Genomic DNA, 115,093 nt, shown 5'->3' with positions numbered 1-115,093 from the left:
ACCTTGGTACGTTGCATATCACTGTCTTCAAGCGCATCTAGTAATTCGACTACCGTTTTATCCACCAGCTTCGCAAACCAAGCTAGAGAATTGGCTGCGCTCAACGTAACGCCCATTTGATGCCAGCGATCTGGCAAGGCGTGACAAAAAGCATGCACAGTATTTTGTGGATTGGCTTTATGTGACTCACTGACAGTGAAATACACACCAGAGGTACCAAGAGAAATAAAACCTTGACCGGAATCGGTGACTCCCATTCCGACCGCCCCTGCCGCGTTATCACCAGCACCGGCCACAACAGGTAATCGTGGAAGTCCTAACTCTTGAGCAATCGTGTCAGACAAAGCACCTATAACATCACAGCCTTCGTACACTTTTGGCATATTGTCCTGACTCAAGCCTGTCGCGCCCAATAGAACATCATCCCATTGACGCGTTTGCGGATTTAACCAAAGTGTTCCAGCGGCATCGGAACAATCCGACGACATGACCCCAGTCAATCGATACGCTAAATAATCTTTGGGGAGTAGCACATACGCCAACTTAGCAAATATATCGAGCTTCGTTTTCTTGCACCCAGCGTATTTTAGGTGCAGTAAAGCCCGGCATATAAAGGTTGCCAGAACGTTCAATCAAATCTGGAAATTCCGCCATCAAGGCTTCGCACTGCGCTTGACTCCGGCCATCGTTCCACAAAATACAAGGTCGTAATACATCACCGTCTGCATCAAGCAGCGTAGCACCATGCATTTGCCCAGATAGCCCTATGGCTTTTAATTTGCTTACATCCAAACGCTGTTGCAATCGCTGAATGACATCAATGCAAGCTTGCCACCATGATTCAGGGTCTTGCTCAGACCAGGTTGCATGGGGAGAACTTACGGTGAGCGATACGGACTCCTGCACCAACACATTACCCTTGTCGTCGATAACGACACCCTTTAACCCAGAGGTTCCAAGATCAAGACCTAAATACATTTTGTTACTCTTCTTCATCGAAAGTGGTGTTTTGTTTTTATTCTTGTATGGCATGCTACGCCATTCAATACATACATTTGATACTCGAAAGAATAGGGAAAAGAGTCAATAAAATTATGAAAATTGGCACTTTTAGTACATATAGAGCATAAAAATCGTTAGTTTTTCTTGTACTAAATCTCATCGACATGCAGACATTTACTATAAATAATAGTCCGTTCGTTCGAAACGCCCTAACCATATAAAGCTCATAAAGTGGATGCAATGCCGTTGTTAAATGATTTTTTCATCACTCATACAGATAACACTTACCTAGTGGTAGGCGAATATAATTATCTGCTAGTCATACTTTCTATTTTTCTCGCAACGGTAGCGTCCTTTTTCGCTCTGCATTTTGCGTCCATTGCGCAACATATTGTTATAGAAAAATACAAAAATATCGCGCTTGTCTCTGGTTCTTTCATCATGGCAGGCGGTATTTGGAGTATGCATTTTGTCGGCATGCTGGCATTTAATATGGGACATGGAATCTCTTATGATCCATTGTTAACAGCCTTCTCTCTGTTACCCGCTATTTTAGCGTCTTACTTCACTCTGAAACGGTTAATTAAAAGTGACCTAAGTACTTGGCAACTGCTCGTTAATGGTCTGCTTGTCGGTGGTGGGATTGGCGCAATGCATTATATTGGCATGGCAGCGATGAAAATGGATGTTGAACTAAAATATGATCCAGCGTGGTTCTTAATATCGCTAGTCATTGCTGTTGCTCTCGCTTTTATTGCCTTATCGACTCACTACTATATCAGAAAAGTTTGGGCTAATTTGAGTACTAAATGGGTCAGCTGTATCAGCGCGCTCATTATGGGAGCCGCTATTTCTGGTATGCATTATGCGAGTATGGCAGGAGCGAGGTTCATTTCCCTCGGTGAAACCGGAATGCATCACATACAAGACGATTCTAATGATGAACTTTCGTTCGTTGTGGCAATCATCACTTTATTACTATCAATTCTAGCGGCTAACATCGCTTCGCAATTACGTTATCGCCAACTGTTATTGGAAAAGACAGCAAGTGAAGTTAGATTAAAAACAACCTTAGATACAGCCGTTGACGGCATTATTACTATAGACTGTCACGGCATAATTCGCGAATTCAACAAAGCTGCCTCTGTCATTTTTGGCTGGCAAGAAGAAGAAATTATTAATCAGCATTTTGGCTCTTTATTTCCTCAAAAATACGCTGACGAATTCGATCACTTTCTAGCCACATTTCGCAATACTGGAGAAGTGGCAATAGCGGGAACGGATAGAGAAATTCATGCAGTAAATAGAAATGGACATATTTTCCCTATTAGATTGGGAGTTGGAAGAGTTGATATTCCTAGCGGTGACACATTGTTTGTTGGTTTTATTACTGATATTTCTGCTCGAAAATCACTTGAAGAGTCCATCAAAAAAAGTGAAAAACAATACAGCTCTTTAATCAGGAACATCCACGAGTGCTTCTTTTCGCTGTTTAATGGACGAACACTGGACAACTCTTTTTGTGAGTGAGGCTATTTACGATGTGACTGGATGGGGAACAAGTGAGTTTTATAACAAAGCAGTCTCATTTGCAAAGCTCGTTCATCCTGATGATGTAAAATACGTTTCTTTCACCATAAATGAAGCAACTAAAACGCGTAAAAGTTATAAATTAGAATATCGTTTAAGACACAAAGAGGGCCATTATGTTTGGGTTTTAGAAAACGGTTCAGTCATTCTAGACCAACACGGTAATCCAGAATGGATTGATGGCGTTATTTTGGATATTTCACAACGTGTTAAAATGGAAAATGAGTTGCGTTATGCAAAGGCAAAAGCAGAGGCATCCGCTGAGAGTAAAGCATCATTCTTAGCCAATATGAGTCATGAAATCCGCACCCCAATGAACGCTATTATTGGTTTTTCAGATATTTTATTAGAGGCCGACGTCTCCAATGAAAACAAAAAACATTTGGCAACGATTAACAAATCTGCCCGCTCTTTATTACACCTGTTAAACGACATACTAGACAGTGCAAAGCTTGACAAAAATAAACTCGAGCTGGACATGCAGGTGTTTGTACTTGAAAACATGGTAGATACGGTTATCTCAACCCTATGGTTACAAGCCAAAAGCAAAGGTCTTGAACTCAGTTTTACCGTAGAGCCGCGTGCTGCTTGTGCTTACCTAGGCGCAGAAGATCGCATACGCCAAGTGTTAATGAATATTTTAGGAAACGCCATAAAATTCACCGAAAAAGGCAGTGTGACCTTAACAGTATCTAAACGAGATGAAGAAAACCAAGTACGCTTTTTGGTGAAAGACACAGGCATAGGCATTCCCAAAGAAAGATTAGAAACTATTTTTGAGTACCTTCACACAAGCCGACGCCTCCATGAGCAGGCGCTTTGGTGGAACAGGGCTAGGCACCAGCATTTCCAAACAGCTAGTAACCTTGATGGGTGGTGACATTCATGTCGATAGCGAAGTGGGTGTTGGTAGCTGTTTCTATTTTGATCTACCTCTCACTGAGTCAGAAATTCCTTCTTCGAGAGATGACACAAGCATATTCCCCACCCTTGCTCCTAGAAAAGTACTTCTCGCCGATGATATAGAGCAAAACCTTACGTTGCTTTCCTTACTATTAAAGCGACAAGGCCATACCATTTTTTTAGCAAAAGACGGCATAGAAGCCATTGAGCAATTCAAAAAAATACAACCTGACATTATTTTGATGGACATTCAAATGCCAAATATGGATGGGTTGACTGCTACCGAAGAAATTCGACGCTACGAAGCGGAAAAGCAGCTCAGTCGTACCCCTATTATTGCACTAACTGCCAGTGTACTGGTTGAAGATAGGCTAGAAGCTCGACAAGTCGGAATGGATGGGTTCGCTAACAAACCTATCGACATTAAAGCCCTGATAATTGAAATGGCACACGCACTCGAACCCAGTTTGAAAATAGCTAAACAAGCCAACCTTAACCACCAACAAACTCGCGATGAAAACAAACAAATCCACCTTTATAAAGGTCTCTCACTGTGGGGAGACTTAACAACGTATGCCTCTGAATTATCAACATTTGCCACTCAACATGCGCACTTAACCGATCGATTATCAGCACTTTTGGAAGAGCAAAAGTATAAAGAAATCAATGAATTGGCTCATGCTATAAAAGGCACATCAGGCAACCTTGCGCTCTTGGATATCTCTAACTGGATGATGACAATAGAACGGGCAGCACAAATAGAAAGTCATGACCAGTGCTTGAAAAGCGTGCAGGTATTGGCCTCATTATTGACTCGTTTTTTTGACGAACTCAAACAGTTAACACAAAAGGTCCATGCTAATATTGATAGCCAACACATAGAAATACATTCAGACCTCCCCAACATGCCTCTAAAACCTTTGCTTGATACTTTAATGCTTTCTTCAAATTCAGGAGAAGTAGACGACGAAAACATAGATCTACTCATTCGACATGCGCCACATCACATGAAAAGACAAGCAATTGAAGTTAGCGAGGCAATCGCTAACTTTGATTTTAACTACGCCACGCAGCTTTTAACTGATATAAAAAACTCTCTACCACAAGAGGCTGATCTATGAGAATTGGTCGCAAGCAATCTCCTCGGATACTATTGGTTGACGATGAAGCTCCACAAACTTAAGAGTATTACGCCAAGTGCTGCAAGCAGAGGACTATCGTTTATCTTTTGCTCGATCAGGCACTGACGCCTTAACATTGATTGCCAAGGAATCCGTTGATCTCATCTTGCTTGATGTCATGATGCCAGATATGACAGGCTTAGAGGTTTGCGAACGCCTAAAACAAAATTCAGCCACGGCACATATTCCTGTCATTTTTGTAACTGCATTAAAAGACAGCACTGATGAAGCAAAAGGCTTCGAAATTGGCGCGGTTGATTACATTATTAAACCTATCGTACCCGCGATTGTTTTGGCCCGAGTAAAAACACACTTATCCCTAATCAAAGCTGACGAACTACGTGCGACTCACGTAGATTTAATACAAAGATTAGGAAGAGCCGCCGAATACAAAGACAATGAAACAGGCATGCATGTACAGCGCATGAGCCGCTATGCCAAAATAATTGCGCTCGCGTACGGATTTTGTGAAGAATCCGCAGACGATTTAATGATGGCCGCCCCAATGCACGATATTGGCAAAATAGGCATTCCAGACAATATATTGCTAAAGCCAGGCAAGCTCACTACTGAGGAATACGAAGTAATGAAAGGCCATGCTCAAATAGGTGGTGAGATTCTTTCTAACCCTAGCTCATATCTGATTGAGCTAGCACATTCTGTGGCCATGACACACCATGAGAAATGGGATGGAACAGGTTACCCAAATGGCTTATCTGGCGAAGAAATCCCTATAGAAGGCCGTATCATTGCTTTAGTTGATGTATTTGATGCATTGACCAGCGCACGGCCTTATAAAAAAGCTTGGCCTACTGAAGAGGCCATTAATTACATCACGGAGCAAAGTGGAAAACACTTTGATCCAGACCTAGTACCACTGCTCCAACAAGAGCTACCAAAGTTGCTCGAAATACGAGACCTATTTGCAGAGCGTTAGCGAATGATAAAATCATTATCATTTAGCATTGAAAAGAAAAAAACAATCACTACTCATAGGGTATTCATGCAGAGTAACTGCAACCTATTTGTTATGGAAAAATGTTATGGACTCGCTTTACGAGATAATAGATTCAACACTACAGACTAAAAATATCGTCGCAAAACAACACGACATCGGTGTGTTGCGCGTGAGTGGCATGGACGCCAAAAAACTTCTACAAGGACAAACTACCTGCGATATAACAAAGCTGTCTGCAGAAAATGGATTATACGGTGCGATATGCAGCATCAAAGGACGCATTATCAGCAACTTTTATATCGTTCAGAACAACGACGATGTGCTGATGATAATGGCAAAAGATCTGGTCGAAAAAACCTTGCTACATTTAAAGAAATACGCAGTGTTTTTCAAAACTGAGCTGGTCGATGAGCAGGATAACGTTAAAGTTTACAAAAAGTTAGCTGCAAAAAACTGCGAAGCAGACTCGAATGTGGCATCCAATATTTTCGCAACCACTCATGACAATGAAACGATCACATTGACGATTGGCCATGAGCCATTAGAAGTTCAACTTCTGATCACCTCAGCCAAAACAGACATCGAAGAAAAGCACCAAGACTTATCCGCCTTGGCGATACTTACTGCCCGCCCACTGATTAGCCTTGAGCAGAGCGAAACGATTTTACCTCAGTGGCTTAACATGCAAAGTACAGGAGGCATCAGCTTCACAAAAGGCTGCTACACAGGGCAAGAAATCGTTGCTCGTATGCAATATAAGGGCAAATCGAAGAAGCAGCTCGCATTAGTGACGTGGCACGGAAATCTAGACCAAACACAAGCTATTGTCGATGAGCAAGCCAAGAACATAGGTCAGCTATTCTTTGTCACTCAGATTAAAGACACATATTATGCGCAAATTATTTTGAACATCGATCCAAGCGAAGTAGAGCTTCCTTCTTTTGGATGGCAAAGAATTAACACTATTGCCACTTCCCTACTCACTTGATATCAAAAAATAATCAGGATTGTTGAGCGGTGTTATAGCACGAAACAGGCGTTATAACACGAGCTTAAAAAGGCAAACCAATCTGTATGCTTTCATCAGAACCGAGAGCACTCACTATCGGCTTTAATTCCCAATTGACAGGCTTTTTCCCCAAAGAGGCTAGGTAGTTGTTGGCCTTGGAAAAGTGCTGACAACCTAGAAAACCTCGATAAGCCGACAACGGTGATGGGTGCACACTTTCCAACACGCAATGTATATCACGGTCAATGTGACGACCTTTTTTCTGCGCATAAGCCCCCCACAACATAAAAACGACGCCTTGATGCTCACTGTTGATCAGCTCGATGATTTTATCGGTAAATATTTCCCAACCTTTATTTTGATGAGAACCCGCTTTACTTGCCTCGACGGTCAATACACTATTGAGCAATAAGACACCTTGCTCCGCCCATTGCTGCAAAAAGCCATGTTGCGCGGGTGGAATTCTCAAATCCATCTCAAGCTCTTTATAAATATTGACTAACGAAGGTGGCACTTTAACATTGGGCTTTACTGAAAAAGACAAACCATGAGCTTGACCTTCTCCGTGATAGGGATCTTGGCCAAGAATCACCACGCGAACTTGTTCAAATGGGGTTTTGTTTAATGCTGTAAAACGCTCTATTTCAGCAGGATAGACCACTTTGCCATGCTCTTGCTCGGAAGCAAGAAACTGCTGTAAAGCAAGCATGTAGTCTTTATTAAATTCGTCAGCTAATCGTGCTTGCCAACTTGGAATTAACATCATTTTTTTACTCTTACCCTATAAAAGGTTATTCACTTGCTACGGTTTCCAAAAAAGGATTTAGCGACGGCATGGCTTTGAAATCCACGTAAAACGACCAAGCTTCAGGGTCATCAGGTGTGGTTAAATGCTTTAATAATAACCAGGTCATTTCTCGTAATGAATACGCTAAACTGTACCGAGTGATTTTCTCTAGAGTGGCTTCTTTATCAAGCGAACCATTGTAGCTTTCTATCAAATACACCTGTTGCTCAAAAGTTAAGTTATGGGAACGTGCCACCACAGCCAAATCAAATAAGGGGTCACCCATGCCAGTGTATTCCCAATCTATTAGCCATATAGTATCCTCATCTATTAAAACATTCTTCGGATTAAGGTCATTATGACAAACCACCGGAGTATAACTTGACTCCACGCGAGGTAAGTTCGCAAACACCCCTCGTAAATACAACAGCTCCCCTTGAATGTCAGGACGAATAGGCAAGAAAGATTCGATCGACTGCAGATAATGCGCTATCAGCTCATAAATACAAAAAGGATGATTCACTCTAGGCAGCGCATGCGCTTGCACTAAAGCATTAGCAATTCTCTTGATACTACTATTGGAATGTATAACATCCCAACTTAAGGAAGGTTGAACAACAAACTGGCAAGCAAATGCACCTTGCTCGTCATGCCAAAGAACAGGTGGAGAAATGCCTGCCTGCACTGCGCTCTGCAAAACAATCATTTCATTTTGTCTATTAATATTGAAAGCAAATTCATCTAGTCCTGGAATACGAAGAACCAAACGAGGTATCTGATGCCAATAAATCAAATACACCTTGTTTGAAAAGCCTTCCTCCAATAAAGTGACTTCAACCTCAGTGATGGCAGGTAATATGCCCGCCATTTTTACGAAATACTCAGATAGTACAGTCATTTTTCATCATTTTATTGCCAGAATTGTAAGTGGCTGTCAGAATGAACAACTGAACAATCCGAGTCAATAGACAACTTTGAAGCAGATCAATGAATAAACACGAAGACATTATTCGTAAAATACAAGAAAGACTAAGCACATTAAGCAAATCCGAGCGAAAAGTTGCGGAAGCCATTCTTGCCGACCCCAAAACGACCATCCACTCTAGTATTGCGAAACTTGCCGCCAGAGCCGAAGTCAGTGAACCAACCGTAAACCGTTTTTGTCGTAGCTTAATCGGCAGCGGTTTTCCTGATTTTAAAGTATCACTGGCTCAAAGCCTCGCTACTGGAACGCCCTATGTCAATTTAAACGTAGAGCCTGATGATGCACCCGGTGCCGTCACCGCTAAAATTTTTGAAGCCGCGAAAAACAATCTCACTCGCGCCCAAGAAATTTTACCTGAATCACTGATCAGCCGAGCTGTCGATGTATTGGCTCAAGCTCGGCGTATCGAGTTTTATGGTTTAGGCGCATCAGGGCCGGTTGCGAAAGATGCTCATCATAAATTCTTTCGTTTAAATATGCCTGTTGTCGCGTACACAGACATACTTGTACAGCGGATGGCTGCAGCAGGAGCCCATGCTGGCGATGCGATTGTCATCATTTCTTACACGGGGCGCACTTTGCCATTAATCGAGACCGCACGCGTTGCCAGAGCAACAGGAGCTTCTGTTATTGGCATTACCAATCCAGATTCGCCATTGACTGAGCATTGCTCTATTGTGCTGCCAATTGAAGAAACGGAAGATACGGATATTTATACGCCAATGAGTTCACGTATTGTCTATCTGACCCTAATTGACGCTCTGGCGACAGGTGTTCTATTAAAACGTGGACCAGAATTCAATGCGCACCTTAAAAAACTCAAACAAAGTGTGCAAGACACTCGCCTACCAAAAGTAGAAAAGAAGTAATGCCATAAAAACAGGTGTAAATTGCTCACCTGTTTTTTCTTTGCCTTCCGAATACTCAGCCCTTAAATAAATAAATATTTGAACTAATTGCCCATTTTGGCAGGAGCATCAGATTTTTTTGTAACTTTGTCCGAGAAATTTGAAAGATTATCCTGACACAGCCACTTAGAATCGCTCAAGGTCTTTGAATATGTCATAATGCGATCCATTCTCTTTACGAGAATCTGATTATTCTTACATATTAAATCAATGGCTATCACAGTAACGATTTAACAATTATAACTCTTTCGGGTGTGATCTAGACGACGCTTATTTTAAGCACCATCTTTCAATCAGTCATATTGCTGGCCATCGCAATAGTTGGATAAGATTTATTCATGCTGATTAAATAGCCTTATCTATCCAAGGTTATTTCACCCGTAATAATTTCATTAGGGGACAATAATGATAGAAAGCAGCTATGCTATCAGCTTTACATTCCTAGCCTATCTAGTAGTTATGCTAGGAATTGGGCTGTACGCCTACAAACGCACTTCCAGCTCTGAGGATTACTTTCTTGGCGGACGCTCCTTAGGCCCTTGGCCTACTGCGCTATCAGCGGGTGCATCGGATATGAGTGGTTGGTTACTACTTGGCTTGCCAGGTTACGCCTTTGCCGCCGGTATGGAAGCCGTCTGGATTGCCGGCGGTCTTCTTGCCGGAACATGGTTAAACTGGCTAATCTGTGCAAAACGTCTTCGTACTTACAGTATTCAAACCAGTAATGCGTTAACACTTCCGGATTTCCTCTCAAAACGTTTTAATGATAGATCCAAGCTCATTCAAACCATCTCTGCACTGTTCATCTTGCTATTTTTCTTGTTCTACACAAGTTCTGGCTTGGTAGCTGGCGGAAAACTGTTTGAAACCGTGTTTGGTCTAGATTATACGTACGCAGTGATCATAGGTACGGTTTGCGTCGTCTCTTACACTCTCTTTGGCGGCTTCCTCGCCGTTGCTTGGACGGATTTAGTACAAGGCTTGATGATGAGTGCAGCCTTGGTCATCGTACCTCTTGTCGCACTAGATGGCGGCTGGTCAGATCTTTCTAATACGCTCACGGCAAAAAATCCAGATTTATTAAACATCTGGACGAGTGTAAGCGGTGAACCTTTGAGTGCGATCGCCATTATTTCTCTAGTGGCTTGGGGATTAGGTTACTTCGGTCAACCTCACATCCTAGCTCGCTTTAAAGCGTCTCGCTCTAATAAAGACATTAAAACCGCTCGTCGTATTGCCGTCATTTGGACCTTCCTTTCTATGGTTGGTGCTCTTTTGATTGGTTTAGTCGGCATCACGTTTGTGGATAGCAATTTAGCGGGTAATTTGGCTGACCCTGAGAAAATCTTCATGATTCTCGTCAATGCGGTCTTCCATCCAATCGTTGCAGGTATTCTTCTCGCTGCCATCTTAGCGGCTATCATGAGTACTGCAGACTCACAATTGCTTGTATCCTCTTCTGCTTTAGCAGAGGATTTCTACAAACAACTATTCAATAAAGAAGCGACACAAAAACAAATCGTTAGCGTTGGACGTTTTGCGGTAGTGGCCATTTCTCTTATTGCACTCGTGCTTGCTTTAAACCCAGAAAGCTCCGTACTTAGCCTTGTGTCTTATGCATGGGCTGGATTTGGTGCCGCATTTGGCCCTGCCATTCTGCTAAGCCTTTTCTGGCGTAACATGAACCGCAATGGCGCTCTCGCGGGCATCATTGTAGGTGGCGTGACGGTTGTAATTTGGAAACAGCTAACTGGTGGCATTTTCGATCTGTATGAGATTCTTCCAGGCTTCTTGCTATCCACAATTGCTATTGTTGTTGTGAGCTTAGCAACTGGGGCACCAGAAGAGTCTGTGACAGAGTCTTTTGACGAATATGAGAAAGCACTAGATACGATGAACTAAACAAATAGTCTTCTGAAATAGTGATTAAAAAGGCCCGGATTCGACACACAGAATTCGAGTACTTTTTATTTAAGCAAAAGAGATGTGACTGAGTTTGCGTTAACAAAAGCCAATTTAGGAAGGCTAACTACAGACAATAAAAAGCAAGATAAAAGGGAAAGGACAAATAATAGGCAAAAAAATGGGGCTTGAAACAAGCCCCTAAACACCATTTACTAACAAATGTTAGTAGTCAGAGGAAAGGTTTAATCATTAAACAAGCTGCAAGCACCTTGTTCTGCACCACTTACTAAAATACGTTGCGCGCTAAATAATTCACGTCCCATACCTTGATGAGAGTCGGTTAGGTCTTGTTGAGCCGCTTCGCGTTTGCTTAGCTCTTCTTCTGAGATAAGCACAGATAAAGTCCCTTCGACGGCATCTAAGCGAATCATGTCGCCGTCATGAATCTTGGCAATCAAACCACCGGCAAGCGCTTCTGGCGTTAAATGAATCGCAGCAGGCACTTTACCCGATGCCCCAGACATACGGCCATCCGTTACTAACGCCACTCGATAGCCTTGATCCTGTAAATTACCAAGGTATGGCGTCAACTTGTGCAATTCAGGCATACCCAAGGCTTTAGGGCCTTGGAAACGCACTACAGCCACACAGTCACGCTTCAATTCACCACTCGCAATGGCATCCGCCAAAGCATTTTGACTATGAAACACCGCAGCGGGCGCTTCGATAATTCGATTTTCATCTTTAACAGCCGATACTTTTATCACAGAGCGACCTAGGTTGCCTTTCAACAATGCCAGGCCACCTTCTTTACTAAACGGATTCTCGATAGGTCGCACGACATTCATATCCAAACTTTCATCTGTACCGTCGCGCCACACAAGCTTGTCACCTTCAAGGAAAGGCTCTTTGGTGTAATGTGTTAGTCCCTTACCTACGATGGTATTAACATCTTCATGCAATAGACCACCTTTCAGCAATTGCTTAACGAGAAACGCCATACCGCCAGCGGCATGAAAATGGTTAATATCGGCCTGGCCATTCGGATAAATTTTAGTCAAGGATGGCACAACTTTAGAAAGCGCAGAAAAGTCATCCCACGTAATAATAATGCCAGCAGCGCGAGCATAAGCAACAATATGCATGGTGTGATTAGTTGAACCGCCCGTTGCCAATAAACCAACAATCGAGTTAACAATGCTGCGCTCATCAACGATGTCATATAAAGGACGATAATCTCGACCTAACGCAGTGATTTTTGTAGACAGCTGAGACGCGTATTTCGTTAAAGCACCTCGTAACGGATCATCTGGATTCACAAAGGAAGAACCTGGAAGTTGAAGCCCCATGATTTCGACTAATAGCTGATTCGAGTTAGCCGTACCATAAAAGGTACAAGTACCAGCGCTGTGGTAGGAAGCCGCTTCTGCTTCAAGCAATTCTTCACGAGACGCTTGGCCCTGTGCATAACGCTGACGAACCGCCGCTTTAGCCGCGTTGGTAATACCAGAACGCATTGGACCCGCAGGAATAAATAAGGCAGGCAGATGACCAAAACGTAATGCAGCTATTAAGAGACCAGGTACGATTTTGTCACAAATCCCTAAATAAATAGCAGCATCAAACATATTGTGAGACAGAGCAATCGCCGCACCTTGTGCAATATTGTCACGACTAAAAAGACTCAACTCCATGCCATCTTGGCCTTGAGTGACCCCATCACACATAGCAGGCACGCCGCCAGCGAACTGGGCAACAGAGCCCATCTCCTGAACCGCCGCACGAATTTGGTCAGGGTAGCTTTCATAAGGCTGATGAGCTGATAGCATATCGTTGTAAGAAGAGACAATGCCGATATTCGCCTCTTCCATTAAGGTTAACTTTTGTTTGTCTTGAGGCTGGCATGCAGCGAAGCCATGAGCCAAGTTACCACAAGACAGCTTCCCCCTGTGCGGCCCTTGTTCTTGCGCCTTCTTCATATCTTTAAGGTATTGCTTACGTAGCGTTTTGCTTCGCTCAATAATGTCGTTCGTTACCTTAGCAACAATCGGATTCATGCTTCTCTCCATTTTCATTCTGTTATCCTAGCATCCCGCCCGATGCAAAGATTTTATGTAATATTACTACATTTTAAATTAATTTCACGCTCAAAACCCACTAAAATCAAAAAATAAATGTTTATTTTGTAATTTTTTTACATAACTATTCAACTAGTGACATATTTTCAGCTAAAATACGCTTACGTTTGTAACATAAATCTGTACAATATTTGTCTCCGATCATTATTTGATTAAAAAACAGCCAAAATGAAAGGATTTTGTTACTAATCCTTGATTAAAAAATTACTTATGTAGTATTTTTACGTCAAAGAACAATATTGAACGTGATGTGTTCGAATTCGAAAGCATCACAAATTCCGCACTATTTTTAGAGGTGAGTATGACGATTAAGGTAGCTATTAACGGTTATGGACGCATTGGACGCAACACTCTAAGAGCGCTATACGAATCAGGTAAACGAGATCAAATCCAAATAGTAGCCATTAACGATCTTGGTGATTCAAAAACCAACGCTCATTTGACAAAATACGATACAGTTCATGGCCGCTTTAATGCTGAAGTCACCTTTGATAATGAAGCACTGTACGTTAATAACGACAAAATCCGCACTTTCTCTGAACGCGACCCAGCGAATCTACCATGGGCTGAACTAGATATTGATGTAGTGTTCGAATGCACAGGCTTCTTTACTACAAAAGATAAAGCAAATGCTCACATCAAAGCGGGTGCCAAAAAAGTCATTATCTCTGCTCCAGGCAAAGATGTTGATGCTACTGTTGTTTATGGTGTAAATCAGCATGTCCTTACCTCTGACATGACGGTGATTTCTAACGCGTCTTGTACTACTAACTGCCTAGCGCCAGTTGCTAAGCCTTTAAGCGACAAACTAGGAATCGAAAGTGGCCTAATGACAACCATTCATGCTTACACAAACGATCAGCGTCTTTCTGATGTATACCATGAAGACCTATACCGTGCTCGTGCTGCAGCTCAAAACATGATTCCAAGCAAAACAGGCGCTGCAGCAGCTGTTGGTTTAGTGGTTCCTGAACTTGCTGGTAAGTTTGATGGTATGGCAGTTCGTGTGCCTACTATTAACGTATCCTTGGTTGACTTAACTTTCCTTGCGCCACGCGAAACGACCGTAGACGAAGTAAATAAAATCATTGAAGATGCTGTAAAAGCAGACCCAATTCTTGCACAAGTATTGCATGTCAATTATGAGCCATTGGTTTCTTCAGACTTTAACCACAATGCCTACACATCTAACTTTGATGCGACACAAACGCGAGTACAAGGTAAATTAGTAAAAGTTATGGCTTGGTACGATAACGAATGGGGCTTCTCAAACCGAATGCTCGATAATACTATCGCATTAATGGCTGCAAAATAGTCAAAATACACGAAGGCTGCTGACGCAGCCTTCGTCGTCTCTTATACTTCACTTCACGCTTTCTAATCTTTGGTAAATAAAATGACTCGTAGAACTAAAATTGTTGCCACATTAGGCCCTGCTTCCAGCTCTCCAGAAATGATTGAGAAACTGATTTTGGCTGGTGCCAACGTGTTTCGTTTAAACTTCTCTCATGGTCAGCCTGAAGACCATATCAATCGTGCTGAAGTTGTTCGTGAGATGGCAAGAAAGAATGGTCGTCATGTGGCTATTCTTGGTGACTTACAAGGCCCAAAAATTCGTATCGCTCGCTTTAAGAACACAAAAGTGGAATTGAAAGACGGCGCTACTTTTATCCTAGATGTAGGTTTTGACAAAAATAGCGGCGACGAAACGCGTGTTGGTATTGACTATCCGCAACTGGCAAAAGACTCTCAGCCAGGCAACGTTTTATTACTCGATGACGGACGAGTTGTTCTTGAAGTATTAGACGTAAAGGGACAAGAAGTTATCACTAAAGTCATCGTTGGTGGCGCCTTATCCAATAATAAAGGGATAAACCGCCAAGGTGGTGGACTGTCTGCCGCCGCATTGACCGACAAAGATAAAGAAGACATCAAAACAGCAGCAGCCCTTAAGGCTGATTATCTAGCCGTTTCTTTTCCTCGTTGCGCCGACGATCTGCATGAAGCACGTGCATTAGCAGAAGCAGCAGGTTTAAAAGCTGGCATTGTTTCCAAGGTTGAACGTGCAGAAGCGGTTGCTGATAACGAAACATTAGATGCTATTATTCTCGCATCTGATGCTGTCATGGTTGCTCGTGGCGACTTAGGCGTTGAAATTGGCGATGCTGAATTGATTGGCGTACAAAAACACATGATCAAACGCTGCCGTCAGTTGAACCGCCCTGTTATTACGGCAACACAAATGATGGAAACCATGATCACCAGCGCTATGCCAACCCGAGCGGAAGTATTTGACGTTGCTAACGCTGTGCTTGATGGCACAGATGCCGTTATGCTTTCTGCCGAAACAGCAGCAGGTGCGTACCCAGAAGAAGTCATTAAAACCATGAACCGCGTTTGCTTGGGCGCTGAAAAGCAACCAGCAATCAACCGTTCTAAGCACCGCATTGATGTTACTTTTACAAGTATCGATGAAACCATCGCAATGTCCGCTATGTATGCGGCCAACCATTTGGAAGGCGTTAAAGCCATCATTAGCTTGACGGATTCAGGGACAACACCATTGTTAATGTCACGCATTAGCTCTGGTTTACCAATCTATGCCTTGTCGCCAAACCAAGCAACCCTTAATAAAGTAAACCTTTATCGCGGCGTTACACCTGTAGCCTTCTCTTCACAAGAATTTAATGTAGATACCATTGTGGCTGGCTTGGTTGACCATGTTAAGTCACTTGGTCTAATTAAAGACGGTGATCTTGTGATAGTTACAAAAGGCGATCACTTGGTAAGTTATGGCACTACAAACATGATGAAAGTCGTAAAAGTTGGTGCTGGTGAGGAATAATTCGCAGTGAAAAGCAAAACCTTACAGCAAAAAACCATCACGACACCAGAGCGCAAAAATGTCGCTCTGGTTGCTCATGATAATATGAAGCCAGCACTGATCAAATGGGCTGAAATACACAAAGAAAAGCTGATTAAGCATAATCTCATGGCAACAGGCACGACAGGCAACTTAATGCAAAAGCAATTAAATGTTCCTGTACAGTCTCTAATTAGCGGTCCACTTGGTGGCGACCAACAACTTGGTGGCCTAATTGCGGAAGGCAAAATAGATGTGTTGATCTTTTTCTGGGACCCTTTTGAACCAATGCCTCATGACCCTGATATTAAGGCTCTGCTTCGAGTTGCGGCTGTATGGAATATCCCGATTGCTTGTAGTGTTTCTTCCGCCAATTTTTTGGTAACGTCGCCTTTATTCGAAAACGAATTTGAACGACAAGTTCCGGATTATGAAAAATACCTCCAAGAGCGACTCTAGTCGCTCTTTTTTCTCCTACTGATACTGCTCCCCCAAAGCTCGCGGTTTCCTTCAAAATCGGCTAAAATCCTGTCGTTCATAAATGTGTTAGGCCACATATATACACCACTAATTCATTGCTAAATTCGACGTATCCCCCAGCACCACGTTGAACACACCAGTAGGAGAATAATTTTGCAAGCAGATGTAGCCCTAATAATGGGATCAAAAAGCGATTGGGAAACAATGGCAAATGCCGCAGAAATCATGGACATCCTTGGCGTAAGCTACCATGTAGAAGTTGTTTCCGCTCACCGAACACCAGTCAAACTTGCAGAATTTTCAGAAAGTGCTGCAGAAAAAGGGTTTAAAGTCATTATTGGTGGTGCCGGTGGTGCTGCGCACCTGCCAGGTATGGTTGCTGCACACACTCACTTACCAGTGCTTGGCGTACCGGTACAAAGCAAAGCGTTAAATGGCATGGATAGCCTGCTATCTATTGCACAAATGCCAAAAGGCGTTGCTGTTGGTACCCTAGCCATCGGTAATGCGGGTGCTTTTAACGCCGGTTTACTAGCCTGTCAGATTCTTGCTATTTCTAATCCCGAACTTGCCAAGAAAATAGATGCTTTTAGAAAACACCAGACTGAAAGTGTTTTAGCAAACCCAGACCCAAGAGAGGCTTAAATTATGTCCGTTCTATGGGTATTAGGTGCTGGCCAGTTAGGCGCCATGCTAAAACAAGCCGGAACTCCACTCGGTATTGATGTGCGTCCAGTTGATATAGAGTCAACCGAGACTTTAGCACTAGGTCCAACTGATATTGTGACAGCTGAAAGAGAAGAATGGCCAGAAACCGTAGCCACCAAACAACTTGCGACACATAGCAATTTTGTCAACCTAGCCACCTTTCCACAACTGGCCGATCGTCTAACCCAGAAACAATGGCTAGATCGTCTTGAGCTAGCAACAGCACCATGGTTTTCTGTTGAAGCAGACTCCACAGCCGCAAAAGCCCACGAGACATTAGGTGAACGGGTTCTGATGAAACGTCGCCGAGGTGGTTATGATGGCAGAGGTCAGTATTGGTTAAAACAATCTGAAGGCATTGAGATACCTGAAGATTGGAAAGGCCACGCTATTGCGGAACAAGCCATTAATTTTGATGAAGAAGTATCATTAGTTGGTGTTCGAGGCAAAAATGGTGAAATGCACTTTTACCCTCTAACACTTAATCTTCATATTAACGGCATCCTATACGCGTCTATTTCCCCCTTAGAGCGCTTGAAGCCTTTGCAAAGTAAAGCAGAAGCCATGCTTAGCAAGCTTATGGAGGCTTTAAACTACGTCGGCGTAATGGCGATGGAGTGTTTCCGTGTAGATGATGAACTGCTTATTAACGAGCTTGCCCCAAGGGTCCACAACAGCGGGCATTGGACACAAGCTGGCGCAAGCATATGTCAGTTTGAAAATCATGTGAGAGCTGTCACAGGTCTTCCATTAGCGCCTGCTGAGGTGAAAAATCAAAGCATGATGGTCAACTTAATTGGCGTTGATTTAAACTATGACTGGCTAAATCTTCAAGGTTTAGAGCTTTACTGGTATAAAAAAGAAGTGCGTCCAGGAAGAAAAGTAGGACATCTCAATTTTTGTTCCGGCAATTACTCGGTATTACAAACGGCGTTAACAGGATTAGAACTACCATCACCTTACCCTGATGCACTGACATGGTTAGCCAAAAACCTGCCAAAATAATCACCTCTTTATCCATTTAGATAAAAATATAGAAATGCCGCACATCAACAACGATGTGCGGCATTTTTTATGACGCCACTTCAATTAAGAACGCTAGAAAAGTGCAAGAAAATGTTTAAAATACAGCAAATAAAACGTTTTTTTACTTGTTTACTTTATAAAACCCCTTATTCTAAGCACTAAGGCTTAAACCATTGAGCCTATATAAAAATAACAGTGCATAAGATACTGATAAGGAATCTTGAATGAATCACATTGAATTAGACAGCTATGATTGGCGTTTGCTTAAAGCACTCCAAACAAACGCAAGGCTGACTAACGTCGCATTATCAGAGCAAATCAATCTATCACCCTCTCAATGCTCAAGACGCTTACAGAGACTAGAACAAAGCAATCTTATTGAAGCTTATTTTACTCAACTTAATGCAAGCGAGTTAGGTTATCAAGTGACGGCATTTGTCAGTGTGACGCTTGATAAGGGCAGCAAAAACTCAGATATACAATTCCAGCAGGCGATTATTGATATTCCTAAAATACTTGAATGCTATTCTGTCAGTGGAGAAGCGGACTATTGGTTAAGAGTGATCAGTGAAAACTTACCCTCTCTTTCAACATTTTTAAGTGAATCTCTTGCTAAACTTCCCTGTGTAAGAGACTTAACCTCTACCGTTGTCTTAAACAGAATTAAACATGCTCCATCCATTCCATTACCTAACTAATCGCTCTGGTACACTTAAAAAGCGACGGCTATCCAACAGCACGACAGTCGCTTTTTAGTTAAATTTCAGGCAAACGAATCACTATAAAACAGCCAATCAAAGCAATCATCGAAAAGATTAAAATCAGCCCTTCCAACGAAATCATATAAGTCAGTAAACTGATACCACTCATGACTAATAAAACAATGCCAATGATGGTATTGCTTACAGATACATAACTGGTTCGCTTATTCCCCTCACCTAGATTAACTAAATATGTCTTACGCCCAATTCTCACGCCTTGATGCGCCACACTTAAAATAAAATATAGAACAGCAACAGGCCAGACCACAGAAAATGTTTCTGGTAATAACTTGATGCTTAAAAATAAAGCAATACCTGATAATGATCCTAATAGAGAAGATATCAACATAACTTTTCGACTGGAGTTATCCGAAAAAAACCCCAAAAAGGAGATGAAAATAGAGAAGCTAAGCCACTCACCAGTATAAATATACCCAACACAAACACAGCACTATCGGATTTCTGTTGGGCAATCAACACATAATAAGGAGCACTCAAAGCTGCACATAAAAATAACGAACGAGCAATAACGAATTCGCGAAACACCGAATCAGTTCTTAATAGCCTAAACTCTTTAAATACATCAATAAGATTTGCCCTCTTGTCGCTAACTTCACTTAAAGGCTCTTGAACCAAAGAATAAATCAAAGCGGCAAATAACCAAATCATTGTAGCAGCCACAATCCCCCAAACATAAAAGCTCACATCACCTTGAAGACTATCGAAGAAAAATAACGTACAAACAGCTATGCCTATTGTTATGAGCCTGAAGCGCTAGAAGACCATCCAGTCACCCTTCCACGCTTATTTTTCACCACAGTCTTACCAAGCACATCTTTCGACGCTACAGAATTAAGCCCTCTTGCTACACTAAATACCATCAATGCAACAATAATTATCCAGCCTGCGCTTGCTCCTTCAAGTAACAAAGCAGCACACCCTATCATCATGACACATAGAGATTGAATAAGACTGCCCAACACCCAAACCCACTTTCGTATTTTCACTTTGTAAATGAAATGCGCAATAATTAACTGCGGCAACAAAGAGCCAGATTCACGTATTGGCACCAACCAGCCTAACAGGTACAAAGGAGCCTCCCAAGCTTTGTAACAACCATGGCAAGGTAACTTTTGGATTGATCAAGACATCTCCTAGATTGATTAAAAACTGAGAGACAACTAACTTAAAAATATTCTGTCTATCTACCTTCTTTTGTTCTTCTTTATCTATCATAAAAGTGTTCTATTTATAATTTCACTCACAGCATGTTTGCAAAAACAGCTGAATACTGGATAACAAAAATATCTGACTCTAAACTTTATAAAATCTTTAACAAGGTAAGGCTTACTCATATTCCTGTAAATAACGTAAAGGGTTCGTCACTTAATTAGCTAATGACATAACGGTCAGATAAACTAATCGTGAAATCAAAAAACATTATTCATAAGGTTAGATGACATGGATTTAATTAGAATTTTATTTGCCATTCTTCTGCCACCACTTGGTGTCTTCCTACAAGTGGGTATTGGTGGTGCCTTCTGGTTAAACATATTACTAACCATACTGGGCTATATCCCAGTGCATAGTACATGCTGTTTGGATTATAGCGAGACGTTAAGTAGGTATCCATAACAAGAACTTTCTTATAGTAGCAATTACTCTAACTAATTGGAGTTTATAGCTTTAAACCGCGAGTAATCATGGCCTTCTTAATATAAAAACTCTCACATGCTTGTCACGTAGTGTCGGGCTAAGGCCACGACCTACAAAAATCGAATAACCTGTCGGCCTTTAGGTCGTCAAAAGCGAAGCGAATACCAAGGTGATGGTGATGCACCTCGGCCCCTTTCCTTGAGACGAAAAAAGCCCTGACAGCGTTAGCTATCAGGGCCTTCTTAATATAAAGCTTGACGACGCTTATCCCTCACATGCGTGTCTTTGATAAAGAGCCCCACACGCACGTGGGAAGGGTCATGCTACGTCCCTGAAACGAAAAAACCCCACCCTACTGAGTAGGATGGGGTTTCTCTTAATATAAAGCTTGACGACGACCTACTCTCACATGCGTGTCTTTGATAAAAGTCCCCACACGCACGTGGGAAGGGTCATGCTACGTCCCTGAAACGAAAAAACCCCACCCTACTGAGTAGGATGGGGTTTCTCTTAATATAAAGCTTGACGACGACCTACTCTCACATGCGTGTCTTTGATAAAGAGTCCCACACGCACGTGGCAAGGATCATGCTACGTCCCTGAAACGAAAAAACCCCACCCTACTGAGTAGGATGGGGTTTCTCTTAATATAAAGCTTGACGACGACCTACTCTCACATGCGTGTCTTTGATAAAGAGTCCCACACGCACGTGGGAAGGATCATGCTACGTCCCTGAAACGAAAAAGCCCCACCCTACTGAGTAGGATGGGGTTTCTCTTAATATAAAGCTTGACGACGACCTACTCTCACATGGGATCTCCCACACTACCATCGGCGATGGCGCTTTTCACTTCTGAGTTCGGGATGGGATCAGGTGGTTCAACGCCTCTATGATCGTCAAGCAATTCTGTTGCGTTTTGTTCTGGCTGGGGTTTTGTGGCCTCACCAAAACACGCGAATACGTGCTTGGATCTTTAACAATTCATTTTGAAATAGCGATAACCAAGGTCAAACCAGTTTCTATCGTACTATGTGTCTTTGTCATTTTGATGATCTTGAGCCTTCACTCTTCTCATCCAAAACCACTTTGGTGTTATATGGTCAAGCCTCACGAGCAATTAGTATTGGTTAGCTCAATGCCTCACAGCACTTACACACCCAACCTATCAACGTCCTAGTCTCGAACGGCTCTTTAGGGAACTTATGTTCCAGTGAGATCTTATCTTAAGGGAGGCTTCCCGCTTAGATGCTTTCAGCGGTTATCCCGTCCGAACATAGCTACCCGGCAATGCCACTGGCGTGACAACCGGAACACCAGAGGTTCGTCCACTCCGGTCCTCTCGTACTAGGAGCAGCTCCTCTCAAATCTCAAACGTCCACGGCAGATAGGGACCGAACTGTCTCACGACGTTCTAAACCCAGCTCGCGTACCACTTTAAATGGCGAACAGCCATACCCTTGGGACCGGCTTCAGCCCCAGGATGTGATGAGCCGACATCGAGGTGCCAAACACCGCCGTCGATGTGAACTCTTGGGCGGTATCAGCCTGTTATCCCCGGAGTACCTTTTATCCGTTGAGCGATGGCCCTTCCATACAGAACCACCGGATCACTAAGACCTACTTTCGTACCTGCTCGACGTGTCTGTCTCGCAGTTAAGCGTGCTTTTGCCTTTACACTCTATGCATGATTTCCGACCATGCTGAGCACACCTTCGTGCTCCTCCGTTACTCTTTGGGAGGAGACCGCCCCAGTCAAACTACCCACCACACAGTGTCCTCGATCCGGATTACGGACCTGAGTTAGAACCTCAAACATACCAGGGTGGTATTTCAAGAGTGGCTCCACGGTAACTGGCGTCACCGCTTCAAAGCCTCCCACCTATCCTACACAAGTAGGTTCAAAGTTCACTGTGAAGCTATAGTAAAGGTTCACGGGGTCTTTCCGTCTAGCCGCGGATACACAGCATCTTCACTGCGATTTCAATTTCACTGAGTCTCGGGTGGAGACAGTGTGGCCATCGTTACGCCATTCGTGCAGGTCGGAACTTACCCGACAAGGAATTTCGCTACCTTAGGACCGTTATAGTTACGGCCGCCGTTTACTTGGGCTTCGATCAAGAGCTTCGCTTGCGCTAACCCCATCAATTAACCTTCAAGCACCGGGCAGGCGTCACACCCTATACGTCCACTTTCGTGTTTGCAGAGTGCTGTGTTTTTAATAAACAGTCGCAGCCACCTGGTATCTTCGACCGACTAGTGCTTACGGAGCAAGTCCTTCACACCGGCCGGCGTACCTTCTCCCGAAGTTACGGTACCATTTTGCCTAGTTCCTTCACCCGAGTTCTCTCAAGCGCCTTGGTATTCTCTACCTGACCACCTGTGTCGGTTTGGGGTACGGTTCCTGCATATCTGAAGCTTAGAAGTTTTTCCTGGAAGCATGGCATCAACCACTTCGCCCAAAAGAGGGACTCGTCATCAGTTCTCGGTCTTAAAAGGGCTGGATTTGCCTAAGCCCTAAACCTACCGCCTTAAACACAGACAACCATCGCTGTGCTGGCCTAGCCTTCTCCGTCTCTCCATCGCAATATGCACGAGTACAGGAATATTAACCTGTTTCCCATCGACTACGCATTTCTGCCTCGCCTTAGGGGCCGACTCACCCTGCCCTGATTAACATGGGACAGGAAACCTTGGTCTTCCGGCGGGGAGTTTTTCACTCCCCTTATCGTTACTCATGTCAACATTCGCACTTCTGATACCTCCAGCCTGCCTTACAGCTTGACCTTCAACGGCTTACAGAACGCTCCTCTACCATGCCTAGTAAACTAAGCATCCGTAGCTTCGGTGTACAGTTTTAGCCCCGTTATATCTTCCGCGCAGGCCGACTCGACTAGTGAGCTATTACGCTTTCTTTAAAGGATGGCTGCTTCTAAGCCAACCTCCTAGCTGTCTAAGCCTTCCCACATCGTTTCCCACTTAACTGTAACTTTGGGACCTTAGCTGACGGTCTGGGTTGTTTCCCTTTCCACGACGGACGTTAGCACCCGCCGTGTGTCTCCCGTAATTGCACTCATTGGTATTCGGAGTTTGCATGGGGTTGGTAAGTCGGGATGACCCCCTAGCCCAAACAGTGCTCTACCCCCAATGGTGAGATACGAGGCGCTACCTAAATAGCTTTCGAGGAGAACCAGCTATCTCCGAGCTTGATTAGCCTTTCACTCCTATCCACAAGTCATCCCCAGCCTTTTCAACGGATGTGGGTTCGGTCCTCCAGTTGATGTTACTCAACCTTCAACCTGCTCATGGATAGATCGCCCGGTTTCGGGTCTATTCCCAGCAACTAAACGCCCTATTAAGACTCGGTTTCCCTACGGCTCCACTACATGTTTAACCTTGCTACTGAAAATAAGTCGTTGACCCATTATACAAAAGGTACGCAGTCACGGAACAAGTCCGCTCCCACTGCTTGTACGTACACGGTTTCAGGATCTATTTCACTCCCCTCACAGGGGTTCTTTTCGCCTTTCCCTCACGGTACTGGTTCACTATCGGTCAGTCAGGAGTATTTAGCCTTGGAGGATGGTCCCCCCATATTCAGACAGGATAACACGTGTCCCGTCCTACTCGTTTTCATGATTAAGGTGTTTTCGTATACGGGGCTATCACCCTCTATCGCGGCACTTTCCAGAGCCTTCTACTAACACCAAAACCACTTAAGGGCTAATCCCCTTTCGCTCGCCGCTACTTAGGGAATCTCGGTTGATTTCTTTTCCTAAGGGTACTTAGATGTTTCAGTTCCCCTCGTTCGCCTCCTCACAGCTATGTATTCACTGTGGGATACTCTACAAGTAGAGTGGGTTCCCCCATTCGGACATGTTCGGATCAAAGCCTGTTTATCGACTCCCCGAACCTTTTCGCAGATTACCACGTCCTTCATCGCCTCTGACTGCCAAGGCATCCACCGTGCACGCTTGGTCACTTGACCATATAACCCAAAATAGTTTCGGATCACATACCAAAGGGCTTTTGTACCCCTCTGGATTTACGATTTAGAAAGTCATCTAGGTTAAAGATGCTTTCCACCGGTTTGACGCTTGATTATCGTCTATTTCAAAATTCGAATTGTTAAAGAGCAAGTTTAGTGCAAAGCACTAAGTCAGAGACTAAACCATCACTTGCGTGACGCTTTGTTTAGTGTCTTGCTTAAAGCTTTGTCGCTAAGCTTTCTAAACTAGATACTGTATCTCGCCAATGAATAATCATTAACTCATACCATCAGATAATTTGTGTGAACGCTCACCAGAGGTTTCTATCGTTTAAGGAGGTGATCCAGCCCCGGGTTCCCCTAGGGCTACCTTGTTACGACTTCACCCCAGTCATTGACCACTCCGTGGTAAGCGTCCTCCTTACGGTTAGACTACCTACTTCTGGAGCAATCAACTCCCATGGTGTGACGGGCGGTGTGTACAAGGCCCGGGAACGTATTCACCGTGACATTCTGATTCACGATTACTAGCGATTCCGACTTCATGGAGTCGAGTTGCAGACTCCAATCCGGACTACGACGTACTTTCTGGGATTCGCTTACTCTCGCAAGTTCGCAGCCCTCTGTATACGCCATTGTAGCACGTGTGTAGCCCTACTCGTAAGGGCCATGATGACTTGACGTCGTCCCCACCTTCCTCCGGTTTGTCACCGGCAGTCTCCTTAAAGTTCTCGGCATTACCCGCTAGCAAGTAAGGATAAGGGTTGCGCTCGTTACGGGACTTAACCCAACATTTCACAACACGAGCTGACGACAGCCATGCAGCACCTGTCTCAGAGTTCCCGAAGGCACAAACACATCTCTGCGTTCTTCTCTGGATGTCAAGAGTAGGTAAGGTTCTTCGCGTTGCGTCGAATTAAACCACATGCTCCACCGCTTGTGCGGGCCCCCGTCAATTCATTTGAGTTTTAACCTTGCGGCCGTACTCCCCAGGCGGTCTACTTATTGCGTTAGCTGCGCCACTAAGTCATTACAACCCAACGGCTAGTAGACATCGTTTACGGCGTGGACTACCAGGGTATCTAATCCTGTTTGCTCCCCACGCTTTCGCACCTCAGTGTCAGTATTAGTCCAGGGTGTCGCCTTCGCCACTGATGTTCCTTCCTATATCTACGCATTTCACCGCTACACAGGAAATTCCACACCCCTCTACCATACTCTAGCCTGCCAGTATCGGGTGCCATTCCAAGGTTGAGTACTGGGATTTCACATCCGACTTAACAAACCACCTACGCGCGCTTTACGCCCAGTAATTCCGATTAACGCTTGCACCCTCTGTATTACCGCGGCTGCTGGCACAGAGTTAGCCGGTGCTTCTTCTGGGGCTAACGTCAAGATAATTGGGTATTAACCAATCACCCTTCCTCACCCCTGAAAGTGCTTTACAACCCTAAGGCCTTCTTCACACACGCGGCATGGCTGGATCAGGCTTGCGCCCATTGTCCAATATTCCCCACTGCTGCCTCCCGTAGGAGTCTGGGCCGTGTCTCAGTCCCAGTGTGACTGGTCATCCTCTCAGACCAGTTAGAGATCGTCGCCTTGGTAGGCCTTTACCCTACCAACTAGCTAATCTCACGCAGGCTCATCTAATAGCGGAAGGCTCCGAAAAGTCCCCTCCTTTCCCCCTCAGGGCGTATGCGGTATTAGCATGCGTTTCCACATGTTGTCCCCCTCTACTAGGTAGATTCCTACGCGTTACTCACCCGTCCGCCGCTCGTCACCCAAGAAACAAGTTTCTCCGTGCTACCGCTCGACTTGCATGTGTTAAGCCTGCCGCCAGCGTTCAATCTGAGCCATGATCAAACTCTTCAGTTAAAAAGTTTGCTTACTCAAAATCTATTACACTAACAATAACTTAATCATTTCATCATCCCGAAGAACAACGAAACAACATAAAGCGAATTGACGTGTTAGACGTTTCGCAAGACTTCAATTTTTTTGACCATCTCGAATCAGTTAAAAACCAATCCAGACAATCTTCTGAAGCCTCCAGCGAGCGCCCACACAAATTATCTGATTATCTATTTTAAAGAGCTGGCTGACTTTAATCTCTTACTAGGTTTTCTAGGAAGTTGAACTTGATCTTCGTTGCTCTGAAGCCTTGTCCGTGTCAGCGAGGGCGTATATTAAGGATCTACAGATTTTGTGCAACCTTTTTTTAAGATATTTTGAAAATTTTTAATTAATACTTGATAAAGATGAAGGCGCCTGAGCACTTTCATCTTTATCAGCGGCTAACATACCATCGTTATAGTACGAACAAGTGGTGTTTTTTCTTGCCCAGCTTCACTAGGAAGTATTTTCCAAAGTAACCATTTGCGGCTGTAAAAATATCTGCTGCAGCCATGTTATCGCTTAATCCTTTTGCAACACCATTAACAAAAATAGAGTCACGCTGAAGTGCATCCTTCACTTGCTTCCCATTCGCAGCTAACCCAGCATCCGCCATCAAACTAGTAAGTGGCGTTTCAGACAGATTAATTCCAGCTAACGAGCTACTTGGTAAACCATCAAGCTGAATTTGCTCTAGATCTTTTTCACTTAACTGATCCGCCTCACCACTAAATAAAGCATTAGTAATACGCTCTGCAGCTTGCAATCCGTCTTCACCGTGTACCAGGCGAGTTGCTTCACGAGCTAAAATCAATTGACCTTGTGGTTTCCCTGCACTCTCTTGATCAGATTTTTCGATTGCAGCAATTTCTTCAAGGCTTAAAAATGTGAAAAACTTTAAAAATTTATACACATCAGCATCGGCTGTGTTTAGCCAAAACTGATAAAAAGCATACTGACTGGTTTTGGAGGCATCCAACCAAACCGCTCCAGATTCTGTTTTACCAAACTTTGTTCCGTCAGCTTTTGTTACCAAAGGAACCGTCAAACCAAAAGTTTGTGATTGATTTTGGCGACGAGACAAATCAATACCACCAACAATATTTCCCCACTGATCACTACCGCCAATCTGAAGGGTACAGCCATAAACTCGATTTAGCTCCGCAAAATCCATTCCTTGCAATAAAGCATAGGAAAACTCTGTAAAAGAAATTCCTGCGCCTTCTCTATTTAAACGTTGCTGTACAGACTCTTTATTGATCATGGCATTAACAGAAAAATGTTTTCCTATGTCACGCAAAAAATCCAACACACTCATCTTGCCAGCCCAGTCAAGATTATTCACAACGCGCGCGGGATTTGACACACTGTCAAATTTTATAAACTGGCTAACTTGACCTCGAATTTTTTCGGCCCAGCCAGCTACAACATCAGCCGTATTTAGTTGACGTTCAGCGGCTTTAAAACTGGGATCACCAATGAGACCTGTGGCACCACCAACTAATGCTATAGGGTTATGACCAGCGTCTTGAAAGCGTTTTAATACCAATAAAGGCACAAGATGCCCTAGATGCAGACTGTCTGCCGTTGGATCAAAACCACAATAAAGAGTACGACTTTCACCATCAAGATGTTTTTTTAATTCATCTTCTGCCGTCATTTGGGCAATAAGCCCACGAGCTTGCAAGTCATTTAAGAGGTCTTTACTGCTTACAGTCATTATTTTGATCCATATCCTAGTGAGTTTATCTTAATTTAAGCATTCAATTATAAAAGTAATATTGGTAGGATTATAAGGGCTTATTGAAGATTTTTTGGGTGCACATTTTGACAAAATTATTACCAGCAAAACATTTACTCTCAATCGCTATGGTAAGTGCCTTTCTAGCCGTGGTGTTAGTCGCACTCCCTGATGATGACATTGAAGATAAAAACACCATATCACTTGAAGCAAACTTTGAGGTGATAGATCAGTCACAGCTTATGCTGCAGGATCTACGACAGCTTGCGCCCACATCAAATACTGCGGTGCCAAACACCTTCATCTCTACCAATAATATAAAAACAGATACAACCAATACAAATACGACAACAACGACAACAACGACAACCATACACGACATACCTGCACCAGAAGCATTAGTTCAAAAAAGCGCCCCCCTGTATTTAAAGAACAAACTGTTGAAGTTAAATCCGGCGACTCGCTGTCTAAGCTATTATCAGCTGAAGGTATCTCAGCACAAGATATCCACAAAGTCTCCATGGCTGATACAAAACAAAAAACATTGCTTCAAATGAGACCTGGCCAAACCCTCCAATTTAAAACCAATAACACGTCTGGCGAGCTGTCAAGCTTAACACTCATACTCAACCGCCTAGATAGTGTTACGTTTGACCGAGTCGGCGATGAATTCACCAGGAAGGAAACATCACGCACACCAGAAGTGACCCAAGCATATAAGGAAGCTGAAATAAACGACTCTTTATTTGTTGATGGACTGAAGTCAGGAATCGACCAATCACTCCTTATAGAGCTAGCCAACATATTTGGTTGGGATATCGATTTTGCCTTAGATATACGCAAAGGCGACAGCCTCAGTGTTTTATACGAAGAACAGTTATTAGATGGTGAAAAAATCGGAAATGGCAACATCATTGCCGCTCAATTCATCAATAATGGCCGCACTTATCAAGCTATCCGATACTCAACAGAAAAAGGATCAAGCTATTACTCTCCTGATGGGCTTGCAATGCGAAAAGCTTTCATCCGAACGCCTGTTGACTTTACGAGGATCTCTTCGAAATTTAACCCCAACAGATTACACCCAGTATTCAAAACAACAATGCCTCATAGAGGTGTAGACTATGCTGCAGCCAGTGGCACCCCAGTAAAAGCGGCCGGAGATGGAAAAATATCTTTCGCAGGCAAGCAAAATGGTTATGGTAACGTTGTAATTATTGATCATGGTAGAGGGTACCAAACTCTGTACGCACACTTAAGAGGCTTCGCCAAAGGCACCAAGCGCGGCGCTAGAGTACAGCAAGGAAAAGTTATTGCCTATGTCGGACAAACAGGCTGGGCAACAGGCCCCCATTTGCATTATGAATTTAGAATTAACGGCACTCACAAAAATCCGATCACGGTTAAACTGCCCAATGATGAGCCAATGCCAAAGAACGACCTGAAAAACTATTTGCCTTATGCAAAGAAAGTAGTTGCAACACTCGCAAATTCCCACTCCCCTGAATTCGCACAAAAACTTGCATCACTCAATAAAAATTAAGCAACCGGAATAGTAAAACAAAAAAGCAGCCAAACGGCTGCTTTTTTGTGTTCTTACAAAACAGTACTATTAGATAGCGCCATTAACAAATTCAATCAATTGAGATTTAGAAACAGCACCCACTTTAGTTGCAACCACTTCACCACCTTTAACAACAAGCAACGTAGGGATACCACGTACATTGTATTTAGGTGCAGTTTCTTGGTTTTCATCAACGTTTAGTTTAACCACTTTAACTTTACCAGCATATTCTGCAGCAACATCTTCTAAAACAGGCGCGATCATTTTACAAGGTCCACACCATGGAGTCCCAAAAATCGACAATAACAGGGATATCAGAATTTAGCACTTCTTCTGCAAACTGAGCATCAGTAATTTGGATTGTATTTTCACTCATAATAATTCCTTAAAATTCTATTTTAACCATTGAATACAACTAGTGTATCACTAAATGATAGGGGTAAAAACGAGTTCTCATCAATTATAGCAATAGAAAAATACTATAATAGTGACCGAATAACGGTTGGCAACTCAAGCAGCGAATGTATTTCCGCGTGCGAACGCGCTCCCCACTCATCAGACCAACGCTGCGCACCATGCCGATTGAACCAAACACTTTTCGCACCAGCATTTGATGCCCCAAAAACATCATCTGTTGGATGATCTCCAACATGAATAATCTCAGACAAATCAACCCCAGCTTTCTTAGCCGCAATCTGAAAAACACTGGCGTCAGGCTTTGCAACGCCGACTTCATCAGCCCTCACAGCAAAACTAAAATATTGCCCCAAACCAACGTAAGGATGGAACACATCTGCATTACCATTGGTAATAACAGCCAAATCATAATCTTGCTTCAATGCTTCCAAAACATCGACAACATAGGGATAGAGGTCCACTTTTTGACGCCACTCACAAAAATGCGCCAGCGCTGCACCAGCAACCGACTCAGCTTCCTCTGATGGTAGTCCAAATTGTTTTAACGCAAGCTTATAGACTGCCAATCTTACAGCAGTCAAATTAAAGGCCATCTCAGGTTTTAGAGATAAGACGTTAGTTTTTAACGCTTCTCGCGCAACAACAGAATATTGCTGAGAAAACCCCGGAAAACGCTCTTCAAACCAAGATTCCATGGCATATTCCGCTCGCATTATTACGGGCGAGACGTCCCAAAGAGTATTGTCGAGATCAAAAGTAATCAACACACTCACGGCAACAGCCTTAACAAAATAGCACTCAATAAGTCGGCAACATATTGAAGAAACAAAGCCCCCTTATCTTTATCAAAAGCAGATTTACTTTCTGCTCCCAACACAAGGACACCACATTTTTTTATCGTGCCACTTTCTCGTGATAGCAGAGGCAAGACGGCTACTGAGCGAATTGATGAAGCGCTATCAGAAAAAAGAAAGTTCATCTCGTTATCTGGCAAGGCACCACAGAAACACTCAGTAAAACCGGAAGTGTGAGGCAAAGATGCCTCATTTTCTTCCAATTTATGAGACCGAACCGCATTATCAGGAAATTCACCATACAAAATTAAGGTATGGTGAGACACATCAAAATCTTCTCTCACCATATCATCAATAATGACAACAAGATCATCCAAAGAACTGCATGTCAGTCCAGCTAATACTAAGCGACGACTTTTTTGCATAGTTGACTCGTTTTCACGAGCCACTTCGACTAAACGCTCAAATTGAGCGCGATAATCAGCCGTTGACTTGCGCAGTAAATTGACCTGATATTCTAGTAAAGAAACCACCTTGCCATTAACTGGATGAGGAAGCGTTAGGCTCTCCAACAAATCAGCATTCCGGATAAAGAACTCCGGTGTGTTTGACAGATATTGAATAACCTCTTCTTCGCTCATAACCCCTCTTATAGGTATATTTGACCTTCAAATACTTTTTCAGCAGGACCTGTCATCAGAATAGGTGAACCTTCACCTTGCCATTCAATATGCAAATCCCCACCTCGCAAATGCGCAGTGACTTTAGGTGACAGCCATCCTTGCTTAATACCCGCAACAACCGCTGCACAAGCTCCTGTCCCACAAGCTTGGGTCTCACCGACACCACGCTCATAAACTCGTAACTTGATTTCGTCAGGACTAATAACCTGCATAAAACCCACGTTCACCTTTCTAGGAAAACGCTCATGACACTCAATCAGAGTCTCAACAGTCGCCACTTCATCATCAGTCAACTGGTCGACCTTGATGACAGCATGGGGGTTACCAACAGACACTGGCGTCATAAAATACTCAACGTCTCCAGCCATAATGCTATAAAGCGCATCTGAAGGCTCGGCAGTAAACGGCAAGTCGTTTGGATCAAAACTTGGCTCCCCCATATCGACTGTGACCAAGCCTCCGTCCAAAACACGCAATTGAATCGCGCCACGTTTTGTTTCGACGTTGATAATGCGTTTATTCGTTAGCTCTCTATCCAAAACAAATTTAGCAAAACAGCGAGCACCGTTGCCACAATGCTCAACTTCACTGCCATCCGAATTATAAATGCGGTAACGAAAATCCATATCAGGATTGGTTGGCGGCTCGACGACCAAAAGCTGATCAAAACCAATCCCCCAGTTACGATCACTCAATTTCTCGATTTGCTGTTTATTAAAAAACACCTTACGAGACACTGCATCAACGACCACAAAATCGTTCCCTAGTCCGTGCATTTTAGTAAATTTTAACAACATAACGGACTCCTTAGTCTGGCAAAATTTGCTCACCAGCTAACTGATGTTCAATCGTTTCACGAGCACGAATCAAATAGGTCTTATCACCATCTACCATCACTTCCGCAGCACGATTACGGCTATTGTAGTTTGATGCCATGGTAAAGCCATAAGCCCCAGCTGAACGAACCGCCAAAAGATCACCAGCTTGAATATCAAGTTCACGATCCTTACCCAAAAAATCGCCTGTCTCACAAATAGGGCCAACAAGATCATAATTGCGTTTACCTTCAGGCGTTGGCAACAAAGAAACGGGAACGATATTCATCCAAGCACCGTATAAAGAGGGACGAATCAAATCGTTCATTGCACCATCAATAATGGCAAAGTTCTTGTGCGGCGTGCATTTTAAAAACTCAACTTGCGTTAATAAAACACCCGCATTGGCGGCAATAGAACGGCCAGGTTCAAACGCCAATTCAAAATCTTTACCTTTTACTTTTTCAAGTAGCAGCTTCGCATAATCAGCAGGCTCTGGCGGCACTTCATCACGATAACGAACCCCCAATCCCCCGCCTAGATCGAGATGCTTAATAGTAATACCAGCATCAGCCAATTCATCCACTAAACCAATTAAACGATCAAATGTATCTAGAAAAGGTTTTAACTCTGTCAATTGTGATCCGATATGGCAATCAACACCCATCACATTTAAATTGGGTAATTGATGAGCTATTTTATAGATACGCACCGCGTCTTTAATATCGATACCAAACTTATTTTCTTTCAACCCCGTCGAAATGTAAGGGTGTGTTTTCGCATCCACGTCTGGATTAACGCGTAAAGAGACAGGCGCCACTTTCCCCATTTCACCAGCGACTTGATCCAAACGGTACAGTTCCGCTTCAGACTCGACATTGAAACAATGAATACCGACTTCTAATGCTCGACGCATTTCTACTGCTTGTTTGCCCAAGCCAGAAAACATAATTTTCGAAGGCTCACCGCCCGCTTTTAACACACGCTCAAGTTCACCGATAGAAACAATATCAAAACCAGAGCCTAAACGGGCCAGCACATTTAAAATTGCAATATTTGAGCAGGCTTTTACGGCATAACAAATTAAAGTCGGATGCGATGCAAATGCATCAGCATACGCTTTATAGTGGCGTTCAAAAGTGGCACGAGAATACACATAACAAGGTGTGCCATACTGACTAGCAATATCTGACAACGCAACATTCTCTGCATGCAGAGTCTGATTTGAATAATTAAAAAAATCCAATGGGGAATCCTCAGTTACAAAGACGACTCTTGTTTTGCATCAGTCATGTCGTTCGGCAAATAGAGCGCACCCTTATTTCCACAAGCTGTAAGAAAAACAGCCAAAACACATACTAAAAGCAACTTAAACATCGTCTTATCTCTTCTATTTTCGATTATCACAGTATACCTTGCAGCCAGTTCGTTTCCCAACCCCAGTAAGCCAATTACATGGATATTCTTTTCTCAATATTTTTACAAATGGTAATGACCTTGCGGTTGAATTTGCTATATTTTTAGCACAAGCTACATAGATGTAGACATTCCATGGACTCAATTATCGTCAATCATAGTAAGAAGCACCTTTTAAGAAGTCTAATGAAACAAAAATTTGCGCCATGGGCGGCGGCACTAGTTAGTGCTATCGCAATACATGTACTAGTCATTGAACTATCAGATAGCCAAGATTGGTTCAAAACAACCGCCCAACCATTAACACTAGAGTTACAACTACTACCAACACAAGCGCCTGTCCTTGAGACGCCTTCCGTCACAACACCATCCGACGCAATACGTTCAAACGAACAAGATTTACCTGTGACTGTTGAGCCAAAACCATCAGAAAAAGTATTACAACCAGAAACTACAGCACGGACGGAACCAACAGAAAAAACATCTTCTCCTGCAACCATTGCAACAGAAAAAATAAGCGGAAAAGAGCTAAGCGAAAAGAATCACTCATTTGATCCTAAAGAGATAGACAGCGACATTGATCAAACACAACCTCTTTCAGAAAATACACAACGCAGCAATGATCTAAGTTCTACGCCTCTTGATGCCTCCTCATTAGGAACTGATAGACCAGTGCTTCTTGACTTATCAAATGTGTCTTTACCTTCCAATGTAAAGGACGAAACCTTAACAAAAATCTTTTCTGAAGAGCCTCAGAGACAAAATAGCAGAATCGAAAAAAGCACAGAAAGAGTATCTAAAAGGCCTGACTAAAGAAGTTAACTACCCAATCACAGAGGATGCAGATGGTACGCGTTATGCCAATATAAAAGGCGTATGCTGGCGATTACCAAAAGAAGGTAGCACAGAAGGATGGGCCATTGTTTTTGATGGTTGCGGCATAGATTCAAAATTGTTTCATTTTGAACTTAACATTTCCCCCAAAATACTCACCAACGAATTGCTTGGTCCTGACTCACCCTTCAATATAGATCAACCCATAAAATAAACATGAGCAACCATTTGAAGTTACCCTTACAGGCAAACAAGCCTCTTTTGATAACAAGGTTCTCATCCTAGAAAACAAATCAAAAAAACCTTGGCCTGCTAAACAGTCAATAGCAACCAAGGCTTTTTGATTAAACAACTAACTCAACGCGTTGAAATGATGCTCTAGATGATCATCAATGAAGCTGGCGATAAAAAAGTAGCTATGGTCGTAGCCTGGTTGACGACGTAGCGTGATCGGGTGTCCGGCTTTTTCACAGGCTGTTTCTAGAGCTTCTGGCTTAAGTTGTTCTACCAAGAAGTTATCTGCTTCGCCTTGATCAATAAACAATGGTAATCGTTCACTTGCGTTTTCCACCAGCAAAGTCGCATCCCATTCACTCCAAGTGCTCTTATCCTCGCCCAAGTATCCTGTGAAGGCTTTTTCGCCCCAAGGACATTTGGTTGGGTTGACAATGGGCGCAAAGGCAGAGACAGATTGATACTTACCTGGGTTCTTCAACGCGCAAATCAAGGCGCCATGCCCTCCCATTGAGTGACCAGAGATCGAACGCTTGTCTGTCACAGGGAAGTTGGTTTCTACCAAATGCGGCAGCTCTTGCACCACGTAATCATACATGTGGTAAGTGTTCGAATAAGGTTCCACCGTGGCGTTGATATAAAAGCCCGCACCAGAACCGAAGTCGTAGCTTTCATGTTCATTCGGATAGTCTGTGCCGCGCGGACTGGTGTCTGGACAAACAATCGCTAAACCTAACTCAGCGGCTTTACGAAAAGCCCCCGCTTTTTGGGTAAAGTTTTCGTCGGTACACGTCAGGCCGGATAACCAATACAAAACCGGGACGTTTTGCGTTTCAGCTTGTGGTGGCAGGTAAATAGCAAACGTCATGTCGCCTTTTACAGATAAGCTTTCATGTTTATAGCGCTTTAGCCAACCACCAAAGCTTTTGGTACTGGATAACAATTCCATCGCTGTCTCCTTTGTTATGTTAAAAAAGCCCGCTTAGCGGGCTTATCAAAACGATGTGATCACGGTTATTTATCAAGGGCTTACTTGTCGAAAAGAATGACAGTACGAATACTTTCGCCTTTATGCATCAAATCAAACGCCTCGTTGATACGCTCAAGCGGCATGGTGTGCGTCACGAATGGATCAATTTCGATCTTGCCATTCATGTAGTCTTCTACGTAACCTGGCAATTGACTGCGGCCTTTTACGCCACCAAAAGCAGAACCCTTCCAGACTCGACCGGTAACCAATTGGAATGGACGAGTGGAGATTTCTTGGCCAGCACCGGCCACACCGATGATGATGGATTCGCCCCAACCTTTATGACAGCACTCAAGCGCTTGACGCATCACTTGTACGTTACCAATACATTCGAATGAGTAATCTACGCCGCCGTCGGTCATATCAACGATAACTTGCTGAATGGGCGCATCGAATTTCTTTGGATTGATGCAATCAGTCGCGCCGAACTGTTTCGCCATTTCGAATTTAGATTCATTGATATCAATCGCGATAATGCGAGACGCGCCTGCCATGCGAGCACCTTGGATAACCGACAGACCAATGCCCCCCAAACCAAAGACGGCAACCGTCGCGCCCTCTTCCACTTTCGCCGTATTGAGTACGGCGCCGATACCAGTCGTGATACCACAACCTAGCAAGCAGACTTTTTCTAGTGGCGCGTCAACGTGGATTTTCGCCAAAGAAATTTCAGGAACCACACTGTACTCAGAGAAAGTAGAGGTACCCATATAGTGATAAATTGGCTCACCATTGATGCTGAAACGGCTCGTGCCATCTGGCATTAGGCCTTTCCCTTGAGTCACACGAACAGCTTGGCAAAGGTTAGTCTTACCAGACTTACAGAATTTACACTCGCCACATTCTGCTGTGTAAAGTGGAATAACGTGATCGCCCACTTTAAGCGTGGTAACACCTTCGCCTACGACTTCAACAACACCAGCACCTTCATGACCAAGAATCGCAGGGAAAATGCCTTCTGGATCTTCACCAGACAAGGTGAACGCATCTGTATGACAAACGCCTGTTGCCACCATGCGCACAAGCACTTCACCTTTTTGCGGATCTTGAACGTCCACTTCTTCAATTTTCAGTGGTTGGCACAGAGTACAAGCAACAGCAGCTTTACATTTCATAGCGCACTCCAAAGTGTGTTTAGATTCATTTTCGATACCACCAGTGTAGACGCAAATGATTACAAGGATAATGCTCGATTTGGAAAATGATTCTTGCCATACAGCAACAATCATTTCAAAACAGCCTTTTTGAGTTATAATATAACAAAATAAACAGTTTTTTTCCATCTCAAGGGGCAAATTATGAAAAATTGGGAAGCCATGGAGGCTTTTATTGAAGTGGTTCGGCAAGGCAGCTTTTCCGCCGCGGCGACGAAACTGAGTGTATCGGCGTCACACATCAGTCGCTTGATCACGCAACTTGAAGCGGAGCTAGGCACGACATTACTATTTCGTACCACAAGACGCATCCGTTTAAGCGACGCGGGTGAACTGTATTATCAACACTGTCGAGGTTTACCCGAAGCATTAAGCAGTGCCGAAGAAATGATTTCGACCTTAAATCAAGCCCCCATTGGTGCCTTCAAAATGACCTGCGCCACCACCTTTGGTGAACGCTACATTGCACCTTTGATGAATGATTTTTTATTGCATCACCCAAAGATTGAATTGGACTTTCATCTTACCAATCGCCCGGTGGACTTGATCGAAGAAGGTTATGATCTGGCGATTCGTATGGGCGCCATGAAGGATTCCAGCCATTTATCACGGCGATTATGTGACAGAGAAGAATACCTTTGCGCATCAAGAGAATACATCGATCAACACGGTATGCCACATACATTAGCGGAATTAAACAAACACAGCTGCTTAATTGGCTCCAAAAGTCATTGGCTATTTCAACAAGATGGGCAACGTAAAGAAATGAAGGTCGCCAGCCAATGGCGCAGTAACTCTGGCCCCGCCTTATTAGATGCCGTACGTAAAGGCTTGGGCATTGCGCAACTGCCTGACTATTATGTAGTCGATGATCTTGCCAGCGGCAAGCTCATTCCGCTGCTAACGCAATATCAGTATCCGTACAGTGGTGTTTGGCTTGTTTACCCAAAAGTTCGCCAACCCTCACCGAAATTACAAAGTATTTGTGATTATTTAATTCAACGGTTTAGAGACGATCCGCCATTTGCCAAATAAATACTCTATGGTTAAATACTCCCCACATTCACGAATAAGTAAGCCGCATGTTTTCTCAAGAAGATTTGATACAAGTAGCCCGTCAAACCATGCCCTTTGGCAAATATCAAGGTCGAGTTTTAATCGATCTACCAGAAGCCTATTTACTTTGGTTCGCCCATGAAGGCTGGCCCAATGGCAACCTAGGCCAATGGCTGCAACTGGCATTAGAAATCAAAATCAATGGATTGGAAAAACTAGTCGATCCACTGCGTAAACCAACCGTGAAAAAGCCAAACGAACCGAAAATTCGTATTCGCTTTGACGACTAGTCTGCCCTAAAAGAGGCATTAGGATAAACATAGAACAGCACTCCCTGTTCTTGTTTATCTAAGACAAATCCAGCGCGTTCAGCGACTTTTATCGATGCCATATTACCAACTTTCACTTGCGCCACCAGCGGTTCCTTAAAGTACAGCACCAATTTGGACAGCATGCGGTGAGCAACGCCTTTTCCGCGCGCTTCTGGTGCAACCGTCCAAGACAACTCCCAAACACCAGCCATTCGATCTGCTCGACAAGTGCCCACCGCGACACCATCGACTTCGGCTATCCACAAACGCCTTTTTGACAGGTCACTTAACGAAGACTCAAGCCAAACAAGATGCGACGCAAGCGTCACTTCATCGCTATTATGAGAGGCTTGGCGGGTGTCTGGATCATTACGCCACAGCAACAAAAGATCGGCATCGGCCATCTCAACAGGTCGTAAACTTAATGAATCTGTCATTTCAAACCTTTCGCTCATCTAGTGCCTATTTAAATAAGCAGTATACACTTTTGTTTAACGACTAAAAAAAGCTAATTAAGGTACAAAAATTGCTTTATTTTTGAACTCAAAAACAAAGGATATACACCCAATGGACATCAGAATCGATGACTTATCCGGCCCAGAAGTCAAACAAATACTCACCGAACACCTTAAAGACATGTTCGCCGCATCACCGCCTGAATGCGTTTTTGCATTAGATTTAGACGGATTAAAAAAACCAAACATTACCTTTTGGACGGTTTGGGAAGGTAGCCAATTACTCGGCTGTGGCGCGCTCAAGGTACTGGATGAAACACATGGCGAAATTAAGTCTATGCGCACTACCAGCGCAGCCCGCAACAAAGGCATTGCTTCTAACTTACTACGCCATATTCTCGATGCAGCCAAGCAAAAAGGACTCAATAGAATCAGCCTAGAAACAGGATCACAAAACTTCTTCGCGCCAGCTAGAAAACTTTACGCCAAGCATGACTTTACTGAATGTGGCCCTTTCTCCGATTACAAACTTGATCCTTACAGTGTATTTATGACCAGAAGCCTTTAACGGCGTCATTGCGCCATTACAGTCTGCTTCATTAATTTTCCCATCTGTGCATTACGACTGCTGAATAACAGCGTTAGACTTTATGGATTCAAGATAAAAACTAAAGGACGCAGAATGAAAACCATCGGCATTATTGGGGGAATGAGTTGGGAGTCGTCGGCTCTGTATTACAAAAACATCAACGAGCTGACAAAACAGAAACTTGGTGGCTTGCATTCCGCTAAAATACTGTTATCCAGTGTCGATTTTGCTGAAATTGAACGCTTGCAACATCAAGGTGACTGGTCACAGTTAGGAGCAATTCTCGCCGCTGAGGCCAAACGTTTAGAACAAGCTAAGGCTGATTTCATTCTTATTGCGACTAACACCATGCACAAGGTCGCTGATGTTGTTCAAAGTGCCGTAAAAATTCCTTTGCTGCACATTGCCGATGCAACAGCCAAAGAACTCGTTAGACAAAAGCATCAAAAAGTTGGCTTTATCGGCACCCGCTATTCAATGGAAGAAGCCTTTTATATTAAACGATTAGAAGAACAATTTGGTTTAGAGGTCATCACGCCATCAAAGCAAGACAGAGACGAGATACATAGAATTATTTACGAAGAATTATGCTTGGGGAAAATTCTTCCTGAATCGAGAGAGATCTATATCGACATCGTTAATCGACTCCAAGACGCCGGTGCCGATGCCGTCATCGAAGGCTGTACGGAAATCACCCTATTATTAAAACAAGAACACGTCACCGTGCCTTTATTTGATACTACTTACATTCACGCTAAAACCGCTGTGGATGAAGCGTTAAAGACTCTATTTTGAATAAAATCAGCCAGCGCGGACGCTGGCTGATTTTCCTTATTTGGAAAGGGAAAAACCAAATAAGGAAACCTTTTCATTCAGCCCTAGACTCCTCCATGAGTTAACTTAGCTGGATCAAGTAGAGCCAACAATTCACCTCGATTTAAATCCGTTTCCTCTTCGGCGACATCCACCACTGGGCGACCTTCTTTATAAGCTTTTTTGGCGATTTCAGCGGCTTTGGCATAACCAATGATGGGATTAAGAGCCGTGACTAAAATGGGGTTACGATGCAGCGCTTGATTCAATTTATCTTCATTCACACTGAGCGTAGCAATAGCGTTGTCGGCTAAAAGCTGTCCGCTGTTTGCCAGTAGTTTGATGCTGTTTAGCAGGTTCTTAGCAATCATGGGCAACATGACGTTTAATTCAAAATTCCCCGATTGCCCGCCGATAGTAATCGCCGCGTCGTTACCAATCACTTGTGCGGCTACCATAGCCGTGGCTTCTGGTATCACCGGATTCACCTTGCCCGGCATAATTGACGAACCTGGCTGCAAGGCTTGTAATGTAATTTCACCTAACCCTGCCAATGGCCCAGAGTTCATCCAACGTAGATCATTGGCAATTTTCATATAAGTGACTGCCACAGCCTTTAATTGACCAGACAAAGCCACTGCCGTGTCCTGAGAGCCTATCAGGGCAAAAAGTTTTTCCTGGTACAAACGTCACCTTGGTTAGATCAGACAGCTCTTTAGCAAAAGTAATGGCAAACTCTGGATGAGCATTTATACCAGTACCAACGGCGGTTCCGCCCTGAGCAAGTTGGGTGGTTTTGTTTTCTAAGTAGGTTAAGTTGTCGATGTTGTCTTGCAACTGCGCCGCCCACGCGTGGAAAGTTTGATCCAATCGCACTGGCATCGCATCCATCAAATGAGTGCGTCCCGTTTTTGTGTAGCCAGCAAGCGAATCGCCTTTTTCAAGAATGGCAGTTTTTAAATGTTCCAACGCGGGCAACAAATGCCCCGTCAATTCCAACGTAGCACTCACATGAATCGCACTAGGGATAACGTCGTTGCTACTCTGACCATAGTTCACATGATCATTAGGATTAACAACCGAACCATGGTATGCACTCGCTAATGTAGCAATCACTTCGTTGGCATTCATGTTCGAGCTGGTACCAGATCCCGTTTGAAAAACGTCAACCGGAAAATGCCGCATTAAATTATCGGCATTTAACAACTCATCGCAGGCCTGTTGAATCGCTTTAGACATCTCAGGCGTCAGACATTCAAGAGATTCATTTGCCCTTGCCGCAGCCGCCTTAATTAAGATAAGAGAACGAATAAACGCCTCAGGTAATGGCTCACCGCTGATAGGAAAGTTATTAATCGCTCGCTGTGTTTGAGCGCCATAGAGAGCCTTCTCTGGGACCTCTAATTCCCCCATGCTGTCTTTTTCAATACGCATACTCATTCTTTAATATTGTCCTTGTTGTTCAAAAGAAGAAAGAAAGTAATGGCTCAAAATTCGTAAATTATGTTCCATCTTGAAGTAATTCTTGGCATCTTGATAGGTGACAATTAAATGCTTGAGATGTGATAAGGGCAAATACACCTTATCTAAACAGGTCTGACGCCAATGAGGAGCAAGGCTGGTATCACAAACCGTGTCTAGCAACACATTGAACACTCTTTGATGTAACAAGGTTGCATCGGTAATGTTCAATCGTTCAGCATACTCTTCTGTTAGGTTTAAATAATGATAAAGCACTTCTGGGGAATCTGCACACTGGCCACCCTGAATGGTTTGCTCGAGTACTGAAAATGGCACTAAATAATGACTCATCACTTCGCCCTCTGAAAATGACACAACAAACAATATAAATGATAACTATTATCAATAATGTGCATGAAGACAAGATCTGTCAAGCTGTTGATAACGATTCTTATTAAATTTTACTATTTGTTGCGATTACTTGATTAAAATCAATCATTCTCAGGCCCACCCAAAAAATACAAAAGCGTAAAAAAACAAAAGCCCCTGCTACGTAATGCGTAACAGAGGCTATTCAGCATCATTCAATACTTAGAGTGCGTCACTCTTAGTGGTGATGACCGCCTACACCGTGGGCATGACCATGAGCAATTTCATCATTGGTCGCTTCACGAGAAGCTACGATTTGAATATTAAAAGTCAGGTCTTTGCCAGACAATGGGTGATTCAAATCAACTGTAGCGTGTTTCAATCCAACTTTCACAACCGTCACTTGACGCATGCCTTTATCCGTTTGAACCATAGCAACCATTCCCGCTTTCCAGCGTTTCGCGCCTTGTAAATGTTTGACTGGCACTTGTTGCTGACGATCTTCATGGCGCTCACCATAAGCATCGGCACAAGCAACCGTTACTTCAAATTCATCACCGACCTCTTTGCCTTCCATCGCTTTTTCAAGTCCTGGAATAACATTACCGTGGCCATGTAAATACGCCGCTGGCTCTTTACCCGCAGAGGTTTCGAGCAACTCTTCGCCATGACGCAAAGTATAGTGAAATTGAACGACTTGATTGTCTGCAATTGACATGCTGTTTCCTCATTCTAAAATTCGAGCATTAATTATTGCGGCATTATAAGGGCAACAAGGCAACTTACCTAGACCCTTCACCAGATGGTTATTGACTAAAAAGATAGAAAGCTCTAATGAATCCTCTGTAATAATGATATTTTTAACTAAGGCCGCTGCGGTTTTTTCAGAGGGTGAATGATTTAGCACATACACGGGATGCTGATCGAAATACTCTACAAGGGACTTTTCAAAGTCTGCATGCAAAGACCCCAATGTAGAACGCAACATTTTTTCATTAAAGCTAGATCCCTCAACGTCAATTTGGGTGATTTTTGGTGCCACCAAATACAAACGATCTTCCTCGATACGCACTCCAGATTCAAACGACGGGTTCACTTTTGTGGTAACGGAAAATGTCTGACCAAACGCTTTTAATGTGCCAGTCATGTTACTGGTCATATCCACCAAAACTAAACCACCATCGCGCTCGGTGAAATCAATGTCTGCCCCTGTCACCAGTAAATCTAAATTCAATGTATTGCCATTCAAAAAAAGCGTAATGTGGTTTTCTTGCTGTTCCGCTAACTGTTTTTCCACTTCTTTGTTCATATCGACTTCGCTAATACTAAAACTGTTACAGCCGACTAAAAACAAAGACGTGGAGCACAAAGCAACAATCGCCAATCTACGAATTACTTTCATTCTTCTTTCTCCATGGTCGTCGCATTAACGTGGCGCCTTTCATACCAAAAACTCATAAAATCCTCTGTTACTTTTTGCTCAATCTCCACCGCTTCATCGGTTGGACAAAATAATGAAATGGTAAAAACATTGTAACCTTCTGTGGTTGTCGTGATGCGAACTCTTGGCTCAGGGCCAGATATTTTAATGTCTAAACGTTTCTCAATAAGGCTGTTATAACGAATCGCAACCTCATGAAAATGCTCACTATACTGACGAATTTTATCCAAAATTTGCTCTTTAATCGTAAACAGGTTGACGTCGTCTGAGTGGCGAGAAATGGAAAAGGTATGTGTCACATAACGTCGCATATAGTTCAAATTCTGAACCGTATTCAATAATAAAACGCTATTAGGAACCACGGTCGTACGCCCTGTGTAAGTGTAACTCCCCCTTCAAGTCAACTTCAAACAATGTGGTCGACAACCAGTCACTGTCCGTCACTTCGCCCTCATAGTTTGCAATACGTATCCAGTCTCCAACTTGATACGGTCGAGTACTCGCTCGATAAAACGCGCCTACAATACAGGCAATAAACTCTTTCGTGGCTATCACCAACGCCACCATGAAGGCAGCAATGGAAATGGCAATATTTTGTAACTCAGATGACCAGATAAGCACCAAACCAACCACTAACAGCAGGTTGAATATGTTATCGACCGTATTAATCCGTTGACGTTTCTTATCATGTTCAAGTTTTTGGTGGAGGCGAATTGCACGTTTCGTATAACGTCGAACGATGTAGGACAATAAAATCCAAGTAAACGTCAAAACAAACTCAACGTGATCCATTAAAATGGAGAAGTCTATCTGAGAAAAATCAACGGCCATAAAAGTGTTTCCTTTAGCAAGAACGCAACTTTATCAATCATTGCCTAAATCAACAAACAAAAGCACTAGACAGAGAAACAAATAATACTGTACATTTATACAGTATTATTTTTCATGAGGTGGATCATGCCTGTCATTATCAAATATGTTGTAGAACGCGATGGAATAGAAAAAATGACTTTTACTTCAAGAGCCGAAGCCGATGCCTATGACAAACTGTTGGATACCGCAGAAGCACTGTATGAGGTTTTAGATCAAAGCCAACTAGCCGGAGATCATGATAAGAAAGAAGCCTTATCCATGTATTTAGCCGAGCAAAAAGACCTGCTATTGGATATTTTAGGTAACAAAAAGAAAAGCACAGCGAAACCGAAAAAAACCAACCGCAAAGAAGCTAGCGCTCAACTTGATCTGAAAGAATCGGCACCTAAAAAAACGCTGGAAGATCTGGTCATCGAACCTGACGAAGACGCGCTGTACGAGGAAGAGGACAGTAACGTTGTGTTTGATCACGATGACATCGTCGATTTTACGGAAAGTGATGCCGCGTAATGCGGCATCTTAATGTTTTTAACTAAGGCCTATGGGCCTGTTTCACCAGCCAATCAAAAAAACATTCGCAGCATGATGCAATTGCGCGCCAGACCGTCGTACTAAGTAAAAGGATTCGCTAGCTTCGACCGTTTGTCCAAATGGTGCGACCAATTTACCTTCGCTCAGCATCTCTTGCACCATAGAAGAACGGCCTAAAGCCACACCTTGACCAAGTTCCGCCATGCGCAATGTCGACACTAACGTATCGAACTGCATCCCCATTGACGAGTCAACGTTATCCACGCCCATAATGTTCAGCCAGTAACCCCAACCTTCTTCGTAACCAATCACATGCAGTAGTGAATGATTCACCAAATCCGCGGGTTCTCGCAAAGGTAATCGTGCCATCAGTTCAGGGAACACACCGGTACAAGATTGTCCCAAGTAAGCCGTTGTGAGATCAACCCGGGCCATTCACCATGCCCCCAGCGAATTTCCATATCCTCTTCATCGTCTAAGGCTTGCACCCAAATATTGCTCACATAACGAATGCCATAGTGGGGATAAGCGACACTAAAACTGGCAAGTTTAGGCGCCAACCAGTGAGAGAAGAACGACAAACTGCCACAGACTTTGATGAGCTGCTTATCCTGTTGGGAAAATATTTCGTTCGTGCCAACCGCCAAACGAGAAATCGCGTCTTTTACTACCGGAAAGTAAGAGCGCCCTTCTTCCGTTAAACTCAAGCCACGCGGTAAACGCTTAAATAACGACACCCCCAAATGACTTTCCAGCAAACGAATTTGCTGACTCACTGCACCTTGGGTTAAGCATAGCTCTTCCGCTGCATGAGTGAAATTAAGACATCGCGCCGATACTTCAAAGGTATGTAGCCAATTTAATGGCGGAAGGGATTTCTTATTCATGATGAATACCCAATAAAGGAGAGAATCTTGGCCAATGATGGCGGCCAAGATGTGTCATCAAAACTAAAGAACCTGACCAAGGAAGCGCTGTAAACGCGGATTGTCAGAACTAAAGAAGCGCTCAGGGCTTTCTTCAAACACTAACTCACCTTCTTCCATGAACACTACGCGATCCGCTACTTCACGGGCAAAGCCCATTTCATGAGTGACCACCACCATGGTCATACCATCACGAGCGAGGCTTTTCATCACGTCCAGCACTTCCCCAACCATTTCAGGATCAAGCGCGCTGGTCGGTTCATCAAACAACATAATCTTCGGATGCATAGCCAAGGCTCTCGCTATGGCCACACGCTGTTGCTGACCACCAGACAAATGTGATGGGTAGTTATTCATGCGCTCCGCTAGGCCTACTTTTTTGAGTAGCTCACGGCCTTCTTGCTCCGCGACTGCGCGAGGCTTTTTCTTCACCTTGATGGGCGACAATGCCACGTTACCCAACGCTGTTTTATGTGGAAAAAGATTAAAGGACTGGAACACCATGCCCACTTCTTCGCGCACCTTATTAATGTTGGTTTTTCTGTCTGTCAGGCTCACTTCATCAATATGAATCGTGCCATCAGAAATGGTTTCCAACTGATTCAAAGTACGTAAAAACGTCGACTTACCTGAGCCACTAGGCCCAATAATCACGACCACTTCACCACGATTAATATCGAGAGAAACATTTTTTAAAGCATGACAGCCATTCGGGTAAATCTTTTCAATATTACGAGCTTGAATGATGCTCTTATCGGTCATATTAGTCACTGGCAGATAACCTCTTTTCAAGACGCTGAATGGCCCAAGACAAGGCACCGGTTAGCACTAAATACATCAGCGCCACGGCAAACCACACTTCAAATGGCGCAAACGTGGAACTCACCACTTCGCGACCAGCCTTGGTTAAATCAGTAATAGAAATAACCGATACCAGAGACGAGTCTTTGATCAGGTTAATAAATTGTCCAGCCATCGGCGGTAAAGTTCGTTTGAACGCCTGCGGTAATATCACATTGACCATAGCTTGAACGTAATTCATCCCTAGACTACGCGCCGCTTCCATTTGACCTGGGCTAATAGATTGAATACCAGAACGCACGATTTCGGCAATATAGGCGCCAGTAAATACAGATAAAGCCGCCACACCAGCGGTAAAACGGTCTAAATCCAATACCGTGCCGATAAAAAAATAGAAGATAAAAATCTGCACTAATAATGGCGTACCACGAATCAGTTCAATGTAAGTCACTGCCAAATAACGCAACGCGGGGTTGGACGAAATTCGAGCCAGTCCTGCAAATAGGCCAATCACCACGGCAAACACTAAAGAGACCACAGACAACTGTAATGTCATCACCAGCCCCCACGTGAGCGGGCCAATATTCCAGTTTTCTACTTCGGCAACTGGATCACCTTCAAACACCAAATCGCCATTACTAACCAGTAAGTTATCAAACTTTTTGATCACTAATGGATCATCACCATAATCAGAAGTAACAATCAACTTTCCCTTTTCAATCGTTGCAGAACCATCAAAAGGCGATCGAACCGTTGTCGCTTCGGTATTAATGATGTACTGTGGAATACGCTCCCAGCGCCAAGTGTAATCAATACTTTTGCTGCCAGCATAAATGCCAAAGCCTAATCCTATGATGATTAGAACAAAGACCGCTTTCCACAAAAGCAAATGAGATTGTTTTTCCATCAATGAGAAGTTCCCCGTCGTATTTTTTTAACTCAAAAAAACCTTTTCACAATGTCATGAGTGCAGTAGTGATGAAAGATTGTCTCAAGCAAGAATGCATAAAAAGTGGCGCAATATTGCGCCACTTTTTGTGTGTTTCTCATATTACTGAATAGTGCTCAACCAAGAATCACCTTCAAACCACTTCTGATAAATCTTGTCGTAAGTGCCATCGCCTTTGATCTGAGCAAGGTAATTATTCAAGAAATTCATAAAGTCTGGATCGCCCTTACGAATCGCAAAACCCAACGGTTCAAAAGTAAAGGATTCATCTAAATGCAATACCTTACCTTTACTTTGCGCCGCATAAATTGCGTTGTATGGCAAGTCATACACAAACGCATCGGCATTACCATTCACCACTTCTAAAGCGGCTTCAGATTCCGTTTCAAACAGATTCAACTTAGCTTTGCTCATGTATCTTTTTACGGCATAGTCCGAAGTAGCACCTAATTTTGTGGCAATAGTATATTTTGCGTCGTTAAGATCTCTGTAGCTGTTAACTTTTCCTTGCAACTTAGGACTCAACAAAATCGTTTGACCGACCACTATGTAAGGATCGGTAAAGTTCACTTTCAAGTTACGCTCTGGCGTAATCGTCATACCTGAAATAATGATATCGCACTTTGCCGTTAATAAAGCTGGAATAATGCCATCCCAAGCCGTGTTACGAATGTCAATTTTGACGCCCATAGCCTTTGCCATAGACTTAGCAATGTCCACATCAAAGCCAACAATATTGCCACTTTTATCTCGCATATCAAACGGCATGTAACCCGCTTCAGCACAAACTTGAAGCTCGCCACGGTTTAAAATTTCATTCAGGGTGGATTTTTCCCACAACGCATTATCCGACGCTGATGCCAATGTTGCGCTGCACAAAGCCATGGCAGCGATCACTAATTTTTTCATATTTTATGTCCCCAGTTTATGTAAAAACGAACCCTAAGTTATTTACGTATCTGATCTTAATGCCATTTCATAGCGGCGCATAATACAGGAGTTGCCACTAACAGTCCCTAGTGAAACACTAATGTACTCCCGTGTTTTTTCATTTTGTACAGCATGAAAGCGAGTCAGAGTTTTCAAGAGAAAGCCCCCTAACTCGTTTAAACGCTTGTTGTAGATCCGCGATCAAATCGTCAGTGTCTTCAATCCCCACAGATATCCGCACTAAACCTTCAGAAATGCCCAGCGCCAAACGCTCTTCTAAGGTATTTTCCACATGGCTGGTGGTTCTAGCAGGTCCATAAATGGTTTCGACCGCACCCAAGTTACCAGCGCAATGGGCATACTGTAATTGCGGCAATAAGATTTTCACCGTATCCATACCACCCACTAAAACAAAACTCACCATCGCACCAAAACCTCGCATCTGTTCGCAGGCAATAGCATGATTCACATGGTTTGGTAGTCCTGGGTAATTCACCGCTTCCACCAAGGGTTCCGTCAATAAATATTCCGCAATCGCTTGTGCGCTGTTTTGTTGCTGACGAATCCGCAACGCCAAGGTTTTCATGCCACGAATAATCAAATACGCCGAAAACGGATCGAGTGATGCGCCATTGATTTCTCGATAATGACGAACCTTTGCCATCAAATCCTCAGAGCCACACACCAAACCACCCATGGCATCGGCGTGCCCGCTCAAAAACTTGGTCGCACTGTGAATAACAATATCCACACCCAATGCCAAAGGACTTTGATTCAAGGGCGTCGCAAAAGTGTTATCCGCAATAACCAAGGCACCGACCTTTTTAGCCGCTACCACAAGGCGTTTTACATCGACAATTTTCAAGGTAGGATTGGTTGGGGTTTCTAAATATAAAACATCACAGCCTTTAGCAATTTCATCTTCGATTTGCTCATGACTGTGCGTTTCGCAAAGCGTCACGCTCACCCCCATACGTGGTAAAAACTCTTCAAAGACTTTATTGGTACCGCCATAACTGTCTTTCGTCGACACTACACGGCAGCCATTTGATAAAAAGGTATACAGTACACTGCTGATTGCCGCCATGCCCGTGCTGAATGCAACAGCGGAATCAGCGTTTTCTAAGCCACAAATTTTCGCTTCTAAGATTTCTACGGTAGGATTGCTCATACGGCTATAAATAAAACCAGGGGCCGCACCCAACGCAACATCGTACCATTCATCGATATCTTGGTAGCCATATGCTGCACTGGCGACAATCGGCGTTTGCGTGGCACGGTAAGGATGCTTTACCTGCTCGCCGCTCCATACAGACCGTGTGCCACTTCCCGCTTGATCAAGGGCAGACTTCGCCAATTTATTACTCATTATACATTTCTCACATTCAACGACTGAACAGCCAATAAAAATTCCATTGGCTTCCACTATAGCCAAACGAGATAAACGCGAGAAATCATCTTATCCAGCACTAAGGGTCGATTTTTTTAATGGATAAAACCATTGCATAATGACTTATACTATCTTTTCTTTCGTATCTATTTCCTGACGCCTAGGATCTTTAATGAAACCCGCTGATTCCCCTCAAAATACCGTCGATAAAAACATGCTCGGCGTCTTTCGTTATAGTCGTCGCGCCATCGATTTGGTGTGGAAAACCTCGCCTGCATTAACGATAGGCTTGGCATTGGCGACTCTGATTGCCGGTGTCACTCCGGCGGCCATGGCGTATGTTGGGCAATTGATCGTAGATGCCGTCGTGGCGGCTATGGAAAGCTACAAACAAGATCAAATACTGCATTATCAAACCGCGCTTAACTATGTGTTATTGGAAGGCATGTTGGTATTAGTCATTGCCGCCGCGCAACGCGCTTTAACCGCCCAACAAGCTATTTTGCAAGGTTTATTGGGACAAAAAGTAAACTTACTGATCTTAGAAAAAGCCCAAAGCTTAACCCTGTCCCATTTTGAAGATTCTGAATTTTACGACAAGCTGGTTCGCGCCCGTCGCGAGGCCTCCAGCCGCCCGCTTGCTCTGGTTAATAAAACGTTTGCCCTACTACAAAATGCCATCTCGTTATCCAGCTTTGCCGTCTTGCTATGGCACTTTTCACCGTGGGCATTGGCACTATTGGTCTGTGGCGCCTTGCCTTCTTTTATCGCTGAAGCCAAATTTTCTGGCGATGCCTTTTTGATGTTTCGTTGGCGCTCACCAGAGGTTCGCCAGCAAAACTATTTAGAAACGCTACTGGCGCGAGAAGACAACATTAAAGAAGTTCGTCTGTATCAATTGGGTGACCGCTTTTTACAGCGCTATACAGAAATATTCATCAAGCTATTCAAAGAAAGTAAGCGCCTCATTTTACGCCGTGAAAGTTGGGGCTTCGCCCTTGGCGTGATTAGCACCCTGGTGTTTTATGGGGCTTACGGTTGGATCGTCAGCGATACTATTATCGGTGCGATCACCTTGGGTCAAATGACCATGTATTTGCTGTTATTTAAGCAAGGACAAAGCTCGGTTTCCGCCTCACTTACCGCCATCAGCGGCATGTACGAAGATAACTTATATTTATCCAACCTCTACGAATACCTAGAGCAAGAAACACCACTTGCAACAACAGGGCAAGTAGTTGGACCCATACCAAACGATGGCATTCGTTTTGAAAACGTCTCTTTCCAATACCCAGGTAACGATAAACCGGCCCTTGCCAACATCAACCTCCACATTCGTCCTGGCCATAGCCTCGCGATTGTCGGTGAAAATGGCTCAGGTAAAACCACGCTCATCAAACTGCTGACTCGTCTTTATAACCCAACCCAAGGGCGAATCTTGCTAGACGGCTTGGACTTGCTGGAATGGGAAGAAAGCGCGCTGCTAAAACGTGTTGGCGTGATATTTCAAGACTTTGTGCGTTATCAATTTATTGTGGGTGAAAATATCGGCGCGGGCGATAACGACCGATTTAACGATCAAACCGGTTGGAAAAAGGCCGCTGAGCTTGGCAAGGCCACTGACTTTATTGATGAGCTAGAACAAGGCTACCAAACCCAACTGGGGCGCTGGTTCCGCGGCGGACAAGAATTGTCTGGAGGACAATGGCAAAAAATCGCCTTGGCGCGTGCTTTCATGCGTGAGGACGCCGATATACTAGTATTAGACGAGCCGACGGCGGCCATGGATGCCCAGGCCGAAGCCAATATATTCCAGCACTTTCAAGAACACACCAAGGACAAAATGGCGATTCTGATTTCTCACCGCTTTTCCACGGTACGTCTGGCTCACGAGATCATTGTCATGGAACATGGACAAATCAAAGAGCGCGGCACCCACGAATCACTGCTCGAACAACAAGGCCAATACGCGCATTTATTTACCTTACAAGCGCAAGGTTATAAATAACGCTTAACGCTTTTCTAAACTCATTGTCAGCACACTCAAAATAACAATGGCGCCACCTAGCAGTACCAAAGCAGAAGGCAACTCACCCAACATAAACGCCGCCATCAGCATGGCGGTCGGCGGAATCAAATACAGGACAATAGATACTTTACTGACTTCTGAGTGCGACAACACATAAGCCCAAGCCACATACGCTAAGGCGCTCGGAAAGACACCCAACATCAACACAGCAAAATTCACTTGAATACTCGAAGCCTGCATCGAGGTCAATAACCAGGAGAAAATACCAGCAAAACCGCCGTACCAGTCCACACTGTATAACACACCAAAGTTAAAGTACTGTAACGCTGCGAATGACGTTTTTGCAGAATAAAATACACACTCCAAGAACACGCTGCCACCAGAATCAACAAACCATTAAGACTGATATTACCAATGCCTTTGTCGCCAATCACTACCATCAGCGCGCCTGTCATGCCGCCGAATACACAGCACCAACGCCATGCATTAATCCGTTCCTTTAAAACACAACGCGAAATAATCACGGTAAAAATCGGCGTCGATTGCGCTAACACACTCGCCGCCCCCGCACTCACGCCTCGTTGTCCAAAATTTAACGCAATGTGATGCAAGGCCACGGCAAAAAAACCAAGCACAAAAAGCAAGGGAATATCCTTCACTTTCGGCACTTGCACACCCTGATACATCGCCACTATTCCCATAAAAATCGAGGCGATGATAAAGCGTAATAGCGCCAACTGACCAGGTGAATATGACGCTAGACCGAGATGAATACCAATCGGTGAATACGCCCAACACAGCACCACAAACATCGCCGCAATGGCCACCTTTCCTTTCACTTTTTTCATACATCACCCTATTTTGCGTTCACTCGCCATCAAAGAAGGGGTTAGTATTAAGAGAAAGGCTCGATACAACAATTAACGAATACTGAGATCAGTATTCACTTGGAATGAATGATGGAACTCGCTCAAATCCGAATGTTTAAAACCGTCGCCAATCTTGGCAGCGTGGCACAAGCGTCTGTAGCATTGCACTGTGTTCCCTCTAATGTGACCGCAAGAATTAAAGCACTCGAAACAGAGCTAAAGGTATCGCTGTTTTACCGACAAGGGCGCGGCCTACGCATTACGCCAGCAGGTGAAGTGTTTCTGTCTTATGCGGAAAAGATTTTGGCGCTAACAGAAGAAGCTAAACGAGCCGTTGATCCAACGTCTGAACCCTCTGGCCCACTGCGCATTGGTGCCATTGAGTCCTCGGCAACCAGTCGTTTACCACCGACGCTGACAAAGTTTCACGCGCAATACCCAAACGTTGAGCTGCAATTTAAAACAGGGACTTGGTCACAACTTGTAGACGACATACAGCATCACAGACTAGATGGTGCCATTGTCGCTGTTGATATTGATCGCCCCTTTTTAGACAGCACCACTTTCTTCAATGAAGCGCTAGTGCTCATTTCCTCCGCCTCTGCCGATTCAATCAAGTCCGCGAAGGATATAGAAGGAAAAACCATCTTCATGTGGCCAGAACCTTGTCCATATCGAGCTGCATTGGTAGCGTGGCTAAGCCAAAACAAGGTAAAAGCGCCCATCACCAGTATCGCCAGCTACGGCACCATTATTGGCTGTGTTAGCGCTGGAAGCGGCATATCACTGGTTCCAAAAGGCATCTACGAGCAATATCAATCGGGCATGGGATTAGTCGGATATGAGTTTGCAGAATTAGAAGCTATTGAAAATCGCTTTATTTGGCGCAATGATGGTGGCCATTTTCCCGCTTTAGACGCTTTCACCCAGATGATTAAACAAAACAATCATTGCGAATAATCATCAAAAACCATAGGAAAGACCGTTTTGAACAGACGTAATTTTATAAAATCCAGCCTTTTAGTCGCTATGACAAGTACACTACCTAGAGTCCTTCTTGCTGCTACACCGTCTGCGGGTTTCGACTATGAATTAATCGTTGCGCCAGCCGATGTGGACATTGTATCTGGCGGCAGCACGCCTGCACTTTGCTTTAATGGCGGTTATCCTGCGCCAGTGATTCGCGCTAAGCAACATCAGCCCGTTCGTATTCGGGTGATCAACAAGTTAAACGAACCCACCACGATTCATTGGCATGGTATGAGAATCCCGATTGCCATGGATGGTGTGCCGTTTTTAAGCCAACCACCAATTATGCCGGCGAAACCTTCGACTATGAGTTCACACCGCCCGACGCGGGTTCTTTCTGGTATCACCCGCACATGAACAGTGTCGAACAGCTTGGTAAAGGCTTGGTTGGCGCACTAATTGTTGATGAAGCGGAGAAGCCAGACTTTGATGAAGATCTGGTGCTTTGCATGAAAAACTGGCACATCAAAGACGATGGTTCATTTACCGCATTAACGACGCCACAAAATGCCTTTCGTATGGGCACACCTGGTCGAGTGATGACGATCAACGGTGAGATACACCCAACCTATAACGTGCCTGCTGGCGGAGCGATTCGAGTACGTTTCTTAAACGTCGATAACACCGTAATGTATCAAATAAACTCAACCGATCCTGCAGCACAAATCATTGCCATTGACGGTAATCCAATTGCTCAGCCAATTGCCTTAACTGAGCACTCAATAGGGCCAGGAATGCGCCTTGATCTTGGTGTAATCGCGCCTAACAAGGTCGGAGAAATGGTCACCTTTAAGCACAAGGGTAAACCCATGGTAACCATCAAAACCGTGGCGAGCCAGCTTAAAGACCGTAGCTTACCTAAGCTGCCACTCAACCCCATTCCTGCTCCAGATTTAGATAACGCGGAAACCATTAAATTTGCTTTCGAATGGAACGCAAACATAACGCCGATTGAGAAAGATGGCGAAGTCAGCTACAACTTTTGGACAATGAATCGTCGTTCGTGGGAAGGCATGTCAAAAGGCCACATTCCTGACCCTCTTGCCACACTAGAACGCGGGAAAACATATATTTTTGAGCTGTCTAATTTAACCCAGTATCATCATCCGATTCACATACATGGCCATACTTTCACAGTTTTAAAATCGAATAAAAAAGACATCACGCCGTTCCATACAGATACGGTTTTACTGGATCAAAACGAAACAGTGCTTGCTGCATTAGTGGCCGATAACCCAGGACGCTGGATGTATCACTGCCACATCATCGAGCACCTAAAAACAGGCTTTATGAGCTTTGTTGAAGTGACTTAAAGCGACAACATCTTCCTAAAACGCCAAAAAAAGACAATAAAAAACCTGATCAATTATAAACAAAAGTTAATCAGGTTTTTTGTTAGCTAGCACTCATGACTAAATAAAGTCATCACTACCAAAATCATCAAAACCACCCATGTCGTCAAATCCGCCTTGATCAAAAACACCAGAGTCAATGTCACTCTGATCCATATTAGCTTGATCAAAACCCGCCTGACCAAAACCACCTTGATCTGACTCTGTCGCTGCCCCAAGGTCAGGGCTAGCTGACGTTTCATTAATAACATTGGCCATGTCTGCTTCAGAATGATGGCTAAACATATTCATCAACATATTCCCCACCACCATGCCACCAGCCACACCAGCGGCGGTTTGCAACGCGCCACCTAAAAAGCGACTGCCACGACCACTACTTTGTGGCTGGTTATACGCTTGATTATTAGGCTGCTGGTTAGTCGTTCGCTGAAAGCCGTTACCGCTTCCCCAACCAGAACGAGATTGCGATTGCACCGAGCTTTGATAAGCCGATTGTTGAGTATTGCTTTGTGATGTTTTTTGATCTCCACCAAACAACCCGGATAAAAAGCCGCCAGAACTCGGCTTGGCAGAAGCATTGCGTTCTAACTCTTCTACCCGAGCATTTAGCTGCTTTAACGCGGCTTCTTGCATAATGATGGTTTGCGCCATGTAATACGGTGCGGCAGGATTTGCCACTAGGTGTTTATTAATCTGTGCTTCTGCTTCTTTGTCTCGCTCTCCGGTGTTTTTTTCTGCCGTCTCAATACGCTCAAACAAACTATCAATTAAACCACTTGCATCGTTATTCATGCCCTTGCCTCCACTACACAATAGTCAGCAGACATCTTAAAAAGTCAGCCTGCGATCCTCCAATAATAAGGTCACACAGTACGCGAACAAGTGATTAAAGAGTCAGGAAAAAGGAAACAAGATCTTGAAATGAGTTAAGATTTTTACTTAGTTGCGTTCAATAAACAATGCACTAGGCTGAAAACAAAAACGCCAGATCAAGATATGATCTGGCGTTTAATGTTTATGATCTAGTCGCAATGCTTATCGATCTTCGTCATGCTCTTTGTTTTCTAGGTCTTCATCTTCTTGCTCATTAGCATGATCACGTTTTGTACGTTGTGCTGGTACCGCTAGAATTTCAAGGTAAAACTCAGTCCACTCTTGGCTTTCAGCCAAGCTGATTTTTTCATTGATTTGCGCGACATGAATCTCTTCAGCCAAGGCTTCGGTTTGACCAAAGCGACAATCAAATCCCCAAAAGTCAGCGTATTCTGGCAATGTTTTATTGCGCTCTCTTTTTAGATATTTTTTGACTTCGTTTTTCGTTGCTTCAACTAAACGTGGGTACTTGATGGTGGGATGAGATAACTTAAAGGTCTTTTTCATTAGGATCCTAAAGGATTAAAGGTCAGGAGATGAGGCCATCATGCTCCCATTGCCGAGCATGATAGCGGATCCCGCACTTTGCAGCCATTAATAAGTCGTTAAAATGTCCAGACAACCATTTACTCCGCTACATAAGATCTCAACAAACGATGAATAAATGCCAACTTCTCACGCACCGCGGGCACCAACACAAAAGGATACAAATCCGGTTGCCCCATGCCACGATTAAGATTATTCACCGCAAAGGTTAACGGCACATATTGCGCTAAAATATCATCGAAGTTGTCATGTCGAAAAGGATCAATATTGACCATCACGGCAAGCGTTTGTCGATTCGAAGCAACGGGTTGCAGACTCAAACCAAGATCACTGGCCATTTCTAGGGTATCAACAATATGCAGGTAATGCGCCCAAGTTTCGGCCCAATCTTCCCAAGCATGTGAAGACGCATACACACTCACAAAAGATTGCTGCCAATCTGGATTTGGCGCATTGTAATGCGCCTCTAATGCATCGGCGTAACTTTCTCGATCATCACCAAAAAGCACCCTAAAATCGGCCAAACACTGTTCATCTTCTGCAATTAGCTGATCCCAATAATAATGCCCAATTTCATGACGAAAATGGCCAATAACGGTTCGATAGGATTCATTCATGTCTTCGCGCATTTGTTCACGATCAACTGAATTTCCCTCGGCCGCATTAATCGTGACTTGTCCAGAAGCATGCCCTGTCATCGCACTGGCATCTTCTGGGACTTGATTATTTTCGGAAATAAAATCAAATGACAGACCGTCTTCCGGCTCTGCTTTCTTGCTGATTAATGGCAAACCAAGACGCAATATAGAATACACCAACCGGTGCTTAGCAAATTCTAACTGCTGCCACGCCTGACGCTCTTCTATTTTACTTAAATTGGGAATATGGCGATTCAATTCACACGCAACACAAAACGTACTGCCGCCTTCTTCCACCATCCAATTACACACTTGATGTTGATGGTTTTCACAGTAGTACCAACGCTTTGCAGGAATGGATTTATCCGCCATCGCATACCAAGCATTATCAACTGTCTTTAACGCGCTAATCACCAATTGATCTGGCAAAAAACCTAATGATGACGAACATTGCTCGCAATGAGTGTTCTCAAATAACACCGTCTGTCCACATTGCTGGCAGCTGAAAATTTTCATAGTGCTCCTGCTATTAAAAGACTGTCTATAATTGCGCCCCGCTAGGATCATAGTTTACAGTACGGAAAAACGCCTACCTCTTTATTTGCGCGTATGGATGTTCTTTCCGTTAATCTAGCCATTGAGACAACACATTGCTGAAGAAAAATAACAAAAGCTTCACCACCATTTCAGATGTGGCAAAATACGCCAAAGTGGGTAAGACCAGTGTTTCACGTTACCTTAACGGGGAACAAGACAAATTATCAGAAGAGTTGCGAGAAAAAATCGCGCAAGCCATTGCTCATCTTGATTTTCGTCCTAACCATTCGGCTCGCATGCTCAGAGCTGGACACTCAAAACTCATCGGATTATTACTGGCGGATGTGACCAACCCTTATTCTATCGATGTGTTACAAGGAATAGAGCACGTTTGTCGCCGTGAAGGCTACATGCTGATGGTCTGCAATACAGATAACAAAAAAGACTTACAAGACAGTTATTTATCCTTGCTCGAAGCACACAGAGTCGATGGCATCATCGTCAACACGGCTGGCATGGCACAAAAACAAGTCAGCAACTTAAAGCGCATCTCTTGCCCTTTGGTGTTAGTCGATAGAATCAATACTTCTCTCGGCTTCGATACGGTCGGACTCGACAACGAAGCCGCCGCAAAAGAGGCTTGCGAGCACCTACAAGCCCAAGCTTATGACTCTATTTTAGTGGTTACCGAATCCATCGCCATTGATCCTCGCCAAGCAAGGGTCGACGCCATTCAAGCTTTCACCAAAGAAAACGACAACATAACCTGCGATGTCATTGAAATCGAAAAGATGAGCGTCAGCTTATTAGTCAAGGTCATTACAAACTTTATCGCCGCTCATCCAAATCGCAAAAAAGCCATCTTCACCACCAACGGTGTTGCCATGATGAGCACAGCGAAAGCCTTGAAACAGCTAGACATTCGCATCGGCACGCAAATTGGTTTAATCAGCATAGACGACCCAGAATGGGCACAACTATTCGAAGGCGGCATCACCGTCATGCGTCAACCCACACAACTCATAGGCCAAACCGCTTGCGAGCGATTGCTTGCTAGAGTTCAAGGCAACAACGAAGCCCCGCAGCACATAAAGCTCAAAGCCGAACTCGTTATTCGTCATTCCACCTAGTGCCTTTACAAAAAAACATTTAAATAAAAATTATATGATTAAAAAACAACCATATAATTTTTTAAAAGCGATTCACAAACTCTATTCATGGAATCGATTCCATGATATTTTCATCGAAGACTTATTTGACCTCCATAAACACAAACTCTTCAGGGGCAATCTAAATGCAACTCAATCAAACACCCTCTTTTGTCACGCTTGGCGAAGCCATGGCCATGTTTGTGGCGAAAACACCGGGACAACTTGCCGACATCGAAGAGTTTCATCGCTCTTTAGCTGGGGCGGAAGTCAATGTCGCTATTGGTATGGCACGTTTAGGTTTTGAAGCCAGCTACATTAGCAAGGTAGGCAAAGACAGTTTTGGTCAATTTATTCGCCAAGCGATCAGCAAAGAAAACATTCGTACGGATTGGATTTCTGAAAGTACCAGTCACCCTACTGGTTTTATGCTGAAATCCAATGTCACCGATGGCAGCGATCCTAAGGTCGAGTACTTCCGCAAAAATTCGGCTGCTTCCACGTTAAGCACGACAGACATTGACGAAAATTTATTCAAAACGGATACCCATTTGCATCTAACGGGCATCTCGATAGCAGTATCTAGCACAATGCGTGAAGCAACAAAGCACGCCTTAAACCTAGCCAAAGAACAAGGTTGTAGCGTGTCTTTTGATACCAATTTGCGCCCTACTTTGTGGCCAGATCAAGCGACCATGGTGGCAACCATTAATGAGTTTGCCTTTGCCAGTGACATCGTTCTACCAGGTATAGAAGAAGGCAAAATCCTCGCGGGTAGTGACCAACCTGAAGTGATTGCAGACTTTTATCTCCAGCATGGCGTCAAAACCGTTATCGTCAAGCTTGGTAGCAAAGGCGCATACTTTAAAACCAGTAAGGGAGAATCTGGCACCGTCGCTGGCTTTCCTGTAACAAAAGTGGTCGATACGGTGGGGGCTGGTGATAGCTTTGCCGTTGGCGTGATATCGGCGTTGCTTGAAGGGAAAACAATGGAGCAATCTGCTCGTCGCGGCAATCTGCTAGGCTCTTTAACGGTGCAAGTGCGTGGCGACAGCGAAGGCTTGCCAACTAGAGCCATACTTAACCAGTTAGAAAAGGAGTCATAAAATGAAGAAAAAAGTCATTTTATACCGAGACATTCCAGTAGAAGAGCGCCATCGACTCGAGGAACAATTTGATGTCACCTTCTTCAATGGCATCAATGAAGACAACAAAGAGGCCTTTAAAGCGGCCCTTGCCGACGCAGAAGGCTTAATAGGCACAAGCACGAAGATGAGTGCAGAACTATTGAACCTTGCTCCTAAGCTTAAAGCCGCATCAACGATTTCCGTTGGTACAGATCTATACGACTTGAATTACCTCACCGAGCGTGGCATTCCATTAATGCACACACCAGGGGTATTAGATGAAACCACAGCCGACACCATGTTCACACTTATCATGTGTGCAGCTCGCCGTGCTGTTGAGCTATCTAACATGGTACGTGAAGGTCGCTGGACCAGCAACATAGGTGAAGCCTTGTATGGCACAGACGTACACGGTAAAACCCTTGGCATTATTGGTATGGGTCGTATTGGATATGCCATCGCCAAACGAGGGTATTTTGGTTTTGATATGAAGATTCAATACAGCAACCGGAGTCGCAAACTGGACGCCGAACAAGACTTAAATGCTGCCTATATGGAGATGGAAGAACTGCTGAAAACATCCGACTTCGTCTGTGTGATGACGCCATTAACCGCCGAAACGGAACGATTAATCGGCGCAAAAGAATTTGCTATGATGAAGCCAAATTCCATTTTTATTAATGGCTCTCGCGGAAAAGTGATCGACGAAGCGGCTCTTATCAACGCCTTAAGCAATGGCACTATTCGCGCGGCGGGTTTAGACGTCTTTGAAGTCGAACCTTTATCTGGCGATTCACCGCTTTGTAAACTCGACAACGCAGTCTTATTCCCACATATCGGCTCAGCAACGGCAGAAACCCGTCTTGCTATGATTACTTGCGCGGTGAACAACCTGATCAATGCGCTTAATGGCGATATCTCGCAGAACTGCGCCAATCAGCATTTGTTGAACAGATAGCCTATTGGCTATCTGTCTAAATCTATTTCTAGGCGCTTACCCATGCCAATCACAGGCTCTACGCCATAACCTAAAGATTGATAAAACCGAATCACCGCTTCGTTAGAAGAACGAACTTGTAAATTGATTTTTGGGCAGCCCTTGGCTTTTATCAGAGCCTCCACAGCCTGCATTATCGCTTGACCAAAGTCCTTTCTTTGGTGCGACGGTTTTACCGCTAAATAATTAATCCAACCACGATGGCCTTCATAACCGCCCATCACAGTAGCAATGATTTCATCTCCTACATGACCCACCAAAAATAAATCAGGATCGACGTTAAGCTTCCTGTCGATGTCTTTGATCGGATCATTTTGCGGAACCACAAGGCCACAAGCATGCCACAAAGCAACCACTTGCTCCCTGTCATTATTATCGAACATTCGAATCTTCACGCTACATCTCGCCTACTTTGTAATGGGACTACGCCAATGTACTTCTAAATTTCACCATAAAAACGTTTTTTAGACTAAAAGGACGATTTCGCCTAAAAATTAAGTTTCCATTTCATCTCATTTGAACAGCAATAGTTTGATCCAAATCAGCACTATAAAAATACCTAATGCTATTCTCTTGCTTATCAAAACCACCTATGGAAACGACCAACGTCGAGAGGGAAAACATGTCCAATCTACCTGTCTTTAAGAACGAAAAAAACCACCTATACCTACCATTTATGAGCAATTTCTACAATGTGTTTGCTCAACCATTTGGCTGGGCATTGTTCCGTATTATTATTGGCGGCATGCTTGTTATTGAAGGCTGGCCAAAAATAGTCGCTCCCTTTGCTCAAGTCGGTTTTGTAGAAAACCTAGGCTTTTATCCTGGCTGGCTTTGGTCTCCCATGCTAGCTGGCATGCAGTTTTTTGGTGGTATGTTTATTGCGGCAGGTTTGCTAACGCGCCCCATCGCACTAGCCAATGCCGTCATGTTAGCCATCACCTTATGGTTCCATTTCGCTCATCCTTATGGTGATGCATTATTAACTCAAGCAGGCATAGAGGCACTGAACGCTGGCAGTGAATTTTTTACTGCTAATGGCGTCAAACGTTTAGCTGATGGCGGCGGTGCTTTTCTGACTTCGGTACAATTAAAAGCCGAACTGGCGTCTATTTTTTGGTCTGCTGGCGCGTTATTAATCGCCGCATTTGGTGGCGGTTATTTCTCGCTAGATCGCCTACTTAAAAAGCAATTCTAAAGCGGTACGAAAAAGTATAAAAAAGGAGCCTATTTCAACTTGGCTCCTTTTATGCTCAAACGATTTTTTCCCGCCACGAAATCAACATCATAAAACCGAACGAATTCGAGAAAAACGCGCAGCGTCAATGATAGACCACAGATGAAAAACCGCTCCGACCAGCCACATGAAAAACAGGATAACGGTCGCGCCCAAGGCATAATTCGCAGCGGTTGTTACAAAAAAGAACAACGCCATAAAGATTCGTCCTTGGACTAATTGACCTAATCCAGGAATAAAAACGCTACATAACGCAGCCAGTACATTGCCACCAGAACCTTGACCAGACATAAATGTTCCCATCGAAATGAAATAAAAGGGTTAAAAAGTTAAGAATAAGGACAAAACAGCGAAATGGAAAGCCTCTTCACTTAGGTGATTGGCTAAAAGTATTCTTTCTTATCCTGATACGCCTGTTTGATATGCTCAATCAATAAGCGAAGCTTTTCCGGCAGGTATTTGGTAAAGGGGTAAATGGCATAAACACCCAGTCGGCGTGGTTGATAATCCGTCAAGATAGCAACCAGCTTACCTTGCTGCAAATCTTCATACACACTGCAGCGCGGCACATACACAATTCCAAAACCTGCCAAGGCGGCCTTGCGTAATGCTTGGGCATTATTCGTGGCAAAGCTACCGCTAATTCGCACACTCTCTTCGATACCGTTTCGAGTAAAGCGCCAATCGAACGAGCCTTGGGCTTGGTAGGTATAAGCTAGACAGTTATGGTCTTTCAAAGCCTCTAAATCTCTGACTTCGCCATGACGCTCCACGTAACTGGGCGAGCAACAGACAATCCAGTTGGATTGGATTAACGGCTTGGCGATCAAACTAGAGTCTTCCAACTTGCCTGTACGAATCGCCAGATCCAATCCTTCGCCTACCAAATCCACAAAGTCATTTTCTAGGCGCATATCCACGCTGATATTGGGATATTTCTGACAAAACTCGGCAATGGCTTCGGCCAGTAATAACTCCCCCGAAATCGTCGGTACAGACATCTTTATGGTGCCTGTTAAACCTTGGCTAAACGCCGACACAGAGGCAATCGCATCGTTTACTTGGCCTTCTATATTCTTGGCGTGAACGTATAAACTCTCACCCGCTTCGGTCAGACTGAGTCGTCTTGTGGTGCGATGAATCAACTGCGCACCGAGATCTTGTTCCAGCTTACTAATGCGTTTGCTCAGCGCTGGCGTTGACAAGCCTGCTTGCTCTGCAGCTTTATTAAACGAACCCGCATCGGCGACATTCACAAAAAGCGTTAAGTCTGCAGCGTTCACAATCGTTTATCCCTTTTTCATTAAGATGTTTTAAGAAACAGTTTATTAGTTTATGTCGTATTTATCACAAATAAAACTAGGACTATAGTTAAGGAATAAAAGAAAAGGAGCAAAATCCATGCGTCTCAAAGATTGCCACAATTTCCAAGACTTTCGCACCCTAGCCAAAAAACGCCTACCAAGCCCCATTTTTAATTACATTGATGGCGGCGCAGACGATGAAACCACCTACCGCCGCAACACCGCCGCCTTTGAAAGCTGTGACCTAGTGCCAAGCGTACTCACTGGCGTAAAAGACGTGGATCTGTCCGTCACCGTCATGGGGCAAAAACTCGCACTGCCCATCTATTGTTCGCCCACCGCCTTACAACGCTTATTCCATCATGATGGTGAAAGAGCCGTCGCCAATGCCGCCGAAAAATACGGCACCATGTTTGGCGTATCGTCCCTTGGCACAGTGAGCATGGAAGAAATCGCCAAGCAAACCACCACCCCTCAGGTCTACCAGTTTTACTTTCATAAAGACCGCGAACTGAACCGTGCCATGATGCAACGCGCCAAAGATTCAGGCATACAAGTAATGATGCTCACCGTTGACTCCATTACTGGCGGCAACCGCGAACGCGACCTTCGCACAGGCTTCGCCATTCCTTTTAAATTAAATCTAAAAGGCATGCTGCAATTTATTCTGAAACCTATGTGGGGCATTAACTACGTGACTCACGAGAAATTTCGCTTACCGCAACTGGAAGAACACGTCGACATGGGACTCTGGTGCCACCTCAATTGGCGACTACTTTACCAACATGCTCGATCCATCAATGAACTGGGACGACGTGGCAGAGATGGTGAAATTCTGGGACGGACAGTTCTGCTTGAAAGGCATTATGAGTCGAGAAGACGCTCGTAAAGCAGTGGAAATTGGCTGCACGGGTATCATCATTTCCAACCACGGCGGTCGTCAGCTTGATGGTTCCCGCAGCTCCTTCGATCAGCTCGCAGAAATCGTCGATGAAGTGGGCGATGAAATCGACGTCATCTTCGACAGTGGCATACAGCGCGGCACCCACGTACTCAAAGCCCTATCCCTCGGCGCCAAAGCCGTCGGCATTGGCCGCATGTACTTATACCCACTTGCCGCCGCAGGACAACCTGGCGTCGAACGCGCCCTAGGCTTAATGAAAGCCGAACTCGAACGCGACATGAAACTCATGGGCAAAACCTCGATTGATCAACTAACGAGAGATAACTTACGGTTTCGGTCTTAGTCTTCGACTGTATTAGACTGCTAAATAAAAAGAGGGAAGAAATAGAGTCCCTCTTTTTACTGATTGTGTCGCCCCCTAGAAAAGATGTTCTTTTCCCTCTTGTGGTGTGGCGTATATAGTACTTCCAGCCGTAATAGAGAACTCCCCATCCGCACGGGCCACCAGCATTCCCAATGACTCAACGTGAATATGGACAATAGCATCAGCCCCTAGCTGCTCAATGTGTTTAACAACGCCTTTCCATTTCCCTTCTTTCGGCGATAGGGTCAAATGCTCAGGACGTATTCCGTAAAGATCAGCGTTATGTTCCTTGGCAATAGCCCCTTCAAACAAGTTCATTTTTGGACTACCAATGAAACCGGCTACAAAAGGCGTCTGGGGATGATGATATAGCTCCATAGGCGTGCCAACCTGCTCAATATGACCTGCATTGAGTACCACAATCTTGTCAGCCATTGTCATGGCTTCAATTTGATCGTGGGTAACATAGATCATGGTGGCATTCAAAGTGGCATGCAGCTCCGTCAATTCGATGCGCATTTTAGAACGTAACGCCGCATCCAGATTAGAAAGCGGTTCATCAAACAAAAACACTTCTGGCTCTCGTACGATGGCCCGACCAATCGCCACACGCTGACGCTGTCCACCAGACAGATCTTTGGGTTTGCGATCCAGAAGAGATTCAAGCTGCAACATTTTCGCAGCAGCATCCACTCTTTCTCTAATCTCGTTTTTAGGACGCTTAGCTAAACTCAGACCAAAGCCAATATTGTCTCTGACAGTCAAGTGCGGATACAGAGCATAACTTTGAAATACCATAGCAATGCCACGATCAATTGGATCGGACTTAGTAACATCTTTTCCCCCGATCTCAATTGTACCGCTGGTTGCGTCTTCCAAACCTGAGATAATACGTAACAAGGTGGATTTTCCGCAGCCGGAAGGTCCGACAAACACACAAAACTCGCCATCATTCACGTCTAAATCAATGCCTTTCAGAATTTTAACGCCATTAAATTCTTTGTGTATATTTTTTAATCTTACGGTAGCCATCGTTTTATCCTTTTACTGCGCCTGCGGTCATACCTTTTACAATTTGCTTATTAAAGAAAATAAACATAATAAGAGGCGGTATGGTGACGAGAAGAATGTTCATAAAAAGCAAATTCATCTGGGAAGAAAACTGACTTTGAAAGTTATACAGAGTCAATTGTACGGTCACGTTATCTTTGCCCGGCAAGTAATACAGTGGGTTGGTAAAGTCATTAAATATGGTCACAGATTGAACCAAGATAACCGTTACCGTTACTGGCTTTAACAGGGGCAATATAACTTTAAAAAACACCTGCCAAGGTTTAGCACCGTCAATGATGGCGGCTTCATCAAGATCTCTTGGAATACTGGCAATAAAAGAGCGAAACAGCAGTACCGAGAAAGAAAGACCGTAGGCCACCTGTATCAAAATCATACCGTGTAAGGTTTTAAATAAATGCAGTTCTTTAATCAGCCAAATCGTTGGTACAACGGCAGGCGGAATCATCAATCCGGCCAGTATCAAAGCGTAAATAAAACCATTCCATTTAGATGGTCTTCTTTGTATAACATAACCAATCATAGCCGCAGAAATAACTAACAATGAAATAGCACCAACGGTAATCACGGTTGAATTAAAATAGGCAAGCAGCAACATATAGTTTCTGGCTTGAATTACTGCCACTAAGTTATCCCAAAATAACCATTCAGAAGGCCATGATAGCCCTAGTTGAGAAGCCTCTGCCGCCGATTTTACCGCCGTGAGGCCAATAAAAATAAAAGGCGTAACAAAGATTAAAACGCCAATAACCAGAGCTATAACACCATTGATAATTTGCTGACGTTTCATAAGTCCACCTCTCTACGGTTGAACCAATACGTTAGAGGAATCACAATAAAAGCCACCAGCGCAAACAAAATAATGTTACCCGCTGTCGAAAGCCCATAGAAACCAGCCTGATACTGTTTATAGATAACCGATGCTAATACATCAGAAGAAAATCCAGGGCCGCCTTTTGTCATCGCCCAAATGATATCGAATGAACGTAAGCCACCAATCAAAGAAAGCGTTACCACTGTCACTGTAGCCGGACGAACCAGGGGAACCGTTATGCGGAAAAACATTTGCAACTTAGTAGCACCGTCAATGCGTGCAGCTTCATAATAATCAGAACTTATGGTCGCAAGACCTGCAATATAAATCAGTGTGGCCAGCCCAACCCCTTTCCAAATATCCACTAAGGCAACAGAGAAAAGCGCCAAATTAGGATCAATCAGCCAAGCAGGACCTTGAATACCAAAATAACTTAGCCCTATGTTTAACATCCCTCTTGCTGGGTGCATGATTTCCGCGAAGGCAATGCCGACACCTATGGTAGAGACCAAAACAGGGAAGAAAATCAAGGTTCTTAGAAAGCTTTGTCCCAGTAAGCCTGATGTCAATAAAACAGCCAGTAACAATCCCAAAACAGACTTGGCTATAGATGTAAGCACACCAAAAATCACCGTATTCACAACCCCAGTGATTAGAAAAGGCTCCCTCAAAAACTGATAATAATTTTCCAAACCAATAAAACGGGTTTCAAATAAATCCCAATGGGTCAAACTAAACCAAAAAGCGGCAACCGTTGGCACTAGAAATAGCACCAGATACACCAGCCCTCCCGGTAAAATAAACCAATATGGGTAAGATCGACTACTTTTCATAAATCCTCCAATCACCTCCTTATTAGTCGCCTTTTTACAGCGCTAACAAGGAGATAAAGCCCTTACCAATTTGGTAGATTCAGCTGTCTGGCCTGCTTCGCAACATCTTGGTCATAAAGCTCAGCCGCTGATTGTGCATTTCTAATACCCGATCCCACCTCAACGGTAAGTTGTTCAAGCATTGGACCTTTTATTGGCGAAAGGAACTCTAAAGCGGGAGCTGTGCGGCCTTCTTCTTGAAAATAAGGCAACATGTCTTTCACCGCAGGGTAAACATTATCCGGTAGAGTACAGCCTTTTATTAGATAAGGGCCATTGGCACCAATGGCTTTAGTAATGGCATCACAAGCGTCGACTGTTGCGATGTAGTTTAGGAAAGCTTTAGCCTCTTCTTTTTGATCACTTTCTTTTGGAATGTAATAACCGGCCGGCATCCAAACCGTTAAGCCATTTTTATCCGCGTCATCTCCAGGTTGAGCGAAGAACCCAACATCCTCAATATAATCTGGCGTATTCAGCTTAATAGAGGGAATAGCAAACGTCAGCATAGGGTAGTGAGCCGCTTTACCAGTGGCAACCATGTTTAAGCCATCGTTATAAGTCGCTGCCCCATAATAATCATTAAAATAGCCAGCCTCAGACACCTGCTGAAGCTTTTCAAAGCCTCTCAATGCCGCAGGCGTAGTAGCAAAATTAGCCTTGTTATTCGTATAGTCTGTCGCAAAATTTGGTTTTTCTGCTTGCACATTAAAAAAATCAGAAAGGACAAGTAATTGTGAGGTCCATGTATCTCTATAGGTTTGCGCAATGGGCGCAGATTTTGATTTTTCGGCGATAATCGCGCAGTTTTCCATAAACTCTTGCCACGTTTTTGGCACCTTAAGTCCTAACTCTTCATAAACACGCTTGTTATAAAATATACCTCCTCCCATCGCAGTTTGTATCGGCACAGCATAAACATTTCCCTTGTCGTCACTCACCGTACTGGTGAAACTCGACAAAATATTGGAGAAATTAGCCAGATCATTAATAGGCTCAAGTGTTCTTGAGGGCCGCAAAGCTTGCAATAACGACCCTGAGTTATAGAGAAAAACATCCGCCATTTCACCTGTTGCAAGGCGCGTTTTGACAATATTATCCCCTTCACCTCCTCCAGGTCTTAACTCGATCTCAAACGTTATATCAGGGTTAAGTTTGCTGTAAGCAGATGTCAGGGCTTGCGTTAAAGCCACAGTATCTGGGCTGTTATCGACAAGTATGCTTAACTCAGTCGCATTTGATACGGACGCACCCAATACAACGAAAGTTGAGATAATCAGTTTGTTCGCTCTGTTTTTCATATTACACCCCTTTTTTAAATTTATTGTTGGGTAAAAAATACTATTATGGACCAAAGGTTAAAGACTAAAGACAAGCTCATTCTTCCCAGTCAAACGCATTCTGTTACTGGATAAATTACCGACCGATTGACCATTTACTTGCGCCACTTTTTTATGTTCATCAAGAAGCAAAATCCCCGTGCAGCCATCCGGTAAAGACAGTGCATAACTGGCTTTATTTCCCTCCAATTTCCACCTAACCTCTATCCGACCTAAACGGCAATCATGCCACATAGACACCTGGCCTAAGGCGGGTAAAAAAGTGGGATCGATCGATACTTCTTGATAACCTGGCGCATGTGCAACAGGACTTACGCCTGCAACGGACTCGAACAACCACTGACAAACCGCACCATATGCATAATGGTTATAGCTGTTCATATCTGGATCATAAATAGTGCCGTCTTCGCCAATCGCATCCCAGCGCTCCCAAATGGTCGTTGCGCCACGCTCAACTTGATATAACCATCCAGGCACCTTGTTGTTTAAAAACACCTTTTCAGCCAAATCCGTCATACCAAGCTTGCTTAACGCTGGTAACAAGGCAGGCGTACCAATGAAGCCTGTACCTATAAGATAATCAGCGTCTACGATCACATCGTGAAAATATTGTTTGGCTGACCGGTAATATTGTTCTGGTACCAGATCGTACAAAAATGCCAGTGCGTAGGAAGTTTGATCATTGTGTGCAAGACGACCTGTGTTGCTAAAATATTCCTCAACGAAAGCTGTTTTTATTTGTGCAGCACGTTGTTCTAGTGCAGTAGAAGCATCCGTCTGAGCAAGAAGGTTCGCCACTTTTGCCGCTATATCTGTGGAGATATAGTGATAAAGAGTCGCCGCACAATCATCCGCAATAGTGGGTCGAGGTTTACGATTATCGCCAACAGGCTGTAACCAATCACCAAAGGTAAAGCCATGAGCGCCCCATTTTAAGTTCGGCTTTATGATCGGGCCGTCAGAAATAGACCAAAGGTAATCCACCCAACGTTGCATGGCAGGAAAACATTCTTTAAGCACATCCACGTTGCCATAATGCAAATACATCTGCCAAGGCATGACCGTAATCACATCCCCCCAGCCTGTAGACCCCGCCCAATCACCGAAAAACTTATCAGGATAGAGTCGAGTCGGATCGGGAGAGAAATGCGAGATGGCACCATTAGGACGTTGGTCGTGTATCACATCACGTAAATACTTAATAAAAAAGGACTCACAGTCGGCCAACCAACAAGCAGTCCCTGCGAACACTTGCGCATCCCCCGTCCAACCTAAACGCTCATCGCGTTGCGGACAATCGGTTGGTATTTCAATAAAGTTGGAACGTTGTGACCACAGTGTGTTTTGCACAAGTCGATTAACAGCGGGGACATCACACTCAAATCCAGCCATGACTTGCGGAACCGAGGTTAAAGGAATCTGTTGAATGGCATGCAATTTAGCATCGCCTGTTATTTTCACTCTTGCATAGCGAAATCCCATAAATGTAAAACGAGGTTCATACGATTCAATGCCATTTCCACTTAATGTATATTGATTTGCCACACGCGCTGCACGGTAATTTCGACGATCAAAACGTCCCTCAGCGTCTAATACTTCCGCAAAATCAATATACAGATTTGCTCCCTTTTCCCCTTCTACCTTCAAGCGGATAACCCCACTACAATTCTGCCCAAAATCTACAATCAGATTATCGTTTTCTTGCCAGGTTTTCAGGGGGTTTACCGCAGATAATGCTTTCACCCCATTGGTTTCATGCTTAACCAACAAAGCTTTATCAAACTCGATTTCTTTCACGCCATGAGACGCTACAAGCGTATCTTCACGAGCATCATAGTCTTCGCCAAAGTAGATACCAGATTGCAAAACTGGGGTAACACCGGAACGCCAACTTTTATCGGTCTTACACACTATGTCATCGTCTGCTTCAAGCTGTGTAATTACGCCAAGCGTGTCACCCCAGCAATTTAAGATTTTGCAGTCTTCCCACATTATCTGTGATCGATACCAGCCATCCGCGAGCCAGATTTCGATTTTATTAATACCAGGTTGTAGGTATTCCTTTACTTCATAGGTTTGAAAAGAAAGACGGTCGTCATAACACGTCAGGCCTGGCGTGAGATAATCATCTCCCACTTTACGACCATTCAAGAATACTTGGTACAGCCCTAGCGCTGAGATACTTAACTGCACAGCGCTTTTGATTGTAGGCAATACAAACTCGGAACAAACAAAACTCGAACGAGAACCAACACCGCCATCACACAATGGCGAAATCATATCGGCTTCCCAAGTGACCGCTAAACTATGGGATAAAACTTTATTACGCATATTAAGTAGTCCTTTCTGCTTATTTTTATAATGACTTGTAAAAGTGTAGAACGTTATACAAATAATAAGTAGAAACAAAACTTCATTTCAAGTACTTTCTATAAAATTTTAAAAAAATAGTATTTCCCTAAGTAAATGGCCTTACATGCAAATTGAAAAAACAATGAAAAAAGTCACCATTAAGGATGTAGCTAAAGACGCTGAGGTATCTGTAGCTGCCGTCTCAAAGGTAATCCGAAGTGCCTATGGCGTTAGCCCATCACTAAAAGAAAAAGTAGAACAATCAATTAAAAAGCTAGGTTATAGACCAAACACCTCAGCAAGGGGGATGCGAGGCAGAACCTTTACGGTAGGCGTGCTGATTGTCAATTTGGGCAATGCTTATTTGCCAAAGCTACTAGAAAAAATAAACGCAACCCTTTCAATATCAGGTTATAAAATGCTGATTGGCTTAGGGCAAAGCGAGCTGTCTATTGAGTCTTCACTCATAGAATCCATGATGGACAGCAATGTAGACGGCTTGATTTTAATTGCCCCTCGTCTTTCAGATTCCGCATTAGAAAAATACGCAAAACAAATACCTATGGCAGTGGTTGGCCATATTGAAAACACAGCAACAAGCTTTGACACCATCAATGGCGATGATTTCTTAGGAGCAGAATTAGCCACTCAAGCCCTCGTCGAGACGGGCATAAAAAACATAAAAATGATCAGTCAACCGCTAAGAGAGTTTAATAAAGTCGATTTGAACCAAGAACGTGAGCGTGGTTTTTTACATACCCTGACGAAAGCAAACCATAACGATGTAGCCGAAGACCGTATTTTCCGAGTCTCCAACAACGAAGACGAGCTGAAAAAAGAACTCGCTCTTTTTTTAGATGAGCAAACACTGCCATGTGCTATTTTTTGCTGGAGTGACATTCATGCCATTCCGCTACTAGATGAATGTATAAAACGTCAACTCACACCGCAAAAAGACGTGTTTATTATTGGTTACGATAATACGCCATTAGCATCCTATGCCATGGTCAACCTTTCCAGTATCGATCAACAAGCAGAACAACAAGGCGAACTGGCCGCTAATGCACTATTAGAACGCATAAAAGGCCGAAATACGGCCAAGCACCTTCTGGTTGAACCATCATTAATATCCCGAAAATCGCATTAGGACTCATGAAAGCCGAACTCGAATGGGATAAGAAACTCATTAGAAAAATATCAATACACCAACAGACAAGAGATAGCTTTCGATTTCGGTCTTAGTCTTCGAATATATTGATTAATAGATTTGCTCTGCGACTACTACCGTGGAGCTAATCTTGGATCGATAGAGAACGCGACTCGTTGAGCAATGGCTACAAATTCTCGGCATCGAGGGTGTTTAGGATTTAGTAACGCACAAAAGTCACCTGATATAACGCTGGGCACTAATAAAACAAGACTTTCAGTATTCTCAAGCCATTCCGCCCCCATGTCAGCTAACTCTTGCGGTGCGGGATAATCTCTCCAATTTTCAGGGAGATCACGCTCTTGAACCACCATAATCAGCTCTTCTGGAATATCGATGGATAACATCGCGTACTGATCTAAGGCTTTTGCATCAGTCAAATGTGCAATCGTTTCAAGTAGACAAACAGACTTTGATTCACCTAAATAAACACAATCCACACCTTTTGGATTCCAGCGACCACCATACGTTCTTGCACCATAACCATCAAACGCAGTATCAGCAAACTCCATTTTGCACAAACGATAGAGCATCATTAGATGACAACCCCATACTTAATTCGACCTATAAGATCTATCACTGCTTCTTGTCCTAGAGGATATTTGGCGTAATCAGCGGGGCTTATGCCACCGAGGGCAATTGCTGGCGTATTTAACCAGTTTTCAGCCTTTTGTTTATCTTGATCAAACAAATTTAGTGCGGCATCAATGATTCGAGCGGCGTTATACACTTTTATCGCCGAAGCACCCGTCCATTTTGTACGTGCTCTTGTGTGACGGCTTAACGTCCCTCTGTCAATTCCTGCCATTTTAATCACTGTGGCTTGCTTAATCTGAGCTTGTTTAACAATGCGTCCAATAACAGCAAAGTCAAACCCTTCTGCTAATTGACTTGACGCACTCACCGGATCATTAGATAACGCCAATGCAGATAAAAGCCCTACTTTTTCTTTCTTGCTGGGTTTAAAAGCTCGAATTACCATACCTCCTCCAAATTCTGATGCGACTGCAACATTTATTGTAGCACTCGCCTCAAAATGCGCAAAACTATACTTTCCTCTGATTATCCAATCTGATCAAATTACCATTTTCCGCTCTGGGTAAAAAACTCAAAATTTGTTTGGTGTAACCATTTCATCTAAAAAGCAATAGAAAACCATGAACAACGCCTCATGAAGTGTTCGCGCCAATGTCGAAATAAGGCATTGTTCGTGGTTTTTGTCACACAGCTAAAGCTACAATTCCCCCACCAAGTCACGCCATTGCTGACGATAAAGATTCAGCAGTGGTTTTATCTGTGCGTCGCACATGGCGAGGCTGAGACGGCCTTTTAGCTTTAAGCTTTTGTTAGACAGCAAGGCCGCGCCGCCGGAGGTACCGGTGACATCGCGAGAAGCGTAGATTTCGTTTTGGCTGCGCATACAAGCCAATAAGGTGAGGAAGTTAATATTATTGCTGAATGCGCCTTCGACGATTACGGTGTCGCTGGTGTCCATCAGATCCAAACAATAATCTGTCATCAAGGCCACATACACATCCGCCAAAGCTGACTGCTGAGCGGGCGTTAATTCCAAACCACGGTTAATAATACGCCCTTCGCAATGGGCAAATGGCCCGCCGCCTTTGGCAAAGGCAGGCATCGCTAAAATGCCGTGTTCGAGGATGAAGCTCACGTCACTCAAGCTGGCTTTGCTGTCGCTGCGCAGTTGCTCCCATTCACGTCCGCCCATAAAGCGAATTGTCGGTGTGGCACGGCCAAGGGCGTCCACATTGGCGAGCATGTCTTTGTCTTCTTGCAATGAGTCCAGTTTACCATTGATGGTAGCAATGACAGTCCAAGTGCCGCTAGACACCACAGTGAGTTTTTCCATCGGCTGCCCGATATAAGGTACCAGCGAAGCGTTGGAATCGTGTATGCCATTGAAAATAACGCAACTTGCTGGCAAACCAAGTTCATTCGCTAATTCGGGCAAGATGGTACCCAGCTTCGCGCCAGTTTCCATCACCTCAGGAAATAATTCCGACCATTTTTGCTGTTCACACAAAGACGAAAATTGGCAGTTAGTCGGGTTCCAAAGATCGGTATGGCAACCTAACGAGGTCACTTCGGTGGCTTTGTTACCACTCAGTTTATAGCCCCAATATTGCGGATACAAAAGTAACGAGTCGACTCCTGAAAACTCACCTGAAAAGTATTTTTGCTGCCAGAACAATTGCGCACCCAAGTTCAAGCCTTGCGGCAATCGTGGACTAAAAGACTCACTAAAATCTGGTCGTACTGCATCGTATTCGTCTTTAAACTCAGACACACCATCGTATTCGTAATCCAAAATAGGCAAGGCAAGTTGACCGCCCTTCATGCAGGCAATGGTTGCACCATGAGTGGTAATCGCAATGCTGGAAATAAAATAGCGCTGGGCTAAATCGGCCAGAGTGTCTTTAATCCAGTGCCAAATAGAGTCCACATCCACATGAGGATATGGCGGCGCATCGATCACACCATTAACACGTTTGGCGATATGCAATAAGGCGCCTGTTTGCCCGTCCATCAGGCAAATTTTAATGTTGGTTTTACCAATGTCTAACACCGCCACAACGCGTGTTTTATCAGGTTGCAACACATTAAAGCGAAACACCTCTTCCAAAGCATCGGCGACAGGTTCAAACGATGGCGTTTTGGTTGCCATGATGTCCGCCATGTATTCCCACCAACGCTGCATGACAGGATGATCCGCTAAGGCTTTCGCATCCAGATCGTCTGCATCAAAGGTGGCGTAAAGTCGGCTCTCGTTTCGATCAAGATGAATATAATAGTTACGAATACCATGCTGCTTTAAATGTTCGGCAAGCTCTGGCCAGAGTTCATCATGACGCTTTTTGTATTCGTCTTCACGACCTTTATATAGGTACATGACTGAGGCGTATCTCATAGCGTTTTTGCCTTTTTGCTTTTATTTTTATAGAAAGTGATCAGCACTGGTACACTCACGACCGTGATTAACATCACACCAACGATAATCGTCATAACGATGCCAGGAATATTCAGTAAGCCCATACCAAAGGTCACCAAGCCCATTAGAATCACCGCCAACACCACACCACCAATGGTGCCGCTGCCACCAAGAATACTCACGCCACCTAACACCACCATGGTGATGATGCTTAGCTCCCAACCCGTAGCAATACTTGGACGAGTGCTGCCCAAACGTGACGTAAGCAACACTGAGGCAATACCAGACATCACGCCAACTAGGGTAAACAAAATCAAACGATGTTTGTTAACTTTAATACCTGAATAATAAGACGCTGTGGGGTTATTGCCTATCGCGTAGGTATAACGACCAAATTTAGTGCGATGCAATAGCCAATAAAACACCAAGGCAAAAAAGACAAACAACACCAACTCAAACGAAAACACCCAATAAACGTAGCCCTGACCGAAAAACTCAAAACCAGCGGGATAGTCACGCACCACCTGATCGCCCAATAAGACATAGCTGATACCGCGAAATAAACTCATGGTACCGATTGTCACCACAATAGAGGGAATTTTAAACCCTGTTACCAAAGCACCATTAAACAAACCACAGCCTGCACCAACCAAAACACCAACGCACGCCACCACATACACGGGTGCGCCCATTTGCGCCACTAGTCCCATTAGCGTACTGGAAAGCGAAATGATCGCCGCCACAGAAATATCAATTTCTTTGGCGATAATCAGCATCGCCATCGGCAAAGCAATAAGAGCCTTTTCGGTAAAGTTAAAAGTCGCATCCGATAAATTCCAAGGGTCTAAAAAATAAGGTGATAAATAGGAATTCATTACACACACTAAAACAATGATCAATATTAGTAAGCTTTCCCACCGGAAAAACACTTGTAGTTTACTGGTTGACAACGCATCTGGTGTGGCTGATTTTTTTATTATTGTGTCCATAAAAAGCCTCTTTCTCTTAATGTGATTGCGACGGAGCGGAGCCAACAGACGCCTCTGGCTTGCGAAGAATAATGCGTGCTTTGTCTTTGTCAGACGAGGCGTTCGCCACCACAGCGATAATAATCACCAGTCCAGAAATAGCCATCTGCCAAAAAGGCGATACACCTATAATGGGCAAAGCGTTATTCACCACGCCAATAAACAAGGCGCCAATCACACAACCCACCACGGTTCCCAAACCACCAACGATACTAACACCGCCAATCACACACGCCGCGATCACTTGCAGCTCAAAGCCATTGGCGACATCCACGTAAGCCACAGCAAAACGCGACACCCACAAATAACCGCACAACCCTGCCAATGTGCCTGATACCAAAAAAGCATAAAACTGTACCTTGCCAACATTCACACCAGAATAAAAAGCCGCCATCGGATTGCCGCCTGCGGAATAAAAATTGCGCCCCCATACACTGAATTTCATCGTCCAAAAGGCCAAAAGAATGGTGATAATCGCCATCCAAGCTAATACCGGAATAGACAGAATTTCATATCGCGGCAAGCCAATGAAGGCCTCACTCATTTGGTGAGAATTCACCCATGCGCCGTCTGACAATAAAAAGGTCGCACCGCGATAAATACTCATAGTGCCTAGGGTAATCACAATAGAAGGCACTTTTAATAACCAAACAAACAAGCCATTAATCGCCCCTAAAAACGCCCCCACCCCCAACGCAAGTAACATCAAAACAAACATATTCAAGGTCGGAAAATATTGATTCACCATGGCAACGACCATGCCGGTAAAAGCCACATTGGCCGCCACAGACAAATCAATACAACGGGTTAAAATCACCAGCATTTGGCCTAACGCCAACATGATCAAAATCGACGTATCATTAAAAATACTGATGCTGTTAGACACACTAATGAAGTCCGGACTGATCGTGCCCACTGCCAAAAACATCGCCAGCACAATCATGCTCAAAATGCCTTCGCGAGAATAAATAAAGCGTCTCAACATGTCACATGTCCTCCGGTCGCCAGAGAAACCACTTTTTCAGGTGTCGCATCAGCCCGTGACAACTCACTGACAATCAAGCCTTCGTTCATCACTAAAATCCGATCTGACATACCCATAATTTCCGGCAATTCCGATGACACCATGATGACCGCCAAACCAGAATCCACCAATTCAGACATAAACTCATGTACTGCGGCTTTTGATCCAATATCAATCCCCTTTGTTGGCTCGTCCAAGATAATGACTTTGGGATTAGTCGCGAGCCATTTAGCAATCACCACTTTTTGCTGGTTACCACCGGATAGATTCATTACTTTCTCTTCCCAGCAAGAGGCTTTCACCTGCAAGCGCTCACAATACTGGCGCGCTAGGGACATCTCACTTTTTTGATCCAAATTACCGTGTTTCGCTAAACGGTCCATTTGCGGCAAACTGATGTTTTGATAAATGGGCAACTCCAACACAATCCCTTGCTTCTGACGTTCCTCTGGTACATAGACAATGCCGTTCTCTATCGCGTCTTTTGGTGAGTGAATGATCACCTCTTTGCCATTCATTTTTACCGTGCCAGTCACATGGTCCGTGGTGCCAAACAAAGCCTGCATCACCTCCGTTCTGCCTGAACCCACCAGCCCATAAACACCAAGGATCTCGCCTTTTTTCAAACTAAAACTGATATTAGCGAACTCCGTTGTGTGACATAGGTTACAGACTTCTAATAATGTCTCACCAATTTCTACGTCTTTTTTGGGATACGTGGCGGCTATGCTTCGCGCCACCATCATTTCCACCAGCTGACCTTCATTGGTGTCTTTGATAAAGCCTTCCCCCACATAACAACCATCACGAAACACGGTGTAACGATCTGCCAAGGCAAAAATTTCATCGAACTTATGGGTAATAAAGAGAATCGCTTTGCCTTGTTGCTTGAGTGTATTAACGAGTTCGTAGAGTTCATGAATTTCATGGTGAGACAGAGCGGCTGTAGGCTCGTCTAAAATCACCACCTTGGCGTCAACAGACAAGGCACGCGCAATGCCAACCATATGTTTTTGACCGATACTTAATTCACGTAAAATTTGATTAGGGTCCATGTGGGCATTAATGGACGACAAAATGTCTTGTGAGCGCGACACCATAGCCGACCAATCAATAGAAAAATGCTTGGTCATCAGGCCCTTTTTCATCGGGTAATTGCCCAAAAAGATATTTTCCGCCACCGTCAGATCATCAAATAACACGGTTTCCTGATGAATCGCAGTGATACCTAAGGCATGGGAATCATGAGGCGAATGAAACTGCACAGGTTTGCCGTTAAAAATAATGTCTCCACCATCCGGTTGATAAATGCCAGTCATGGTTTTAACTAGAGTAGATTTGCCTGCGCCATTTTCACCAATTAACGCCGTCACTTGGCCCGGATATAGATGCAAATCGACACCGTCCAGCGCTTTGACACCGGGAAATACCTTGCTTACCTTTTTTAAACTGAAAATTGCCTTGTTCATAACGGCTGCTCTTATTGTTATTGATTCATTATGAAATTATTGAACGAGCAAAACCCCACCCTAGCCCTCCCCTTCAAAAGACACAAGGGGAGGGAACATAAGCTCTTAACTCCTCCCCCAGCGAAGGGGGAGGTTGGGAGAGGGTTAATAGCAACTAAAAAATGGAAGAGAATTCGTCGACGTTGGACTCATCATAAACAAACGGCTTCGCCATGGCGCCGTCACCATTTTCATCCAATGTCAGTGTCCCCATGCGGCCCATTGGGACTTCAGTTTTTGTACCTTTGCCTTTAACAAGGTTGTAAGCCAACATAGTTGCTGAGTAACCAAGGTCTATTGGGTTCCAGATAGCAAAACTATGAATCGCACCGCTATGCACATGTCCTGCTAATTCAGAAGGAAGACCCAAACCGGTCACATAAACTTTGCCCGTTAAGCCCAAATCACTTACGGCTTGTGCAGCCGCCAAAATACCAACCGTGGTAGGTGCCACGATGACATCTAGATCGGGATGATTTTTGATCAAAGCGGTCGCTTCGCGGAAGCTCTTATCCGCAAGGTCATCACCATAGACAGTATCGACAAGTGTTAGATTAGGGAATTGGCTAAGGGAGTTTTTCATCTCACCAATCCAAATATTTTGGTTGGTTGAGGTTGGTGTTGCGCTCAGGATGGCAAACGTACCGGAGGTTTTGCCTTTGGCTTTAATCGCATCCGCAGCAAGCTGGACGTTCATTTCGCCAATCAGGCTGTTACTAGAAGGGTTTAAGTGGATTTGGCGGCCTTCTTTGCCAACACCAGAGTCCCAAGAAATCACTTTAATGCCACGCTGTTGTGCTTTTTTCAAAGCAGGGACCAAGGCATCCGCATCATTGGCAGACACAGCGATGGCATCAACACGCTGTGCGATCAGTGAATTGATGATCTCAATCTGGCCTTCTGCTGTGGTTGATGTAGGGCCTGTGTAAATAATCTCTACGTCACCGAGGCTCTTTTTTGGCTTCTTCTGCACCACGATACGCCGCTTCAAAAAAACCAATGCCCAAAGCCTTCACCAACAACGCGACGCGAACCTGCTCCGCGGCATAGGCACCAGAAGCAAACAAAGTGGCAGACGCCAACACACAAGCTGTGATGAGTTTATTTTTCATAATTATCTCCAAGAGCGCGCTCATCATCACACAACGAGATGTTGTCTTATCCGAGACGCGGTTTATTGTTTTTGTTTTTCCACTATGATCAAACGACACCCTGCCGACTTAATCACTTCTTTACTCTTGTTATCTATTCCATCGTCCGTAATGACGATGTCTATCTGCGACAAAGGACAAATGATCATACTTGATCGGTTTTGAAACTTTGTACTATCAACCAAAAGCACCCGCTGATCGGCTCGATTTATCAGTTTCATTACCGCTTGTACGATCTGAGGATCTGTCTCCATCACACCGTGAGAATTTACCCCGTATGCACCAATAAAAAGAATGTCAGCGTAAGTGTGATTAGCAATATCATTCGGGAACGGACTCAATATAATGTTCTGCTCCCGATGAATTTTGCCGCTCGGCACGGTCACACTGCACTTGCTCTTTTTGATCAGTTGATCAGCAATAGAGAAGGAATTAGTCAGCACCTGCAGCTTTAAGCCACGCATGTACTCAGACATAGCCGATGTGGTTGTGCCACCGCTGATCATGATAGACATATTGTCTGACAATAAATCCACTGCGGCTTTGGCTATACCCCGCTTTACATCCGTATTAATCGTCTGATTGACGGAGTAAGGTCGCCCCAACAAACTGGCATCAGACGGTGGATTGATGGCTTCCGCCCCACCCCGTACACGACGCAGTTTTCCCTCTTTATCCAAAAAGCCGATGTCTCTTCGTATTGTGGCTTCAGACGCCCCTAGTACATCCACTAGATGCGCCACCGTCACAATAGGTCGAGTCTCGACTTCTGATAGGATCACTCTGTGCCTTTCAATTTCGTGCATCGATCATCCTCGATAGTTAATATAATTAATTTTCAATCATTATCAAGCACTATTGATCAAAATTTATCAAATAAGATAAAAAATGCTTGAAAATGATTATTTTTGTTTTAGTATGAAAGTTATCGATCATTCTAACCCGCTGGTTGTGCATAACAAAAATAAATTTAAGCCTTTATTAAATAGTCATAAAACAAAGTTTTACGCTATTAAATAGGCAATACTTGAGGTTAAACGATGTCTACTAACTTACTCCCTAATCTTTGGAACGATGCAGAAGCATCCCTTCTAAGCGACCCAGAATTATTGCAATATCGATCAAACCTGCTTGGTTCTGACATGCGCGTAACCAATTACGGTGGCGGCAATACCTCAGCAAAACTGCAAATGAAGGATCCTCTCACGGGTGAAAAAACCACTGTGCTATGGGTAAAAGGTTCTGGTGGTGATATTGGCTCGATGGGACTGGATGGCTTTTCCACTCTTTATATGGATAAATTGAATCAACTTTTATCACTGTATCGCGGACTTGAGTTTGAAGATGAGATGGTCGCTTACCTTCCGCATTGTACTTACAACCTAAACGCCCGCGCCGCCAGCATTGATACGCCACTTCATGCTTATTTACCTTATCTTCACGTCGATCATCTTCACCCTGACGCCGTGATTGCGATCGCAGCAAGCAAAAACAGCAAGCAACTTACAGAAGACATTTTTAACGGTGACATTGGCTGGCTTCCATGGCGTCGACCAGGTTTTCAGTTAGGCATGGATTTGCATAAAATCGCCACCGAAAATCCGCATTTAAAAGGCGTCGTACTGGAAAGCCATGGTCTTTTTACCTGGGCTAATGACAACAAAGACTGCTACCTCAACTCACTGAATATTATTAACAAAGCACAAACTTGGCTAGAAGAACAAAGTGCTGGCAAAGCCGCCTTTGGTGGTGAGCGATTTAACACATTACCAGACGACAAACGCCAACAAGTGGTTTCAAGCTTAATGCCACTGATTCGTGGTAAAACCAGCGAGAAACAACGTCAAATTGGTCACTTCAATGCGTCCGACGAAGTATTGCAGTTCGTTAACTCTAAAGATCTAGATCGTCTTGCAAAGCTGGGGACCTCCTGCCCTGACCATTTCTTGCGCACTAAGATTCGTCCTTTTGTGGTCAATTACAATCCAGAAACTGACAACCTTGATGAAGTAATCGAATCATTGGACCAAAGCCTTGCAGAATACCGTGAAGATTACGCCGGTTACTACAACCGCTGCAAACGCGATAACAGCCCAGCCATGCGCGATCCAAATCCCGTCATTTACTTGATCCCAGGGGTGGGTATGCTGTCTTTTGCCAAAGACAAAGCCACCGCTCGTATTGCAGGGGAATTCTACGTAAACGCCATCAATGTCATGCGCGGTGCAGACAGCGTCAGCGAATACGTCGGCCTACCAGAACAAGAAGCCTTCGACATTGAATATTGGCTATTAGAAGAAGCCAAGCTGCAACGTATGCCAAAACCCAAATCCTTAGCGGGTCATATCGCCTTGGTAACAGGCGCGGCTGGCGGCATCGGTCTTGCTACCGCCAAACGTCTCGCTAAAGAAGGCGCCAACATCGTATTGATGGACATAGACGAAGACGCTCTGCAAACCGCCCAGGCGAATATGAACAGCGAGTTTGGCAAAGATTGCGCCTCTAGCATCAAGATGGATGTGACCAATGAAGACGATGTCATCCGAGCGGTGAAGCATTGCGCAGTAGCCTTTGGCGGTTTGGATATTGTTGTTTCCAACGCTGGCATAGCCTCTTCCGCGCCATTAGAAGAAACCTCTCTTGCTCTATGGAATAAAAACCAAAGTATCTTATCGACAGGTTATTTCCTGGTTGCTCGTGAAGCCTTTAGTCTGCTAAAACAACAGAACATGGGTGGCAACATGGTGTTTATCGCTAGTAAAAACGGTTTGGTTGCCAGTGCCAACGCCAGCGCCTATTGCGTCGCAAAAGCCGCTGAAATCCAGCTTGCTCGCTGCGTTGCTCTCGAAGGCGCACCGCTGGGCATTCGCGCCAATGTGGTTAACCCAGATGCGGTTTTGCGTGGTTCAAAAATCTGGACTGGAAAATGGAAAGAAGAAAGAGCCAGTGCTTACAAACTCTCAACCGATGATTTGGAAGAACATTATCGCCAACGCAGTATGCTTAAGCTGAATGTATTCCCTGAGGACATTGCCGAAGCCATTTACTTCTTTGCGTCGGAGGCGTCCTCTAAATCGACAGGGAATATTCTGAATGTCGATGCCGGTCACGCACCGTCGTTCACTCGTTAACGACGGTAAATATGTATTCAAAGACCTTTGCACGATCTATCGGCGTCGCGCAAAGGTCTCGATTAAAAGAACAATAAAAAGGAATCACCATGAAACAATTAATTGATCAAAACTGGCTGCAAGAACACAACGCAAAGCAAAAAGCCGCGGTTATCAGCGATTACAATGCGCTAGCAGAGAAACTGGATCGTTCAGGTATTAAAATCGATACTATTTTGCAACAAGCTAAGCAGTTTACCGTCGCCGTTCCCTCTTGGGGTGTTGGCACAGGTGGCACCCGTTTCGCCCGTTTTCCAGGCAAAGGCGAACCTCGCAATATTTTTGAAAAGCTGGATGACTGTTCAGTTATTCAATTGTTATCACAAGCTACACCGGCGGTGTCTCTACATATCCCTTGGGATCGTCCAAAAGATCCAAATGAACTTCGCCAGTACGCTGAGCAATATGGTTTGCATTTTGACGCGATGAACTCCAACACCTTTCAAGATCAAATTGGTCAGGAAGAGTCGTACAAATTCGGTAGTTTAACGCACACGAATAAAGCCGTGCGCGAGCAAGCTATTGCTCACAACATCGACGTAGTAGAATTAGGTCAAAAGCTCGGATCAAAAGCCCTCACTGTTTGGGTAGGCGATGGCTCTAACTTCCCCAGCCAACAACACTTTAAAAACAGCTTCAGCAATTATTTAGACAGCATCAAAGCCGTTTACAACAGCCTGCCAGACGATTGGAACATGCTGCTGGAACACAAAATCTTTGAGCCTGCTTTCTACTCAACTGTGATTCAAGACTGGGGTAGCAGCTACCTTGCCGCAAAAGAAACCGGCGAGCGCTGTTTGTCTCTAGTGGATTTGGGCCATCACGCGCCCAACGTCAACATCGAAATGATCGTCAGCCGTCTTGCGCAATTCGGCAAGCTGGGTGGCTTCCATTTCAACGACAGTAAATACGGCGACGATGATTTGGACAGCGGCTCTATCAACCCTTACCAACTGTTTTTGATCTTCAACGAATTGACCGACATTCGTGCGCAGGATCCGTCTTACCGCCCATTCTACATGTTGGATCAATCACACAACGTCACCGACCCAGTGGAAAGCTTGATGTACAGCGCTGCGGAAGTGCAACGTGCCTTCGTAAAAAGCTTACTAGTCGATCGCAACGCCTTAACACAATACCAAGAAGCAAACGACGCCATGATGGCACAGGCCAGCTTAAAACAAGCTTATAACCTAGATGTTGAGCTCCATATTGCAAATGGCACGCCTCCAGGCCGGAGGCGCCATCGACCCAGTAAGCTGTTACCGTGCTAGCGGCTATCGCGCTGCCGTCGCCAAGGCTCGTCCTGCAGATCCGAATAAAACTGGCTCAGGGATTGTGTAAAAACAATAAACAAGACTCTGATCGCCCCCAAAATATAGCGCTCAAATGAGGCTATATTTTTTTGGCAAAATTAATTTTAGAAACAATGTTTTAATAAAAATATAATTTTATAAATAAAAAATAAAATCATAGTTTTAAACGAAATTATTATGACCTATATTTAACCAAGACAAGAAAATCCAGAATAATAAAAGGATTGAAAATGCATACATTATTAAGTCAACCAACCTATGTCATGCCAAAGGCACGTACCATAGAACTGATCGAGCGACTCACCGACAATCTTATCAACATTGAAGATACTACTGGCGATTTTTTGCTGCGCCTTGAAGATGGTCGTGTCATCGATACCAAAGGCTGGGCTGGCTGGGAGTGGACTCATGGAATAGGTTTATATGGCTTGTTCAAATACTGGCAAACCACCAATGATCCCAAAACATTAAACATCATTCACGACTGGTTCGAACAACGTCTTAACGAAGGCACACCAACCAAAAACATCAATACTGTCGCCCCCTTTTTAACGTTAGCGTGTTTGCATGAACGGACACCAAAAGAATCTTGGATTCCGTATCTAGAGGAATGGGCTGAATGGGTATTGTACGACATGCCACGCGTACAAGAAGGCGGTTTGCAGCACATCGTTTACAACAGCGTGAACCACAATCAAATGTGGGATGACACCTTAATGATGAGTGTTTTACCTCTCGCTAAAATCGGTACATTGCTTAATAAGCCCGAGTATGTCGAAGAAGCGAAATACCAGTTTTTAACCCATATTCAATACCTAATGGACACGAAAAGCGGCCTTTGGTTTCACGGCTGGACGTTTGAAGGCAACCACAACTTTGCCAAGGCCCTATGGGCATCGTGGTAATAGCTGGATCACCATCGTCATTCCAGAATTCATCGAATTATTAAATTTGGCCGAAAGTGACCCAATTCGTCGCTTCTTGCTATCGACGCTGGAACGACAAGTGAAAGCCCTGAGCGAGCTGCAACACAGCGACGGTCTTTGGCACACCTTGTTAGACGATAACAGCACTTACCTAGAAGCTTCCGCATCGGCTGGATTTGCGTATGGCATCTTAAAAGCGATACGTAAACGCTACCTATCTAAGGATTATTTGCCTATGGCTGAAAAAGCCATCAAAGCCGTTTGTAGCAACATAAACGAGCAAGGCGAACTGCAAAATACCTCGTTTGGTACCGCCATGGGGAACGATCTAGAGTATTACAAAAACATCAAAATCACCGCCATGCCTTATGGGCAAGCCATGGCGATTTTGTGTCTTAGCGAATATTTACGTCGCTATATCTAGCAATCCGCTAGGGAAAAAACGAACCCTCTATTTCTTAAAACGACAATAAAGATAAAAAGGATAAGAAAATGAAACTTAAACGACTTAGTACCGCATTAACCCTTATTGGCTTGGGAATAACGTCTGCATCAGCCTACGCGGAAAATTTGCGCTTCGGTTATGCCAGCAACGCCACTCCAACCGTTGAAGCAATGAAAAAATTTGCTGAATTGGTCGATCAAAAAACCCAAGGCGATGTCACCGTCACCTTTTTCCCTGACAGCCAACTGGGTGGCGAGCGGGAAATGGTCGAACTACTACAAGCAGGCTTATTGGATATGACCAAAGTCAGTGGTGGCCTCATGGAAAGTTTTGCCCCAGTTTATGGCGTTTTCTCTATGCCTTATCTGTTTGACAGCCAAGCGCATTTTTACAAAGTCATGGACAATCCAGACATCACTACACCAATTTATGAGTCTTCAAAAGACCAAGGCATTTTAGGGCTAACCTACTACGACAGCGGCGCACGCAGCTTTTATACGTCCGAAAAAATCATCCGCAGCGTGGACGACCTTAAGGGTCTAAAAATACGCGTCATGCAAAGTCCAACCTCTATTAAAATGGTCAAAATGCTCGGCGGATCGCCTATCGCTATGGGGCAAGCTGACGTCTATTCGTCTATTCAACAGGGCGTATTAGATGGCGCAGAAAACAACGAGTTTGCCTTGACCATTGCTCGCCACGCCGAGGTCGCTAAACATTTTTCCTATGACCTGCACTCAAGGGTACCAGATGTACTATTGATATCTAACGCGACCATGCAGCGTTTGAATCCAGACCAACAAACGGCGGTGAGAGAAGCCGCAAAAGAATCCACAGAATTCCATAAGCAAGTATGGGCGCAAGCGGTCAATGACGCCAAAGAGACCAGTGAAAAGCAATTTGGTGTGACCTTTTATTACCCAGATATCAGCGAATTCCAAGCCGCCGTACAGCCTATGTACGACGAGCCTCAAATCTGAGCCTGAAAAATATAAGGTCTACGAAGCAATTCGCCAGCAAGCGGAGCCAAAGTAATGCCAACCATAAGACGTTTCCTAGATATATTTTTGGGGACAAGTTGCTCACTCTTACTGCTCAGCATGGTCGGTGTACTATGCTGGCAAGTGATCAGTCGCTACGTATTTAACGATCCTTCAACCTATACCGAAGAATTGTTGCGACTGGGATTGGTCTGGTTGTCTCTGTTAGGAGCCGCTTATTCTGCTGGCCGTGGTTCCCACATGGCCATTGACCTACTGCGCGATATTGCGCGTGGTAGGTTTCGCAAATTTCTTAAGCTGTTGGCTCCAATCAGTTTTATTATTTTCAGCGTCTATGTGCTGATCATGGGTGGCTTACATAGTATGCAGATCTCGTCCAAACAGCTCACAGCGGTATTACAACTGCCAATGTCGAGTTTTTATGCCGCGCTGCCCGTGTGCGGTGTGTTGTTGATTTTGTACGCCATTTTAAATTTGATTGATGTCATCAAAACACCTGCCGATGAAGCACCTGTAGACGACATCAAAAAATCACTCAGTATGGGAGAATAGACATGGCAGGTGAAGCAAGCTTAGTGCTGATTATTACCTTTTCGATCCTGTCTCTTTTAGGATTGCCTTTAGCGATTGCACTGGTGGCATCGTCTTTAGCCGCTGTTACCATGATGGTACCCGTCGATATGGCGCTCTTCACATCAGCGCAAAAAATGGTCGCCAGCTTGGACAGTTTTTCATTATTAGCCGTACCATTTTTTATTCTCTCTGGAGTGATTATGAACTCCGGTGGTATCGCTATTCGTTTGGTGAATTTCGCTAAGCTACTGGCAGGACGCATTCCTGGTTCCTTAGCGCAAACCAACATCGCCGGTAATGTATTGTTTGGTTGTATTTCGGGTTCTGCGATTGCCGCATCGACTTCCATTGGTAGTGTGATGGTGCCGATTCAAGCCAAAGAAGGTTACGACCGAGCTTTTGCTGCAGCGGTTAATATTGCCTCTGCACCAACGGGCATGTTGGTGCCACCGACGACGGCCTTTATCATTTACTCCTTGGTGTCTGGTGGTACATCAGTAGCGGCTTTGTTTTTAGGGGGTGCCGTCGCAGGTATTATTTGGGCATTAGGCTTGGTACTGGTCACCGTTATTATTGCCAAAAAACGCAAATATCCTTTGTCTGATCGAGTACCTTTTAAAGAAGCGGTTAAAATCACGCTGGATGCTATTCCTAGCTTGTTCTTAATTGTCTTTATTATTGGTGGGATTGTTATGGGCGTGGTAACACCGGTGGAAGCCTCTGGCATTGCGGTCATTTATACCATGATTTTGGCATTTTTCATCCACAAGACCACACCACTTAAAGCACTTCCTAAGTTTCTAATCGAGACGTCTCACATTACTGGCACCATCATGTTGCTGTTGGCAGCGTCAGCTACCTTGTCTTTCGCCATGGCGTTTACTGGCATTCCAACCGCGATATCCGCTTTGATTCTAGGAATTTCTAACGACCCCATCATGGTTATGCTGATCATCAATATTTTATTGTTGGTTGTTGGCTGCTTTATGGACATTGGGCCGGCGATTCTAATTTTCACGCCGATCTTGCTACCGATTGCCATGAAAGTTGGCTACGACCCTGTGCACTTTGGCGTCGTTATGATCTTCAACCTCGCCATCGGCACTATTACACCACCTGTCGGGACCGGCTTATTCGTCGGGGCTACCGTTGCCAAGGTGAAAGTGGAAAAAGTCATCGTCGCCCTCGCACCCTTTTACTTAGTGCTTTTCAGCTTGCTTGCTGTTATCTCCTACGTACCGATCATCACCTTGTACTTGCCATCATTATTTGGGCTTTGAATGGATAGTTTTGAATGAATAACTTTGGGGTTTAAAACAATTCATTGATTTAAAATCCGTATGAGAGCTGAATGGCTCCCATGCGGTTTTTTAATCATAGCAAATCAGCTCAACCGGTTTACTAAAGCAGCAATGTCTTGCTTTGCTTTTTTGACCGACGAAGCATGACGGTCATCTGCAAACTCTTGGTATTCCGAACCAATTTCGTAAAATGTATCAACGCCCAAGTACTTGGCCAATTCTTTGATGTGCGGACCAAGATGATTCATCTGTTCGCGTACACCACCAACACCAAATCCAAACTCACCGGATGACGTCAGTAATACTAAGGTCTTTCCGGACAAGATAGGTTCAATCGGAAAATCCCCTCGAGCCAAATCAAAGGTAAAGGTTTTATTTACCCTCAACATTTGATCAAACCATGCTTTCAATACCGCTGGCATTCCGTAGTTATACATGGGGGCGGTAATCACAATGACATCGGCCTTAGCCATTTCATCAAAATAAGTATCTGATTCAACCAAGGCGAATTGCTGTGATTCACTTCTTTTCTGCTCTGGGGTAAATGCTGCGGCAATCCAATCTTGACTGATAAAAGTTGGAGGATTAAGACCAAGATCGCGATAAACCACCTTGTCCTGATGATTTTTACTCAGCCATGCATCTATAAAACAACGCCCAAATGACTTCGAGATCGAATTATAGCTTGCCGTCGAATTATCAGTACGACGCACACTGGAATCGATATGTAAGATGTTTTTCATGTTTAATGCCTCTCTCATTGATAGTTAGTAGGCATAGTGTGTTCGGCAATCGTTTTAGTGACAAATGGTCTTATTTTTCCTATAAAGTAGTTATTCTCACCCATAGAGTGCCTTTATGTTTCAGCAACTCCCCTCGTTAAATGCTATTAAAGCCTTTGAATCCGCTGCTCGATTAAACAGCTTTAAAGACGCCGCCAATGAACTAAATGTGACACCTACGGCGATTTCTCATCAAATAAGAGCACTTGAAGACAGCTTAACAGTAAGGCTGTTTGAACGAAAAACACGAGCGGTGACGTTAACAATAGAAGGCGAATTATTGGCTGAATCAGCCAATCAATCCCTGCAAAATTTACTATCAACAGTAAATCAATTAAAAGGCTCTCCTCGCACATTAACCATCAGCACAACCAGCTCGTTTGCAGCTATGTGGTTAGTCCCCAATCTTGCCGACTTTCAGCAGCAACACCCAGACATAGATATTCAAATAAGAGCAGAAGAAGCGCTCATAGATATAGAACATGATAGACGTGTAGACATGGCAATTCGCTACGGAGAACCGCCTAAACAACCTGAAACTAAGACACTTATTTATCAACCTTTAATTCAAGAATCAATTGGCTTCTTTGCGACACCAGACTATTGGAAAAAATACAGTGAAAATCCGTCTGAAGTTGTACTCTTCTGCACTCAATGGAAGAATCCAAACCTACCTAATTTAGGCATAGAGGAAGCGATAAAAAGTATCGTCGTCGGCTCTCAAACAAATATTCGCTATTTCAACGACGAAAATCTAACCGCTCAGGCGGCACTTTCTGGACAAGGCATTGCCCTCATTAGCCAACTCGCTGCCGCAAACTCAGTGAAAAACACTTGGCTAATCCAAGGGACGGAGGAAATGGCAATCCCCCTCTCAGGATTACATTACTACTTGGTTATACCCAAGCGATTGCAAACTAACCAAGCTGCCATTCGTTTTAAAAAATGGTTGCAATCGAGGTTAGCCAAAAACCAGCCCATGGTTTAGATTCTAATCACTTATCTTTTTATAAAAATATTTACGACAGGTACTTTCATCCATTCGCTTGAGGACAAAGACTAGAATCCCAATCACGGTCACAGCAAAGGCGATCCGTCCCCAGAAAATAGTCATAAAGTCCGCGCCAATTAACAGAATCAGCAGGGTGTCTTCAATCAAGCTATGAAGTAGATTGAGTAGCATCATGGCGACGAAAATATCCCGTGGGGAAATGTGTCCTCGTTTTGCCTCATTAATAAGCAAACCGCCACCAAAAGAAACACCTAGTGTGATGCCAACAATCGTCAAGTTGGTGGCTTCTCGGCTGATACCAAGCACAGACAAAACTGGCTCTAAGCAATATTGCCATCAGCTTTTCGATGCCAAGTAATTTCAGCAAACGTAACAGAGTCATTAACGCAGCGATCACCACAAAAATCATCGCAAGACTTTGAAGTTGGTCAAGCGCCCACGCTATATAGCTAGGATCACTGGTTGGTATATGTTTCCAAACAGTCTGCGCAGTTGTGTTTAATAGATCTCCGCTTTGATAAATGTGGTGAAGTATCCACCCCATTAATAATCCACCACCAAGACGAATCACCAGTGTCGCAACAATCCCAACGCCAGCTTTTTTTGCCACCGCCACTTCTACTGGCAATGAGTGTGCGAGCAGTAATAACGTTCCTAAAATAGAGACTTGAGCGACGGTTAAGTCAGCATCTAAACTCATAAATACCACAAGCCCAGCGTACATATTGGTAACGAGCGTTGTTGCCCAAACCAAGCCCATCTCACTGGGCAAACCAACTAAAGACATAACAGGACTCAACCAGTTACTTAGCAGCTCTATCCCACCAAACTCTTCAATAACCTTGATCACGATAATAATCGGGATCATGATCTTATAAAGCGTCCAGGTGACATCAATAATCTCTTTCCAGAGACCATTCCACAAAAGTCCAACCCAACGGGATATGCGTTTATTCACTTATCTTGCTCCAAACAATTTATAAATGAAGTCTATTGAGATAAGAAGAAATATGTCGATCAATTTAATAATTGATAACGCTAAATATTTCTAATATAAAAGCTATTAAGAAATTTACTTTCGTATAATTATTATTTTGAGAAATTTATGGAGTTAGACAAAATAGACCGAAAGATCCTAGCCATCTTGCAACGAAATAATCGTATCGCAAACGTGGAACTGGCCGAAGAAGTAGGCTTATCACCACCAGCTTGCCATAAAAGAGTAAAACGACTGAGAGATGACAACATCATTGTGGGTGATGTCTCTATTGTAAATCCAGAATTGAGCGGGAATAAGCTGACTTTGCTGGTGTCAGTAGAAATGGAGCGAGACCGAAAAGAGGTGTATGACGCTTTTAAGCGCGTCGTGAGTAAAGCCCCAGAAGTTAGACATTGCTACCAAATAACTGGCAGCTACGATTTTATGATGGTTGTCACTGTGCCGGATATCCAAGCTTATGAAAGCTTTGTCGACCGAGTACTTCACACCGAAGCCAACATCCGAAAATTCCAAACTTCTGTGTCACTTCGAACCGTGAAATCCTCAACTGAAATTCCTTTAAACGGATAATGACAACTTCACTCTATTAGGTTTAATGCTTTATTAAGCGCTTGAGCAAGATACTTCGGTTCAACTGATGTGAGCGTGACAAAATCACATTGTTGAAATTCGCTGAATATTTTGATGGCTTCGACGAAAGCGTTAATGACTTGCTCATCATCAAATGCTTTTTCGCCCAGCTGCGACTCTAAATGCAGAGATTTGATTTCTAAGCGGCGCTCTTTTCGGTGGGCTTTGCAATCCATGCGCCCAATGAATTCACCACGAAACAATAACGGCAGGGAAAAATAGCCATACTGGCGTTTGAGACTCTGGCACATAACATTCAATCTGATAGTCATACTGAAACAGGCTTTTAAGTCGGTCTCTCTGAATGACGCTGTTATCAAAGGGCGAAAGAATCAATAAACGTTTGTTGATACTCGGCAAGCGAGCTTCTAACACACCGGTTTCAATAAAGTATGTCTCGCCATTGTTTAGCATGACTTGCTCTAACAAACCTTGTACCAAGCGCTCATTGACCAAGGCTTTCATAGCATTGCGCAGCTCTGTATTACGCCTTAGATACGTCAGACCTTTCAGAGACACTAAACCATGACAACGCAGCTGTTGGTCAAGCATGTGTGTCACAAACTCGTCCAGACTGGGCATAAGGGTATTCACCTGATTCGGCAAAACCCGCTCGGTTAGATCATAATTTTTCTGAAAGCCGACGCGATCTTTCACCATCAAATCACCTTCCATAAACAACTGTTCGAGTGCTTTTTTCGCAGGTTTCCAATCCCACCAACCAGCACGATTACTGGTTTTGGTTTCGACATCACGTGAGCGCAACGGCCCTTCTGCACGAATACGCGCTAATAATTCAGCCATGAGCTTTCGATCAGGGTGTTTATTCCAATGAGTTTGACCGCTTTTAATCGCATGCTTGTAAGGCAAAGAAAAACGAAAATCATCAATCGGTAGAAACGCCGCCGCGTGGGACCAATATTCAAAAATATCCCCATCCAGCAACATTTGATTGGTCATCGAAGGTTCGAACTTAGGTACTCTAGAATGCAGCACATGATGATGCGCCCGCTCCACGACCGAAATGGTATCGATCTGCACGTAACCTAAATGACTCACGGCTTTCCGTGCACCAGCCAAGCCACTACCAAACAGATTCGTTTGTAACAAGCCTTGGGAAGCCAAAGCCAAACGACGCAAGCGAGAGAGGTCTTTATTAGATTTGAGGCTCAATCATACTGATGTAAAACCTTATTCAATTATTAAATTCGGCAAACGATCTGGCCTGTTATACGCTTTTCCCAATTTTTCAAAGTGACGGAACGATATTTCTGCATGATGTCATCCGCAACGAAGGACGTAATGCCAACATGGTCCAATAAGGCCGTCATGACAGACTCGGCCGCTCGAACCGCACCATCTTCGCACTTTAACGCAATGGCGAGTTTTAGCTCAGGAATCGCAGCAATATAAACACCTTCGGCACCCACTTTAAGGAACACACGTTTTTGCAATATCGTCATCATATCGGTGCAATAACGATCGGTTCCCGCCACCATAAAAGGATGTTTCACCACTGCGTCATATAAGGTTTTACAGGCTTTTTGGCGCGCTTCCGATAAGTTTTCAAGGCAGGCAAACTTGGCAAAAGACAATGCAAGATTAGTCAGCGGCATCGCCCATGTTGGCGCGGAACACCCATCTGGAGACCAAGGCGCTGTGCTGTAATCATACTCACACATCTCAGCCATGGTATCAGCAATCTTCTGTTGTACGGGGTGATCGATGCCTATGTAACCCTGCGATGGCGCGCCGAGCAATTTGGCTAGTCCCAGCATACCTGCATGTTTACCAGAGCAATTATTATGCAATTGATTCGGCTTTTTTCCTTCGCTTGCTAGCGCATAACTTGCCTCAGCGCGGGATGGCCAATGACAGCCACATTCAAAGTCGGCTTCAGACAATGCAAGCTTATCTAACATGCTTTGTACTGTTGCCACATGCTCTGGCTCGCCACTATGAGACGCACAGCAGATAGCAATTTCTTCCCCACTAAAAGCAAAGCGTTCAGCTCCTCCCATCTCAATAAAGGCCAAAACTTGCATGGCTTTTATCGCGCTGCGAGGATAAACCAACGCATCTACATCACCCCAAGATTCAACCACTTCGCCAGTACTTGAAACAATAACCGCCTTAATACTGTGTTCGCTTTCAACAATACCGCCGCGTGTCACTTGCACGGAAAGAGGAGCATGCTGCATCTGATTATTCCTTTATCTAAAAATGGAAGTGACTATCTAAATAGTGACTATTAAATGAATACTCACACCGACTCGGGGTGGCGACGAATGTAGCCTGTCGCCACTCGGCCTTCAATTAGGTCATTAAGCTCAGAGATCGGCAATGGATGACTGAATAAAAACCCCTGATAAAACTGACAACCGATCAACTGCAGCGCCGCTAGCTGCTTTTCGTTTTCAACACCTTCTGCAATCACCATCAAGTTTAAATTTTGGCTAAGATGAAGGATAGTATTAACGATGGACAAACTACGCTTATCAGACAGCAAATCGCTGACAAAGGATTTATCAATTTTGAGTTGATCTAAAGGTAAACGTTTGAGTAAATTTAGCGAAGAAAAACCCGTTCCAAAGTCGTCTAATGACCATGTCACGCCAATGTCTTTCAAGGCATTCATTTTTTTAATCACAACATCCATATCATCAGCCAATGCCGTTTCAGTCAGTTCCAGCTTGAGTTTAGATGGCGTAGCGCCGCTTAATAATAGAATCGTCTTAACCTCTTGAACAAAGTCTGGCTGGCGGAATTGTGTGGCACTAACATTGACCGAGACAGTCAAATGACTTGTTAACTCAGATTGTTCCCATTCCGCTAACTGTGCACAAGCCGTGCGTAAGCCCCATGCTCCCATGGGAATGATAAGTCCTGTTTCTTCGGCAAGCGGAATAAATTCCAACGGAGGAATATTGCCTCGAGTAGGATGATTCCAACGCAGAAGAGCTTCTACACCCAAAATGCGTCCAGCAATGTCAACTTGAGGTTGATAGTGAAAATGGTATTCCCCACGCGCAATAGCCAAACGCATATCACTTTCCAAGGTGCTACGTGCTTTCATATCCGACTGCATCATTACGATAACAATACTAATACCCACTACACCGGTAATATTGTTCATCCAAACGCCAACAGAACGCCCATCAACAGGAGCAACTAGATAGGACCAAGAAAGCGGAACTATATTAAGCTCTAGAGCTAGAAAAAGCAGTAAACCCATGACCGGTAATAGTAAGCGTAGATAGATCCCCTCACGATGAAAAATAAGAAAAGTCGCCGCGCAGACAGGCAATAAATTCATATGAATAGACGGCGGAATATTATCGATAGGCACATCACTGAGGCTTGATAATACAATGGTCAACAAAAGCACATGACTCATAATAATGGCAGCACTGCGCAGATGATTCGCAACGCCGAGCACAACAATCACTATTCCTGTTGTCGCTGAAAGTAGACTAATCAGAGCAAGTAAAAAAGTACCTTCGCTCAAATAATATGCGCCCCAACCTGCACTCAAAAAAACAGTGATAAAACCACCAAACAGGATGAGATTCTTCACTCGCTTATTATGACGGCCGGTAGGTGTCCATTTAGAAGTATCATCCTTCGTAAGACGACAGAATTGACGGCACAGGCTTTTCAACTGAAGATCCTTCTAAATTAAATAAAAATTGAAAACTAACCATTTATAAAACCTCGGATATCAATCCAATGCAACAGAGGTTTGCAGATAATCATCACAGACTTCCAGTTCGTAAACCGTTTTTGATTCAACTAGGCAGTTACGCATTTCATTACGTGCACGCTGGTAGGATTCATCGTTAAGATCGCTAATTTTTTCCCATTGCTCTCGACTTGGCCATTGGGCATAACCTACCAAAATATTGGGCTTATCTGACGTGTGCAGCCTTGAACCAAAACTACCGCAGTGTTTATAAATCGCTTTTGTAACGTCAAGCCATGCGTTACGAAAAGACGCTTCCGTACCTTCTTTGATTTCAAATTCATAAACGGCAATAAACATCCTTTTCTCCTTAGGTTCCTAACATGTCATAGTTTTTATTTAGCCAAGTACAGGTCTAAAAAGACGTGTCTAGCGGTGTAGATACTTTAAACTAGTCTTCGCTTGTAGTAATGGCAGATTACGGTCGTTCCTCCCTCATACTGCCCTACAAGGGATGAAGACCGTCGCAGAAAGCACAACTTATTTCTGTTTACACTGGATGCGCGGGCAGTGTCCAAATCTCGTCGGCGTATTCTTGTATGGTGCGATCCGATGAGAATTTCCCCATGCGAGCAGTGTTTAATACGGCCATGCGAAGTCCAACGAGGTTTATCTTGGTAAGCGTCTGACACCCGTTGTTGACAATCCATGTAGGCGCGATAATCGGCCATAACTTTATAAGGGTCTCCACCTTGAAGTAGGCTGTTTCGAATACTGTCAAAAGCATGAGGGTCGTTTGGCGAAAAATGACCCGAGCAGAGCCAGTCTAATGCCCCTTTTAGTTCTTCATCTTGCTGATAATACTGGTAAGGGTTATAGCCTTTATGATCCAACGCCCGCACTTGGTCGACGTTTAAACCAAATATAAAAATATTGTCGGGGCCGACTTCTTCGAGTATCTCCACATTTGCGCCATCCATGGTCCCTATGGTAATCGCACCATTTAATGCCAACTTCATGTTGCCAGTACCAGATGCTTCTTTACCTGCGGTGGATATTTGCTCAGACAAATCCGCCGCCGGAATAATGTGTGACGCCAACGAAACACGGTAATTAGGCAAAAAGGCGACTTTCAATTTCCCCTTAATACGAGGGTCATTATTAATCACTTTTGCCACACTATTAATGGCGTAAATAATATCTTTTGCCAACGCATAACCCGGTGCTGCTTTTGCGCCAAAAATAAACACTCTTGGCACCGTGTTACTTTCTGGATGATTCAATAAACGATGGTATAAGGTCAAAATATTTAATAGGGTTAGATGCTGGCGCTTGTATTCATGCAAGCGTTTGATCTGCACATCAAACAAGGCAAATGGGTCCACATCGATGTCGCATTCTTTTTTAATGATCTTAGCAAGATGCACTTTATTTTGGTGTTTTACCGCCATGAAATCGTCTAAAAAAGCGTTATCATCCAAGAAGCTTTCTAATGTACGCAAGCGTTCTAAATTCTTCGGCCAATCTCTATCAATCCCATATCGTTCGAAAAGTTGTACCAATCCGGGATTACAACCTAACAACCAACGACGAGGGGTGATGCCATTGGTTTTGTTGGTAAATTTTCCTGGATAAAGCTGATCAAAATGCGGGAAAAGTTCACTCTTCAGCAGTTGAGAATGCAGCGCCGCCACACCATTGACTTTATGACTGGCGATCACCGCCAAATGCGCCATACGGATCATTTTATGCTCGCCTTCTTCAATGATAGACAAGGCACGGCATATATCGTCACGACCCGGCCAGTGCTGAGCCACTTCCCCCATAAAGCGGTGGTTAATTTCATAAATAAGCTGCAAATGTCGCGGTAGCACTTTTTCAAATAGCCCAACGCTCCATTTTTCGAGCGCTTCTGGTAATAAGGTGTGGTTGGTATACGCAAAAGTACGAGTGACAATATCCCACGTGGTGTCCCAACTAAGGTGTTTGTCATCCAACAGTACTCGAGTCAATTCCACTATGGCGATGGCGGGATGCGTATCGTTCAATTGAATCACCGCTTTGTCAGGCAACTTAGTCCAATCCGAGTTCATTTTTTCAAAGCGGCGTAAAATATCGGCCAAAGAACACGCCACAAAAAAGTACTGTTGCACCAAACGCAGCTCTTTACCGTTAGCATTTTGATCGTTGGGATACAAAACCTTAGAAATCGTCTCGCCCATGGCTTTAGAACGAACCGCTTCGACATAATCGCCTTTGTTAAATTCTTCTAAATCAAAATCTTCCGTAGAATGAGAAGACCATAAACGTAAGAAGTTCACGGTTCTTGTATCATAACCGGCGACGGGGATATCAAATGGCACGCCCATCACGCTACGGGTGTCTACCCATACAGGACGACTGTTACCCGCGCTGTCATACACTGTTTCTACACGGCCATAATATTGAATCGTCTGGGAATATTCAGGGCGAATAATGTCCCATGGCGTCCCGTATTTAATCCAAGTATCTGGGTGTTCTACTTGCTTGCCCTGTAAAAATTCTTGTTTGAATAAACCAAATTCGTAATAAATCCCATAACCAATTGCGGGTAAATCGAGGGTCGCTAACGAGTCTAAAAAGCAAGCGGCCAATCGGCCAAGTCCGCCGTTGCCCAAGCCCATGTCCATTTCTTCGTCACAGATCTGTTCCCAGTCTAAACCCAGCTCTTCAATGGCTTGTTTCGCGGCGTCATATACACCGATATTATGGGCGTTATTGATCAACATACGCCCCATCAGATATTCCATCGATAGGTAATAAACACGGCGTACATTATTGCGATTATGAGCGATTTGAGTCGCTGACATGTCATCGGTGATACGATCACGAATCGCTAAGGATAAAGCTAACCACCAATCCCTAGGAGTAGCCTGCTGAGGTAAATGCACCAAGGTATAGCGTAAATGGTGCAAAATACTTTCTTTCATACTTTGACGCGAAGCAACACCATGAAAAGCACCATCGGGGATTAAATCCGTCGTTAAAGACATAGTCTGTCACCTCATATTTACGTTAGACCATCAGTGTAACGCCTGAATTGAGACAATAAATGTTTTCTTTTAAAAAAGCGTCATACGGAAAAGCTAAAATATTTTCATTAATAAAAAAACAATCACCAAAAATAAAAAGAAAGACACGCCTTGCCAGAACATGACTGGGTTACGCTGTATTAAGGGTGGTCGAGTGCGGTCGAGGAAAGTTTGATTTGGATGATGCAAGTCGTAAACAAATTCGGCCACTTCTTCATAGCGTTTTAGCGGGTTGATATGAAGGGCTTTATGCAATGCATCATCAATCCATACAGGCAATTCAGAGTCTTCCGTCATTACACTGCGATAGCGAAGGCGTTGTTGAGCAGCGATGCTTTTTGCTTGAGCTATTTTGGGATGATAAGGAAACTGATTGCCAGATAACATTTGATAAGCAATAACGCCGAGAGCGTAAATATCAGAGCGTTCAGTGCCCCCGTAACCAAGAAAATATTCTGGTGCCGAATAGCGCATGGTGCCTCGTAAGGCGTCTTCATCTTTGGTGTTGCTGACACCAGCAATATGAGTGGAACCAAAATCAATGATTTTCACGGTACCATGTTTGTCGATCATGATGTTGGCAGGACGAATGTCTTGATGAATCATACTCTTACGATGAAACGCCTGCAGTCCATTAGCGATTTGTGAAATGATGTCTCGGGTTTGTTCCAGCGATGGTTTGGGATGATCTCTCATCCATTGAGCCAAAGATTGACCGTCAATGTATTCCATTAGCAAATAGAGAAATTTTCGTTGTCGCGACGATTCTATGGCTTTAACCACATGAGGGTTCTGAACCCGCTTAGCAATCCAGTCTTCTAACATGAAGTTTTCCAAATACGCCGTATCATCACTCAATTCTACCGACGGTGTTTTAATCACCACAAACTCACTACTCTCTATATCGCGGGCTAAAAACACATGACTGCGGCTGCTCACATAAATAGAGCGCACTATTTCGTAGCCATCAAACAACATTCTTTCTCTTAATGGCGGCGGCACAGGTAATTGACTAACGCGCTGTTGCATATCTTCCTGCTGATAACTTGGTACGTCATCCACTCGAACGATCTGAATGCTCAAGTTGTCGTCACTGCCATTTTCCAATGCCTGTGAAATAATTTGCTCTGCAGCTTGATCCAAACTTTCTGTTGCAACAATACAAGTAATGATTTGCTCTGCATCAATAAATTCATACACGCCATCGGTTGCCATCACAAACTTATCACCTTTGTTCACAGGCAAAATTTGATAATCCAAGACAAGAATTGGTTCTATGCCTAAGGCACGTGTCAAATAGCTCTCATTGACGGATACAGTGCGACAATGATCTTGAGTCAGTTGCTCGAGTTTTCCATCGAGTAGGCGATAAACACGACTGTCACCTAAATGAAAAATATGCGCGGCATTGGCACACACCACAATCGCGGCAAACGTACAAACATAACCTTTGTCTTTATCGAATCGGCTTGGACCATTTTGGGTTTGAGAATAGAGAGCGGCATTGATGGATTTGATCACTTTTTCGCCAGACACCTTCACCGACCACGCGTCCAGGGTATGGTAAAAATCCTCTAGAAATCGCGTAATGGCGAACTCACTAGCGGCTTGGCTAACAGGGCTTGAACTGATGCCATCAGCGATGGCAAGCGCCACCCCCCTGCTCGTTAACAGTGGTTCTGTTGGTATTCGACACCCCAGAAAATCTTGATTGATGTCTTTTTTACCCTTATTCGTGGCACGGCCAATACTGATACTCAGTGTTTTCATTAAAATCCCTAAATACAAAAAACTCTGCAAGCATAAATACTTACAGAGTTTTTAAAAAAGCCGTCTTATGCCAATTTACGCGACGCAGACGTTCTCACATGCGTCAGGTAAAGAGGTAACCCCACCAGTAAAAGACCTCCGGCTAAGTTGCCCAACACCGTTGGAATCTCGTTCCAAATCAAATAATCCATAAAAGTAAAATCCCCCCCATGATCATAGAAAATGGGAACAAAAACATATTAACGATGGAGTGTTCAAAGCCCATGTAAAAGAACAACATCACCGGCATCCACATGGCCGCCATTTTGGCACCAGCAGAGGTCGAGATCATGGCACCTACCACACCCATAGACACCATCCAGTTGCACAACATGCCCCTAATAAAAATGGTAAACCAACCGCCCGCACCATGAGACTGATAACCCAAGGTACGCGACTCACCAATGGAGCTTACTTTCGCAGCCAACGCGCCGCCATCCGTGGCATAACCGTAAGTCAAAATAAATGACATAAAAAACGCCGTGGTTAATGCCCCAGCAAAGTTACCAATAAATACTAAGCCCCAATTACGCAGTACTTGTGCGGGTGTCACGCCTGGGCGTTTATCAAACAACGCCAAAGGGACAAGCGTAAACACGCCAGTGAGCAGATCAAACTTCATCAAATACAGCATGATAAAGCCCACAGGAAACAGCACAGCGCCCAACAATGGACTACCCGTTTGTGTGGCTACGGTAATAGCAAACACAGCCGCTAGGCCAAGAATCGCCCCCGCCATAAACGCACGAATGATGGTATCCTTCGTCGACATGTAGACCTTTTGCTCACCTGCGTCGACCATTTTGGTGACAAATTCACTTGGTTCTATGTACGCCATTTTTACGCCCTCTTGTCTTTAGATTGCCGAAAACCAGCAATTCGTCATTCAAAACTCGTTCATTAAAATGTCTTCATTACCATGATTTATAAGGTAAAAATTTCCCATTTAACGTCAAAATAACCCGATCACCCTTGGGGTTTTCTTCTTTGTCGACGGTCATAGAAAAATCAATCGCGCTCATGATGCCGTCACCAAATTTTTCTTGAATCACCTCTTTAAGCGTGGGTCCATAAACGCCCACCACTTCATACAAGCGGTAAATTAAGGGATCTTGCGGAATCACGTGATCCCAAGTTTTGGTTGGGTATTCCATCAGGGCGGATTTAGCTTCTGCTGATAAACCTAAAAAAGCCACCAGCTTATCCGCCACGTCTTCTGAGCAACTGTTCATGCCTAAACAGGCTGAGGTGATCCAAACATCGGTCATGCCAGTGGCTTTCGCGATAGATTCCCAACTCAGATTTTTCTCTTTTTTAATGGCGAAAATGGCTTCTGTGACATCAATTTTTTTCATCTCTTATCCTCAAATAAAGCCCCTAAAAATAGAGCCTCTTCACAACAGAATCATTCAAAATACAGGTCACTTGATGCACCTAAACTCAACAGAGTAAGTAAGACACGCCAATATTGTTCGAATGTTATTTTGCTTACGACAAGGCCTGTCTCGGATAACCGAATGGCTTTTTTAGAAAGAAAAAGAAAAGAGAGAAGAAAGGCACGCACGCCACCCTCATCAGCTATCTCCTTTCTAAAGGAGCCTGACCGAGTGCTACTGAAACAACAGCAGCTGGCGACGATGCCATTAAGCAAACTGATCGACGTTGACCAACTTGTTTACTACATCAACAAAATCGACATAGATACGAATAGAATTTAGCAAGTACAGTGCCAAATAAAAAAAGAGGCCACAAGCACTTGCTTAAAAACGTATAAAACCATTGATTTACTTATCAAAAATATTTTTTATCGATAACGTAAAAAAAACAAACCGCTCTGATTGATACAAAAAAGCACTGCTTAATCAATCAAACTGCACCAAAAAAAGCGCCTTTGTTAAGCAGGGAACAGAATTTGAGCACTTGGTTAAACACGGTATAAATAGCAAACAGAATAAGAGAAATAAAATCAGTCAAAAAAACAATTATCCATTTCATCTATTGCAGTATTTTGATAGTTTTAGAAAGAATCTTTCGCATATTCATTTACTTTAAAAACATTAAGGCAATCTTGATGGATAAAATTGATAAAAAAATTCTACGTTTATTACAACAAGATGGCCGTCTAACCAATGCCGATTTAGCTGAGCAGGTCAACGTCAGTCCGGCAACCTGTCACCGCCGCACCCACCAGTTATTTAAGGACGGTTATATCAACGAAGTACGTGCGATTATTGCTCCAAACAAGGTAGAACGTAGTGCATTAGTTCTGGTCGGTGTGGTATTAGATAGATCAACACAAGAAAGCTTTGCAACTTTCGAGAGCGCCATCGCTAAGCTACCTTTCATTTTGGATTGTCATTTGGTCGCAGGGGATTTTGATTACTTTCTTAAAGTGCGTGTTAAAGACATGGCCGATTTTAATAAACTCCACAGCGATCAATTACTGGCCTTACCCAGTGTGCGTCAGCTACGTACCTTTTTTGTGATGAAAGAAGTCAAAGATAACGCTCCATTGGATTTTTAGATCTCTACGACAAAATGAAAATTAATATAAAAAACGGCCTAAATCTTTTCAATTCGCAGTATTAAATAAAATCGTAAGCTCACATTTAACCCTCATATAAAAATGAATAATTAGTTATTTTCTACTAATATAAAAATCATCATATTTGTATTTTGGAGCAAGGTAATGACGATAAAGACTAAAATTTATCTTGGTATATGCCTATTCATGGCATTAGTTCTAAGCAACGCTACTCTAAGCATATTATCGATCAATAAACTCAATTCCGAAATTAGCTACATTACTGGCAATGCTTGGGATGCCGCCGATGGTGCAATGGAGGGAACGATTGGTATACAAGCCCAAATCATTACTCTTGATGCCTACATCGGCAATGAAATATCACTCGAGGACGCAAAAAAGAAAATTACAGAAGAAAATGCCTTCACTGTAGAAGCGCTGGACAGAATGAAAAACTCTGGACTCATGAGCACAGGCGCCCTCACAACCTTAAATAATTATTTAGCGACACTCGATACATTAAAGGGAAGAATACTCTCTGATAACCAAGCAACCTCTCTGAGCGCAGTGGATGAATTCGACCAGCACGTTGTGAAATTGTTAGACTTTATTGAAATATTAGAAGAGGAAGGCGACAGTCAGGTAGAAAAAAGAGCTGCCAATTTAGACAATGTTATTCATAGCGTAAAACTGAATAACTACATCATTTTAGTCATTGTACTCGTCGTCTCAGCCTTTATCGCCTTCGCTGCGAACCGACTGATTATTCGTCCTCTTCGTCAAATGATTACCTTACTAGAAGGCCTAAACCGTGCAGATGGTGATTTAACCACTCGACTTGATGGTTCCGGCAAAGATGAAATGTCGGAAGTTGCACGAAACCTCAATGGATTTATCGAACTGGTACACTCGGTCATCAAGCAAGTCGCTAAAACCGTCTCATCAACCCAAGGTTTTGCCACGCAAATAGACAATGCTTTACAACAAGTGGATAACATGTCCAAACACCAACAACAAGGCACAAAAGGCATAGCCCACGCTGTTAACGTTATGACCCATTCTTTAAGCGAAGTATCAGCCGATGCGAGTAAATGTGGCGAAATGGCAATAGAAGCTAACACCAACTCCACAAGAGGCCAAAACAACCTATCGCAAACACTCAAATCCTTGCATAACGTGGTCGACGAAATGGACAAAGCGTCCTCAGTGGTTTCCACTCTAGAAACAGATGGTCAAAACATCGGTAATATACTGGATGTGATACGTGGTATAGCGGAACAAACCAACTTATTAGCACTTAACGCAGCCATTGAAGCCGCTCGTGCAGGAGAAACGGGGAGAGGCTTTGCTGTCGTTGCTGATGAAGTACGTAACCTAGCCAATAGAACGCATGAATCCACACTCGAAATAGAAACCGCTGTAGAGCGTATCCAAAAAGGCTCAGCCGATGCGGCACAAGTCATGCGAACGTCACAGACACTTACAGGGAGCGTCGCAACACAAGCACAAGAAACCATTGAAATGTTTACCACCATTATAGAATCTATCAGCACCTTGAGTCATACCAACCAGCAAATATCGACGTCCATTCAAGAACAAAACCAACAGGCAAACGAGATAGCAAAGCAAGTAAATGATGTGACTAATACGGCTTCATCAAACGTAGAATACACACAAAAAGCCATCGATATTAAAAATCGCCTAAGCAACGACGTTCAGCAGTTAAGCAAATTAGTCGATCGCTTCCAAATCTAAATTTGTATTTGTGTTAAGCAGGTGTTAGTTGCGGTACAAAAAGACTCATGGCGATAAACCAAAAGGCTTCCCAATGGAAGCCTTTTTACCGATAGAGCAGATTATTTCCAATCTTTGTTAATGGTTAACCATTGCGATAAATATAACTATAGCCATTAATGGCAGGCACTCCACCAAGATGCGCATAAAGTACTTTGGAACCTTGTGGGAAGAAGCCTTTTTTCGCTAAATCAATCAAACCCTGCATGGATTTTCCTTCATAAACTGGGTCTGTCATCATGCCTTCTAAACGCGCCACCAATCGAATCGCATCATTGGTTTCATTCGATGGCACGCCATAAGCTGGGTAGGCGTAATCTTCATTAATGACAATGTCGTCTGCGGTCATTTCTCGACCAAGCTCAACCAACTCAGCGGTGTTTTGCGCAATAGAAAGCACTTGTGCGCGGGTTTTCTCTGGTGTACCAGAAGCATCAATACCAATCACATTTTTTGAACGACCATCTGCTGCGAAACCCACTGCCATACCTGCATGAGTCGAACCTGTTACCGTACAAACTACAATGTAATCAAATTTAAAACCTAGCTCTTTTTCCTGTTCACGTACTTCTTCAGCAAAGCCTACATAACCTAAGCCACCAAATTTATGCACAGACGCACCAGCTGGAATAGGATAAGGAATGCCGCCTTTAGCCTTTACGTCTTCGATAGCGTTTTTCCAACTTTCACGGATACCAATGTCAAAACCATCGTTTACAAGATCAATTTCTGCCCCCATCACGCGACTCATTAAGATATTACCAACGCGGTCATAAACGGCATCTTCAAACGGCACCCAGCTTTCTTGTACCAAACGACATTTCATGCCGATTTTAGCCGCTGTCGCAGTAACCAAACGAGTATGATTAGATTGCACACCGCCGATACTCACCAAGGTATCCGCACCGGATGCAATTGCATCTGGCACTATGTATTCCAGTTTACGAAGTTTATTTCCACCTAAAGCCAAACCTGAGTTGCAGTCTTCACGTTTCGCGTAAACTTCAATATTGCCTAAGTGATCAGACAAACGTTGTAACTTTTCAATTGGTGTTGGTCCAAAGGTAAGTGGGTAACGTTCAAATTTTTTTAGGTTCATAGCGGTCGTTCCTTATCAATGTAGGTTTGTCGATTTAAATTCTTTGCTTTAAGGTTTTTGTTTTAAGTTACAACCAGACTACCGAATAAACCGTGAAATGTGCTTTCTAATTTTCATCATTTTAAGAAAACAAAAACAATAAAAACCAACAAATTGATAAATAAGCATCCATAAATATCATTAATATGAAATATAATTTCATCCATTAAACTAGATTTATTTACCTCGATAAATGAGATTTCTAGCGAAACAATATGACGAGAAAACAGAGGAATTTAGGGCAAAAAAATACCACTGTTTTAGTCTATTAATAGAATAAAAAAGCGGTCTAAGGGAGGTATAAAACCATTATTAAGAATTAGAAGTATGGAGAACTAAAAATTGATCAAGTAACAGCAAGCGACCAAACAGGATCTGGAATCATCATAATGGCTTCCACTTGCATCTCGGCATCCATTGGCAAGGCACTTACCGATACAACGGCTCTGGCAGGAAGTGGCAAGCTAAAGTGCTTAAGCATTTCTTCATTGAATTCCACTAGGTTCGCCATGTCTTTAAGGTAAATCGTCAGCTTCACCACATGTTCAAGTGAGCCGCCAGATGCCATTGCCACCGCGCTCAAGTTATGAAAAACCTGAGCGGTTTGTTCAGTAATCGAACCTTGAAGCAAGGTATTAGACTCGACAACTAGAGGAATTTGCCCTGATAAAAACGCCCAGTTGCCAGTCTTTATCGCTTGTGAACAAACCTCAGATTCGGATGGTGCTAGCTCTGTTTCAATTGAGTGAAGCATGATTTATCTCCTTTAAAAGGTTCGACCCTTACGGCAAAAGCAACACACTTTTGGCGACGGCTTGCGTGCGAGGTACAAAGGTATCTAACAAACAAAGCTCGCCTTCAGTATGCATTTTTGCGCCCACTGTGCCCGTTCCACATAAGGTCGGAACACCCATCGACGACGTGAAACCAGCATCCGAGCAGCCACCTGTAAATTCCCCTTCAACGGAAAAGCCTAATGACTCAGCTTGTGTTTGATAATGGGCTAATAGCCCATCGCTCATGCTGGATTCAAACGGATGAAACGCCGATATTAAGCGTACCGAAGCGGTTACACCTTGCAGCCTAGGCATATCAACAATGGCCTGAATCGCGTCCATCGCATCGACCATTTGCTCTTTCGTGATGTAGCGTAAATCCAATTTAGCTTTGGCCTCTGCGGCAACCGTATTAGAAGACATACCACCATTGATTAAACCGACATTGGTTGTCACTCCCGTTTCATAATCGGTCAGTGCATGCAGCTCAGTAATGATTAAAGCCAAGCCGCCAATAGCACTGACACCATCGGCATGATTGACACCAGAGTGAGCGGCTTTGCCTTTGACGATAATTTCAAAGCTCGCACCGCCTTTTCGAGCCGATACCACATTGCCACTGATGCGACCGGAGTTCGGCATTGAAAACCGCTTTTGCCCCCTTCACCATGTGTTGAATAACATGACGACCTTCTGGCGAGCCTATTTCTTCATCACCAGTGAACAAGCCAACAACCGGATGAGGTAATTCATCGATATCAGAGTTATTCAATAAATACTGCAAACCTCTTAACACAAAACAATTCAATACTAAACCGGATTTCATATCTGCTACGCCTGGCCCAAACGCCGTCATACCATCACGAGTAAAGCCACGTGTTGCAACGGTGCCTTTTGGGAAAACCGTATCCCTGTGTCCCATCAGAAAGATGGCTGGCTGAGAATCTTTTTTATCAAATCCAGAACCAATACGTGCTTCCAACACATCGCCAGAGCTTGCCGATTTATGCCAGCGACATTCGATACCATCGGCTTCTAACCAAGACGCCATTAGCCGTCCTGCCGCATCGACCCCCTCTTTGTCATAGCTGTTCGAGTCGGTATCGACTAATTCCTGTAGACACTGAATCATCTCGTCTTCTTGAGTGGCGAGCCAGTCACAGAGTAAATCCGCATAAGGTGCGAGTGCGCTGTTGCTTAGCTTTTTTGCTGTCGTGATTGTCATTTCGTTCTCCTTAACGTTTTGCCTGGATCGAGGCACCTTGTTCAGATAAATCCCAAAAAAGCCCCGTCATAATCTGTAAAGCTTCACGACACACTGGCGCTAATACGTGTTCATTTGGCGCATGTTGACTGCACGCAGGGTAAGAATGTGGCACCCAAACGGTGGGCAAATTGAGAATATTGGCAAACACATCGTTGGGCAGCGAGCCCCCCAAGTTAGGCAGTAGCACAGTTTTTTTACCGGTTGTCTGCGCGAGTGAAGCCAAGGCCCAATCCACCCAAGGGTCTTCAGGATCAAGGCGTGTCGCCTCCATAGTATGGCCGCTATCAGTGACTTCAACATCACTAAAGCCATGTAGATCCAAATGATCTCGGATATGTTTTAAAAATTTTGACTGTCGCTTTCGACCACAAAACGCAGCTGACAATGGGCGCTGGCGTAGCCTGGAATTGCATTCACAGGCATATCCGGATTGCCCGTTTTGCAGGCCAGCATCTCTAAAGTGTTCCACGCAAAAACTCGCTCGGCTGGGGTTAAATCGGACTTCACCCCAATTAGGATCAATGGCTGGACTGTTTGCTCCTTCTCCCACAGGAATGTCTTTAAGTGCTTGGCGAACCGATTCTGGCAAGCGCGCAGGCAACAAACCTTTGACAAGAATCTTACCTTTAGCATCCACCATAGACGCCCAAGCATGGGCCAAGCGCGTGCCGGCGTTGCTCAATAAACCACCCCAATTACCAGAATGATGGGCGCCATCGCGCAACAACACTTTCATATCGAAATTAAAACCACCGCGTGATCCAAGAAAAATGGTTGGATGCTCAGCACTTAGTCTTGGGCCATCGGAGGCAATAAACAAATCCGCTGCCAGTTCCTCTTTATACAGCTCACAAAGCTCTGCTAACCCTGGGGAACCGGCTTCTTCGCCCATTTCTAAAATCACTTTAACGTTAAAGCCTAGCTTGCCATCTTTCGCCTCAATCACCTGCTTTAATGCAGCAAAGTTGATGGTGTGCTGGCCTTTGTTATCCGCCGTTCCACGGCCATACCAACGGTCGCCATCCACCACCACTTTCCAAGGTGACAATCCTGCTTTCCATTGATCGTCATAACCGCGCACCACGTCTCCGTGACCATAGGTCAGCAACGTCAGCTGAGTTGGATCTTCGATTCGTTCGGCAATCAAAAAGGGCCAAGAACCCGGTTGATTTACTTCCGTCACAGGATTAGCAACAAGGCGTGATTGAAAGCCCAAAGAAGCAAGCTCGGGCATAATAATGTCTTGCAAATAAGCATGTAACTGGTCAAAAGCGTGGTGATTTTGGCTTTCACTGTGAACGCTAACGCGCTGCTCTAATGCCGTAAAAAAAGCGCCAGAATCAAAATAAAACTCCGCACCTTGAATGGTCGATTGACGACTCATGTTCTCTCCTTAAAAATAAAAGCTAGGCTAAAAGGCAAAATCAAAGGTATTTAAGATGCTTTATCCCACGCACTTGAATCCAACACTTCAGGCAACCCCAATGCCGGTTCCGGCGTTAAAACAGAAGATAACAAGGCTTGGGTATAAGGATGTTGCGCATTTTGAAAGATCTCTTCCCGTGTACCCTGCTCGACAATTTTGCCGCGATACATAACAGCAACTCGATCCACCAAGTGCTCCACCACGCCAAGGTTATGACTGATAAATAAATACGTCAGTCCTAGCTCTTTTTTCAAATCCATCAATAGGTTAAGAATCTGCGCTTGAACGGACACATCCAGCGCCGACGTTGGCTCATCACACACCAGAATGTTGGGTTTAAGAATCAAAGCACGCGCAATAGCAACCCGCTGACGCTGACCACCAGACAATTGTCCCGGATAATTTTTTAATAACCGCTCAGGCAAGCCGACTAAGTCACTGATGTCTTTCACGGCTTTTTGCTGACTGTTAACGTCCCCCATTTTGTGTAGTTGCAGTGGCAAGCGGATAATTTGCTCGATGGTTTTACGTGGATTCAAAGACGAATAAGGGTCTTGAAAAATCGGCTGCAGCTGACGAGACATATCAAGACGTGAACTTAATCCTCTGACCTTATCATTAATCAAAATATCCCCATCGGTGAGCTTCCAGTAAGCCTAGAATCATTTTCGCCAAGGTGCTTTTGCCACAACCAGATTCGCCAACCAAACCCAAGGTTTCACCGGGACGAATGCGCAACGAAATACCGTCTACGGCTTTTAGCAATGTAGGTTCTTTAAATGCGCCATTTTTAAGATAAAAGTGACGCGACAGATTCGTTAGTTCCAAAGCGTATTCCGCCATTATACCGCCTCCTGAAATGATGCCGTCGCAATAGGACAACGTACTTGATGAGCCTCTGAGACTAGATGGTTCTCTAAACGAGGCGAACGGTAACAACATTCGCCAATCGAGACGCTGCAACGGTTTTCAAACGCACAGCCTTTTAGCTCGCCAATCAAACTCGGTACCACGCCCGGAATTGATTCCAAATGACTACCAGGTAAGGTCTTACCCGGAATCGGAATGCAGTTGAGTAGACCTTTGGTATAAGGGTGTTGAGGATCAGAAAACAGATCTTGCGCAGACGCCGTTTCCACCACTTGTCCGGCATACATCACAGCCACACGATCGGCGATACGCGCCACCACACCAAGGTCATGGGTGATAAAAATAACGGCGGTGCCAAACTCTTGTTGAAGCTCTCGAATCAAACGTAATATTTGTGCTTGAATCGTCACATCTAGTGCCGTGGTTGGTTCATCGGCGATGATCAAATCAGGCTCACACATCAGCGCCATGGCGATCATCACCCGCTGGCGTAAACCGCCCGATAATTGATGTGGATACTGGTCTAAACGCTTTTCGGGGTACGGTACACCAGCACGCTCCAATAAATACACTGCGCGTTTTTTAGCTTCATCTTTGCTCACTTTTTTATGCTTAATAATGCCCTCGCACAACTGATTGCCCAAGGTATAAGAAGGATTCAGCGAGGTCATCGGCTCTTGAAAAATCATCGACATGCGCATACCGCGCACTTGATTGCGTTCTTTTTTCGATAAGGACAATAAATCCATGCCGTCGAACTGCATTGTCTCGGCGGTCACTTCTGCACGCTTCGGCAACAACCCCATCAACGCCATGGAGGTCATGGATTTACCGCACCCAGATTCCCCTACGATGCAGAGCATTTCACCTTTGTTTACGTGCAAATCAATGCCACGTACCGCTCGCAAATCGCCATTTGGCGTTGGCAGACTGACTTGTAAATTTTTTACCTCGAGTATTCGTTTCATGATGTCTCCTTTGGCCTCAATTCCGGCCTTCTGGTGCGTTCATATCACGCAAACCGTCGCCTACTAAGTTAATCGCCAATACCAACACCATCAGCGCAATGCCGGGAATCGCAATGACCCAAGGTTTAAAAAACATATACCCCTTCCCTTCCGAAATCATTAATCCCCAAGACGGCATGGGCGGCTGAACGCCCAAGCCAAGAAAAGACAAGGTTGCTTCCAACAAAATGGCATGAGCCATTTCCAAGGTCATCACGACAATTAATGCACTTAAGATATTAGGCAATAATTCCCGCACTAGAATGTAAGTGGTTGACGCACCTAGCACTTTGGCCGAAGCAATGAACTCAGCATCGCGTAATTGCTGAGTCGTGGAGCGCGCCACCACCGCGAATCGATCCCATAACAGCAAGCCCAATAAGATGATCACCATTTGTAAGGAACCGCCAACTAAAGCTGACATAGCCAACGCCACAAGAACAACCGGCATGGCCAAACGCGTCGTAATGATGTAACTAATCACCGCATCGACTCGGCCACCGAAATAGCCAGCCAAAACACCCAATGTGGTGCCAATCAGCCCAGAAATAAGCGCAGCGGACAAACCAATCGTCAAGGAAATTCGCGCCCCGTAAAGCAAACGACTTAGATAGTCTCGGCCTAATTTGTCGGTGCCAAAAATATGTTCCCAAGAACCTTTTTCGTGCCAAACGGGCGGAATCATACGCTGAGAAATATTTTGTAAATACGGATCATGTGGTGCCAACCAAGGCGCTAATATTGCCAGTACCACAATCAAACCAAGAATAATTGAAGCCCATTAACAAACCACGATGCCCCATAAAACGATTCATCGTGCGCCTCCATTCAGGCACCACTGGCAAAAACGTATTGGCATTAGAAACCGTTGAAACAGTAGAAGTCGCATCAGACATAGTAGGCACCTCAGCGGACACGCAAACGTGGATCAAGCATGGCGTTGATCACATCCGCTAGAAAAGTTAACAGGATATAAAACACCGCAATAATCAACACCACGGCTTGCACCACTGGATAGTCATTACGGGTAATCGCATCCCACGCGAGTTGACCTAAGCCTTTTAACGAAAACACTGATTCAATTACTACCGAACCACCGAGCATAAAACCTAGCTCGACCGCCGCTAAGGCAACAACAGGGATAACCGCATTGCGCAGTGCATGTTTGAAAATCACCGAAGACTCATTTAAGCCTTTAGAGCGAGCCGTGCGAATGTAATCAGAATTCAACACTTCCAGCATGCCTGTGCGTGTTAAACGCATCATGGCAGGCATGGCATAGTATCCCAGTGCAATCGCAGGCAATACAAAATGCTGCCAAGACTCATTGCCCCCAGCAGGCAACCATTGCAAGGTCACCGCAAAGACCACAATAAGAGTAAGACCAAACCAAAAACTCGGCATGGCTTGACCAATAACCGCGATGGTTAACGCCAAACGATCAATCCAAGTATCTTGTTTAATCGCGGCAATAACCCCCAAAGGAATCGCCACAACAGTCGCCAATCCTAATGCCAGAGCACCTAAAGTGAGCGTCACAGGTAAACGTTCACTAATCAGTGACATCACGGTATCTTGAAAATAATAAGAGCGTCCAAAATCCAATTGCACCGCTGACCATAGCCAATCAAAGTATTGATACACCATAGGTTTATCCAAACCAAAATCGATTCTGATTTGCTCCACCTGCTCAGCAGTAGACTCAGGACCCGCTATTGAAATAGCCAAATCGCCTGATAAATGCAGCAACATAAAGCTCACAACCGAAACGGTGATCGCCACACTGAATGCCACCAGCAACCGACGAAATATAAATACCAGCATAAAAAACTCCACAACCGTCTTTGAATCTTTGTTGCTAAAGAAGCCAGCGACGCTTACCGCACTTGTGCAATAAGCGTCTTACGCATTACTTCCAGCTTGACTCTACAAAGCGCGGTAATTCATCAGGATAAGGGGTGAAGTTCAGTTCTTTACTGAAGGCATAATTACTAGAATAAGAAAACATGGGATTCCAATAAGCGGCTTCAGTGATTTTCTTAATCGCTTCACTGTAATTTTTCTTACGAATTTCTGGGTCCACATTGGTGTCCGCTGCATCGACTAAAGCCATTACCTCTGTGTCACGATTCATATCATCTGCGCCACCATTAAAGTACACACTGGTCATAGCAGACGCATCATTTACCGAATAAGAACCCCATGTTTGAAATGCTAAAGGCACATTCCCTGAACGCTGCTCTTTACGCAAAGCTGCGTAGGTCAACATGTGCATCTTAGACGTAATACCGACAGCGCGAAGATTACCTAACACCGCTTCGGCCAAATCCATATCTCGATAGGCATAAAAATCGGTTTCAAAACCATTTGGATAACCCGCTTCGGCAAGCAAAGCTTTAGCTTTAGCAGGGTCATAATTGTATTTTTTAGCGGCAGATACATCGCAACCAAACTGGGAAGGGAAGCACGGAGTGTAAATAGCACGGCTTCCACCACGCACCAGCTCATTCGCAAGAGCATCACGATTAATCGCATAGTTCACAGCTTCTCGAACCAATTTATTCCTAAAGGGTGAATCCTTCTGGGCTTCACTACTGGTGTCCATTGCCAAATAACCCACTCGCATAGTTTCAGAACTCACCACTTGCAAATTAGGCATCATCTTCATTTCATCGGCTTGATCAGACGGCACTCGCCACGTCCAATCCACTGCACCTGTCATCAACTGGGCAAGACGCGCATCTGGATCGGGAATCACTCTAAATTGAATTTTACTGATGGCTGGTTTGCTAATTGGACCGCCTTCAAAATAGCCTTCATAACGCTCTAAATTCGCACCCTCACCACTCAGAACCTCGGTGATTTTATAAGGACCGGTTCCTATTGGTGCTTTGGCATAACCCTCAATACCAACGGATTTAAAATATTTTTCAGGGTAAATCGGCGTCGGGCCAGACAAGTATTCTAATGCCGCAGGGAAAGGTT

The 115,093-nt window shown here is 44.1% G+C and carries 115 protein-coding genes, 3 rRNA genes and 6 pseudogenes (2 of these 124 only partly in view); 44 read left to right on the top strand and 80 right to left on the bottom strand.

Going from position 1 to position 115,093, the window contains the following annotated elements:
• Both ONZ52_RS20715 and ONZ52_RS20710 read right to left on the bottom strand, forming a co-directional pair.
• Positions 1-533, bottom strand: the 5' portion of a protein-coding gene (locus tag ONZ52_RS20715) for an FGGY-family carbohydrate kinase (protein ID WP_265220547.1). The gene continues 514 nt to the left of window position 1, outside the view; the window shows 533 of its 1,047 coding nt (coding positions 1-533); the start codon lies at positions 531-533; the stop codon falls past the left edge of the window.
• Positions 534-543: 10 nt separating this feature from the next.
• The gene (locus ONZ52_RS20710; RefSeq protein WP_265220546.1) at positions 544-1,032 is read right to left on the bottom strand and encodes an FGGY family carbohydrate kinase; all 489 of its coding nucleotides are present in this window, start codon (positions 1,030-1,032) and stop codon (positions 544-546) included.
• A 210-nt stretch (positions 1,033-1,242) separates the two neighbouring features.
• On the opposite strand from ONZ52_RS20710, the gene ONZ52_RS20705 reads away from it, so the two are divergent.
• The 5 genes from ONZ52_RS20705 (at position 1,243) to ygfZ (ending at position 6,622) form a co-directional block, all read left to right on the top strand.
• Positions 1,243-2,532, top strand: coding sequence for an MHYT domain-containing protein (locus tag ONZ52_RS20705; protein WP_265220545.1), 1,290 nt, complete (start codon positions 1,243-1,245; stop codon positions 2,530-2,532).
• Positions 2,525-3,472 (top strand): sensor histidine kinase, encoded by a 948-nt coding sequence (locus ONZ52_RS20700; protein WP_265220544.1) that lies wholly within the window; start codon positions 2,525-2,527, stop codon positions 3,470-3,472. Before ONZ52_RS20705 ends, ONZ52_RS20700 begins: the two co-directional genes overlap by 8 nt.
• A complete protein-coding gene (locus ONZ52_RS20695) occupies positions 3,369-4,616 on the top strand; it encodes a response regulator (RefSeq protein WP_265220543.1) in 1,248 nt (415 codons plus the stop codon). Before ONZ52_RS20700 ends, ONZ52_RS20695 begins: the two co-directional genes overlap by 104 nt.
• 76 nt (positions 4,617-4,692) lie before the next feature.
• The gene (locus ONZ52_RS20690; protein WP_265220542.1) at positions 4,693-5,613 is read left to right on the top strand and encodes an HD domain-containing phosphohydrolase; all 921 of its coding nucleotides are present in this window, start codon (positions 4,693-4,695) and stop codon (positions 5,611-5,613) included.
• Positions 5,614-5,719: 106 nt separating this feature from the next.
• The gene (gene ygfZ, locus ONZ52_RS20685) at positions 5,720-6,622 is read left to right on the top strand and encodes a CAF17-like 4Fe-4S cluster assembly/insertion protein YgfZ (RefSeq protein ID WP_265220541.1); all 903 of its coding nucleotides are present in this window, start codon (positions 5,720-5,722) and stop codon (positions 6,620-6,622) included.
• Between the two features lie 64 nt (positions 6,623-6,686).
• Here the strand turns inward: ygfZ and ung are convergent, their stop codons facing one another.
• Both ung and ONZ52_RS20675 read right to left on the bottom strand, forming a co-directional pair.
• Complete coding sequence (ung, locus tag ONZ52_RS20680; RefSeq protein ID WP_265220540.1) at positions 6,687-7,409, bottom strand: uracil-DNA glycosylase; 723 nt, start codon at positions 7,407-7,409, stop codon at positions 6,687-6,689.
• A gap of 25 nt (positions 7,410-7,434) precedes the next feature.
• A complete protein-coding gene (locus tag ONZ52_RS20675) occupies positions 7,435-8,328 on the bottom strand; it encodes a choline/ethanolamine kinase family protein (RefSeq protein WP_265220539.1) in 894 nt (297 codons plus the stop codon).
• An 89-nt stretch (positions 8,329-8,417) separates the two neighbouring features.
• Here ONZ52_RS20675 and hexR point away from each other — a divergent pair, with 89 nt between their 5' ends.
• A complete protein-coding gene (hexR, locus tag ONZ52_RS20670) occupies positions 8,418-9,284 on the top strand; it encodes a transcriptional regulator HexR (protein WP_111607872.1) in 867 nt (288 codons plus the stop codon).
• A 444-nt stretch (positions 9,285-9,728) separates the two neighbouring features.
• On the top strand, positions 9,729-11,225 hold the full coding sequence (gene putP, locus ONZ52_RS20665) for a sodium/proline symporter PutP (RefSeq protein ID WP_265220537.1): 1,497 nt from the start codon (positions 9,729-9,731) through the stop codon (positions 11,223-11,225).
• Between the two features lie 245 nt (positions 11,226-11,470).
• Here the strand turns inward: putP and edd are convergent, their stop codons facing one another.
• A complete protein-coding gene (gene edd / locus ONZ52_RS20660; RefSeq protein ID WP_265220536.1) occupies positions 11,471-13,285 on the bottom strand; it encodes a phosphogluconate dehydratase in 1,815 nt (604 codons plus the stop codon).
• Positions 13,286-13,667: 382 nt separating this feature from the next.
• On the opposite strand from edd, the gene gap reads away from it, so the two are divergent.
• The 6 genes from gap (at position 13,668) to ONZ52_RS20630 (ending at position 19,141) form a co-directional block, all read left to right on the top strand.
• Positions 13,668-14,681, top strand: coding sequence for a type I glyceraldehyde-3-phosphate dehydrogenase (gene gap / locus ONZ52_RS20655; protein ID WP_265220535.1), 1,014 nt, complete (start codon positions 13,668-13,670; stop codon positions 14,679-14,681).
• An 81-nt stretch (positions 14,682-14,762) separates the two neighbouring features.
• Positions 14,763-16,211: a pyruvate kinase gene (pyk, locus tag ONZ52_RS20650; protein ID WP_265220534.1), complete on the top strand. Its 1,449-nt coding sequence runs from the start codon at positions 14,763-14,765 to the stop codon at positions 16,209-16,211.
• Positions 16,212-16,217: 6 nt separating this feature from the next.
• Positions 16,218-16,688, top strand: a complete 471-nt coding sequence (locus tag ONZ52_RS20645; RefSeq protein WP_265220533.1) for a methylglyoxal synthase — start codon at positions 16,218-16,220, stop codon at positions 16,686-16,688.
• Between the two features lie 174 nt (positions 16,689-16,862).
• On the top strand, positions 16,863-17,354 hold the full coding sequence (gene purE, locus ONZ52_RS20640) for a 5-(carboxyamino)imidazole ribonucleotide mutase (RefSeq protein ID WP_265220532.1): 492 nt from the start codon (positions 16,863-16,865) through the stop codon (positions 17,352-17,354).
• A gap of 3 nt (positions 17,355-17,357) precedes the next feature.
• A complete protein-coding gene (gene purK, locus ONZ52_RS20635; RefSeq protein ID WP_265220531.1) occupies positions 17,358-18,422 on the top strand; it encodes a 5-(carboxyamino)imidazole ribonucleotide synthase in 1,065 nt (354 codons plus the stop codon).
• 245 nt (positions 18,423-18,667) lie between these two features.
• On the top strand, positions 18,668-19,141 hold the full coding sequence (locus ONZ52_RS20630) for an Lrp/AsnC family transcriptional regulator (protein WP_265220530.1): 474 nt from the start codon (positions 18,668-18,670) through the stop codon (positions 19,139-19,141).
• A 58-nt stretch (positions 19,142-19,199) separates the two neighbouring features.
• Here the strand turns inward: ONZ52_RS20630 and ONZ52_RS20625 are convergent, their stop codons facing one another.
• Genes ONZ52_RS20625 through ONZ52_RS20610 form a run of 4 tightly spaced genes read right to left on the bottom strand, consistent with a single transcriptional unit; the run spans position 19,200 to position 20,440 of the window.
• Positions 19,200-19,553, bottom strand: coding sequence for a hypothetical protein (locus ONZ52_RS20625; RefSeq protein ID WP_265220529.1), 354 nt, complete (start codon positions 19,551-19,553; stop codon positions 19,200-19,202).
• Positions 19,547-19,909 carry a hypothetical protein gene (locus ONZ52_RS20620; protein ID WP_265220528.1) on the bottom strand — a complete coding sequence of 121 codons (363 nt, stop codon included), beginning with the start codon at positions 19,907-19,909 and terminating at the stop codon, positions 19,547-19,549. The genes ONZ52_RS20625 and ONZ52_RS20620 overlap by 7 nt, the downstream gene beginning before the upstream one ends.
• Before the next feature lie 53 nt (positions 19,910-19,962).
• Complete coding sequence (locus tag ONZ52_RS20615; protein WP_265220527.1) at positions 19,963-20,295, bottom strand: hypothetical protein; 333 nt, start codon at positions 20,293-20,295, stop codon at positions 19,963-19,965.
• Positions 20,261-20,440 (bottom strand): hypothetical protein, encoded by a 180-nt coding sequence (locus tag ONZ52_RS20610; RefSeq protein WP_265220526.1) that lies wholly within the window; start codon positions 20,438-20,440, stop codon positions 20,261-20,263. Before ONZ52_RS20610 ends, ONZ52_RS20615 begins: the two co-directional genes overlap by 35 nt.
• Positions 20,441-20,665: 225 nt before the next feature.
• Between ONZ52_RS20610 and ONZ52_RS20605 the strand changes: the two are divergent.
• Positions 20,666-20,825 (top strand): annotated as a pseudogene (locus ONZ52_RS20605) (YqaE/Pmp3 family membrane protein).
• 823 nt (positions 20,826-21,648) lie between these two features.
• On the opposite strand, the gene rrf reads toward ONZ52_RS20605, so the two are convergent.
• The 4 genes from rrf to tyrS all read right to left on the bottom strand — a co-directional run bounded on the left by rrf (position 21,649) and on the right by tyrS (position 28,460).
• A 5S ribosomal RNA gene (rrf, locus tag ONZ52_RS20600) occupies positions 21,649-21,763 on the bottom strand.
• A 195-nt stretch (positions 21,764-21,958) separates the two neighbouring features.
• Positions 21,959-24,847, bottom strand: a 23S ribosomal RNA gene (locus tag ONZ52_RS20595).
• 332 nt (positions 24,848-25,179) lie between these two features.
• Positions 25,180-26,722: ribosomal RNA gene (locus ONZ52_RS20590) — 16S ribosomal RNA — on the bottom strand.
• Together the 16S, 23S and 5S rRNA genes form the textbook arrangement of a ribosomal RNA operon.
• Positions 26,723-27,155: 433 nt before the next feature.
• On the bottom strand, positions 27,156-28,460 hold the full coding sequence (tyrS, locus tag ONZ52_RS20585; RefSeq protein ID WP_265220525.1) for a tyrosine--tRNA ligase: 1,305 nt from the start codon (positions 28,458-28,460) through the stop codon (positions 27,156-27,158).
• A 107-nt stretch (positions 28,461-28,567) separates the two neighbouring features.
• Between tyrS and ONZ52_RS20580 the strand changes: the two genes are divergently transcribed.
• Together ONZ52_RS20580 and ONZ52_RS20575 are read left to right on the top strand one after the other, a co-directional pair.
• Positions 28,568-29,038 carry a hypothetical protein gene (locus ONZ52_RS20580; RefSeq protein WP_265220524.1) on the top strand — a complete coding sequence of 157 codons (471 nt, stop codon included), beginning with the start codon at positions 28,568-28,570 and terminating at the stop codon, positions 29,036-29,038.
• The gene (locus tag ONZ52_RS20575; protein ID WP_321160395.1) at positions 28,945-30,024 is read left to right on the top strand and encodes a peptidoglycan DD-metalloendopeptidase family protein; all 1,080 of its coding nucleotides are present in this window, start codon (positions 28,945-28,947) and stop codon (positions 30,022-30,024) included. The genes ONZ52_RS20580 and ONZ52_RS20575 overlap by 94 nt, the downstream gene beginning before the upstream one ends.
• A 69-nt stretch (positions 30,025-30,093) precedes the next feature.
• On the opposite strand, the pseudogene trxA reads toward ONZ52_RS20575, so the two are convergent.
• The 6 genes and pseudogenes from trxA to lptM form a co-directional block, all read right to left on the bottom strand.
• Positions 30,094-30,421, bottom strand: a pseudogene (gene trxA, locus ONZ52_RS20570) (thioredoxin TrxA).
• Between the two features lie 103 nt (positions 30,422-30,524).
• Positions 30,525-31,235, bottom strand: a complete 711-nt coding sequence (locus tag ONZ52_RS20565) for an HAD family hydrolase (RefSeq protein ID WP_265220523.1) — start codon at positions 31,233-31,235, stop codon at positions 30,525-30,527.
• Entirely contained in the window at positions 31,232-31,897 is a 666-nt protein-coding gene (locus tag ONZ52_RS20560) for a DUF484 family protein (RefSeq protein WP_265220522.1), read from the bottom strand. Before ONZ52_RS20560 ends, ONZ52_RS20565 begins: the two co-directional genes overlap by 4 nt.
• Positions 31,898-31,905: 8 nt before the next feature.
• Positions 31,906-32,736, bottom strand: a complete 831-nt coding sequence (gene dapF / locus ONZ52_RS20555) for a diaminopimelate epimerase (protein WP_265220521.1) — start codon at positions 32,734-32,736, stop codon at positions 31,906-31,908.
• Between the two features lie 10 nt (positions 32,737-32,746).
• On the bottom strand, positions 32,747-34,000 hold the full coding sequence (gene lysA / locus ONZ52_RS20550) for a diaminopimelate decarboxylase (protein ID WP_265220520.1): 1,254 nt from the start codon (positions 33,998-34,000) through the stop codon (positions 32,747-32,749).
• Positions 34,001-34,014: 14 nt separating this feature from the next.
• The gene (gene lptM / locus ONZ52_RS20545) at positions 34,015-34,131 is read right to left on the bottom strand and encodes an LPS translocon maturation chaperone LptM (protein ID WP_265220519.1); all 117 of its coding nucleotides are present in this window, start codon (positions 34,129-34,131) and stop codon (positions 34,015-34,017) included.
• Between the two features lie 225 nt (positions 34,132-34,356).
• On the opposite strand from lptM, the gene ONZ52_RS20540 reads away from it, so the two are divergent.
• Positions 34,357-34,983: a hypothetical protein gene (locus ONZ52_RS20540; RefSeq protein WP_265220518.1), complete on the top strand. Its 627-nt coding sequence runs from the start codon at positions 34,357-34,359 to the stop codon at positions 34,981-34,983.
• Between the two features lie 373 nt (positions 34,984-35,356).
• Here ONZ52_RS20540 and fghA read toward each other — a convergent pair whose 3' ends face one another.
• Together fghA and ONZ52_RS20530 are read right to left on the bottom strand one after the other, a co-directional pair.
• On the bottom strand, positions 35,357-36,187 hold the full coding sequence (gene fghA / locus ONZ52_RS20535) for an S-formylglutathione hydrolase (RefSeq protein WP_265220517.1): 831 nt from the start codon (positions 36,185-36,187) through the stop codon (positions 35,357-35,359).
• Between the two features lie 80 nt (positions 36,188-36,267).
• Positions 36,268-37,383, bottom strand: a complete 1,116-nt coding sequence (locus ONZ52_RS20530; RefSeq protein ID WP_265220516.1) for an S-(hydroxymethyl)glutathione dehydrogenase/class III alcohol dehydrogenase — start codon at positions 37,381-37,383, stop codon at positions 36,268-36,270.
• Positions 37,384-37,566: 183 nt separating this feature from the next.
• On the opposite strand from ONZ52_RS20530, the gene ONZ52_RS20525 reads away from it, so the two are divergent.
• Both ONZ52_RS20525 and ONZ52_RS20520 read left to right on the top strand, forming a co-directional pair.
• Positions 37,567-38,457: a LysR family transcriptional regulator gene (locus ONZ52_RS20525; protein WP_265220515.1), complete on the top strand. Its 891-nt coding sequence runs from the start codon at positions 37,567-37,569 to the stop codon at positions 38,455-38,457.
• A gap of 47 nt (positions 38,458-38,504) precedes the next feature.
• Complete coding sequence (locus ONZ52_RS20520) at positions 38,505-38,768, top strand: DUF3820 family protein (protein ID WP_265220514.1); 264 nt, start codon at positions 38,505-38,507, stop codon at positions 38,766-38,768.
• Here the strand turns inward: ONZ52_RS20520 and ONZ52_RS20515 are convergent.
• Entirely contained in the window at positions 38,765-39,226 is a 462-nt protein-coding gene (locus ONZ52_RS20515; RefSeq protein ID WP_265220513.1) for a GNAT family N-acetyltransferase, read from the bottom strand. The two genes, ONZ52_RS20520 and ONZ52_RS20515, sit on opposite strands and share 4 nt — an antisense overlap.
• A 130-nt stretch (positions 39,227-39,356) precedes the next feature.
• On the opposite strand from ONZ52_RS20515, the gene ONZ52_RS20510 reads away from it, so the two are divergent.
• Together ONZ52_RS20510 and ONZ52_RS20505 are read left to right on the top strand one after the other, a co-directional pair.
• On the top strand, positions 39,357-39,812 hold the full coding sequence (locus ONZ52_RS20510) for a GNAT family N-acetyltransferase (protein WP_265220512.1): 456 nt from the start codon (positions 39,357-39,359) through the stop codon (positions 39,810-39,812).
• 114 nt (positions 39,813-39,926) lie between these two features.
• The gene (locus ONZ52_RS20505) at positions 39,927-40,628 is read left to right on the top strand and encodes an aspartate/glutamate racemase family protein (protein WP_265220511.1); all 702 of its coding nucleotides are present in this window, start codon (positions 39,927-39,929) and stop codon (positions 40,626-40,628) included.
• An 83-nt stretch (positions 40,629-40,711) separates the two neighbouring features.
• On the opposite strand, the pseudogene ONZ52_RS20500 reads toward ONZ52_RS20505, so the two are convergent.
• The 6 genes and pseudogenes from ONZ52_RS20500 to ONZ52_RS20475 form a co-directional block, all read right to left on the bottom strand.
• Positions 40,712-42,086, bottom strand: a pseudogene (locus ONZ52_RS20500) (class II fumarate hydratase).
• 3 nt (positions 42,087-42,089) lie between these two features.
• Complete coding sequence (locus ONZ52_RS20495) at positions 42,090-42,458, bottom strand: hypothetical protein (protein WP_265220510.1); 369 nt, start codon at positions 42,456-42,458, stop codon at positions 42,090-42,092.
• Between the two features lie 256 nt (positions 42,459-42,714).
• Positions 42,715-43,194 carry an FKBP-type peptidyl-prolyl cis-trans isomerase gene (locus ONZ52_RS20490; protein ID WP_111608392.1) on the bottom strand — a complete coding sequence of 160 codons (480 nt, stop codon included), beginning with the start codon at positions 43,192-43,194 and terminating at the stop codon, positions 42,715-42,717.
• Positions 43,195-43,203: 9 nt separating this feature from the next.
• Positions 43,204-43,878, bottom strand: a complete 675-nt coding sequence (locus ONZ52_RS20485; protein WP_265220508.1) for a DUF1439 domain-containing protein — start codon at positions 43,876-43,878, stop codon at positions 43,204-43,206.
• Positions 43,875-44,279 (bottom strand): hypothetical protein, encoded by a 405-nt coding sequence (locus ONZ52_RS20480; protein ID WP_265220507.1) that lies wholly within the window; start codon positions 44,277-44,279, stop codon positions 43,875-43,877. Before ONZ52_RS20480 ends, ONZ52_RS20485 begins: the two co-directional genes overlap by 4 nt.
• On the bottom strand, positions 44,269-44,748 hold the full coding sequence (locus tag ONZ52_RS20475) for a mechanosensitive ion channel family protein (protein WP_265220506.1): 480 nt from the start codon (positions 44,746-44,748) through the stop codon (positions 44,269-44,271). The genes ONZ52_RS20480 and ONZ52_RS20475 overlap by 11 nt, the downstream gene beginning before the upstream one ends.
• 126 nt (positions 44,749-44,874) lie before the next feature.
• On the opposite strand from ONZ52_RS20475, the gene ONZ52_RS20470 reads away from it, so the two are divergent.
• Positions 44,875-45,300 carry a YebG family protein gene (locus ONZ52_RS20470; RefSeq protein WP_265220505.1) on the top strand — a complete coding sequence of 142 codons (426 nt, stop codon included), beginning with the start codon at positions 44,875-44,877 and terminating at the stop codon, positions 45,298-45,300.
• Between the two features lie 42 nt (positions 45,301-45,342).
• Here the strand turns inward: ONZ52_RS20470 and ONZ52_RS20465 are convergent, their stop codons facing one another.
• The 6 genes from ONZ52_RS20465 to ONZ52_RS20440 form a co-directional block, all read right to left on the bottom strand.
• Positions 45,343-45,690 carry a LysR substrate-binding domain-containing protein gene (locus tag ONZ52_RS20465; RefSeq protein WP_265220504.1) on the bottom strand — a complete coding sequence of 116 codons (348 nt, stop codon included), beginning with the start codon at positions 45,688-45,690 and terminating at the stop codon, positions 45,343-45,345.
• A complete protein-coding gene (locus ONZ52_RS24910) occupies positions 45,690-46,208 on the bottom strand; it encodes a LysR family transcriptional regulator (protein ID WP_321160390.1) in 519 nt (172 codons plus the stop codon). The genes ONZ52_RS20465 and ONZ52_RS24910 overlap by 1 nt, the downstream gene beginning before the upstream one ends.
• A 63-nt stretch (positions 46,209-46,271) precedes the next feature.
• Entirely contained in the window at positions 46,272-47,009 is a 738-nt protein-coding gene (locus ONZ52_RS20455) for an amino acid ABC transporter ATP-binding protein (protein ID WP_265220741.1), read from the bottom strand.
• Between the two features lies 1 nt (position 47,010).
• Positions 47,011-47,955 carry an amino acid ABC transporter permease gene (locus ONZ52_RS20450; protein ID WP_265220503.1) on the bottom strand — a complete coding sequence of 315 codons (945 nt, stop codon included), beginning with the start codon at positions 47,953-47,955 and terminating at the stop codon, positions 47,011-47,013.
• Positions 47,956-48,099: 144 nt separating this feature from the next.
• On the bottom strand, positions 48,100-48,906 hold the full coding sequence (locus tag ONZ52_RS20445) for a transporter substrate-binding domain-containing protein (RefSeq protein WP_265220502.1): 807 nt from the start codon (positions 48,904-48,906) through the stop codon (positions 48,100-48,102).
• Between the two features lie 139 nt (positions 48,907-49,045).
• On the bottom strand, positions 49,046-50,296 hold the full coding sequence (locus ONZ52_RS20440; protein ID WP_265220501.1) for a cystathionine gamma-synthase family protein: 1,251 nt from the start codon (positions 50,294-50,296) through the stop codon (positions 49,046-49,048).
• 193 nt (positions 50,297-50,489) lie between these two features.
• On the opposite strand from ONZ52_RS20440, the gene ONZ52_RS20435 reads away from it, so the two are divergent.
• Complete coding sequence (locus tag ONZ52_RS20435) at positions 50,490-52,325, top strand: ABC transporter ATP-binding protein (protein WP_265220500.1); 1,836 nt, start codon at positions 50,490-50,492, stop codon at positions 52,323-52,325.
• A 3-nt stretch (positions 52,326-52,328) separates the two neighbouring features.
• Here the strand turns inward: ONZ52_RS20435 and ONZ52_RS20430 are convergent, their stop codons facing one another.
• Positions 52,329-52,718, bottom strand: coding sequence for an EamA family transporter (locus ONZ52_RS20430; RefSeq protein WP_473482356.1), 390 nt, complete (start codon positions 52,716-52,718; stop codon positions 52,329-52,331).
• A gap of 71 nt (positions 52,719-52,789) precedes the next feature.
• Positions 52,790-53,158, bottom strand: a pseudogene (locus ONZ52_RS25625) (DMT family transporter); the annotation flags it as partial.
• A gap of 144 nt (positions 53,159-53,302) precedes the next feature.
• Here ONZ52_RS25625 and ONZ52_RS20420 point away from each other — a divergent pair.
• The 3 genes and pseudogenes from ONZ52_RS20420 to ONZ52_RS20410 all read left to right on the top strand — a co-directional run bounded on the left by ONZ52_RS20420 (position 53,303) and on the right by ONZ52_RS20410 (position 55,557).
• On the top strand, positions 53,303-54,175 hold the full coding sequence (locus ONZ52_RS20420; protein ID WP_265220497.1) for a LysR family transcriptional regulator: 873 nt from the start codon (positions 53,303-53,305) through the stop codon (positions 54,173-54,175).
• Between the two features lie 69 nt (positions 54,176-54,244).
• Positions 54,245-54,597: pseudogene (locus ONZ52_RS20415) on the top strand (multicopper oxidase domain-containing protein); the annotation flags it as partial.
• Entirely contained in the window at positions 54,598-55,557 is a 960-nt protein-coding gene (locus ONZ52_RS20410; RefSeq protein ID WP_265220495.1) for a multicopper oxidase family protein, read from the top strand.
• 99 nt (positions 55,558-55,656) lie between these two features.
• On the opposite strand, the gene ONZ52_RS20405 is transcribed toward ONZ52_RS20410, so the two are convergent.
• The 3 genes from ONZ52_RS20405 to ONZ52_RS20395 form a co-directional block, all read right to left on the bottom strand.
• Positions 55,657-56,388: a DUF2076 domain-containing protein gene (locus ONZ52_RS20405; protein WP_265220494.1), complete on the bottom strand. Its 732-nt coding sequence runs from the start codon at positions 56,386-56,388 to the stop codon at positions 55,657-55,659.
• 243 nt (positions 56,389-56,631) lie between these two features.
• A complete protein-coding gene (locus tag ONZ52_RS20400) occupies positions 56,632-56,976 on the bottom strand; it encodes a DUF6172 family protein (protein WP_265220493.1) in 345 nt (114 codons plus the stop codon).
• 119 nt (positions 56,977-57,095) lie between these two features.
• On the bottom strand, positions 57,096-58,169 hold the full coding sequence (locus ONZ52_RS20395) for a zinc-binding metallopeptidase family protein (RefSeq protein ID WP_265220492.1): 1,074 nt from the start codon (positions 58,167-58,169) through the stop codon (positions 57,096-57,098).
• Positions 58,170-58,303: 134 nt separating this feature from the next.
• Between ONZ52_RS20395 and ONZ52_RS20390 the strand changes: the two genes are divergently transcribed.
• From ONZ52_RS20390 to ONZ52_RS20380, 3 genes are all read left to right on the top strand, one after another.
• Entirely contained in the window at positions 58,304-59,320 is a 1,017-nt protein-coding gene (locus ONZ52_RS20390; RefSeq protein WP_265220491.1) for a LacI family DNA-binding transcriptional regulator, read from the top strand.
• A gap of 164 nt (positions 59,321-59,484) precedes the next feature.
• A complete protein-coding gene (locus tag ONZ52_RS20385) occupies positions 59,485-60,444 on the top strand; it encodes a sugar kinase (RefSeq protein WP_265220490.1) in 960 nt (319 codons plus the stop codon).
• A gap of 1 nt (position 60,445) precedes the next feature.
• Complete coding sequence (locus tag ONZ52_RS20380) at positions 60,446-61,423, top strand: 2-hydroxyacid dehydrogenase (RefSeq protein WP_265220489.1); 978 nt, start codon at positions 60,446-60,448, stop codon at positions 61,421-61,423.
• A gap of 8 nt (positions 61,424-61,431) precedes the next feature.
• Here ONZ52_RS20380 and ONZ52_RS20375 read toward each other — a convergent pair whose 3' ends face one another.
• A complete protein-coding gene (locus ONZ52_RS20375; protein WP_265220488.1) occupies positions 61,432-61,857 on the bottom strand; it encodes a GNAT family acetyltransferase in 426 nt (141 codons plus the stop codon).
• A 281-nt stretch (positions 61,858-62,138) separates the two neighbouring features.
• Between ONZ52_RS20375 and ONZ52_RS20370 the strand changes: the two genes are divergently transcribed.
• Positions 62,139-62,660, top strand: a complete 522-nt coding sequence (locus ONZ52_RS20370) for a DoxX family protein (RefSeq protein WP_265220487.1) — start codon at positions 62,139-62,141, stop codon at positions 62,658-62,660.
• Between the two features lie 87 nt (positions 62,661-62,747).
• Here the strand turns inward: ONZ52_RS20370 and ONZ52_RS20365 are convergent, their stop codons facing one another.
• Both ONZ52_RS20365 and ONZ52_RS20360 read right to left on the bottom strand, forming a co-directional pair.
• Positions 62,748-62,990 carry a hypothetical protein gene (locus ONZ52_RS20365; protein ID WP_265220486.1) on the bottom strand — a complete coding sequence of 81 codons (243 nt, stop codon included), beginning with the start codon at positions 62,988-62,990 and terminating at the stop codon, positions 62,748-62,750.
• A 92-nt stretch (positions 62,991-63,082) separates the two neighbouring features.
• Positions 63,083-63,982, bottom strand: a complete 900-nt coding sequence (locus tag ONZ52_RS20360; protein ID WP_265220485.1) for a LysR family transcriptional regulator — start codon at positions 63,980-63,982, stop codon at positions 63,083-63,085.
• Positions 63,983-64,100: 118 nt separating this feature from the next.
• Between ONZ52_RS20360 and ONZ52_RS20355 the strand changes: the two genes are divergently transcribed.
• Together ONZ52_RS20355 and ONZ52_RS20350 are read left to right on the top strand one after the other, a co-directional pair.
• A complete protein-coding gene (locus ONZ52_RS20355; protein WP_265220484.1) occupies positions 64,101-64,892 on the top strand; it encodes an alpha-hydroxy acid oxidase in 792 nt (263 codons plus the stop codon).
• Positions 64,870-65,250 carry an alpha-hydroxy acid oxidase gene (locus ONZ52_RS20350; RefSeq protein WP_428981191.1) on the top strand — a complete coding sequence of 127 codons (381 nt, stop codon included), beginning with the start codon at positions 64,870-64,872 and terminating at the stop codon, positions 65,248-65,250. Before ONZ52_RS20355 ends, ONZ52_RS20350 begins: the two co-directional genes overlap by 23 nt.
• A gap of 75 nt (positions 65,251-65,325) precedes the next feature.
• On the opposite strand, the gene ONZ52_RS20345 is transcribed toward ONZ52_RS20350, so the two are convergent.
• The 5 genes from ONZ52_RS20345 to ONZ52_RS20325 form a co-directional block, all read right to left on the bottom strand.
• The gene (locus ONZ52_RS20345) at positions 65,326-66,303 is read right to left on the bottom strand and encodes an ABC transporter ATP-binding protein (protein ID WP_265220482.1); all 978 of its coding nucleotides are present in this window, start codon (positions 66,301-66,303) and stop codon (positions 65,326-65,328) included.
• Positions 66,304-66,307: 4 nt separating this feature from the next.
• Positions 66,308-67,132, bottom strand: a complete 825-nt coding sequence (locus tag ONZ52_RS20340) for a carbohydrate ABC transporter permease (protein ID WP_265220481.1) — start codon at positions 67,130-67,132, stop codon at positions 66,308-66,310.
• Entirely contained in the window at positions 67,129-67,989 is an 861-nt protein-coding gene (locus ONZ52_RS20335; protein WP_111608417.1) for a carbohydrate ABC transporter permease, read from the bottom strand. The genes ONZ52_RS20340 and ONZ52_RS20335 overlap by 4 nt, the downstream gene beginning before the upstream one ends.
• Before the next feature lie 62 nt (positions 67,990-68,051).
• A complete protein-coding gene (locus tag ONZ52_RS20330; RefSeq protein WP_265220480.1) occupies positions 68,052-69,329 on the bottom strand; it encodes an ABC transporter substrate-binding protein in 1,278 nt (425 codons plus the stop codon).
• 57 nt (positions 69,330-69,386) lie between these two features.
• Positions 69,387-71,699 carry an alpha-L-rhamnosidase gene (locus ONZ52_RS20325; RefSeq protein WP_265220479.1) on the bottom strand — a complete coding sequence of 771 codons (2,313 nt, stop codon included), beginning with the start codon at positions 71,697-71,699 and terminating at the stop codon, positions 69,387-69,389.
• A gap of 163 nt (positions 71,700-71,862) precedes the next feature.
• Here ONZ52_RS20325 and ONZ52_RS20320 point away from each other — a divergent pair, with 163 nt between their 5' ends.
• Complete coding sequence (locus ONZ52_RS20320) at positions 71,863-72,867, top strand: LacI family DNA-binding transcriptional regulator (RefSeq protein WP_265220477.1); 1,005 nt, start codon at positions 71,863-71,865, stop codon at positions 72,865-72,867.
• Between the two features lie 134 nt (positions 72,868-73,001).
• Here ONZ52_RS20320 and ONZ52_RS20315 read toward each other — a convergent pair whose 3' ends face one another.
• The 9 genes from ONZ52_RS20315 to ONZ52_RS20275 all read right to left on the bottom strand — a co-directional run bounded on the left by ONZ52_RS20315 (position 73,002) and on the right by ONZ52_RS20275 (position 81,394).
• Complete coding sequence (locus ONZ52_RS20315) at positions 73,002-73,463, bottom strand: RES family NAD+ phosphorylase (protein WP_265220476.1); 462 nt, start codon at positions 73,461-73,463, stop codon at positions 73,002-73,004.
• Entirely contained in the window at positions 73,463-73,909 is a 447-nt protein-coding gene (locus ONZ52_RS20310; protein WP_111608421.1) for an antitoxin Xre/MbcA/ParS toxin-binding domain-containing protein, read from the bottom strand. Before ONZ52_RS20310 ends, ONZ52_RS20315 begins: the two co-directional genes overlap by 1 nt.
• Before the next feature lie 252 nt (positions 73,910-74,161).
• The gene (locus tag ONZ52_RS20305; RefSeq protein WP_265220474.1) at positions 74,162-75,856 is read right to left on the bottom strand and encodes an L-rhamnose mutarotase; all 1,695 of its coding nucleotides are present in this window, start codon (positions 75,854-75,856) and stop codon (positions 74,162-74,164) included.
• Entirely contained in the window at positions 75,853-76,866 is a 1,014-nt protein-coding gene (locus tag ONZ52_RS20300; protein WP_265220473.1) for an ABC transporter permease, read from the bottom strand. Before ONZ52_RS20300 ends, ONZ52_RS20305 begins: the two co-directional genes overlap by 4 nt.
• A gap of 16 nt (positions 76,867-76,882) precedes the next feature.
• The gene (locus ONZ52_RS20295) at positions 76,883-77,890 is read right to left on the bottom strand and encodes an ABC transporter permease (RefSeq protein WP_265220472.1); all 1,008 of its coding nucleotides are present in this window, start codon (positions 77,888-77,890) and stop codon (positions 76,883-76,885) included.
• Positions 77,884-79,398, bottom strand: a complete 1,515-nt coding sequence (locus ONZ52_RS20290; RefSeq protein ID WP_265220471.1) for a sugar ABC transporter ATP-binding protein — start codon at positions 79,396-79,398, stop codon at positions 77,884-77,886. Before ONZ52_RS20290 ends, ONZ52_RS20295 begins: the two co-directional genes overlap by 7 nt.
• Before the next feature lie 154 nt (positions 79,399-79,552).
• Positions 79,553-80,410, bottom strand: a complete 858-nt coding sequence (rhaS, locus tag ONZ52_RS20285; protein ID WP_265220470.1) for a rhamnose ABC transporter substrate-binding protein — start codon at positions 80,408-80,410, stop codon at positions 79,553-79,555.
• Complete coding sequence (locus ONZ52_RS20280) at positions 80,379-80,549, bottom strand: hypothetical protein (protein ID WP_265220469.1); 171 nt, start codon at positions 80,547-80,549, stop codon at positions 80,379-80,381. The genes rhaS and ONZ52_RS20280 overlap by 32 nt, the downstream gene beginning before the upstream one ends.
• Before the next feature lie 62 nt (positions 80,550-80,611).
• On the bottom strand, positions 80,612-81,394 hold the full coding sequence (locus ONZ52_RS20275; RefSeq protein ID WP_111638730.1) for a DeoR/GlpR family DNA-binding transcription regulator: 783 nt from the start codon (positions 81,392-81,394) through the stop codon (positions 80,612-80,614).
• Between the two features lie 234 nt (positions 81,395-81,628).
• Here ONZ52_RS20275 and ONZ52_RS20270 point away from each other — a divergent pair, with 234 nt between their 5' ends.
• The 7 genes from ONZ52_RS20270 (at position 81,629) to ONZ52_RS20240 (ending at position 89,299) form a co-directional block, all read left to right on the top strand.
• A complete protein-coding gene (locus tag ONZ52_RS20270) occupies positions 81,629-83,719 on the top strand; it encodes a bifunctional rhamnulose-1-phosphate aldolase/short-chain dehydrogenase (protein ID WP_265220468.1) in 2,091 nt (696 codons plus the stop codon).
• 89 nt (positions 83,720-83,808) lie between these two features.
• Positions 83,809-85,032 carry a sugar isomerase gene (locus ONZ52_RS20265; RefSeq protein ID WP_265220467.1) on the top strand — a complete coding sequence of 408 codons (1,224 nt, stop codon included), beginning with the start codon at positions 83,809-83,811 and terminating at the stop codon, positions 85,030-85,032.
• 272 nt (positions 85,033-85,304) lie between these two features.
• The gene (locus ONZ52_RS20260; RefSeq protein WP_265220466.1) at positions 85,305-85,979 is read left to right on the top strand and encodes a glycoside hydrolase family 88 protein; all 675 of its coding nucleotides are present in this window, start codon (positions 85,305-85,307) and stop codon (positions 85,977-85,979) included.
• Positions 85,951-86,424, top strand: coding sequence for a glycoside hydrolase family 88 protein (locus ONZ52_RS20255; protein ID WP_265220465.1), 474 nt, complete (start codon positions 85,951-85,953; stop codon positions 86,422-86,424). The genes ONZ52_RS20260 and ONZ52_RS20255 overlap by 29 nt, the downstream gene beginning before the upstream one ends.
• Before the next feature lie 68 nt (positions 86,425-86,492).
• Positions 86,493-87,425: a TRAP transporter substrate-binding protein gene (locus ONZ52_RS20250; RefSeq protein ID WP_265220464.1), complete on the top strand. Its 933-nt coding sequence runs from the start codon at positions 86,493-86,495 to the stop codon at positions 87,423-87,425.
• A 54-nt stretch (positions 87,426-87,479) separates the two neighbouring features.
• Positions 87,480-87,998, top strand: a complete 519-nt coding sequence (locus ONZ52_RS20245) for a TRAP transporter small permease (RefSeq protein ID WP_265220463.1) — start codon at positions 87,480-87,482, stop codon at positions 87,996-87,998.
• A gap of 2 nt (positions 87,999-88,000) precedes the next feature.
• On the top strand, positions 88,001-89,299 hold the full coding sequence (locus ONZ52_RS20240; protein WP_265220462.1) for a TRAP transporter large permease: 1,299 nt from the start codon (positions 88,001-88,003) through the stop codon (positions 89,297-89,299).
• Positions 89,300-89,403: 104 nt separating this feature from the next.
• Here the strand turns inward: ONZ52_RS20240 and ONZ52_RS20235 are convergent, their stop codons facing one another.
• Complete coding sequence (locus ONZ52_RS20235) at positions 89,404-90,063, bottom strand: FMN-dependent NADH-azoreductase (protein ID WP_265220461.1); 660 nt, start codon at positions 90,061-90,063, stop codon at positions 89,404-89,406.
• A 115-nt stretch (positions 90,064-90,178) separates the two neighbouring features.
• Between ONZ52_RS20235 and ONZ52_RS20230 the strand changes: the two genes are divergently transcribed.
• Positions 90,179-91,090 carry a LysR substrate-binding domain-containing protein gene (locus ONZ52_RS20230; RefSeq protein WP_265220460.1) on the top strand — a complete coding sequence of 304 codons (912 nt, stop codon included), beginning with the start codon at positions 90,179-90,181 and terminating at the stop codon, positions 91,088-91,090.
• 3 nt (positions 91,091-91,093) lie between these two features.
• Here ONZ52_RS20230 and ONZ52_RS20225 read toward each other — a convergent pair whose 3' ends face one another.
• Together ONZ52_RS20225 and ONZ52_RS20220 are read right to left on the bottom strand one after the other, a co-directional pair.
• Positions 91,094-91,345 carry a hypothetical protein gene (locus ONZ52_RS20225; RefSeq protein WP_265220459.1) on the bottom strand — a complete coding sequence of 84 codons (252 nt, stop codon included), beginning with the start codon at positions 91,343-91,345 and terminating at the stop codon, positions 91,094-91,096.
• The gene (locus ONZ52_RS20220; RefSeq protein ID WP_265220458.1) at positions 91,335-92,072 is read right to left on the bottom strand and encodes a hypothetical protein; all 738 of its coding nucleotides are present in this window, start codon (positions 92,070-92,072) and stop codon (positions 91,335-91,337) included. Before ONZ52_RS20220 ends, ONZ52_RS20225 begins: the two co-directional genes overlap by 11 nt.
• A gap of 147 nt (positions 92,073-92,219) precedes the next feature.
• On the opposite strand from ONZ52_RS20220, the gene ONZ52_RS20215 reads away from it, so the two are divergent.
• Positions 92,220-92,684: an Lrp/AsnC family transcriptional regulator gene (locus ONZ52_RS20215; RefSeq protein ID WP_265220457.1), complete on the top strand. Its 465-nt coding sequence runs from the start codon at positions 92,220-92,222 to the stop codon at positions 92,682-92,684.
• Positions 92,685-92,692: 8 nt separating this feature from the next.
• Here the strand turns inward: ONZ52_RS20215 and ONZ52_RS20210 are convergent, their stop codons facing one another.
• From ONZ52_RS20210 to cynS, 9 genes and pseudogenes are all read right to left on the bottom strand, one after another.
• Positions 92,693-92,920, bottom strand: coding sequence for a hypothetical protein (locus tag ONZ52_RS20210; RefSeq protein ID WP_265220456.1), 228 nt, complete (start codon positions 92,918-92,920; stop codon positions 92,693-92,695).
• 13 nt (positions 92,921-92,933) lie between these two features.
• Positions 92,934-93,917: a winged helix-turn-helix domain-containing protein gene (locus tag ONZ52_RS20205; protein ID WP_265220455.1), complete on the bottom strand. Its 984-nt coding sequence runs from the start codon at positions 93,915-93,917 to the stop codon at positions 92,934-92,936.
• Positions 93,918-93,946: 29 nt separating this feature from the next.
• A complete protein-coding gene (locus ONZ52_RS20200) occupies positions 93,947-94,945 on the bottom strand; it encodes an asparaginase (protein ID WP_265220454.1) in 999 nt (332 codons plus the stop codon).
• Between the two features lie 62 nt (positions 94,946-95,007).
• The gene (locus tag ONZ52_RS20195) at positions 95,008-96,405 is read right to left on the bottom strand and encodes a putative bifunctional diguanylate cyclase/phosphodiesterase (RefSeq protein ID WP_265220453.1); all 1,398 of its coding nucleotides are present in this window, start codon (positions 96,403-96,405) and stop codon (positions 95,008-95,010) included.
• Positions 96,406-96,465: 60 nt separating this feature from the next.
• Entirely contained in the window at positions 96,466-96,786 is a 321-nt protein-coding gene (locus ONZ52_RS20190) for a putative quinol monooxygenase (RefSeq protein WP_265220451.1), read from the bottom strand.
• Between the two features lie 86 nt (positions 96,787-96,872).
• Positions 96,873-99,458 carry a glycogen/starch/alpha-glucan phosphorylase gene (locus tag ONZ52_RS20180; protein ID WP_428981190.1) on the bottom strand — a complete coding sequence of 862 codons (2,586 nt, stop codon included), beginning with the start codon at positions 99,456-99,458 and terminating at the stop codon, positions 96,873-96,875.
• Positions 99,459-99,551: 93 nt separating this feature from the next.
• Positions 99,552-101,267, bottom strand: coding sequence for a bifunctional protein-serine/threonine kinase/phosphatase (locus tag ONZ52_RS20175; protein ID WP_265220450.1), 1,716 nt, complete (start codon positions 101,265-101,267; stop codon positions 99,552-99,554).
• 65 nt (positions 101,268-101,332) lie between these two features.
• Positions 101,333-102,144 (bottom strand): annotated as a pseudogene (locus ONZ52_RS20170) (formate/nitrite transporter family protein).
• Positions 102,145-102,220: 76 nt separating this feature from the next.
• Positions 102,221-102,661, bottom strand: a complete 441-nt coding sequence (gene cynS, locus ONZ52_RS20165; RefSeq protein ID WP_265220448.1) for a cyanase — start codon at positions 102,659-102,661, stop codon at positions 102,221-102,223.
• A gap of 716 nt (positions 102,662-103,377) precedes the next feature.
• Here cynS and ONZ52_RS20160 point away from each other — a divergent pair.
• Complete coding sequence (locus tag ONZ52_RS20160) at positions 103,378-103,830, top strand: Lrp/AsnC family transcriptional regulator (protein ID WP_265220447.1); 453 nt, start codon at positions 103,378-103,380, stop codon at positions 103,828-103,830.
• 165 nt (positions 103,831-103,995) lie between these two features.
• Complete coding sequence (locus ONZ52_RS20155) at positions 103,996-105,585, top strand: methyl-accepting chemotaxis protein (protein WP_265220446.1); 1,590 nt, start codon at positions 103,996-103,998, stop codon at positions 105,583-105,585.
• A gap of 124 nt (positions 105,586-105,709) precedes the next feature.
• On the opposite strand, the gene ONZ52_RS20150 is transcribed toward ONZ52_RS20155, so the two are convergent.
• From ONZ52_RS20150 to ONZ52_RS20095, 12 genes are all read right to left on the bottom strand, one after another.
• Positions 105,710-106,723 carry a 1-aminocyclopropane-1-carboxylate deaminase gene (locus ONZ52_RS20150; RefSeq protein ID WP_265220445.1) on the bottom strand — a complete coding sequence of 338 codons (1,014 nt, stop codon included), beginning with the start codon at positions 106,721-106,723 and terminating at the stop codon, positions 105,710-105,712.
• Positions 106,724-107,108: 385 nt separating this feature from the next.
• The gene (locus tag ONZ52_RS20145; RefSeq protein WP_265220444.1) at positions 107,109-107,516 is read right to left on the bottom strand and encodes a Rid family detoxifying hydrolase; all 408 of its coding nucleotides are present in this window, start codon (positions 107,514-107,516) and stop codon (positions 107,109-107,111) included.
• Positions 107,517-107,544: 28 nt separating this feature from the next.
• On the bottom strand, positions 107,545-108,180 hold the full coding sequence (locus ONZ52_RS20140; RefSeq protein ID WP_265220443.1) for a M20/M25/M40 family metallo-hydrolase: 636 nt from the start codon (positions 108,178-108,180) through the stop codon (positions 107,545-107,547).
• Entirely contained in the window at positions 108,116-108,763 is a 648-nt protein-coding gene (locus ONZ52_RS20135) for a M20/M25/M40 family metallo-hydrolase (RefSeq protein ID WP_265220442.1), read from the bottom strand. The genes ONZ52_RS20140 and ONZ52_RS20135 overlap by 65 nt, the downstream gene beginning before the upstream one ends.
• A gap of 10 nt (positions 108,764-108,773) precedes the next feature.
• On the bottom strand, positions 108,774-110,189 hold the full coding sequence (locus ONZ52_RS20130; RefSeq protein ID WP_265220441.1) for a M20 family metallopeptidase: 1,416 nt from the start codon (positions 110,187-110,189) through the stop codon (positions 108,774-108,776).
• A gap of 50 nt (positions 110,190-110,239) precedes the next feature.
• Entirely contained in the window at positions 110,240-110,857 is a 618-nt protein-coding gene (locus ONZ52_RS20125) for an ATP-binding cassette domain-containing protein (RefSeq protein WP_265220440.1), read from the bottom strand.
• Positions 110,850-111,074 carry an ATP-binding cassette domain-containing protein gene (locus ONZ52_RS24905; protein ID WP_321160388.1) on the bottom strand — a complete coding sequence of 75 codons (225 nt, stop codon included), beginning with the start codon at positions 111,072-111,074 and terminating at the stop codon, positions 110,850-110,852. Before ONZ52_RS24905 ends, ONZ52_RS20125 begins: the two co-directional genes overlap by 8 nt.
• The gene (locus tag ONZ52_RS20115; RefSeq protein ID WP_321160387.1) at positions 111,074-112,069 is read right to left on the bottom strand and encodes an ABC transporter ATP-binding protein; all 996 of its coding nucleotides are present in this window, start codon (positions 112,067-112,069) and stop codon (positions 111,074-111,076) included. The genes ONZ52_RS24905 and ONZ52_RS20115 overlap by 1 nt, the downstream gene beginning before the upstream one ends.
• Positions 112,070-112,085: 16 nt before the next feature.
• Positions 112,086-112,862, bottom strand: coding sequence for an ABC transporter permease (locus tag ONZ52_RS20110; RefSeq protein ID WP_265220439.1), 777 nt, complete (start codon positions 112,860-112,862; stop codon positions 112,086-112,088).
• Complete coding sequence (locus ONZ52_RS20105) at positions 112,822-113,004, bottom strand: hypothetical protein (RefSeq protein ID WP_265220438.1); 183 nt, start codon at positions 113,002-113,004, stop codon at positions 112,822-112,824. Before ONZ52_RS20105 ends, ONZ52_RS20110 begins: the two co-directional genes overlap by 41 nt.
• Positions 113,005-113,014: 10 nt before the next feature.
• Entirely contained in the window at positions 113,015-113,932 is a 918-nt protein-coding gene (locus ONZ52_RS20100; protein WP_265220437.1) for an ABC transporter permease, read from the bottom strand.
• Positions 113,933-114,017: 85 nt separating this feature from the next.
• Positions 114,018-115,093, bottom strand: the 3' portion of a protein-coding gene (locus tag ONZ52_RS20095) for an ABC transporter substrate-binding protein (RefSeq protein WP_265220435.1). The gene runs 475 nt beyond the window's last position; the window shows 1,076 of its 1,551 coding nt (coding positions 476-1,551); the start codon falls outside the window, past its right edge — the gene reads right to left on this strand; its stop codon occupies positions 114,018-114,020.

The sequence above is a fragment of the Marinomonas rhodophyticola genome (assembly GCF_026113935.1).
Classification (GTDB): domain Bacteria; phylum Pseudomonadota; class Gammaproteobacteria; order Pseudomonadales; family Marinomonadaceae; genus Marinomonas; species Marinomonas rhodophyticola.
This window is presented reverse-complemented; position numbering and strand designations above follow the sequence as displayed.

What these genes read in the sequence shown, in the direction of transcription:
- ONZ52_RS20370 (WP_265220487.1), top strand. Translation starts at nt 62,139, where the DNA reads ATGAGCAATTTCTACAATGTGTTTGCTCAACCATTTGGCTGGGCATTG.
- ONZ52_RS20505 (WP_265220511.1), top strand. Translation starts at nt 39,927, where the DNA reads ATGAAAACCATCGGCATTATTGGGGGAATGAGTTGGGAGTCGTCGGCT.
- ONZ52_RS20515 (WP_265220513.1), bottom strand. Translation starts at nt 39,226, where the DNA reads ATGACAGATTCATTAAGTTTACGACCTGTTGAGATGGCCGATGCCGAT.
- ONZ52_RS20100 (WP_265220437.1), bottom strand. Translation starts at nt 113,932, where the DNA reads ATGCTGGTATTTATATTTCGTCGGTTGCTGGTGGCATTCAGTGTGGCG.
- pyk (WP_265220534.1), top strand. Translation starts at nt 14,763, where the DNA reads ATGACTCGTAGAACTAAAATTGTTGCCACATTAGGCCCTGCTTCCAGC.
- ONZ52_RS20135 (WP_265220442.1), bottom strand. Translation starts at nt 108,763, where the DNA reads ATGACAATCACGACAGCAAAAAAGCTAAGCAACAGCGCACTCGCACCT.
- ONZ52_RS20300 (WP_265220473.1), bottom strand. Translation starts at nt 76,866, where the DNA reads ATGGACACAATAATAAAAAAATCAGCCACACCAGATGCGTTGTCAACC.
- ONZ52_RS20450 (WP_265220503.1), bottom strand. Translation starts at nt 47,955, where the DNA reads ATGGAAAAACAATCTCATTTGCTTTTGTGGAAAGCGGTCTTTGTTCTA.
- ONZ52_RS20280 (WP_265220469.1), bottom strand. Translation starts at nt 80,549, where the DNA reads ATGAAAAATAAACTCATCACAGCTTGTGTGTTGGCGTCTGCCACTTTG.
- ONZ52_RS20710 (WP_265220546.1), bottom strand. Translation starts at nt 1,032, where the DNA reads ATGCCATACAAGAATAAAAACAAAACACCACTTTCGATGAAGAAGAGT.
- dapF (WP_265220521.1), bottom strand. Translation starts at nt 32,736, where the DNA reads ATGTTGTTAAAATTTACTAAAATGCACGGACTAGGGAACGATTTTGTG.
- ONZ52_RS20295 (WP_265220472.1), bottom strand. Translation starts at nt 77,890, where the DNA reads ATGTTGAGACGCTTTATTTATTCTCGCGAAGGCATTTTGAGCATGATT.
- ONZ52_RS20340 (WP_265220481.1), bottom strand. Translation starts at nt 67,132, where the DNA reads ATGAAACGTCAGCAAATTATCAATGGTGTTATAGCTCTGGTTATTGGC.
- ONZ52_RS20610 (WP_265220526.1), bottom strand. Translation starts at nt 20,440, where the DNA reads ATGATAGATAAAGAAGAACAAAAGAAGGTAGATAGACAGAATATTTTT.
- ONZ52_RS20265 (WP_265220467.1), top strand. Translation starts at nt 83,809, where the DNA reads ATGAAACAATTAATTGATCAAAACTGGCTGCAAGAACACAACGCAAAG.
- ONZ52_RS20475 (WP_265220506.1), bottom strand. Translation starts at nt 44,748, where the DNA reads ATGGCCGTTGATTTTTCTCAGATAGACTTCTCCATTTTAATGGATCAC.
- ONZ52_RS20495 (WP_265220510.1), bottom strand. Translation starts at nt 42,458, where the DNA reads ATGAGTCATTATTTAGTGCCATTTTCAGTACTCGAGCAAACCATTCAG.
- ONZ52_RS20440 (WP_265220501.1), bottom strand. Translation starts at nt 50,296, where the DNA reads ATGAGTAATAAATTGGCGAAGTCTGCCCTTGATCAAGCGGGAAGTGGC.
- ONZ52_RS20235 (WP_265220461.1), bottom strand. Translation starts at nt 90,063, where the DNA reads ATGAAAAACATCTTACATATCGATTCCAGTGTGCGTCGTACTGATAAT.
- ONZ52_RS20200 (WP_265220454.1), bottom strand. Translation starts at nt 94,945, where the DNA reads ATGCAGCATGCTCCTCTTTCCGTGCAAGTGACACGCGGCGGTATTGTT.
- ONZ52_RS20345 (WP_265220482.1), bottom strand. Translation starts at nt 66,303, where the DNA reads ATGGCTACCGTAAGATTAAAAAATATACACAAAGAATTTAATGGCGTT.
- ONZ52_RS20160 (WP_265220447.1), top strand. Translation starts at nt 103,378, where the DNA reads ATGGATAAAATTGATAAAAAAATTCTACGTTTATTACAACAAGATGGC.
- ONZ52_RS20525 (WP_265220515.1), top strand. Translation starts at nt 37,567, where the DNA reads ATGAAAAATTGGGAAGCCATGGAGGCTTTTATTGAAGTGGTTCGGCAA.
- ONZ52_RS20410 (WP_265220495.1), top strand. Translation starts at nt 54,598, where the DNA reads ATGAACAGTGTCGAACAGCTTGGTAAAGGCTTGGTTGGCGCACTAATT.
- ONZ52_RS20210 (WP_265220456.1), bottom strand. Translation starts at nt 92,920, where the DNA reads ATGGATTGCAAAGCCCACCGAAAAGAGCGCCGCTTAGAAATCAAATCT.
- ONZ52_RS20420 (WP_265220497.1), top strand. Translation starts at nt 53,303, where the DNA reads ATGATGGAACTCGCTCAAATCCGAATGTTTAAAACCGTCGCCAATCTT.
- ONZ52_RS20290 (WP_265220471.1), bottom strand. Translation starts at nt 79,398, where the DNA reads ATGAACAAGGCAATTTTCAGTTTAAAAAAGGTAAGCAAGGTATTTCCC.
- ONZ52_RS20400 (WP_265220493.1), bottom strand. Translation starts at nt 56,976, where the DNA reads ATGAAAAAGACCTTTAAGTTATCTCATCCCACCATCAAGTACCCACGT.
- ONZ52_RS20510 (WP_265220512.1), top strand. Translation starts at nt 39,357, where the DNA reads ATGGACATCAGAATCGATGACTTATCCGGCCCAGAAGTCAAACAAATA.
- ONZ52_RS20315 (WP_265220476.1), bottom strand. Translation starts at nt 73,463, where the DNA reads ATGATGCTCTATCGTTTGTGCAAAATGGAGTTTGCTGATACTGCGTTT.
- ONZ52_RS20395 (WP_265220492.1), bottom strand. Translation starts at nt 58,169, where the DNA reads ATGAAAATTTTCAGCTGCCAGCAATGTGGACAGACGGTGTTATTTGAG.
- ONZ52_RS20245 (WP_265220463.1), top strand. Translation starts at nt 87,480, where the DNA reads ATGCCAACCATAAGACGTTTCCTAGATATATTTTTGGGGACAAGTTGC.
- ONZ52_RS20330 (WP_265220480.1), bottom strand. Translation starts at nt 69,329, where the DNA reads ATGAAAAACAGAGCGAACAAACTGATTATCTCAACTTTCGTTGTATTG.
- ONZ52_RS20485 (WP_265220508.1), bottom strand. Translation starts at nt 43,878, where the DNA reads ATGAAAGTAATTCGTAGATTGGCGATTGTTGCTTTGTGCTCCACGTCT.
- lptM (WP_265220519.1), bottom strand. Translation starts at nt 34,131, where the DNA reads ATGTTTAAGTTGCTTTTAGTATGTGTTTTGGCTGTTTTTCTTACAGCT.
- ONZ52_RS20540 (WP_265220518.1), top strand. Translation starts at nt 34,357, where the DNA reads ATGAAACAAAAATTTGCGCCATGGGCGGCGGCACTAGTTAGTGCTATC.
- ONZ52_RS20310 (WP_111608421.1), bottom strand. Translation starts at nt 73,909, where the DNA reads ATGGTAATTCGAGCTTTTAAACCCAGCAAGAAAGAAAAAGTAGGGCTT.
- tyrS (WP_265220525.1), bottom strand. Translation starts at nt 28,460, where the DNA reads ATGACTGTAAGCAGTAAAGACCTCTTAAATGACTTGCAAGCTCGTGGG.
- cynS (WP_265220448.1), bottom strand. Translation starts at nt 102,661, where the DNA reads ATGAAAAAAATTGATGTCACAGAAGCCATTTTCGCCATTAAAAAAGAG.
- ONZ52_RS20490 (WP_111608392.1), bottom strand. Translation starts at nt 43,194, where the DNA reads ATGTCAATTGCAGACAATCAAGTCGTTCAATTTCACTATACTTTGCGT.
- ONZ52_RS20190 (WP_265220451.1), bottom strand. Translation starts at nt 96,786, where the DNA reads ATGTTTATTGCCGTTTATGAATTTGAAATCAAAGAAGGTACGGAAGCG.
- ONZ52_RS20625 (WP_265220529.1), bottom strand. Translation starts at nt 19,553, where the DNA reads ATGTTGATATCTTCTCTATTAGGATCATTATCAGGTATTGCTTTATTT.
- ONZ52_RS20435 (WP_265220500.1), top strand. Translation starts at nt 50,490, where the DNA reads ATGAAACCCGCTGATTCCCCTCAAAATACCGTCGATAAAAACATGCTC.
- putP (WP_265220537.1), top strand. Translation starts at nt 9,729, where the DNA reads ATGATAGAAAGCAGCTATGCTATCAGCTTTACATTCCTAGCCTATCTA.
- ONZ52_RS20350 (WP_428981191.1), top strand. Translation starts at nt 64,870, where the DNA reads ATGAGTCGAGAAGACGCTCGTAAAGCAGTGGAAATTGGCTGCACGGGT.
- ONZ52_RS20385 (WP_265220490.1), top strand. Translation starts at nt 59,485, where the DNA reads ATGCAACTCAATCAAACACCCTCTTTTGTCACGCTTGGCGAAGCCATG.
- ONZ52_RS20155 (WP_265220446.1), top strand. Translation starts at nt 103,996, where the DNA reads ATGACGATAAAGACTAAAATTTATCTTGGTATATGCCTATTCATGGCA.
- ONZ52_RS20130 (WP_265220441.1), bottom strand. Translation starts at nt 110,189, where the DNA reads ATGAGTCGTCAATCGACCATTCAAGGTGCGGAGTTTTATTTTGATTCT.
- ONZ52_RS20270 (WP_265220468.1), top strand. Translation starts at nt 81,629, where the DNA reads ATGTCTACTAACTTACTCCCTAATCTTTGGAACGATGCAGAAGCATCC.
- ONZ52_RS20140 (WP_265220443.1), bottom strand. Translation starts at nt 108,180, where the DNA reads ATGCCGAACTCCGGTCGCATCAGTGGCAATGTGGTATCGGCTCGAAAA.
- ONZ52_RS20115 (WP_321160387.1), bottom strand. Translation starts at nt 112,069, where the DNA reads ATGAAACGAATACTCGAGGTAAAAAATTTACAAGTCAGTCTGCCAACG.
- edd (WP_265220536.1), bottom strand. Translation starts at nt 13,285, where the DNA reads ATGAATCCGATTGTTGCTAAGGTAACGAACGACATTATTGAGCGAAGC.
- gap (WP_265220535.1), top strand. Translation starts at nt 13,668, where the DNA reads ATGACGATTAAGGTAGCTATTAACGGTTATGGACGCATTGGACGCAAC.
- ONZ52_RS20240 (WP_265220462.1), top strand. Translation starts at nt 88,001, where the DNA reads ATGGCAGGTGAAGCAAGCTTAGTGCTGATTATTACCTTTTCGATCCTG.
- ONZ52_RS20520 (WP_265220514.1), top strand. Translation starts at nt 38,505, where the DNA reads ATGTTTTCTCAAGAAGATTTGATACAAGTAGCCCGTCAAACCATGCCC.
- hexR (WP_111607872.1), top strand. Translation starts at nt 8,418, where the DNA reads ATGAATAAACACGAAGACATTATTCGTAAAATACAAGAAAGACTAAGC.
- ONZ52_RS20275 (WP_111638730.1), bottom strand. Translation starts at nt 81,394, where the DNA reads ATGCACGAAATTGAAAGGCACAGAGTGATCCTATCAGAAGTCGAGACT.
- ONZ52_RS20335 (WP_111608417.1), bottom strand. Translation starts at nt 67,989, where the DNA reads ATGAAAAGTAGTCGATCTTACCCATATTGGTTTATTTTACCGGGAGGG.
- ONZ52_RS20380 (WP_265220489.1), top strand. Translation starts at nt 60,446, where the DNA reads ATGAAGAAAAAAGTCATTTTATACCGAGACATTCCAGTAGAAGAGCGC.
- ONZ52_RS20305 (WP_265220474.1), bottom strand. Translation starts at nt 75,856, where the DNA reads ATGAGATACGCCTCAGTCATGTACCTATATAAAGGTCGTGAAGACGAA.
- ONZ52_RS20455 (WP_265220741.1), bottom strand. Translation starts at nt 47,009, where the DNA reads ATGACCGATAAGAGCATCATTCAAGCTCGTAATATTGAAAAGATTTAC.
- ONZ52_RS20465 (WP_265220504.1), bottom strand. Translation starts at nt 45,690, where the DNA reads ATGGCACGATTACCTTTGCGAGAACCCGCGGATTTGGTGAATCATTCA.
- fghA (WP_265220517.1), bottom strand. Translation starts at nt 36,187, where the DNA reads ATGGAATTGTTATCCAGTACCAAAAGCTTTGGTGGTTGGCTAAAGCGC.
- ung (WP_265220540.1), bottom strand. Translation starts at nt 7,409, where the DNA reads ATGATGTTAATTCCAAGTTGGCAAGCACGATTAGCTGACGAATTTAAT.
- ONZ52_RS20560 (WP_265220522.1), bottom strand. Translation starts at nt 31,897, where the DNA reads ATGAGCGAAGAAGAGGTTATTCAATATCTGTCAAACACACCGGAGTTC.
- ONZ52_RS24910 (WP_321160390.1), bottom strand. Translation starts at nt 46,208, where the DNA reads ATGAATAAGAAATCCCTTCCGCCATTAAATTGGCTACATACCTTTGAA.
- ONZ52_RS20675 (WP_265220539.1), bottom strand. Translation starts at nt 8,328, where the DNA reads ATGACTGTACTATCTGAGTATTTCGTAAAAATGGCGGGCATATTACCT.
- ONZ52_RS20630 (WP_265220530.1), top strand. Translation starts at nt 18,668, where the DNA reads ATGAATCACATTGAATTAGACAGCTATGATTGGCGTTTGCTTAAAGCA.
- purK (WP_265220531.1), top strand. Translation starts at nt 17,358, where the DNA reads ATGTCCGTTCTATGGGTATTAGGTGCTGGCCAGTTAGGCGCCATGCTA.
- ONZ52_RS20215 (WP_265220457.1), top strand. Translation starts at nt 92,220, where the DNA reads ATGGAGTTAGACAAAATAGACCGAAAGATCCTAGCCATCTTGCAACGA.
- ONZ52_RS20705 (WP_265220545.1), top strand. Translation starts at nt 1,243, where the DNA reads ATGCCGTTGTTAAATGATTTTTTCATCACTCATACAGATAACACTTAC.
- ONZ52_RS20180 (WP_428981190.1), bottom strand. Translation starts at nt 99,458, where the DNA reads ATGTCTTTAACGACGGATTTAATCCCCGATGGTGCTTTTCATGGTGTT.
- ONZ52_RS20365 (WP_265220486.1), bottom strand. Translation starts at nt 62,990, where the DNA reads ATGTCTGGTCAAGGTTCTGGTGGCAATGTACTGGCTGCGTTATGTAGC.
- ONZ52_RS20260 (WP_265220466.1), top strand. Translation starts at nt 85,305, where the DNA reads ATGCATACATTATTAAGTCAACCAACCTATGTCATGCCAAAGGCACGT.
- ONZ52_RS24905 (WP_321160388.1), bottom strand. Translation starts at nt 111,074, where the DNA reads ATGGCGGAATACGCTTTGGAACTAACGAATCTGTCGCGTCACTTTTAT.
- ONZ52_RS20250 (WP_265220464.1), top strand. Translation starts at nt 86,493, where the DNA reads ATGAAACTTAAACGACTTAGTACCGCATTAACCCTTATTGGCTTGGGA.
- ONZ52_RS20405 (WP_265220494.1), bottom strand. Translation starts at nt 56,388, where the DNA reads ATGAATAACGATGCAAGTGGTTTAATTGATAGTTTGTTTGAGCGTATT.
- ONZ52_RS20145 (WP_265220444.1), bottom strand. Translation starts at nt 107,516, where the DNA reads ATGCTTCACTCAATTGAAACAGAGCTAGCACCATCCGAATCTGAGGTT.
- ONZ52_RS20175 (WP_265220450.1), bottom strand. Translation starts at nt 101,267, where the DNA reads ATGAAAACACTGAGTATCAGTATTGGCCGTGCCACGAATAAGGGTAAA.
- ONZ52_RS20230 (WP_265220460.1), top strand. Translation starts at nt 90,179, where the DNA reads ATGTTTCAGCAACTCCCCTCGTTAAATGCTATTAAAGCCTTTGAATCC.
- ONZ52_RS20105 (WP_265220438.1), bottom strand. Translation starts at nt 113,004, where the DNA reads ATGTCTGATGCGACTTCTACTGTTTCAACGGTTTCTAATGCCAATACG.
- ONZ52_RS20320 (WP_265220477.1), top strand. Translation starts at nt 71,863, where the DNA reads ATGAAAAAAGTCACCATTAAGGATGTAGCTAAAGACGCTGAGGTATCT.
- ONZ52_RS20470 (WP_265220505.1), top strand. Translation starts at nt 44,875, where the DNA reads ATGCCTGTCATTATCAAATATGTTGTAGAACGCGATGGAATAGAAAAA.
- ONZ52_RS20530 (WP_265220516.1), bottom strand. Translation starts at nt 37,383, where the DNA reads ATGAAATGTAAAGCTGCTGTTGCTTGTACTCTGTGCCAACCACTGAAA.
- ONZ52_RS20150 (WP_265220445.1), bottom strand. Translation starts at nt 106,723, where the DNA reads ATGAACCTAAAAAAATTTGAACGTTACCCACTTACCTTTGGACCAACA.
- ygfZ (WP_265220541.1), top strand. Translation starts at nt 5,720, where the DNA reads ATGGACTCGCTTTACGAGATAATAGATTCAACACTACAGACTAAAAAT.
- ONZ52_RS20355 (WP_265220484.1), top strand. Translation starts at nt 64,101, where the DNA reads ATGCGTCTCAAAGATTGCCACAATTTCCAAGACTTTCGCACCCTAGCC.
- ONZ52_RS20445 (WP_265220502.1), bottom strand. Translation starts at nt 48,906, where the DNA reads ATGAAAAAATTAGTGATCGCTGCCATGGCTTTGTGCAGCGCAACATTG.
- ONZ52_RS20325 (WP_265220479.1), bottom strand. Translation starts at nt 71,699, where the DNA reads ATGCGTAATAAAGTTTTATCCCATAGTTTAGCGGTCACTTGGGAAGCC.